This is a genomic window from Mesorhizobium sp. M0904, assembly GCF_040319475.1.
Taxonomy (GTDB): domain Bacteria; phylum Pseudomonadota; class Alphaproteobacteria; order Rhizobiales; family Rhizobiaceae; genus Mesorhizobium.
Window position 1 is genome coordinate 1 of the sequence record NZ_JAMYOC010000007.1, and the last position, 112144, is coordinate 112144.

Here is a 112144-nt window from a genome sequence, read left to right on the forward strand (position 1 = left end):
AGATACGACCGATGTGCTCACACCTTCCTGTCGGCGATCGCCTTCGCTGCAGCCTTCATCTTCTGGATCAATGAGTCCTGACCCTGGCTGTTGCCGCCAAACAGGTCGGGCAGTTTCTTTGGCCCTTGCTCGGTTTCGAAGACGTAGTCCTTGCGGATCTTCAACCACGGCAGTTCGCGGCGTTCGGCGGCGACACGATCGCGAAAGCGGGTCAATTCCTTTTCGCGCGCCAGATGCGCCTTGTGCGCCTGAAACCAGTCTTCCTGCGAAACGGTCTTGTTGTTTGGCATAGGTCTGCTCCTCTTTTCACGGAGGACGTTCGGCAGCGAGCAATACCGACACCGGGCTGCATTTCAGTTGCAGGAAAATTGCAGCCCTTGCTGCTTTCAAACAAAAACCCGGGCACGTGGCCCGGGTCGGGAGAAACGCAAGATGTCTTCGGTCAGGCGGCTTGCTCAAGCTTCGGCTGCCATTGTCCAAGCGCTGCCAGATGATTCATGTGGGCGCGATGGGCGAAGGCGGCCTGCGCGGCGGCGACGTTCGCTGCCTTGCCGCCCCAGGCCTTCTGCGGAGCGGCCTGCAAGGCGCGGCCATAGGAGAAGGTCAGCTTCCACGGATGCGGGCCGATGGCGTTGATGGCATTGAGGTTGGCGGTCGCCTCCTCGTCCGATTGTCCGCCCGAAAGGAAGGCGATGCCTCCAATCGCCGCCGGCACCGTCTCGCGGAACAGTTTTATGGTCCTTTCGGCAACTTCCTCGGGGCTGCTGACCTTGCCCGATTTCTTGCCGGCGAGGACCATGTTCGGTTTCAGGATGGTGCCTTCGAGCGCGACGCGGGCCGCATAGAGCTCGGCGTACAACTTTGTCAGTGTCGCCTTGCTGATCTCGTAGCACGTGTCGATGTCGTGGGCGCCGTCCATCAGCACCTCCGGCTCGACGATCGGCACGATGCCGGCTTCCTGGCAAAGCGCGGCGTAACGGGCGAGCGCATGGGCGTTCGAGGCGATCGAGGTGGCGGAAGGCACGCCCTTGGAAACATCGATGTCGATCACCGCGCGCCATTTGGCAAAGCGGGCGCCGAGCTTGTAATAGTCGGCGAGGCGTTCGCGCAGGCCGTCCAGGCCTTCGGTGATGGTGTCGCCGGGAAAGCCGGCCAGAGGCTTGGCGCCGGCATCGACCTTGATGCCGGGGACGGCGCCTGTTGCCTTGATGATGTCGACCAGCGGCGTGCCGTCGGCGGCCTTCTGGTGGATGGTCTCGTCATAGAGGATGACGCCGGAAATGTATTTGGTCATTGCCTCGCTGGCGCGGAACATCATCTCGCGATAATCGCGCCGGCTGTCGGCGGTCGACTCGACGCCGATGACGTCGAAGCGTTTCTTGATGGTGCCGGAGCTTTCGTCGGCCGCCAGCAAGCCTTTGCCATCGGCCACCATCGCGGCGGCAATGTCCTCGAGACGTTCGCTCATCGTGCTTCTCCTGAAAGAATTGATCCGCGCCCAGCAGACCACCAGAGCAACGCAGGTTCAAGTCGAACCATTTCGTCAAACAAGCGCGAATCGATTGAAAGTCGCGGGCGCACTCCTTCGCGCTGCTCTTGCGGTCGCGCTCAGCGCTTCAAGACGTCGACGCCGGGCAAGGGCTTGCCTTCCATCCATTCGAGGAAAGCGCCGCCGGCCGTCGATACATAAGTAAAATCATCGCTGACGCCGGCATGGTTGAGCGCCGCCACCGTGTCGCCGCCGCCAGCGACCGAGACCAGTCTGCCGGCCTTGGTGCGCGCTGCCGCGTGCCTGGCCGTCGCCACCGTTGCGTGGTCGAATGGCTCGATTTCGAAAGCGCCGAGCGGCCCGTTCCAGACCAGCGTCGCGGCGCGGTCGATCCATTCGGCAATGGTTTTCACGGTCTTTGCGCCGACATCGAGGATCATGCCGTCGGCCGGCACGTCTGCTATGGCGACGGTCTCGTTGGCGGCGCCGGCCCTGAACTCCCTGGCGACGACGCCGTCGGCGGGCAGGATGATGGCGCAGCCGGCCTCGGCCGCCTCGATCATGATCTGCTTGGCGGTGGTCGCGAGATCATGCTCGCACAAGGATTTCCCGACGTCGGTGCCGCGCGCCGCTAGAAACGTATTGGCCATGCCGCCGCCGATGACCAGCGCGTCGACCTTCTTCACAAGGTTCATCAACAGGTCGATCTTGGTCGAGACTTTGGCGCCGCCGACGATGGCGACAACCGGGCGGGCGGGATTGCCAAGCCCCTTTTCCAGCGCATCGAGTTCGGCCTGCATGGTGCGCCCAGCGAAGGCCGGCAGCGCATGCGCCAGCCCTTCTGTCGACGAATGGGCACGGTGCGCAGCGGAGAAGGCGTCGTTGACGAAGATGTCGCCGTTAGCGGCGAGCTTTTCGGTGAAGGCCGGGTCGTTCTTCTCCTCGCCCTTGTGGAAGCGGGTGTTCTCGAGCAGCAGCACGTCGCCGCCGTTCATGGTAGCAACGGCATTTGCGGCCTTGTCGCCGATGCAGTCGGCGGCAAAGCCGACGGGGCGGCCGAGCACGTCCGCCGTCGCCCTGGCGATCGGCTCGAGCGAGAATTCGGGCACCGGTCCATCCTTGGGCCGGCCGAAATGGGCAAGCAGGATGACCTTGGCGCCCTTGCCGGAAAGCTCGGCGATGGTCGGTGCAATGCGCTCGATACGGGTGGCGTCGGTGACCTTGCCCTCGGTGACGGGAACGTTGAGGTCGACACGCACCAGCACACGCTTGCCGCTGATATTGCCGATGTCGTCCAGTGTCTTGAAGCCGGCCATGCTGATCCCTTTCGCGAAAAATCGCGGGGACCTTACCCCGCATCGACGACGATGCAAGACCTGGCTAACGGTTCACGGAAAATATGATTCACGTGTCGAGGACGAAGTGCCCACGAGGAGCGAGATGGGCAGCAATGGCGCGAAACGCACCGACATATGGCCTTACCGGTTGCGCACCACGATGCAGGCGCCGCCCACGCTGTGCAGTTTCTGGCAAATATCGTCGGCCTTGGCTTTAGTGTCGGCGCCGATCCGCACCGCATAGATGCCGCGTCTGCCGATCGGTGTGCGTACCCGGCTGACCACCGGATCGCGACCGCTGAGCAAGGCTGGAAACCGGCGCTTCACGTTGCTCCACTGATTGAGCGCCGCGGCGCGACGGAAATTGCCGGCCACCTGCACGCCCCACGGCTTGATGTTGATCGACGACATCGGCACGGTTCTGGACATGATCACCGGCAGCTCGCGGCAAGCGGCAGCGAAACTCGCCTTCTTGTCGAGCGGCCGGATGACGCCGGCGTACGCGGCATCGGTGAACTTGTCGGCCGGCTCGCCCATAACGTCCAGGACGTAGCTTTCGGTCTCCATCGGGAGGAATCCGCCGGAATTCAGCCAGCGCGTCACCCGGCTCTCGCCAGCATTGTAGGCTGCGGCGGCGAGGCCCAGATTGCCAAAGCCGGTCTTCATTTCGGCGAGATATTTTGCCGAGGCCGGGATAGCCTGCTCGATATCGAACGAATTGGCGAGCCCGCGCATCTTGGCGGTGCCCGGCATGAATTGGGCGATACCCTCCGCGCCGACGGGGCTGACCGCGTTGGGATCGAAACGACTCTCCTTCCAGATCAGCCGGGCAAAGAAATCCCGGGGCAGGCCGTTCTGGTCGGCATGCGTCTCGATAAGATCGCAAACTCGATCGATCAGCTTCTGCTTGGCGGGCCGCGGCGGATCGGCCTGGACGGCCGCCGCCCAGCCCAGCCCGGAAATGACAACCAGCGTCGCCCCAAGCAAACGCCGCATGGAACTACTCCGCCGCGGCTTTGCCGTGTTGCCCAAACCGCCGTTCGATGTAGTCGGAAACCATTTTCTCGAAATCCGCGGCGATCGACGGGCCGCGCAGGGTCGCCGCCTTCTTGCCGTCGACGAACACCGGGGCGGTCGGCGTCTCACCGGTGCCGGGCAGCGAAATGCCGATATCGGCGTGTTTGGATTCGCCCGGACCGTTGACGATGCAACCCATCACCGCGACCTTGAGGTTCTCGACGCCGGGATATTGTTCGCGCCACACCGGCATGTTCTTGCGCAGGTCGGCCTGGATGTTCTGGGCAAGCTCCTGGAACACGGTCGAAGTTGTGCGCCCGCAGCCCGGGCAGGCGGCAACGATCGGCACGAACTGCCGGAAGCCCATGGTCTGCAACAGCTCCTGCGACACCTGCACCTCGCGCGTGCGGTCGCCGTTTGGCTCCGGCGTCAGCGAGATGCGGATGGTGTCGCCAATGCCCTGCTGAAGCAGGATGCCCATGGCCGCGGACGAGGCGACGATGCCTTTCGAGCCCATGCCCGCCTCCGTCAGGCCGAGGTGCAGCGCATGGTCGGAACGGGTGGCAAGCTCGGTGTAGACGGCGATCAGATCCTGCACGCCGCTGACCTTGGCCGACAGGATGATTTTCTCGCGGGCAAGGCCGATCTCTTCAGCCATTTCGGCCGACAGGATTGCCGACCGCACGATTGCCTCGCGCGTCACTTCCTGGGCGGTCAGCGGAAAGCCCTGGGCCTGGTTGTCGTCCATCAGCCGGGTCAGCAGCTCCTGGTCGAGCGAACCCCAATTGACGCCGATGCGTACCGGTTTGTCGTATCGGATCGCCATCTCGACGATCGCGGCGAACTGCCGGTCTTTCTTGTCCTTGAAGCCGACATTGCCGGGATTGATGCGGTATTTGGCCAGTGCCTCGGCGCAGGCCGGGTGGTCGGCCAGGAGCTTGTGGCCGATATAGTGGAAATCGCCGACCAGCGGCACGTCGATGTCGAGTCGTTCCAGCCGCTCGCGGATGGCCGGCACGGCGGCAGCGCTTTCGTCGCGATCGACGGTTATGCGCACGATCTCGGAGCCGGCGCGATGCAGCGCCGCCACCTGTGCGACCGTCTGATCGACATCGGCCGTGTCGGTGTTGGTCATTGACTGGACGACGACCGGCGCGCCGCCGCCGACAATCACGCCGCCGACATCGACACCGACCGACCTGCGGCGTGGGAAGGGTGAGGAAAAATATCCGGTCATGCCGGCTGCCTTTAATCTTGAAGGTCCGGGCATGAGGTGGAGGAGCAAAGATGGCTTGTCAATGGCGACTGGCGCGCAGGCCTAGCAAATCGGAAATGACAAGACGGCAGCTTGCCGCGAATCCATGACCATTTCCGGCAGCATAGCGATATGCCACCGGAAAGAGACGCGCGCCGGGCGGCGCGCGCTTCTAGTCCTGGAAGGGCTTCAGTGCGTCGTCGGTTTCGCCTTCAGTTTTTCAATCTCGTCCTTGAGCGCCAGCTTGCGCCGCTTGAGATTCACGATTTCGAGGTCGTCTACCGATGGATGGGCCATCGCATCGTCGATTTCCCGTTCGATGTCGCCGTGTTTCCGCTGCAGCTCATCAAGATGGGATGCAAGAGACATGATTGGTTCTCCCTTTCATGGTTTCCTCGATTGCAGCCGCCAAGGCACGTCCACCGCAGGCTCGCTTCTGTGACGGCATAATGACAGTGTGCCACCATCGAGCACCGATGTCGAATGCTGCGTGGTAGCATTCCACGACAATGTGAAATGTGGTATGGGCTGCGCGCCGGTGCAAGAAGGCCCCGGTCCCGCCCAATCAGGCCCAGTGTTTGGGCGCCGCAGACGTGCAGACGGTAAAAATGTCCGATCAGGAACAGGCTGATATCCGCCTCGAATATTCCCGGCTGAAGCAGGAACACGCCGATTTCGACGCGGCCATCAATGCGATGATCGCCATGAATTGCGACCCGCTGCAGATCCAGCGCATGAAGAAAAAGAAGCTTTTCCTGAAGGACAGGCTGATGGCGCTGGAAGACAAGATCATTCCAGACATTATTGCTTGAACGAACGCCGGCGCCGGCCTGCTGGAAAAGCGCTATGCCGCGATCGAAAGCCGTGCGGCGCGCTCGCGCAACAGCGCTATCAGGTCATCGGTCTTTTCGGTCGAGGTATCGATGGGAACCACCAGGCACATCGTCGCCTCGACCCTGCCCGGCGCGGAAAAGACCGGCGCGGCCAGGCATTTCGTGTAGGCATCGACAAGGCCGGAGGTGACGCAGTAGCCGGCCGACTTGGCGACGGCGATGTCGGCTATGAAATCGTCGAGCCGCAACCTGCGGCCGTCCGGCAGCACGAGATCGTCTTCCGAGACCATATCCTCGATCGCCGCCCTGTCGAACCCGGCGAGGAGCAGCCGCCCGGAAGCTGTCCAGGGAAGCGGTATTTGCAGACCCGTCGCCGAACTGATCCTGAATGGCCTCGTTCCCGGGCTTGAATGGACGATGGTGTAGCGGCCGCTTTGCAGCATGCACAGCTCCGAGGTCTCGCCGGTCTCGCGCGACAGATGGTCGACTTCCTGGCGCCCTCGCCTGAGCAGGTCGTTGCCCCGCACATAGTCCATTCCGTAGAGATAAAGCTTCTTTCCGAAATAGACCCGATTGCCGTCTCCGGCCATCTCAAGCAGGCCTGCGTCGACCAGCGAGCGCACCAGCGTATAAGTCGTCGAACGCGGCGCGTTCACTCCTTTGGCAAGGTCGCCAACGCCGATCGCGCGCTGGGTCGTGTGGAGAAACTCCAAAATCTGGAGAACCCGGTTGAGACCCTTCTCCCGAGAGCCCGAGGTCTTGTCCTCGTCCAATCCGACGTCCGGTCGAGCGGCCAAGGCGTTGCCATCTTGCATTATCGATCCCTGATGTTAATCTGTCTTGTACAGAGTACAGGCGTCTCTTGTAAGAGACAATTACATCAGTTGCAACCGATGCCTGTATCGCTGGTCCAAAGGGGAACACAACACGAAAGGAGGTCGCCGTGAACGACACATCCAAAAGACGTGAATTTCTGAAACTGGGAATGGCCGGGCTTGCAACGGCCGGAGTGATGAGCGCCGCTACCGCGGTCGACGTTCAGAAAGCGGCGGCCCAGGCAGCGCCGGACAGCCTGCTGCGCACCGTCCTCGAGCGCGGCAAGGTGATCGTCGGCACCGGCAGCACCAATGCGCCCTGGCATTTCGAGAACGACGCCGGCGAACTGGTGGGCATGGACATCACCATGGGTCGCATTCTCGCCAAGGGGCTCTTCGACGACCCGACCAAAGTCGAATTCGTCATGCAGGATCCGGCTCAGCGCATTCCGAACGTGACCACCAACAAGGTCGACATCACCATCCAGTTCATGACCATGACCGCCCAGCGCTCGCAGCTGATCCACTTCTCCAGGCCCTACTACGTCGAAGGCATCGCCTTGCTGACCCTTCCGAACGCCGAAATCAAGACCTTCGACAAGCTGCTTGCCGCCGGTTCGGCGACCCGGATTTCCATCCTGCAAAACGTTGATGCCGAGGCAAATGTGCATATCGTGCTGCCGGAGTCGCAGGTGATGCAGATAGACACGCAGGCCAACGTGCTGCAGGCCCTGGAATCCAAGCGCGTCGACGCTGCCGCGGTTGATCTGTCAACGGTCCGCTGGCTCGCCTCGCGCAATCCGGACAAATACTTCGATGCCGGCAAGAGCTGGTTCTCGATGCTTTATGGCGCCGCACTGCGGCAGGGCGACCTCGACTGGCTGACCTTCGTCAACCAGACCTTCACCATCGCCATGTTCGGCCATGAAACGGCACTCTACGACGCTGCGTTCAAGGATTATTTCGGACAGGAGCCGCCGGCCCGCCATCCCGGTTTCCCGGTCATCTGATGCAAGCAGGCGGAAGGACAAACGTCCTTCCGCCCCCCTCTCATCACAGCCCTCTATGACGGGGATGCATGGGTTATACCCTCAACTTCAACCTGATCTGGCGGCATTTCGACAAGCTCTGGGGCGGACTGCTGTTAAGCCTCGAACTGGCCGTCATCTCGATCGCGATCGGCATCGTCATCGGGCTCGTTCTGGCGGTCTGGTACGTATCGGCCGGACGTGCGGTGCGGACCATCATCGCGGCCTATGTCGAGTTCATCCGCAACGTGCCGCTGATCCTGCTCGTCTATCTGGTCTTCTACGGCCTGCCGACGGTGATCGACATTGCCTACAGTGCGCAAACCTCATTTATTGCCACGCTATCGCTCTACAGCGGCGCCTACCTGGTCGAGGTGTTTCGCTCGGGGCTCGAGGCGGTGCCGCGCGGACAGCTCGACGCCGGCAAGGCAATCGGCCTGACGCCATGGCAAAGGCTGCTCCACGTGCGCCTGCCGACGATGCTGCGCATAACGCTGCCGGCGCTTTCCAACACATTCATATCGCTCTTCAAGGACACGTCCGTGGCATCGGTCATCTCGGTACCCGAGCTCACCTACGGCGCCCAGTGGATCAACTTCAACACGTTCCGCATTGTCGAGGTCTATCTGGTGGTGACGGCGATGTACCTGTTGACCGGCTATGCACTGCTTTTCGCGTTGCGGCTGGTCGAGCGCCGGTTCAAGGCGGCGCGCTGAGATGCTGAGCCAGATCATCTACGCCTTGCCGTTCCTCGCCCAGGGCTTTGCGGTAACCTTGTGGGTGTCGCTGCTGGTCGTGGTGCTATCGCTCATCGCCGGCGTGCTGATGGGCGTCGGCCTTGTCTACGGTCCGGCTCCGCTGCGCTGGGCAGTGCGCATCTTCAGCGACACCATACGCGGCATTCCGATCCTGGTGCTGATCTTCTTCGTCTATTACGGCCTGCCCGCGGTGGGGCTGCATCTGGAATCCTTTTGGGCGGCCGTACTCGCCCTCACCCTCTTCAAGACCGCACAGGTGGTCGAATATCTGAGGGGCGCCGTCGGCTCGATTCCCAAGGGTCAGTCCGAGGCGGCGATGGCGATCGGACTGACCTTTCGCCAGCGGCTGGCCTACGTCATTTTTCCGCAGGCGTTCAGGCGCTTCCTGCCACCCTGGATAAATGGCGTGACCGACGCGGTGAAGGGCAGCGCGCTGGTCTCGCTGCTCGGCATCACCGACCTGATGCAGGCGATCAACCAGGTCATCGGCCGCACCTATGAGGCGATGCCGCTCTACATTCTCGGTGCGCTCGTCTACTTCGCCGTCAACTACGCCCTCTCCTTGGCCAGCCGGCGGCTGGAGCAGCGTTTCTCATTCATCCGGGAATAGCAAGATGTCCAATGCCTCGCACCAGAATCCGGCACTTCTCGATGTCTCCGAGGTTTCCAAAGCCTTTGGATCCGTCGAGGTCCTGCGCTCGGTCAGTCTCAAGGTGACACGCGGCGAAGTGGTGACTGTCATCGGCCCTTCCGGCAGCGGCAAGACCACGCTGCTGCGCTGCGTCAACTTCCTGGAGAGCTACGACAGCGGCTCGATCCGTATCGATGGCAAGGAGGTCGGCTATCGCGAGACGGGAACACGCCAGCGACGCAGCGAGCGCGACCTGGCGGCGATGCGAGCCGAGACCGGAATGGTGTTCCAGAGCTTCAATCTGTTTCCGCATTTGACTGCCGCCGGCAACATCATGCTTGGCCTGCGCAAGGTGCGCGGCAAGAGCAATGCCGAGGCCCGCACTATTGCCGAGCACTGGCTCGGCCGGGTCGGCCTCGCCCACAAGGCCGACAGCCTGCCGGCCGAGCTGTCCGGCGGCCAGCAGCAGCGCGTCGGCATCGCCCGCGCGGTGGCGATGGAGCCGAAGATACTGCTTCTCGACGAGATAACTTCGGCGCTCGACCCCGAACTGGTTGGCGAGGTGCTCGAGGTCGTTCGCAGCCTCGCCGAAGACGGCATGACGATGCTGATGGTCACGCATGAGATGGCTTTTGCACGCGATGCATCGAGCCGCATCGTTTTCATGGCGGACGGCGGCGTCAGCGCCGTCGGACCACCCGCCGAGATTCTGGCGGCGGGGTTCGACAATGAACGCCTTCGCAGCTTCCTGGCGCGGTTTCGCGCCTCGCATTTTTGACATCGGACGGCGAAAGCTGTCGCAAGGAGCTTTTATGACGCCTTACATCCGGCTCGCGGAATTGGGCCTGACACTGCCCGAGCCGCCGAAGCCCATCGCCAACTTCGTCACCTATGCCGAGAGCGGACGGCTGATCTTCCTCTCCGGCCAGGGGCCGTTGCGCGCCGACGGCGCGCTCTGCACCGGCAAGGTCGGCGACGACGTCAGCGTTGAAGAGGCCTATGGGCATGCGCGTCTGACCGGCCTGAACCTGCTCGCCGTCATGCATGCGGCGGCCGGCGACCTCGGCCGCATCGTGCGCGTCGTCAAGCTGCTTGGCTTTGTCAATGCGACGCCGACATTCAGCGAGCACCCCAAGGTGGTGAATGGCTGTTCCGATCTTTTCGCGGCCGTCTTTGATAAGATCGGCGGACATGCCCGCTCGGCAATCGGTGTCGGCTCGCTGCCGGGCAACATCACAGTTGAAATCGAGGCGGTCGTCGAGATCGCCTGAAATCGTTCGAAACAGGATCTGCAGAGATGACGACCTATGCCGCTGACCGTTCCAACACGACAATGCGCGAACGGCTTGGCCTTCGCCCGATCATCAATGTTTCCGGTACGATGACGGCGCTCGGCGCTTCGATCATCGTGCCAGAAGCGATTGCCGCAATGTCGGAAATCGCCTCGCAATGGGTCGAGATGGACGATCTGCAGCGCGCCGCAAGTACTGTGATTGCACGCCTCACCGGCGGCGAGGCCGGCTTCATCACCGCGTGCTGCGCCAGCGGCATAACCATGGCGATTGCCGGCGCGATGACCGGAACCAGCCTTCTTGCGATCGAGCGGCTGCCGGACGACACTGAGGGCCTCAAGTCGGAGGTCATCGTCCAGCTCGGTCACATCGTCAATTACGGCGCGCCGATCGACCAGTCGATCCGGTTGGCCGGGGCGAAGACAATACCCGCCGGCACGGTCAGCGTGACGCAGGATTATCATGTGCGCGACGCGATCCGCGACCGCACCGCAGCCGGCCTCTGCGTAGTTGCGCACCACACGGTGCAATACGGCATGCTTTCGCTCGAGGAGTTCTGCGAGATCTGCCACGCCAAGGGCGTGCCGGTGATCGTCGACGCCGCCTCCGAATACGACCTGCGCGGCTTTCTCGCACGCGGCGCCGACATCGTCGTCTATAGCGGGCACAAGTTCCTCAGCGGACCGACAAGCGGCATCGTGACGGGGCGCAAGGATCTGGTGCGGGCCGCCTATCTCCAGAATCGTGGCGTTGCGCGGGCGATGAAGGTCGGCAAGGAAAGCATTGCCGGCACCATGGCGGCCCTGGAAGCCTGGGAGCGGCGCGACCATGCCGGCATCCGTCAGCGGGAGGAAGCCGCCCTGCATCTGTGGAAAGACGCATTGCAAGGACTGCCCGGTATCGCCGCGCATATCATTCCCGATCCGACCGCCAATCCGCTCGACCGCCTGCAGGTGTTTGTTACGCCTGAAAGCAGGTTCACCGCCGCCGGCCTTGCCTCGGCGCTGGCGGCGGGCTCGCCCCCCATCATCGTGCGCAACCACGAGGTCGAGCGCGGTCACTTCTTCCTCGATCCATGCAATCTTCATCCCGGCGAGGCGGAGATCGTCGCCGAAAGCCTGCGGGCGGTGCTGAGTGCTGCCGATCGGCCCGCGGATGCGATGAAACCCGCTCGCAAGCAGTCCGCCGGGGCCTTGCGCTGGCCGGACTAGACATCGCCAGAACGTGGTCGAGCCAGTGCCTTCCAGCGCCGGCTTGGCATCGGGCCAGTGCGCCATCACGGCACTGTGAATGACTTTTTGGTCGTCGGGCGGAATAAACCACCCCGCCCATTGGTCTCCCATGCAGACGCCATTCCGGCGTTGCAGGAGACCGGTATGACCCACCACCACGACAATGAAGCTGACGGCATCAGCCGCCGTCATGCACTGGAATGCATGATCTGGGCCGGCACGGGAGTGCTGTGGACGATTTCGGCCGGCGTGCCGGTTTCGCTCAGCCTGCTCGGCGCGGCGCAAGCCGCAGAAGCCTTGGCCACCGGCTTCACTTTCCTCCAGATCTCCGACAGCCACATCGGCTTCGACAAGGCTGCCAACCCGCACGCCATCGACACGCTGAAGGAGGCCATCGGCAAGATCCAGGCGTTGCCGCAAAAGCCCGCTTTCATGATCCACACCGGCGACATCACCCATTTGTCGAAAGCCGCGCAGTTCGACAACGCTGCCCAGATCATCGGCGGCGCAGGCTTCGACGTACATTATGTGCCCGGTGAGCACGATCTGATCGACGACGGCAATGGCCAGGCCTATCTCGACCGCTACGGCAAGGGCACCAAGGGCGCCGGCTGGTATTCGTTCGACCAGAACGGCGTCCATTTCATCGGGCTGGTCAACGTCGTCAACCTGAAGGCTGGCGGGCTGGGCAATCTCGGCGCCGACCAGTTGGCATGGTTGGCCGATGATCTGAAGGCGGTCACCGCCTCGACGCCAATCGTCGTCTTTGCCCACATCCCGCTATGGGCTGTTTATCCCGAATGGGGCTGGGGCACCGACGACGCGGCGCAGGCCTTGGCCCTGCTCAAGCGCTTCGGCTCTGTCACCGTACTCAACGGCCATATCCACCAGATCATGCAGAAGGTCGAAGGCAACGTCACCTTTCATACCGCGCGCTCGACCGCTTTCCCGCAACCGGCGCCGGGCACCGCAGCCTCACCCGGGCCGATGACGGTACCTGCCGGCCAGTTGCGCAGCCTGCTCGGCACAAGCAGCGTCACGGTCAAGCAAGGCGGGCAGGACCTCGCCATCATCGACAGCACGCTGGCCTGAGGGGAAATGCGATGATCCGCTTCCCATCCCGCGTCTTGGTCGTATCCACTGTCACCTTTGGTTTGGCGGCGATCCTGATAATGGTTGCCATGCCACTGAACGCAGCAGACCAGCCAACGGTCAAGATCGAGAACTTTGCCTTCACACCGACGATGCTGACGGTAAAGCAGGGCACTACCGTGACCTTCGAGAATGACGACGACATCCCGCATCTGGTGGTCGCCAACGATGCCTCGTTTCGCTCTAAGGCGCTTGACACCGGTGACACATATGCCTTCACCTTCACCAAAGTGGGCGACTATGCCTATTTCTGCGGGCTTCACCCGCACATGCAGGGCAGGATCACCGTCGCTCCGTGAGGATTTTCGGAAGGTTCTGCCCGGAATGCCGGGCGATGCGACGGTGTTGAACCAAGAGGCCGCGACCGAGCGCTTTCGCGAGGTGGTTCTGCCCCATCTCGCGGATGCGCTTGCGCTTGCCCGCTGGCTGACGGGCAACGCCGCCGATGCGGAGGATGTGGTGCAGGAGGCCTGTTTGAAGGCGCATGCGGGCATCGCCGGCTATGCCGGCGGCAATGCGCGCGCCTGGCTGCTGGCGATCGTGCGCAACGCCTCTTACTCCTGGCTGGCGCGCAACCGGCCGCGCAGTATCGTCGCCGTCGGCGACCTGAGCGACCTCGATGACATGACGGCTGCATATGGCGCCGGCCTGCCGGATACGCATAATCCTGAGGCAAGCCTGATCGCCAAGGCCGACACGGCCGCACTCGAGGCGGCGATCGCCGCGCTGCCGCACCAATTTCGCGAGACTGTGGTGCTGCGCGACGTCAACGGCCTCAGCTATCGCGAGATCGCGACGCTGCTTGGCGTGCCGCTAGGCACGGTGATGTCGCGGCTGGCGAGGGCGCGCGGTCTGCTGATATCCCAACTTGGGAGGGCGCTATGAGCGCGCACAACGATGGACTGCCCGATGACCCGGCGGGCGTGGCGCTGATGATCCATGCCTTGGTCGATGGCGAGCTCGACGCAGCGGCAGCATTGGCTGTCGAGCGACGCATCGCCGCCGACCCGGCGCTCGCCGCCGAGCATGCCCGCATCGTTGCGCTGCAGACGGTCGTCAGCGGGCTGCCGAGGCTCGATGTCCGTGAGGATTTCAAGGCTCGCATCGCTGCAATCGGGACAGCCGGTACGGAGAAAGTGCTGCCGGCGCCGGCGCCCGCCGCTCGAGTGCCGCCGGCACACAGAGCCGTGCACCGATTTGGCGCGTTCGACTGGCGCGCGCTGGCGGCGTCGATCGTCGTTACCGCCGTGCTGGCCAGCGGCGCGACGCAGTGGATGATGCTGAGCAGGGCGCCCGACAGCTTTGCCGCCGCGGTCGCCAACGGCCACCGCCGCAGCCTGCTGGCAGCCAGCCCGGTGGACGTCGTCTCGTCGGACCGGCACACGGTCAAACCCTGGCTGGATGGCAGGGTCGGCCTGTCGCCGCCGGCACCTGACCTTGCCAGTGACGGCTTCGCGTTGCTCGGCGGCCGAGTCGAGGTGATCGCCGACCAGCCAGTGCCGGCACTGGTCTACAGGCACCGCGAGCACCTGATCACTCTCGTCGCCGCGCCCGAGGAAACCGGCTCGACAGCCGGACCGGTCGATCTTTCTGCTGGTGGCTTCTCGCTGGTCCACTGGAGCGACAGCGCCTTTTCCTACTGGGCGATTTCCGATACCGAACGGCCTGAACTTGACGACTTCGTCAACCGCTTCCGAGCAGCGGCCGCCCGATGACAGACCGCCCAAGTCCATGTGCGTAGCCACGCAGACGGCACAAGCGGCTTTGCCGTTTCCGGCCATCCTTGCGGCTCCCCTCGATTTCCGCTAATGCGCGCCTTTGCCGCCGGAGAGCAGAAGCTTGGACGATCACCGCGCCGACGTCGCCATCATCATGGGCAGCCAGTCCGACTGGGCGACGATGCGCCACGCCGCCGAAACGCTTGAGGCGCTTGGCATTTCGCACAAGCGGCTGATTGTCTCGGCCCACCGCACGCCCGACCGGCTCTATGAGTTCGCCAAGGGCGCCAAGGCGGCCGGCTACAAGGTGATCATCGCCGGTGCCGGGGGTGCGGCGCATCTGCCCGGCATGACGGCGGCGATGACGCCGCTGCCGGTGCTCGGCGTGCCGGTGGAATCAAAGACGCTGTCGGGCCAGGATTCGCTGCTATCAATCGTGCAGATGCCGGCCGGCATTCCGGTCGGCACTTTGGCCATCGGCAAGGCCGGCGCTGCCAACGCTGCCCTTCTCGCCGCCGCGGTGCTGGCGCTGAGCGACGAAAAGCTCGCCGCCCGGCTGGATAGCTGGCGCGCCGCGCAGACCGCCAAGGTGGCCGCCGAGCCCACGGACGCGCCGTGAGCCTGCCGGCGGGATCGAGCATCGGCATCATCGGCGGCGGCCAGCTGGGCCGCATGCTGGCGATGGCCGCGGCCCGCCTCGGCTATCGCATCGTCGTGCTGGAGCCGCAGCCGGATTGCCCGGCGGCACAGGTCGCCAACCGGCAGGTCGTCGCCGCCTACGACGACGCGGCCGCGCTTGGCGAGCTGGCTGCGGCCAGTGCCGTCGTTACTTATGAATTCGAGAACGTTCCGGTCGCGGCTGCCGCGGCACTTGCCTCTACGGTGCCGGTCTATCCGCCGGCACGCGCACTGGAAGTGGCGCAGGACCGGCTGGCGGAAAAGAAATTCCTCAACGGTATCGGCATACCGACCGCGGATTTCAGTCCCGTCGACAATGACGAGGAACTGACGGCTGCGCTGAAACAGTTCAACGGCAGCGGCATATTGAAGACGCGCCGCATGGGCTATGACGGCAAGGGCCAGCGTGTCTTCCGCAACATGGAAACAGGCGGCTTTGCCGGCACTTGCGAGGCGATGGGCAACGTGCCGTTGATCCTGGAATCCTTCGTCACCTTCGAGCGCGAGGTTTCGGTGATCGCCGCGCGCGGCAGCGACGGCTCGCTCGCCGCCTACGATCCAGCGTGGAATGTCCATCGCAACGGTATTCTGCACAGCTCGACGCTGCCGGCCGGAGTAGAATCCGAGACGGCGGCTGCGGCTCAAACGGCGGCGGCGGAGATCCTTGCAGCGCTCGACTATGTCGGCGTCATCGGCGTCGAATTCTTTGTCCTTGCCGACGGTTCGCTGTTGGTCAACGAGATAGCGCCGCGCGTCCACAATTCCGGTCACTGGACGGAGGCCGCCTGCACCATCTCGCAATTCGAGCAGCACATCCGCGCCGTCGCCGGCCTGCCGCTGGGAAGTCCCGCCCGGCAGTTCGACTGCGTCATGGAAAACCTGATCGGCGACGACATCCGGCGCGTTCCTGAGCTGCTCGCCGAGCCCGATCTGATGCTGCACCTCTATGGCAAGGCCGAGGCGCGGCCCGGCCGCAAGATGGGCCATTTTACGCGCGTGAGCCGCCGCAGCTAGAGCATGATCCCGAACCGAAGGTCCGCGCTAGCGAAAAGTGGAATCCGGTATCGGAAAAGATCATGCTCAAACACAACGTTAGAACCTACGCTTACTGGATGTCGCCGCTCTCGTCCTCGTCGGGGCTGGCGCAGCTCACATCGCCTTCTGCGCAGGTCGAATCGGCGGTGAGCTGCTTGGTGCGATCGTCGGTCAGCCGCGTCAGGCATTCCGATATCAGCATCGGATAGATCGAGCCGCCTTCGCTGTCCGCGGCGGAATAGCTGCATTCCGCGTCGCGAAAAGCGATCCAGGCGCGCTGCGCCGTCTGCAACAGCTTCCTGGCTTTTGCGTCACTTCCGCCGATGAGATCCTGGTAGGCCTTGTTGAGCTTGGCGTCGGCGGATTTGTAGTCCGCGTCGGCGCAGATGTTCATCATCTGCTGGCTGTCGTCATTGCGGTCGCATTCCTGCGCATGGGCAACAGAGCCTGCCGCGAGGACGACAAGACAGGCGGACACAAGAATTCGGCGCATGACGATCTCCAATTCGCAACCGCATCATTCCAGCCGTCGCAAGCCTGCGCAATGCCGCAAGGCGCCAGTGGCGGATATTTGATGATACGAAACGGTCCGTATCGTTTAGGCAACGCGCTTGCGGTTGACACGGGCAACGCTCCTCGTCTATGAGCCACGCACAGTTCAAAGGCGCGTCTGTGGGCGCGCCTTAATAATTCGGCCCGTGACCGGGCCCAGACCGACGGGCAAGACCATGAAAATCAAGAATTCGCTCAAGGCGTTGAAGGCGCGTCACCGCGACAACCAGCTGGTTCGTCGCAAGGGCCGCATCTACATCATCAACAAGACCGCGCCGCGCTACAAGGCGCGCCAGGGTTGAGTTTTCGACGGAGGCTGCGCGCCTCCGTTCGCATGATACGACACTCACGCTAAATTTCAGTTTGACGATCCGGCGTCGGGGGCTAGATTCCCGCGATGCGGATTCTTTTTGCATTTTTCACGGCTTTCCTCGTGTCCGGCGCTGTCTCGCTGCCGGCGTGGGCTGAAGATCCGACCACAACTCCGCCGACAGCGCCTCCGGTCGTCAAGACGAAACAGGCGCGGCTCGATCAGCTATTTGCCGATCTCAAGCGCGAACGCAATGAAAAGGCGGCCGAGCGCATCGCCGGACGGATCGGCAGCGAGTGGTCCCAGTCGGGCAGCGCCTCTATCGACCTGATGATGCAATGGTCGCAGAAGGCGATCGAAAACCAGAAATTCGATGTCGCGCTCGACTTCCTCGATCAGGTGGTGACTTTGCAGCCGACCTATGCGGAAGGCTGGAACCGGCGCGCCACTGTTCATTTCATGATGAAGAACTACGGGAAATCGATGGCGGACATCGACCGCACCCTGCAGCTCGAACCACGCCATTTCGGCGCGCTTTCGGGCCTGGCTCAGATCATGGCCGAAACCGGCCACAAGCAGTCGGCACTCGAGGCCTGGCAGCGCGTTCTCGGCATCTACCCGATGATGCGCAGCGCCCAGGACCAGGTCGCCGCACTTTCCGAGGAGCTTGCCGGCGAAGGCATTTGAGGCCAGTAGGGGAATAGGGGAGTAAGGCAGTATGTGAGTGGTGTAGATTGCACTGCGGAACGCATGCCCCCTACTCCCCTACTCCCCTACTCCCCTACTCCCCTACTCCCCTATAGGCCCGATCTACGCCGCTTGCTTCCGTGACGAGTTTCTCCACAAGCGCGGCGGCCGGCATCTGCCGCAGCTTCGCAACGCCCTGCCCGGCCCAAATGGGCAAGAAGTCAGCCCGCTTGCTTTCATCCTTCGCCATCGAAAGCGGCATGACCAGACTCGCCTGTAGCGGAAACGCCAGCGCAGCATCTTCCTCACCAGCCATTTCCATCACAAACCGGTTGCGCACCACGCGCGCTGGGCGGCCAGTGAAGCAGCGAGTCACCGACGTGCTCTCGTCGTTGGCCGAGCGCAATGCTGCGCGATAAACTGGCTGCACATTGGCTTCAGGACAGGCCAGGAAAGCCGTGCCGATCTGCACACCAGATGCACCAAGTGCAAAGCTGGCAGCAATGCCGCGACCGTCGAAGATACCGCCGGCGGCAATTACAGGCACCCGCACGGCATCAACAATCTGCGGTACGAGGGCCATGGTGCCGGCTGTGCCGATAGCAGGGTCGCCAGTGAACGTGCCGCGATGCCCACCGGCCTCGTATCCCTGGGCGATAATGGCGTCCACTCCTCCTGCCTCAAGCTGGCGCGCTTCCGAGACGGTGGTAGCCGAACACAAGACAGTACAGCCAGCCGCTTTCAACTGCTGCACAATTGCGGTGTCGGGTAGGCCGAAGTGGAAGCTGACCACCTTCGGGCGCAGCTCAAGCACAATTTCGAGACGCTCACGATCGAAGGTGGGGAAGGGCTCGCCCGGCTCGGGCACCGGTCCGAGGCCGACCTCCTCATAGCAGCCGCGAAGGCGGTCGCGCATAGTTTGGGCAGCCGCATCATCGCGTGCCGGCGCCGGGTGCGCAAAGAAGTTGACGTTGACCGGACGATTGGTGGCGTGCTGTGTCGCCGTGAGCTGCTCGCGGATAGCCGCCGCAGGCAGAATGCCGCATCCGAGCGAGCCTAGTGCCCCGGCATTGCTGACCGCCGCCGCGAGTTCCGGTGTGGTGACGCCGCTCATCGGCGCCTGGATTATCGGGTGCTCAATGCCGAGGAGTTCCAGAAGATCAGTGCGCATCCACATTGGATCACCCTCCTCTTTCTCCCAGGAGAGATTAGCTTAACTGACTTCCAGCTCAAGTCGAACAGGACCTTCGAACCGCCGGCTGCAGGCCGATGCAAGCTGGCGGAGTTCGGCGTCGATCCTAACCCGACTGCCGTCGATGCGCCGGGCTGGCGCCGTGTTTACGACGCGCCATGCAGCCGGCCGATCCGCCAGCCGCCGCCGGCATTAGCGTCCGACTTCCGATCCGACATAGGCGATGCGCAGCATGTTGGTCGAACCGGGCGTCCTGAGCGGAACGCCGGCCGTGATGATGACGCGGTCGCCGGGCTTGCCGAAACCTTCGTCGAAGGCGATGCGGCAGGCGCGATCGACCATATCGTCGAGGTCGATGGCATCGGGAGAAACGACGCAATGCGTGCCCCACAACAGCGACAGCCGCCGCGCCGTGTTGAGGATCGGCGACAATGCGACGATCGGCACTTGCGGCCGCTCACGCGCGGCGCGCAGGCCGGTTGTACCCGAGGCCGTGTAGGTGATGATGGCCGACAGCTTCAGCGTCTCGGCGATCTCGCGGGCAGCAAGCGAAATGGCGTCGGCGCCGGTCGCTTCCGGTTCCGAGCGCTGCGCGTTGATGATGCCGGCGTAGGTCGGGTCGGTTTCGACCTTGGTGGCGATCCGGTTCATCATCGCCACCGCTTCGACCGGGTAGGCGCCGGCGGCGGACTCCGCCGAAAGCATGATCGCGTCGGCGCCTTCAAACACGGCGATCGAGACGTCCGAGACTTCGGCGCGGGTCGGCACCGGCGCGGTGATCATCGATTCCAGCATCTGCGTGGCAACCACCACAGGCTTGCCGGCGCGGCGGGCGGCGCGGGTGATCTGCTTCTGAATGCCAGGCACGGCTTCGAGCGGCATCTCGACGCCGAGATCGCCGCGGGCGACCATCAGCGCATCCGAAAGCTCGATGATCTCGGCCAGCCGGGCGACGGCCTGCGGCTTTTCGATCTTGGCCATGATCAGCGCCCGGCCGCGCGCGATCTTGCGCGCTTCGGCCAGGTCCTCGGGCCGCTGCACGAAGGACAGCGCCACCCAGTCGACGCCGGTCGCCAGAACCGCGTCAAGATCCCGGCGGTCCTTTTCCGTCAGCGCCCCGACCGGCAGGTCGGTGTCGGGCAGGCTGACGCCCTTCTTGTCGGAAATGGTGGTGCCGGCGACGACGGTGCAGACGATCGCCTGGCCGTTGCTGCTGACCGCCTTGAGCTCGAGCTTGCCGTCGTCGATCAGCAGGCGATGACCGGCCTCGACCGAACGCAGGATTTCGGGATGCGGCAGGTAGACCCTCTTCGAATTGCCGGGCTCGGGATTGTCGTCGAGCGTGAAGGTCTGGCCGACGGTCAGCACTTCTTTGCCGTTGGCGAACTTACCGACGCGCAGCTTTGGCCCTTGCAGGTCGGCGAGAACGCCGATCGGCCGGCCGACCACCTCCTCGACGGCACGAATGCGGCCGACAAGCGTCCGCATCAATTCATGGTCGGTGTGGCTCATATTGATCCGGAACACGTCGGCGCCGGCTTCGAACAGCTTCTTCAGCATCTCCTCGGACGAGGAGGCCGGACCGATGGTGGCGAGGATCTTGACCTTGCGGCTGCGTCTCATTGACTGTTTGTTCCCGGGGCGGCTGCAGCGCCATCCGTTGCGGGCTCGTCAGTCAGCTGGACCATCCAGCTTGCCTGCTCGCCCGTGTCATATTCCTGAAATCCGGCGCGCTGAAAGCCCCGGGCGACGCAGTCGGTAACGCCGGCGATCTTGAACTCTTTTTCGGCCACGCACATGTTGATCGGGCCATCCCAGCGTCCGCCGCGCTCGGCGTCTTCTGCATAAAGATAGTAAAACCTTGATGACAACGGTCCCTCGATCAGCGTCTTGCAGCTCGATCCTTCGATGTGCCACCAGCCTTCGGTGATCCAGCCGGCCTTGGCCCGATAGCCGATGCCGACGCCTACCAGGTTCTGCGTGGCGTTGCAGACCCGGAAATCGGCCCGTGCCGGCGAGGCCGTGATCACCGCGAAAAGGCCCATTGCCGGTATCAGGAGCGGCATGGCCAAGGCATGGCGCACACGCAGCCTGCCGGCGAAACCCATCCTGAAACCCCTCAAGAACCACATTTGCATCTCTCAACGCCCCTTTTCGGAAAAGTCCGTACGCATGTCAACGCGCCGATCTGTCCAATTCCAATCGATTTAGAAGGCTCCGGCGCGCTTGCGGTCGCCCCCGCTCAGTTTTTTGCAGAAACCGTGGCTAAACAACGGCATTGCGCAAGCGTTCTCTTCGTGGAATGACGATACCACCCTCCCAGGAAGCCCGCGAACAGACCTTTCCCGCCGATGACCCGATCCACAGTTTTCGCGCCTTTCGACATCGTCGAAGGCGACCGCAAGCGCGGCATGGTGCTTTTGGCCGATCACGCTCGCCGCGACCTGCCGGAGGAATATGGCAGCCTTGGCCTGCCAGCGGCGGAGTTCGACCGCCATATCGCCTACGACATCGGCGTCGAGACTGTAACCCGCGAACTCGCAAGTCTGCTCGGCGTTCCGGCGGTGCTTGCCAATTTTTCACGGCTGCTGATCGATCCCAATCGCGGCGAGGACGATCCAACGCTGATTCGCCAGCTCTATGACGGCACCATCATCCCGGGAAATTATCCCATGGCGCCGGAGGAACGCGAAAGACGTCTGGACCGCTTTTACCGCCCCTATCATGATGCCGTCGGCGCCATGATCGCCTCGGTGGCGCAAGCGTCCGCGCAGGCACCTTTCATCTTTTCGGTGCATTCCTTCACACCGACCATGCAGGGCTTCGTGCGGCCGTGGCACGTCGGCATATTATGGGATCTCGACGATCGCGTTGCGCGGCCGCTGATCGACATGCTCGCCAAGGACAAGAGCCTCATCGTCGGCGACAACGAACCCTATGACGGCGCACTGCGCGGCGATACCATGTTCAGGCACGCCATCGTCAACGGATTTGCCCATGCGCTGCTCGAGATCCGCCAGGACCTGATCGCCGACCTTAAGGGTGCCCTCGACTGGGCCGAACGGCTGGCGCCGATCGTTGACGCGATCGATCGACGTGCCGATATACATGCGGTGAAAATATTCGGCTCGCGCACCGGACCGGTGTGACGGAAGGCCCAAGGGACGCCAAAGACATGACCGAACTCAGCGACGAACAAAAGCGCGATTTCGAAGCCGCTGCCTTCCGCCGGCTGGTTGCGCATCTGCGCGAGCGTTCCGACGTGCAGAACATCGACCTGATGAACCTCGCCGGCTTCTGCCGCAACTGCCTGTCCAACTGGTACCGCGATGCGGCGCAGGCCGAGGGTGTCGAACTCAGCAAGGAACAGTCGCGCGAGATCATCTACGGCATGCCCTATGCCGAGTGGCAGGCACTGAACCAGATCGAAGCCTCCGATGCCAAGAAGGCCGAGTTCGAGGCAAGGCGCCCCAGGGATCACTAGGGAGGACGCCGTGCCTAAGATTGACGTTGCCGACGTGCCCGGACGCAAGGGCTCATCCTATCCACCGCCGTTCGATGCACCCTGTGCCGAACGCGTGCGGCAGCGGCTGGGCAACGCAGGCGGGCTCACCGACTTCGGTATCAATCTCATGTGCCTGCCGCCGGGCAACTGGTCGAGCCAGCGCCACTGGCATTCGCACGAAGACGAATTCGTTTACGTGCTTGAAGGCGAGCTGACGCTCGTCGAAGATGCCGGCGAGACGGTGCTGCGCGCCGGTGATTGCGCGGCCTTTCCGAAAGGATCAGGCAACGGCCATCACATGATCAATAAATCGGGCGCGATGGCGATCTATCTCGAAGTCGGTTCGCGCTGGCCCGACGACGTCGCCACCTGCTCCGACATCGACATGATGAGCACCAACGCTGATGGCCGGTTTGTGCACAAGGATGGCGCGCCTTATCCCGAGCCGTAAGGATTTCGGAGTGGACCGCCGAGATGGTTGGCCGACGCGAGAGGACGTCGCGTCTGGTCCAAGCACTTTCGGCAAAGAGCGCTTGACTGTGAATTGAATCGATCTAATTTGCCGCGCGAAGCCATTTCCGGACCGGATTCTACCCGATGGACGCGCAGAAAATGACGCAGACCGCGATTCGTGGACGCTGGGCAGTGGCCGGCATCTTCCTCGCCAATGGCTTCCTGACCGGGAGCTGGGCGCCGCAGATCCCGGTGTTCCTCACCCGGCTGGACATCAGCAAATTCACGCTCGGCCTGTTGATCCTGTTGTTCGGGGCCGGGGCCGTAACCGCCATGACCTGGTGCGGCCATCTGATCTCGAAGCATGGCTCGCGCACTGTGCTGCGCTGGTTCGGACTTGCCGGCAGCTCCGGCCTGTTGGTTGTGGCTCTGGCCCCCAACGTGCCCTTGGCGGCAATCGCCATGTTCATCTTCGGCGGTTCGATCGGCGGCATGGACGTCGCCATGAATGCCAACGCAGTGGCAGTCGAACGGCGGCTGTCCCGTGCCATTATGTCGTCCTCGCACGGCTTCTGGAGCCTTGGCGGTTTCGCTGGGGGCGCCTTGGGCGGTTTCGCCATCCAGAACTACGGTCACCTCGCGCATGCGACGGTGGTGACGGCTCTTGCCTTTGCCGTCATCGCCGTAGCGATCCGCTACCTGATCGCCGAGGACAAGCACCCAGTCGCCGAGCACCACAAATTCGCGCTGCCGGCAAACCCGCTGGTTTATCTGGTTGGGCTGATGGCGCTGCTGACGATGATCTCCGAAGGTGCGGTGCTCGACTGGGCGGCGCTGTATCTCAGGCAGGAGCTCGGTGCCGATCTTGCCATCGCAGGCCTGGCCTACGCCGCCTTTTCCGGTGTCATGGCCGTCATGCGCTTCCTTGGTGATGGCGTCCGCAACCGTTTCGGTGCCGTTACGACGTTGCGCGCCTCGGCTCTTGCCGCTGCTGCCGGCATGCTGGTGGCCGGGCTGGCTCCCTCGCCCTGGCTCGCCATTGCCGCCTTCGCCTTTTGCGGTCTCGGCATTGCCAACATGGTGCCGATCATCTTTTCGGCCGGCGGCAACCAGGAGGGCATGGCGTCCGGCACCGGCATGAGCGTCGTCACCACAATGGGTTACTCAGGCATTCTGGTGGCGCCGTCGGCGATCGGCTTCATCGCCGAACACTCGAGCTTCGGCCCGATCTTCGTCGCTCTGTCCGGGCTGCTGATCGTCGTGCTGTTGATGGCCGGCCTCGCTCACCGCGCTGAATTTGCTGCCGAGCCAGCACCGGCTGAATAGCGCTTGAGCTCTTCGTAGAGGAAATCCGCGACGCGGCGGATGCGGACGCTTGTACGCACGTCGCGGTGCATGGCGAGCCACACCGGCAGCGTCGGCAGCGGGAGACCCGGCAGCACTGTCTCGACCAGCGGATCACGGTCGGCGAGCGGCTCCTGGCCAAAGCCGATGCCGTTTCCCGACCGCACCGCTTCCCACAGCACGATCTGATTATCGGTCCTGAAGCGGAAGGCATTGCGGGCGAGCGGGACGCCGAACTGGGCAAAGCCGCGAATGATCTCATCGCTGCGATCGAAGCCGACCAGATCATGGCCGGCGAGATCCCGGGCCTCGCGCGGACGGCCACGCCGGTCGAGATAGGATTTTGCCGCGCAGGCGCGGAGCGGAATGTCGGTCACCTTGCGCGCGACCAGTTCATTCTGCGCCGGCTTGACCATGCGAATGGCGATATCGGCATCGCGACGCAGCAGATTCTCGACCTGGTTCGAGGCGACGATCTCGACCTCGATGCCCGGCTCCTCGAAACCAAGCCTCGCCATCATTTCCGGCAGCACATAGGCGGCCACCACTTCGCTGGCGGCAATGCGCACCGTACCCTCTATCGCCTCGACCGATCCCAGCGCCAGCAGCGAAAAGGCGCTCGCCTGCTCGCTCACCGCGCGACCCTGTTCAAAGAGCGTGCTGCCTGCTTCCGTGAGCGCATAGCCACGCCGCCCACGCCGGAACAGGGTGACGCCGAGCGCCTGTTCCAGCTCGGCGATGTGGCGGCCGAGCGTCGGCTGGCTTGCGGCAAGTTTTCGCGCGGCGGCAGACAGGCTGCCGGTCTCCGCCACCGTGACGAAACTCTTGATCAGGTTCCAATCGATATCCATTCAAAATTGAATATCAGAACGCCAGCCTTAGTCAATTTTCATTCGCTTGCGAAGAGGCCACAACAGGGTCGCAACACAAACACGGAGACGAACAATGACCAAGATCGCAATTCTCGGCGCCAACGGCCGGCTCGGCCGTGCGGTGGCCAAGGCCTTCCTCGATGCCGGCTACGATGTCCGCGCCGTCACCCGCGGCGGCAAGGTGCCGGCCGAGCTCAAAGGCGCCACGGCAATCGCCGGCGACGCGCTCGACCGCAACGCGCTGATCCGCGCCACCGAAGGCGTCGACATCATCTTCAACGGCCTCAACCCGCTCTACACCGACTGGGGCAAGTGTCTGCCGATGGCGGAGAACGTCATGGCTGCCTGCCGGGCGAACGGCGCACTGCATCTCTTCCCGGGCACCGTCTACAATTACGGCTCGCCGATGCCGGCGGTGATCGCCGAAGACACGCCGTTTCGCCCGACGACGGAAAAGGGCCGCATCCGCGTCGCCATGGAAGATCTGTTTCGCCGCGAGGCGGACGCGGGTCGGGTGCGCACGATCCTGCTGCGCGCCGGTGATTTCTTCGGCGGCACCGGCAGCGGATCGTGGTTCGATCTGGTTGTCGCCGCCAAGATGACCAAGGGTATCTATACGGCACCGGGACCGGTCGATCTCGTGCATGAATGGGCCTATCTGCCCGACCTGGCCAAGACCTTCGTCGGGCTGGCTGACAATCTCGACAAGCTCGGCTCATACGAGGCGCTGAATTTTCCTGGCCATGCGGTGACCGATCTGGACATCAAGGCGGCCGCGGAGAAGGCGCTCGGGCACGCGCTGAAGCTGACGAAGATGCCGTGGTGGGTGCTGCGCGCCGGCAGCCCGTTCGTGGCGATGTGGCGCGAGATCGTTTCGATGTCCTATCTCCGCTTCGAGCCGCACCGGCTGGCTTCAGCCCGGCTGGAAGGCATTATCGGTACGATCCCGCACACGCCGCTGGAAGATGCAGTATCGGAAGCGCTTGAGGATATCGGCGTCGCCACAACCAAGCCGGTGCAGCAAGCTGCCCAATAAGGAAGTTGAAAAAGACGGATGGTCTGACGGTCATCCGCCGCTTGTCCGGACCAATGATTGCGCTCAGATCCGGCCCATCAACAGCAGCACCAAGACAACGATCAGGATGACGCCGACGATGCCCGATGGGCCGTAACCCCAGGACCGAGAATGCGGCCACGCCGGAACCGCGCCGATCAGGATAAGAATAAGAATAATGATGAGAATGGTGCTGATCGTCATCAGAAAATCCTCGCTTTGAGGTTGCAATGACGAAACAATGCAGAAGGCCGCCCATTGTTCCCGGGCGGCCTTTGCTTGATCAGGGCAGCAATCGGACTCTATTCGGCGGCCTTCGGGAAGGCGATCGCCGGCTCGGCGCCCAGATCGGCGTCCAGGCCTTTCGACGGGATGTCGGCCTTGCGACGCCCCAACAGGCTACTGAACCAGCCACGGCGCGCACCGGGTTTGACCTTGGCGCGCGTGAACACCATCAGCATCGACGGCGTCACCACCAGCGTCAGCACGGTGGCGAAGGACAGCCCGAAGACGATAGCCGAAGACAGCGAAATCCACCATTGCGTCGACGGCGCGTTGATCGTCGTCTCGTGGTGGAAGATTTCGAGGCCGAGGCCGAAAGCGATCGGCAGCACGCCGAGGATCGCCGACACTGCCGTCAGCACCACCGGGCGGGCACGTTCGCGGCAGGTCTGCAGAACGGCTTCGTATTTGTCCCAGCCCTCTTCGCGCAACCGGTCATAGGTGTCGATCAGCACGATGTTGTTGTTCACCACCACGCCGGCCAGCGCAATGACACCGATGCCCGACATGACGATGCCGAATGCCTCTCCCGTCAGCAGCAGCCCGAGGAACACGCCGATCGTCGCCATGACCACGCAGGACAGCACCAGCCAGACGCTGGTGAACTTGTTGAACTGCGCCAGAAGCACGATGAAGATCAGGAAGATCGCCGCACCGAAGGCTTTGCTGAGGAAGGCCCCGGCCTCCGCACTGTCCTCATTCGAACCGGCAAGCTTCCAGCGAATGCCGCTGCCGAGGTTCATGTCGGCGACAGCTTTGGTGACCTCCTGCTGGACGGCAGCCACCTGGGCGCCGGCAGCGACGTTGGCCTGGACGACCACCGTTCGCGCGCCGTCGATGCGGTTGAGGATACCGACCGTCGGCTCCGGCTTGCGCACGACGAAGTTCGAGATCGGCACCGAGCCTTGCGCGGTCTGCACCCTGAGTTCGTCGAGCGTCGACAGCGTGCGCCGATCCTCGGGCAGGCGCAGCCTGATGTCCACCGCATCGTCGGCGCCGGCTGGCCGGTACTCGCTGAGCTTCAGCCCGTTGGTCACCAATTGCACGACCGTCCCGACCGCGGTCGGACTGATGCCGTACTGCGCCGCCTTGGCGCGATCGACCTCGAGCGCCCAGTCGACCCCGGGCGGCGCCAGACCATCGGAAATATCGATGACGCCGGGCACCTTGGCAATGCGCGCGGCGACGGCGCGGGCCTTGTCGTCAAGGCCCTTCGGATCGACGGCCGAAAGCCTGATCTGGATCGGCTTGCCGGTGGGCGGGCCGGCTTCCGGCACGCGAACCTCGACGTCGACACCGGGAATGCCGGCCATAACGCCGCGCAGTTCGTCCAGGATTGAGTTCGCCGATTTACGCTCGCGCCAGTCGACGAATTCGTACTGGATCACGCCGACCACGTCTTCCGGAACGTCCTGGCCGCCGCCCTGCGTCTTGCCTACACGGGTATAGACGGACTTCACGCCCGGCCAACCGAGCAGCCGATTTTCCGCCGTCTTGGTGGCCGCGTCCATTTCGGCAAGCGAAAGATTGCCGCGGGCGTGGACATAGAGCAGGCCGTAGTCAGGCTCGACATTCGGGAAGAATTCGACGCCGGCGCCGAATTTCGAATAGGCGTAGCCGACGCCGAACAACAGCGCCACAGTGAGGACAAGCACGGTGATGGGATAGTGCACCGCCTGCTTGACCACGGCCATGTACCAGCCGTCGCGATTGTCGTCGGGGTGATGGGCCGGCGCCTTGGCAAATATCGCGCCCAGCGTCGGCGCGAAGACCAGCGCATAGAGCATCGAGGCCGAGAGCGTCACGATCAGCGTGATCGGCATATATTTCATGAAGTCGCCGATGATGCCCGGCCAGAACAACAGCGGCGAGAAGGCGGCAATGCGCGTCATCGTCGCCGCGATGACCGGGCCGGCCATGCGCTTGGCGGCAAGCGCGAACGCCTCTTGCTTCGGCATGCCCTCGCTCATGCGACGCTCGGCGAATTCGGTGACGATAATGGCGTCGTCGACCAGCATGCCGACCGCCAGGATCAGGCTGAACAGCACGATCATGTTGATCGTGTAGCCCATCATTGCCAGCAACAGGATACCGATCAGGAAGGATGAGGGGATGGCCAGTCCGATCAGCAGCGAGGCACGGCCGGACAGCGCGTAGAGGATAACGATGAACACCAGGATGACGGCGATCATCACGTGGTTCTGCAGGTCGCCGAGCAACTGGTTCACGAAAACGGACTTGTCTTGCGTGTAGGTGACGTGCATGCCCTCCGGCATCGTCTTGATGAAGGCGTCGGACACCTCCCTGACCTTGCCAATCGTATCGATCAGGTTGGAGCCGATGCGCTTCTTCACCTCGATGGCAATCGCCGGCTTGCCGTCGAGGCGGGTAACCGTCTCGGCGTCCTTGAAGGTCGAGCGGATGGTGGCGATATCCTTGGCCTGCACCACGGCATTGGGGCCGGCGACGACCGGAAGCGCCGCCACATCCTCTGGCGTCTCGATAAGCGACGGCACCTTGACTGCGTATTTGCCCTCGGACCCTTCGATATTGCCGGCGGCGACAAGACTGTTGGAAGCGCCGACCGCACCGATCAACTGGTCGAGCTGCAGCCCGTAGGAAGACAGCTTCATCGGATCGATGACCACTTCGACGAGGTCGTCGCGCGCACCCTGCAGCGAGCCCTCGAGCACACCAGGCACTTCCTCGATGCGGTCGCGCAACTCGCGCGCCGCCGCCGTCAGCACGCGCTCGGGCACCTCGCCCGACAGCGTCACGACCAGGACGGGGAACTCGGAGATGTTGACCTCTGAGACCACGGGCTCCTCGGCCGCTTGCGGCAGGTCGGCCTTGCCGTCCTGCACCTTGCTGCGCGTGTCCTGCAGCGCGGTGGCGAGATCCGTCTGTGGCTGGAATTCGACCAGCACATAGCCGCCGCCCTGGAAGGCGGCCGAGCGCATCTCCTTGAGGCCCTTCAGGCTCTTCAGCTTGGCTTCCATCGGCCGCAGCAGGAGGCGCTCGGAATCTTCCGGCGAGATGCCCTGGTAGATCAGGCTGACATACATCATCGGAATCGGAACGTCCGGTTCCGCTTCCTTCGGCGTCGACTGGTAAGCAACCGCACCGGCAAGGATGAGAAAGACCAGGACCGAAATGGTCAGCCGGGCATTGCTGATTGCAAGTTTGACGATGTCCATGATTACTGCGTCCCGGTCGTCGCTTCGCCCAACAGCTTTTGGATGGTCGCCTGGTCCGCTTCGACCGGCTTGACCACTTCGCCTTCCTTCACCAGCTCCTGGCCGGCGACGATGATGCGGGCGTCGGCCGGAATGCCGCCAAGCACCAGGCCGGTCGGCGTGTCGTCGACCAGGTCGATCGGGAAGAACACGACCTTGTCGTCCTTGTCGACGGCGCGGATGCCGAGGTCGCCCTTGTCGCCGAGCGTCACCACCGAGCGCGGCAGCATGACGGCGTCGGTCGGCTGGGCGCTGAGCGCGATTTCGGCCGTCATGCCGGCCGGTACGGAACCATCTGCATTCGGGATGGCGACTTCGACCCGGAAGGTACGGGTTGCCGAAGATGCATCCCGGCTGATGTAGCGCACGATGCCCTCGACGTTCTGGCCGCTGACCAGACGCACATTCGCCTTGTCACCGATCTTCAGATAGCCGAGATCGCGTTCGCTGACCTCGCCGCGCGCAATCACGGGGTCGAGGCTGAGAATAGTAGCCACCTCGCCGCCCTGCATCACGGAACTGCCAAGCTCCACCGGCACCCGGTCGATAACGCCGTCGAAGGGCGCCTTCACCTCGTTGCGGTCGAGTTCGGCTTGCGCTGCGTCCAGTTGCGACTTGGCCAGCGTCAGGTTGGAGCGGGCTGTATCGAGCTGCAACTTGGGCAGATTGCCGGTTTTCATCAGCCGCAGGGCAGCAGCCAGCTCTGCCTCACGCTGCACGACAAGCTGCTTGGCATTGTCGACCGCCGAGATTTTTTCCTCGGCGGCAAGCATCAGGATCAGGTCGCCGGCCTTGACGTGCTGACCCTGCTTGACCGGCAGCTTGTCGATGACGCCGGCGACGCGTGTCGCCAGGACGGCGCGCTTGTCGGCTTCGGTCAGTCCGGAAATGCGGATAGCGCGTGCATAGGTGCGTCGCGGCGGGGTTATGACCGCGACCGTGCGTAACGGCGCCTTGGGCTGTTCCGCCTCGGCAGTCCCCGGCTTGGCAGCCCCCTGTTCGCCAGTTTGGGGCTTGCCTGCGTCGGCTGTCTTGGGCTGCTCGACCTCTCCTGCCTTGGGCTTGTTGTCGGCGGACGCGCTGCCGACGGACGAGAACTCGCCTGTCGCCATCCAGCCGGCGAAACCGATGAGCACAACAATGGCAGCAAGCTTGTGAAACCTGAATTTCGGCATCGTTATTTTTCCAGTGCGCGGGGTTCGGCCAAGCCGCATCTTCTACTTGGGGCGCGTCGCCGATATGGGTGCGCGCGAGGCCGTATTCAAATTGCCGTGATCGGCGAAGCGCGCTTCTACCTCAAAGTTGCGGCGCAATATAGTCAGAAAAGTTGATGGATTGTTGCTTTGTCGGCAAAGATGCGGCTGCAGCATCGGCTGTTGATCGCCAAAACAGCGGTATGGCAGCAAGTGTCAGGATGATTGGACAGATTGCGATGTCATCTGCTTTGCGGAGGAGCGAGAGCAATTCCAGCAAAAGTGTGAAACGGTTTCCGTCCGGAATTGCGTCAAACAAAAAGAAAAAGATAGAGCGGTTCGGCGTTTCCGAAAGGATTGACCGTTCTAGGCCGGACGGCGGGCGGCCTCGGGCTGCTTGCGCGCCGCAAGAAACTCCTTGACCCGCCGGCCCGGCGCGGGCCCGCGTACCGGCTTCAGGCCGTCATCGAGCTCGCCGGACAGATCGATCGTCGGCCGCTTGCCGACGGCGTCGTAGTTTTCTTCCAGCCAGTCACTGGCCGCGGTGCGACCGAGGTCGCGCAGATAGGCAAGGAACGCCCATTCGGCATTGACCTTGGACGATGCCGACAAATCCTTGAACGCTTCGTCGGCGTCGATGCGGTGCATGCGTATGTCGCGATATTCGCCGCGCGGCAGTCGGCCGGCGGCGATCAATTCCTTGACGAAGGCGATCGAGCGGAATTCGCGCAACAGCCCGGCATTGAAGGTGATCTCGTCGATGCGGTTTTGAATCTCATTGGCGCTCTTCGGCGTCCCCTCGCGGACCACCGGATTGATCTGAACCAAAAGCACGTCCTCGGTGGCCGCCGTCTTGAAGAACGGGAACAGTGCCGGGTTGCCGCCATAACCGCCATCCCAATAGGGCACGCCCTTGATCTCGACGGCACGGAACAATTGCGGCAAGCAGGCCGACGCCATCACCGTGTCGAGGTCGATCTCGCCGTCAGAGAAGACCCGCAACTGGCCGGTCTCGACATTGGTAGCGGAAATGAACAGTTCAATCGACTTGCAGGCGCGCACATTGTCGAAATCGATCTCACGTTCGACCACGTCGCGCAGCGGATTGATGGCGAGCGGATTGGCGACATAGGGCGAAAATACCCGAGACATCGTATCGAACAGGAAATAGCCGGGCGTGTTCTCGATCGACCAATTGCCCCAGGCGACGTCCCAAGGCATGCGCTGCACCGGGCTGAAGCGGCCCTTTGCCGCCACCGCACGCCAGAAATCGTCGAGCTTCCGCCGCGCACCCTCGACGCCGCCGCGGACAAAGCCGTCGGCCAGCGCCACGGCATTCATGGCGCCGGCGCTGGTGCCCGAAACCGCCGTTATATCGAGGCGTCCGTCCTCCAGCAGCCGATCGAGCACGCCCCAGGAAAACGCCCCGTGCGAGCCGCCGCCTTGCAGCGCGATGTTGATCTTCTTTGGCTCTTCCACCTTGCCGTTTTTCGGCATGGCGTGGCCCTTGACCGCTGGATGGCTCACTGAGCGGTCCAGCCGCCATCGACAGAGATGTGCGTGCCGTTGATCTGCGCCGCCGCATCCGAGCATAGGAACACTGCCGCCGCCGCAACCTGCTCGACGGTAACGAACTCCTTGGTCGGCTGCTTTTCGAGCATGACCTCGCGGACCACCGTCTCGCGGTCCATCTTGTTGGCCTTCATCTGGTCGGGGATCTGCGCCTCGACCAGCGGCGTCAGCACATAGCCCGGACAAATGGCATTGCAGGTGATCTTGTCGCGCGCCAGCTCCAGGGCGACAGTCTTGGTCAAGCCCATAATGCCATGCTTGGCCGAGACATAGGCCGACTTGAACGGCGACGCGACTAAGCCGTGGGCCGAGGCGACGTTGACGATCCGGCCGCCACCGGCCTGTTTCATCAACGGGATCGCGGCGGCGATGGTATGGAAGGCCGATGACAGGTTGATGGCGATGATCGCATCCCACTTTTCGATTGGGAAGCTTTCCACCGGCGCGACATGCTGGATGCCGGCATTGTTGATCAGGATGTCGACCGAGCCGAATGCCTCGGCTGCCTTCGCCACCAAAGCCCGGCACTCGGCCGGCTTTGACATGTCGGCTTTGACATAGGCGGTCCTCACCTTGTGGTGCTTCGCGATCGCGTCTGCGATGGCGTGGTCGTCTGCGGTATCGGAAAAGGAATTGACGACGAGGTTGCAGCCTTCGGCCGCGAGCGCGTGGGCAATGGCCAGGCCGATGCCCGAGGTAGAACCCGTCACTATGGCGGTTTTTCTGGTGGTCAAGGCTGGCTATTCCTTTGAAGTGGGTTCCCGCGGAACCATGTTGCACTGCAGCATATAGGTTCTCTGCCATCCAAGAACAGCGGATGTGTGGAGCAATGACATGAAATTTTTGTCATGAGGACCTCTCTTGTCTCGAGGAGAGAGGTGTCCGGCGCCGGCTATTGCGACCGGCTTCCGCAAGTATGCGAGGGAAAAATCCTCAAGCGACGAGGTCTGGGACCGGCCCGATATAGCGCGACTGCGGCCGGATCAGCCGTCCGCTCGTCTGCTGCTCGCGCGCATGGGCAATCCAGCCGGCGACGCGCCCGGCGGCAAAGACATTGGTGAACGCCTCTTTCGGAAAGCCCGCCGCTTCCAGCAGAAGTGCTGTGAAGAACTCGATATTGGTCTGGAGCGAGCGCGACGGCTTGGCGATGCGAAGCACTTCGAGCGCCGCTTGCTCCACGCTCTCGGCAAACGCCAGCCGGTGGCCGGTTACGCCCCTGGCGCCGAGTTGCCGCACCACCGCTTTCAGCACGTCGGCACGCGGATCGCGCACGCGGTAGATGCGATGCCCGAAGCCCATGATGCGGCGGCCGCGCCCGATCTCGTCACGCAGCCAGCCGGCGGCGTCGCCATGCGCCTCGATCGCATCCAGCATCTCGATCACCGGACCTGGGGCGCCGCCATGCAGCGGCCCCTTGAGCGCTCCGAGCCCGGCCAGCACCGCCGAAGTAAGCCCGGCCTGCGTCGAAGCGACCACGCGCGTGGCGAAGGTCGATGCGTTGAGGCCATGGTCGCAAACCGTCACGAGATAGGCATCGAGTGCCTTCGCCAACTTCGGCGAGGCCGCAATGCCGGTCAGCATCCGCAGCATGTCGGCGGCATGATCGGCCTTGCTATCGGGCGCAATCGGGCTTTCGTCGCGCTGCAAGCGCAGCAAGGCCGGCGTCAGCACGGCAGGCGCCGCAACCAGCCGCAGCGCGTCCGGCAATTTGCCGCCGTCCGGCAGCAGCGCAATGCCGGCGCGCATCGCGCTGTAGATATCGAGGGATGCGAGAAACGGCAGCAAGGGTTCGATCTGCCCGAACACTTCGCTGCGCGCCCGACCGATCGCATTCGCCAGCTCCTTGTCGTCGGGAAAATCGTCGAAAAAGCCGTCGAACAGCAGATGGACCACCTCGGCGTATTTCCAGCGGCCTGCCAGTTCGGGCAACGAATGGCCCCGGATGGTCAGGCGGCCGCCAAGACCGTCAACATCGGAGAGCACCGTTTCCGCCGCCACCACATCATCGAGCCCATTCGCCATTGGTTTTCTCCTTGACCCTTTCCGCGCGGTAGATAAGGGTTGGCGACTGGATCATCAATCTTGATCAACAGAATCAACATGACAGGACTGACATGACGGAGTGGCTGACGCGGGACGAGGCCCTGGAGCGTCTCAAGGTGCGCGCCCAGACGCTCTATGCCTATGTCAGCCGCGGGCGCATCGGCATGCGGCCGGACCGGGCGGATCCACGCCGTAGCCAGTATCGCGCCGACGACATCGCGGCACTGGCGAGCCGCCGGGCGCGCGGCCGAAATCCCCAGGCCATCGCCGAAAGTGCAATTGCCTGGGGTGAGCCGGCGATCGCCACCACGATCTCGACCGTTTTGCACGGCCGCCTCGTCTATCGCGGCCAGGATGCGGTTGCACTCTGCGAGGCTGCCACACTGGAGCAGACGGCAAACCTGCTTTGGGCATCTGACGCACCAGTGTCGTTTGTCTCGGCGAGCCGCCACGGCAACGGCGCAACTGGCCGGCCAGCCGCCTTCGTGGAATTGGCCGCGTTGGCGGCCACCGGCCGGCCTTCGCTCGGCCGCCGATCAGCTTCGCTCAACCACGATGCGGCCGGCGCCATCGCCGCCCTGGCCCAGGCGCTCGGCGCGATTCCCGGAACCGGTGCCGTGCACGAAAGGCTGGCGCGGGGATGGTCGCTCGATGCGGTCGGCGCAGACTTGATCCGCCGCTCGCTCGTACTGTTGGCCGATCACGAATTGAACGCATCGACCTTCGCCGCACGGGTCGCCGCGTCCACCGGCGCACCTGTTTCGGCCTGCCTGCTTGCCGGCTTCGCCACGCTCTCCGGTCCGCGCCATGGCGCCGCCGCGGAGGCCGTCATGATATTGGGTGAGGATGCGCAGAGATTGGGGCCGGATGCGGCCGTCGGACGCTGGCTCGGTCACGACATGCCACTGCCCGGATTTGGCCATCCGCTTTATCCCGAAGGCGATCCGCGCGCCGAACCTTTGCTGGCCGCTATCGATGTCGATGATGGGCTGCTGCGGCTTTGCGATGCGGCCTTTGCGGCAACGGGCATGCGCCCGAACGTCGATTTCGCCTTGGCTGCGCTGACGCGCAGCCTCCGCTTGCCGTCCGATGCGCCGTTCCGTCTGTTTGCGCTCGGCCGCAGCGTCGGCTGGGCCGCGCATGCCGTGGAACAGGTGACAAGCAACGGCCTGATCCGGCCACGCGCCCGCTACCAGGGACCGCTGCCGGAGTTCCATTAGCTGGCGGCGCAATCCCGGGCCCTTTTTTGGGTGCTGGCGGATTTAAGCTTTAGATAGAATGGTCATACGGCTAATGAAAAGTCGGAGAGCCCGCTGCGCGGCCAGGGCTGGCGGCTCGGACGGATGCCATTCCCGGAAATGACCATCGAGCGCCATGCGTGCCAACCCATACACGAGTGCACGCGCGGCAAGCACAAGATGATCAAAGTCGATGTCGGGAGCAAGCCGACCGTGTTGTTGCGCTTGCGTCAGCAAGTCGATCATCCTCCGCCGAATAGCCTCATTCTGATGACGAAGGCTGTCCGACGCTTCAAAATCAATTAGTGTTCTGGAACTGATGATCTGGAAATGCGTGGGGTTGGTAATTGCCCATTCCAGATAGCCTTGTCCGATTGCTTCGAAAGCCTCAATGGGATCTGCGCTGCCGATTTTCGACTGCGCCTTGGCAACAGCCTCTGTCAGCCGATCCATGGCTTGTTCGGCGACCGCGGTTAGCAACGCTGTTTTCGATCGAAAATGCCGGAATGGTGCGCCGGGTGAAACGCCAGCACGTTTTGCGGCTTCGCGTACGGAGACATGCTCGGCTCCCCGTTCCTCGATGATCTCCACGGTTGCCGTGATCAAGGCCTCGACAAGATTGCCGTGATGGTATCGCTTGGCATGTCCGGCTTCGTCGGAATCAGTAGTCTTGGTCATCTCAGCCAAATAGCACGAGAGCGGATGTAAACACTGATTATTTCCCTTGCGTTCGAGCGCTGCGTATGTAATCAATGTTTACATCGCAACGGAGGTTACCATGTTTCGCATCACCGCAACGACTGCCCTCGCTTTCTCCTTATTGTCGCTCGTGTCTGCCGAGGCCGAGGATCGGCCCACCCTGGAAATCGCCTGGCCGGCCGCAGGTTCAGTTGTCGAACTGGGCAATGCTCCTGAGAAGGCGATAGGCGTCGTCGTCAGGAGCAACTTCAGGCTGCTCCCTGCGGGTGAGTGTGGGGAAATCAGCCAATGCGGCCACGTGCATATGAAGATCGATCCCGACGGAGACACCTGCAACATCCCCGGCAAGCCGTACAACAGCATGAACAGCGACTTTGGCGGTGACCTTATCAAGGCCCGTTTCGGCCATTGCCCGAATGCCGCCGGCAGACACGTAATCGGCGTGCTTCTTGCCGATGATCATCACCGGCCCATTCTAGTAGACGGCAAACCTGTTACCGCTCTGGTGACGGTGACCACGAAATAGAGCATGCCACGAAGCATAGCATGGATGACATCTCCGCCTTTCGAGACGAAGATGTTTTATCACACGGTCTGCTGAAGGAAGTTTCGGCCGGCACTTCGCCAGCCGGCAGTCAGGACATCGTGTCGAGCTTGCGCTGCATCGCGGCGATCTGCTCCTTCAGTTCCTGAAGGTCGTCGGGTTTTTCCGGTGTTTCCTTCCTAGCCGGTTCGGCCGGCGCTGCTGCCGGCGCAGAGCCCGCAGGCGGGAACGGTGTGAACAGCCGCATGGCGTTCTGGAACATTTCCATGTTGCGCCGCGTCTGCTCCTCCAGCACCTTGATCGGCGTGGCGATCTTCATCATGTCCATCGGCGACTTGCCGAGCGCATCTTTCATCTGTTCGCGAAAGCGTTCCTGCTCCTTAGAGAAGGCCAGCATCGACTGCTCGAGAAAACTCGGCACGATCATCTGCATCTGGTCGCCGTAATAGGCGATGAGCTGACGCAGGAACGGGATCGGCAGCATGTTCTGCCCGTCCTTGTTCTCCAGCTCGAAGATGATCTGGGTCAGCACCGGATGCGTGATGTCGTCACCGGTCTTGGCGTCCTGGACAGTAAAGTCCTCGCCTTTTTTGACCATTTCAGCGAGATCCTCGAGCGTCACATAGGTGCTGGTGCCCGTATTGTAGAGACGGCGATTGGCATATTTCTTGATAACAATAGGTTCGTCTTTTGCGGCCATCTGCATCCTCCCCGGACACCGGCCAGCTTAAGTAAGCCGCCGGTAACGATTGCGCCTTTTTAAAGGATATGCGCAAAAGCGTCATGAATCCAAGCAGTTTGTGCAGTGCGGGAACATTTTATGCTGCGCAGCACGGACGGGCCGCCGTTGCAGCGACGGGCGGCCTGCTTGCGGCAGTGGGACGCCATGCCCATTTCGGGTTTGACTCGGGTTGTGGAAAGGGCAAGAAAAGTCCCCGACGGCACCCGAAATCGTTCCCCGAAAGCCTGGAGAAGAACATGTCCGCTTCCAACGCCATCGTTGTCGCCAGTGCAGCGCGCACGCCTGTCGGCTCCTTCAACGGCGCCTTCGCCAACACGCCAGCCCATGAATTGGGTGCGGTCGCCGTCAGGGAAGCGCTTGTCCGTGCCGGCGTCGAGGGCAAGGAGGTGGACGAGGTCATTCTCGGCCAGATCCTGACCGCGGCCCAAGGGCAGAACCCGGCGCGGCAGGCGGCTATGGCCGCCGGCGTGCCGCAGGAGGCTACCTCCTGGGGCCTGAACCAGCTCTGCGGCTCGGGCTTGCGGGCCATCGCGCTCGGCATGCAGCAGATCGCCCAGGGCGACGCGAGGATCATCGTTGCCGGCGGCCAGGAATCGATGTCGATGGCTCCGCATGCGCAACATCTGCGCGGTGGCGTCAAGATGGGCGACTTCAAGCTGATCGACACCATGATCAAGGACGGCCTGACCGATGCCTTCTACGGCTATCATATGGGCAACACCGCGGAGAATGTCGCTCGCCAGTTCCAGATCACCCGCGACGACCAGGACCAGTTCGCACTGGCTTCCCAGAACAAGGCCGAGGCCGCGCAGAAAGCCGGAAAATTCAAGGACGAGATAGTTGCCTTTACAGTCAAGGGCAGGAAGGGCGACACCGTAGTCGACCAGGATGAATACATCCGCCACGGCGCGACAATCGACGCCATGACCAAGCTCAAGCCCGCCTTCGACAAGGAAGGCACGGTGACTGCTGCCAATGCTTCCGGCATCAACGACGGCGCCGCCGCCGTGGTGCTGATGACCGAAGCGGAAGCCGCAAGGCGCGGCATCACACCTCTGGTACGCATCGTTTCCTGGGCGACCGCCGGCGTCGCCCCGCAGATCATGGGGACGGGACCGATCCCCTCCTCGCGCAAGGCGCTGGCCAAGGCCGGCTGGTCGGTCGGCGACCTCGATCTGGTCGAAGCCAACGAGGCCTTCGCTGCGCAGGCCTGCGCCGTCAACAAGGACATGGGCTGGGATCCGTCCATCGTCAACGTCAATGGCGGCGCCATCGCCATCGGCCATCCGGTCGGCGCCTCGGGCGCCCGCATCTTCAACACGCTGGTCTACGAGATGCGCCGCAGAGGTGCCAAGAAAGGTCTTGCCACGCTGTGCATCGGCGGCGGTATGGGCGTTGCTATGTGCGTGGAAGCATTGTGATGAGATAAGCGATACGAGTAGGATACTGGCGCAAAGCGAGTAGGGAATAGAGGGCAAACCCCACCGCTTCAACGCGCAGTCATCTGCATTTCCCGGGAGGACACATGACAAAAGTTGCAATCGTCACAGGCGGGTCGCGCGGCATCGGCGCGGCGATATCGGTCGCCTTGAAAAGCGCCGGCTATTCGGTGGCCGCGAACTACGCGGGCAATGATGATGCGGCGGCAAAGTTCAAGGCAGCGACCGGCATCCCGGTCTATAAATGGTCGGTCGCCGACTATGAAGCCTGCACTGCCGGCATCAAACAGATAGAGGCCGATCTCGGTCCCGTCTCGGTGCTGGTCAACAATGCCGGCATCACCCGCGACGCGATGTTCCACAAGATGACGCGCGAGCAATGGAAAGAGGTCCTCGACACCAATCTTTCCGGCGTCTTCAACATGACGCATCCGTTGTGGGGTGGAATGCGCGACCGCAAGTTCGGCCGCATCATCACCATCTCCTCGATCAACGGCCAGAAAGGCCAGGTCGGCCAGGTCAATTATTCGGCTTCGAAGGCCGGCGACATCGGCTTCACCAAGGCACTGGCCCAGGAAGGCGCGCGCGCCGGCATCACCGTCAACGTCATCTGCCCCGGCTATATCGCCACCGAGATGGTCAAGGCGATGGACGAGAAGGTGCTCAACGAGCGTGTCATCCCGCAGATCCCGGTCGGCCGTCTCGGCGAGCCGGAGGAGATCGCGCGCTGCGTCGTCTTCCTCGCTTCCGACGACGCCGGTTTCATCACCGGCTCGACCATTTCAGCCAATGGCGGCCAGTACATCAGCTGAGGCCGGGGGAACCTCGTGGATGATGCCGTACCAGCACAACGGCAGGTACGGAAAGACAACCGGGCTGTCACGCGGCAAGCTTCAGCGCTGGGCTGGCTTCAGGCTGGGTTCGGGTAATTGAACCTGCCTCGCACGCGGGTGCCGGCAGACGGGCAAGCGGCGCCCGACTGAGGCCCGACAGCTTCAAGGCGATGCGGCGCTTCAGGAATGGTGTGAGGTTCAGCACCGATAGTACGAGGTTGCGAACGAACCGCTTCACCGGACTGCGGGCAAGTGCCATGCCGGTCATCATGCCAGCCAGGTCAAGCACCTCTTGGGCTGCCGGGCGTCGCAGCGTTTCATAGAGTTCGAGCTCCGCTTCGGGGCGCACGCCGTTCACCACGTCGCCAAGCAATTGGCCAAGCACGACCGCGTCGACGATGCCGGTATTCATGCCTTGCCCTCCCGCCGGACTGTGCACGTGCGCGGCATCGCCCATCAGGAACAACCGGCCCTTGCGGTATGACCGGACCAGGCGGTGATGCACGCGAAACCGCGAGCTCCACGACAGGTCGAGCACGCGGGTTCTTTCTTTGGTCGGCCCACGGCTGTCGAGCAGCACCTGTATGTCTGCGACTGCGGGTTTTTCCGGTGCATCGTCCATTGTCGCGACGACGCGGTACGATCCGTCTGGGAGCGGCGCCACCACCACCAGTCCGGCTGGCGCAAAGAACAGCGACACTTCGGTTGGCCCAACCGGCCAGTCGAGACGAACGTCGGCGAGAACGAACGACGCCTCATAGGCCGCGCCGTCGAACTCTATGCTGGCCGAGTTGCGCACCAGGCTGTGCATGCCGTCGCCGCCAACGACGTAACGTGTCGATATGATCTTCTCGCGGCCGTTTTCGACCACCGTCACGCGCGCACCGTCAGTGTCCTGAACCACCGCTTTGGCCTCGACCATGCGGTGGATCACGCCGCCGAGGGCGGCAATCCGCTCGGCAAACACCTGCTCGGTGAGATTCTGAGGCAGCATCATCAGATAGGGATGCCTCGACGGAAGCTTTCCGAAATCGAGCTTGAGCAGTGCCCGGCTGCGATCTCGGATGGCAAAATTCTGCAGCTTCAGGGCAAGTTCGCTCAGCCGCTGCGTGACGCCCAGCGGCTCCAACGCTTCCAGCGTCTGAGCGTGGATGACGCCGGCCCGCGAGGTCTGAAGGCCCTCCCCAAGCCTGTCGATCAGAACATGGTCGATCCCGGCCTGGTGCAGCACGATGGACAGCGCCAAGCCGGTCGGGCCTGCGCCAATAATCAGGACTTCCGTTTTATCTGGCAACATTTTCTCTCTCCATTTATCAACACATGTTGACTTTCTATCCGAAGCCATTGCATTTGTCAACAGCCGTTGGCATATGGATTTCATGAGCGAGAATCAGCAGAAGAAAACCAGCAAGTCGGACCGCACCCGCGCCCAGATCCTCGAAGCCGCGAGGCTGCTGTTCGCCAAGCACGGCTATGACGGCGCCTCCATCCGCGACGTCGCCGCCCATGCCTCGATCGATCCGGCCATGGTGATCCGCTATTTCCGCAGCAAGGACGAGCTATTCGCCAGGGCGGCGGTCGTCGACCTGAAATTGCCGGCCCTACAGGTGATCGACCGAACCGCCATCGGCAAGACACTGATCAAGCAATTTATCGAAATTTGGGAAGATCCGGCCAACGGTACCGGCATGGCAATCCTGCTGCGTTCGGCGACGTCGAACGAATTTGCCGCCGAAAAGTTGCGCGACGTATTTGCCAACCAGGTGAGGCCACTGGTTGCGGTGGTCGCTGATCCCGCCGATGCGGGCCGGCGGGCCGGGCTCATTTCCAGCCAGTTGCTGGGTTTAGCGATGTGCCGGTACCTGCTGCGGCTCCCGCCGGTCGTCGCCCTGTCTCACGACGAAATCATCCAGACCGTCGGCCCTACATTGCAGCGTTATGCCGTCGGAGAGGACGTGCCTTGAACAAGCCGTTCAGCGTGAGGCCGAGTCTGAGCCTCATGCGGCAAGTGCGCCGATCGATTGGCCATGACGCCGGCGTGTGCCGAACCAGCACGCAAAGGTTAATGGCCGCTGCGCAGCCTGTGCAAAAACCGCCCGGCCGCATGTGGATTCTCGGTGGAAAAGCTGTTCACAACACAACATGCTGCGGTGAACAAAGCAAGAAACTTCGGCCATCTCTGATTCGTCGCCGATTCGTTCCGGCTTTGAGCGGAACGTTAACGGCGAGAGCTGAAAACACCCCTCGAAATGATTAAAGCGCGTTAGGAAACATCAATAATTTCATAACGTTGTGCGAAGCAGATTGGCCAGCCACGACCATTCACCGGCAAAGGTTAACCGTGGTGCTCGCCTGGATGCCGCCTGCATGAATCGGGCCAGTTTCCGTGATTCAGCATGTGGTGAGGTACGCAGGCAGAAAACCCAGATGTAGCCGTGAACAAACCCTGAATCGGCGAGAGTCAGTGATTCGTCGCTGATTCGTTCCAGACTCGTTCCAACTGTTAATCGGGAACAGATTTTCTGGCTTGGAAGCGACCAATCGGCCTGCCCTCGGCACATTCCGCTTTCGCTTCGCGCCCGAAATCCCTATGTGTCGCCTGTCATACGCGGCCAATATGGGCGCGCTCCCGACAAGGCGAGGCGGAGAGCCTTATTTCCAGGCCGATGAACATCCATCCGAAACACACTGAACCGCTGATCCTGACCGGCCGAGACGTGACGGCCGTGCTCGGCCCAACCAACACCGGCAAGACCCATCTCGCCATCGAACGCATGGTGGCGCATGAAAGCGGCGTCATCGGCCTGCCGCTCAGGCTGCTTGCCCGCGAGGTCTATGCGCGCGTCTGCGAGAAGGTCGGCGCCCATAAGGTTGCGCTCATCACCGGCGAGGAAAAGATCCAGCCGGCTGGCGCGAAATACTCGGTCTGCACGGTGGAAGCGATGCCGCGCGAGACCGACGCCGCCTTCGTTGCCATCGACGAGGTCCAGCTCGCCGGCGATCTCGAACGCGGCCACATCTTTACCGATCGCATCCTGCATCTGCGCGGCCGCCAGGAGACGCTGCTGCTTGGCGCGGCCACCATGCACGGCATCCTGCAGCGCCTGCTGCGGGGCGTGTCGGTGGTGACCCGGCCACGGCTGTCGCATCTTGCTTATGCCGGCTCGAAGAAGCTGACGCGCCTGCCGCGGCGCACCGCGATCGTCGCCTTCTCGGCCGACGAGGTCTATGCCATTGCCGAGCTGATCCGCCGCCAGCAAGGCGGTGCCGCCGTCGTGCTCGGCGCACTCAGCCCGCGCACCCGCAACGCCCAGGTGGCGCTGTTCCAGTCGGGTGACGTCGACTACCTCGTCGCCACCGACGCCATCGGCATGGGCCTCAACCTCGACCTCGACCACGTCGCCTTCGCCCAGAACCGCAAATTCGACGGCTACCAGTACCGCAACCTGACGGCAGCCGAACTCGGCCAGATTGCCGGCCGCGCCGGCCGGCATTTGCGCGACGGCACCTTCGGCGTCACCGGCCAGGTCGATCCGCTGGATGAGGAACTGGTCAAGAAGATCGAGGCGCATGATTTCGACCCGGTGAAAGTGCTGCAGTGGCGCACCGCGCATTTCGATTTCGCCAACCTCGATGCGCTGAAGCGCTCGATCGAGACCAACGCCCCGGTCGAAGGCCTGACGCGCGCGCTGCCGGCCGTGGACGCGCAGGCGCTCGAGCATCTGTCGCGCGACGAGGACGTCCGGGCACTCACCACCGATGCCAGACGCGTGGCGCTGCTGTGGGAAGCCTGCGCGCTGCCCGACTACAGGAAGATCGCGCCGGCCCAGCACGCCGACTTGATCGCCTCCATCTACATGGACCTTGCCAGGCATGGCCATGTCGACGAGAACTACATGGCCGAGCAGGTGCGCCGTGCCGACACCACCGAAGGCGACATCGACACGCTGTCGCACAGGATTGCCCAGATCCGCACATGGACCTTCGTTTCCAACCGGCCCGGCTGGCTGGCCGATCGGGCACACTGGCAGGAAAAGACGCGCGAAATCGAAGACAGATTGTCGGATGCGCTGCATGAGCGGTTGACGAAACGTTTTGTAGACCGCAGGACTTCCGTCCTCATGCGGCGCCTTAGAGAAAACACGATGCCTGAAGCCGAAATCAGCCCAACCGGAACCGTCCTCGTCGAAGGCCATCATGTCGGCGAGCTGCAGGGTTTCCGCTTTACCGCCGACCAGAGCGCCGGCGGCGAGGACGCCAAGGCGGTGCGGGCGGCGGCGCAGAAGGCGCTTGCCGCCGAGTTCGAGGCGCGGGCCGAGCGCTTCGGCGCCTCTGCCAATGGCGATATCGCCCTGGGTTCGGATGGCACGCTGCGCTGGATCGGCGCGCCGATCGGCACGCTGGTCGCTGGCGAAGACGCTTTGAAGCCGCGTCTCGTCCTGCTGGCCGACGAGCAGCTCACCGGTCCGGCCCGCGACAAGGTTGCGGCGCGCGCCGAGCGCTTCGTCAATTTCCAGATCGAATCCCTGCTGAAGCCTCTGGTCGACCTCAAGAATGCCGAGCAGATCACCGGCATCGGCCGCGGCATCGCTTTCCAGCTTGTCGAGCATTTCGGCCTCATCAACCGTCGCGACATCGCCGACGAGATGAAGTCGCTCGACCAGGAAGGCCGCGCGGCGCTTCGCCGCCTCGGCGTGCGCTTCGGCGCCTACCATGTCTTTGTGCCGGCGCTGATCAAGCCGGCGCCGGCCGGGTTGATCACGCTGCTGTGGGCGCTGAGAAACGACGGCAAGGACAAGCCCGGCTTCGGCGATGTCGTTCACGCACTGGCCTCCGGCCGCACCTCGGTGGTCATCGATCCGACCTTCGACAAGACCTTCTACAAGCTTGCCGGCTACCGCAATCTTGGCAGGCGTGCTGTACGCGTCGATATTCTCGAGCGGCTGGCCGACCTGATCCGGCCGGCGACCAACTGGAAGCCGGGCCTCGGGCCTCGCCCCGACGGCGCCTATGACGGCCAGTCCTTCATGGTGACGCCGCCGATGATGTCGATCCTCGGCGCGACCGCCGACGACATGGAAGAAATCCTGAAGGGGCTCGGCTATCGCGCCGATGCCAAACCGGCGGCCGAGGTCAAGGCGCGGCTCGAAGCACAGGACAATGCCGCGCGCGAAGCGGCCGCTGCAAAGCAGGCGGCTGAAGACGCAACGCGAGTCGAGCAGGCGAGGATGGCGGAAGCATCTTCCGCGGCAGAGCCGCCGGCCGAGGCTTCGGAACCCGTGTCGAATGCGGCTCCCGTTGCGGAGGCGGCGGCCGAAGCTGTAACCGAAGCGACGGCACAGCCTGTCGCGGAAGCTCCAGCCCCTGAAGCTGCGGCAGAAGCCACGCAAGAGACCCTGCCCACCGCCGAAGCGGCTGCAGAACCAGCGGCTGAGCCAGGGGCGGCGGAACTTGGGGCGGAAACTGAGGCTACGGCACCGGCAGAGCCGCCGATTTTCGAAACGACGGAAGCATCGCCGGCCGAACCTGCAGCGACGGCGGAAGCCGTCGCTGGCGACGCTGCCCCAGAGGCGGAGGAGCCAAAACCTATCCTGTTATGGCGGCAGGGTCGTTTCGACCAGCGCCCGCGTCATCGCCAGCATGACAACCGCCCCCGGGACAATCAACGGGGCAATCGCGCGCGCAATGGTCAAGCTGCGCCGGACAGCCGCAGCGATGCGCCGGTAGATGCCGGCGGGCAACCGACGCCAGGCGACCGGCCCGCCCGTCAGGAGCGCCACGACCCGCGTGACGGCGCCGGCAAACCGCGCTTCGACCGCAGCAAGTTCAAGCCTAAACCGCAAGGCGTGGCTGGAGAGCAGCGCGGCGGCAAGCCGCAAGGCGACCGCCCCGACCGGCGCGAAAACCGGCCCGACTGGAAGGCTGGCCGGCAGGACGGCAAAGGCAGCGCCCAAGGCGCAAAGCCCGCCTTCCAGCCGAAACCGCGTGAGGAACGCCCGGTCCGCTTCGACCCGGACTCGCCCTTCGCCAAGCTCGCCGCCTTGCGCGACCAGCTGAAGAAGTAAGCTGCTCGTCCAATGGTCACTGATGCCCGCCAGCGCATCGACAAGTGGCTGTTCTTCTCGCGCGCGGTAAAATCGCGCACGCTGGCAGCCAGGCTGGTCGTCGCCGGACGCGTCCGCATCAATCGCGACAAAGCAGCGCAGGCCTCCGATACGGTCCGGCCGGGCGACGTTTTGACCATCACGCTGGAGCGGCGGATCTTCGTCTGGAAAGTCCTTGGCACCGGCGTACGGCGTGGCCCGGCCGAAGAGGCCCGCTTGCTCTACGAGGACATGTCGCCGCCCCCCACGCCCAAGGGCGAGGGGCTTCCGGATGCGGTGCCGCCGTTGCGCGAGGCCGGCAGCGGTCGCCCGACGAAGAAGGAACGCCGCCAGACCGACCACCTGCTCGGCGACGATTGAGCAAGCTCGAACGCCCGCTTTGCCGGCCTTCCGGAATTCCATTCCGGAAACCGCGGCACCGCTGGCAGGGGCCGCCCTTGCCACCAGCGGACAAAGGCGTTACCTCACCAAAAAAGCCCAACAAAATGGGACGTCCCGGAGCCGACCAATGACCTATGTCGTGACCGACAATTGCATAAAATGCAAATACATGGACTGCATCGAGGTCTGTCCGGTCGACTGCTTTTACGAAGGTGAGAACATGCTCGTCATCCACCCGGACGAGTGCATCGATTGCGGCGTCTGCGAACCGGAATGCCCGGCCGACGCGATCAAGCCCGATACCGAACCGGGCCTCGACAAATGGCTGCAGATCAACACCGAATATGCCGAGAAATGGCCCAACATCACCGCCAAGAAGGAGCCGCCTGCCGACGCTAAAACTTTCGATGGCGAAACTGGCAAGTTCGAGAAATATTTCTCCCCCGAGCCCGGCGAAGGCGACTGACGAGCCGGCCAGCTGCGGCCGCCTGACGCCGCTTAACAGACGTGATACATTAACTGCCTTGACAGGCGGCAACGGCGCGTGGCCTTCGCGCGTGCAGCAAAACCTTGATTCTTCCGACTTTTTGTGTTATATCAGCCAAACATGCCGGTGACACAACGTCGATTTATGGCGCAAACGCCCCAAATCACTGAAAGGTGAATTTCTCAATCCGGACCAGAGCGATCTGGGGCAGGCGGTCGCAATGTTGCGATTTGCCGGTCCTGGCCTTTCCGGTGAGTTCATCGTTGTGTGGCTAAGGACCGGTCACCCCGGTCGCACGAGTTCGGGCCGGCACGATGCCGGTACCACAACAAGGAGTTCAGGGCGTAATGGCAACGATCACCCCGCAGAAGAAGTCCACCGCAGCGCGCCACGGTTTCAAGACCGGCGAGTACATCGTCTATCCGGCGCATGGTGTCGGCCAGATCGTCTCGATCGATGAGCAGGAAGTCGCGGGCCACAAGCTGGAGCTGTTCGTCATCGACTTCCAGAAGGACAAGATGCGCCTCAAGGTGCCGGTCGCCAAGGCGACCTCGATCGGCATGCGCAAGCTGTCGGAAGAGGATTATGTCGAGCGCGCGCTGAAGGTCGTGCAGGGCCGCGCCCGCGTCAAGCGCACCATGTGGTCGCGCCGCGCCCAGGAATATGATGCCAAGATCAACTCCGGCGATCTGATCTCGATCTCGGAAGTGGTGCGCGACCTCTATCGCGCCGACAACCAGCCGGAGCAGTCCTATTCCGAGCGCCAGCTCTACGAGGCGGCCCTCGACCGCATGGCCCGCGAGATCGCGGCCGTCAACCGCATGTCGGAGACCGAAGCGGTGCGCCTCATCGAGGTGAACCTCAACAAGGGCCCCAAGCGCGGCGCCAAGGCCGACAACGAGGAAGCCGAGCAGGAAGAAGCTGCCTGAGCCTTTTCGCCTTCGAATCAGAAAAACCCGGCCTCGCGCCGGGTTTTTTGTTTTGGCTGACCGGTAATGGCCATTCTAGCTCTTGCCGCCGCCTTCCCTTTCCGCCTCCTGCTTCAGCGTGGCGATGAACCGCTTGGTCCGCTGGCGCTCGGGGTTGCTGAACAGCACCGCGGCCGGCCCTTGTTCGACGATGTTGCCGGCATCGAGGAACACCACTTCCCGCGCGATCTTCGAGGCGAGCCGCAGATCATGAGTCGCCATCACCATTGTCGTGCCCTCGCTGGCGAGCTTGCCGAGCACGTCGACCACCTCCTGCGCCAGTTCCGGATCGAGCGCAGAGGTCGGCTCGTCGCAGAGCAGGACTTTCGGCGAAGGCGCCAGAGCCCGGGCAATCGCCACGCGCTGCTGCTGGCCACCTGACAGCGTCGCCGGCCAGGCATCGGCCTTCTGCGCCATGCCGACCTTTTCGAGCAGGGCGAGCGCCCGTTCGCGCGCCCTCTCCTTGGGCCATTTCAGCACCGTCACCAGCCCCTCCATGATGTTCTCGATCGCAGTGCGATGCGGAAACAACTGGAAATTCTGGAACACCATGCCGGTCTGCAGCCGCAGTCGCTGGATATCCCTGGTCGAGACCCTGCCGCCGGGGTGGAATTCGAGTGCATCGTCGCCGATCCGCACCGTGCCTGAAGTCGGCAGCTCGAGCAGGTTGATGCAGCGCAAAAGCGTGCTCTTCCCTCCGCCCGACGGCCCGACAAGCGCCGTGACGCTGCCTTCCTCGATGGTGACGGTCACGCCCTTCAGCACCAAATTGTCGCCGAAACGCTTTTCGATGTTGGTGAGGCCGATCATGCGCGCGCCTCCAGGAAGCCGCCATAACGGTTGAGCCGCGTTTCCAGCCGCGCCTGCAAGGCCGACAGCACGGAGCTCATGACCAGATAGAGAGCCGCTGCCTCGACATAGAGGATCAGCGGCTCATAGGTGGTGGCGACGATGCGCTGGGCCGCCTGGAACATCTCCGGCACGGTGATGGCGGCGGCGAGCGAAGTGTCCTTGACCAGCGAGATGAAGGTGTTGGACAGCGGCGGCACGGCGACGCGCCCCGCCTGAGGAAGAATGGTGCGCCGCATTGCCTGGGCCCAGGTCATGCCGATCGAATAGGCCGCTTCCCACTGGCCCTTGGGCACCGAACCGATGACTGCGCGGATGATTTCCGACGAATATGCGCCGATGTTCAAGGTAAAGCCGATCAGTGCTGCCGGAAAGGCGTCGAGCAGGATTCCGACCGATGGCAGGCCGTAGAAGATCAGGAACAGTTGCACGAGAAGCGGCGTACCGCGGAATATCCAGACGTAGAAGCGGACCACGGCGACCAGCGGTTTGGGACCGAAAAGCCGGACAAGCGCCACAACCAGGCCTAGGACAAGACCGAATGCAAACGACAGCAGCGTCAACGGCACGGTGAAGATCAGTGCGGCCCACAGCAGCGTAGGCAGGGATTCCAGCATCAGTTGCAGCCAGTGCGGCACGAAGGCTCCTCCTTGCCAGATTGCCGTCGCTCACATCACGCGAAAGCGGCGGGCCGTCAAAAGACAGCTCGCCGCGATATGAACGACGCGGGCCGGCGTTCGGCCCACACGAGAAAGCCGTTTTACTTCGAAACGTCCTGGCCGAAATAGGTGTCGGCGATTTTCTTATAGGTGCCGTCGGCCTTGATGTCGGCCAGCGCCTTATTGATGGCGGCCACCAGTTCCGGATCGCCCTTGCGCACGATGACGCCGGAATAGTCGGCGTTTTCCTCCTGCGCGGCAATCTTCACATTGGCGTCGGGCTTGTGCTTCTTGAAGTCGAGGAAGGACAGGCTGTCGTTGATGGTGGCGTCGGCGCGGCCGGTAAGAAGAAGCTGGATCGACTGGTCGAAGCCGTCGGTGCCGACGAGTTCGGCGCCGTTGGTTTCAGCCAGCTTGCCGAAGTTCGAAGTCAGCGACTGCGCCGCCTTCTTGCCCTTGAGATCGGCGAAGCTCTTGATATCGGTGTTGTCGCCACGCACGATCAGCACCGCCTTAGAGGCGATGTAGGGATCCGAAAAGTCATATTTGGCCTTGCGCGCCTCGGTGATGCCGACCTCGTTGATGACGGCATCGTAGCGGTTGGCGTCGAGACCGGCGATCAGCCCGTCCCATTTGCCTTCGAGGAACTGGGCTTTGACGCCGAGGCGCTCGGCGATGGCCCGCGCGATCTCGACGTCGAAGCCGACGAGCGCGCCGGAAGCATCATGATAGGTGAAGGGCGCATAGGTTCCTTCCGTGCCGACCTTGAAGACGCCGGACTGCTTGATCTGGTCGAGATTGGCGCCGGCATGACCGGCGGCGATGGCCAGAACCTGCAGCGTTCCGGCGATGATGAGCGATTTGAGCCATTTCATTTTTCTGTGATCCCGTCCTTGGCCGGTGTCCGGCGTCATTGCGAGTGCCGGAAAATGACAGATGCGCGATGCCGGAATAAGAAACTAAATTTCAAAAATCTCGCGCCCTTGAAATCCAATTCTCAACCAGCAGTTCCCGGGGCCATCCGGCTGAGTCAAGGCCGGTGGCGAATCGCCTGGAACAGCGCAATCGACATGACAGTCCGGGGGAACATTCCCCCGCATGGCACGTTCTTCGCTGTTGTAGGGCGCGGCGCCGCCATTTCAACCATCGGCGCCAACTCACGATTCGATCGCACCGCAACGCCTGAAGCAGGAGCGCGGCATGATGGAAGACAGTGCAGGACGGACCATGGTTCGCGCGGCGATGAAAGCCCCTTATCTGGAACGTGACGAAGAGCATCTCCTGGCGCTGCGCTGGAAGGAAAACAATGACCAGCACGCGCTGCACCGCATCACCGTCGCACATATGCGGCTGGTCATTTCCATGGCGTCGCGGTTTCGCCACTACGGCCTTCCGCTGGGCGACCTGATCCAGGAAGGCCATGTCGGGCTGCTGGAGGCCGCGGCCCGTTTCGAGCCCGAGCGCGAGGTGCGGTTCTCGACCTATGCGACATGGTGGATCCGCGCATCGATGCAGGACTATATCCTGCGCAACTGGTCGATCGTGCGCGGCGGCACCAGCTCCGCGCAAAAGGCGCTGTTCTTCAACCTGCGCCGTCTGCGCGCCCGCCTGGCAAACGGCGCCGAGCAGACGTCGAATGCCACGCTCTACCGCGAAGTGTCGGCGGCTCTCGGGGTATCGGAGGCGGATGTGGCGATGATGGATTCCCGCCTTTCGGCGCCGGACAGCTCGCTCAACACGCCGCTTGCCGACGATGCGGGCGCAACCGAGCGGATGGAGTTCCTGGTTTCGGATGACCCGCTGCCCGATGAGGTCGTCGGCGACACGATCGACGTCGAACGCCGCTCGGTGTGGCTGAAGACGGCGCTCGGCGCTCTCAATGCGCGCGAGCTCAGGATTATCGAGGAACGCCGGCTGAGCGACGAGGGCGCGACGCTCGAAGCGCTTGGCGAGACGCTCGGCATCTCCAAGGAACGTGTCCGGCAGATCGAGGCGCGCGCCATGGAAAAGCTCAAGGCGGCGCTGGTAAAGCAGAATCCGGAATTTCTCGCAGCCTGAATCGCGTCGGCTGCTATTTGTCGGTGACGATCTTAACCTTGTCGCCGGCCGAAACCGCCGCACCCGGCGACAGCGCGTTGAGCACCCTGAACAAATCCAGCTTGCGGTCCACGCCGACCATCTGTGCGGCCAGGGAGCCCATTGTCTGGCCGGGCTGCACCGTGACGATGCGGATACGCAGTGGCTTCAGTGCTGCCTTCTCGGCAGCACTCAGGATGCGGAATGAGCCGCTGACCGAGCGCGCCACCGTGCTCAGCGAGGTGCTGGCCGACGGTGCAGCAGTCAGCAAGCGGTAGACCTGGCCGCCGGCGCGGATCACCGCAATATCGAATTGCCAGCCATCGGCGCCGGCATGCGCGGTCGCCGCTTCGTTGCCGTTGATCGTTTCCTGACGCACGCTGCTGTCGTCGAGGCCGGCAACCCAGCCGCTGCGGATGTAGTCGGTCAGCGAGCGGTCCTTGTCGATCGAAACGCCGTCGAAGCGGATTGCCATGTCGCCCGGGCCTGTGGCCGTCACCGCCGCCGCCGAATTGTCGATGATGAAGCCGTTGGGCACTGAGAACGACACGCCGAGGCCAGGATGCAGGAAGGTTTCGCCGCGCACATAGCCTTCCTCCGGCGTGTCGCCGTAGAGCAGCCCGTCTATGCCGGCAAGGAATGAATCGCGGTCGCGCGACCCGACACCGGGCGCGCCGAACTGGCGGGCGTGGCGCTGCGCGAGATCGATACGCTGCGGCGTGTTGGGGTGCGTCGCCAGGAAGTCGAGGCTGGCGTCGGTGGCGCCGCTGATCGAGCGGAAATCGGTATAGGCCGACATCGACTGCAGGAAGCGGCCGGCGGCGTAGGGGTCGAAACCGGCTTCGCCGATCGACTTGATGCCGATGGCATCGGCCTCCAGCTCCTGATTGCGCGAGAACTGGGCCAGCCTCAGCTTGCCGCGGATCAGCGCCGCCTTGGCCGTCGGGTTGTCGCCGAGCACGTCCGAAACGACCTTGGTCGCCAACCCCTCTTCGGCTTCCAGCTGCTGGCGCTGCAGACCATGATTGGCCGTAACGTGGCCCATCTCATGCGCAATGACGGCGGCAAGCTCGGCTGAATCGTTGGCCAACGCCAGCAGGCCGCGGGTGATGTAGAGATAGCCGCCCGGCAGCGCGAAGGCATTGACGTTGGGCGAGTTGAGGATGGTGATGCGGTAGGTCTGGGTCGGGTTGGCCGACACCACGGTCAGTCTGCCGACGACCTTGGCCACCATGCGCTCGAGCTTGGGGTCGGAATACTCGCCGCCATAGGTGGCGAGGATGCGCGGGTGCTGCGCCTTCGCCAGTTCGGCGAGCCTGCTGTTAGCGGCGACATTGTCGACCGTAATCGGCTTGTCGGAGGGCTGGAAGCCCGATTCCTGCACGTCGGGAGGCGTGAACATCTGGCAGCTTGCCAGCGCCACGGCAAGACCGGCCAGCGCAAGAAAGCGCGCCAGCGGTTTCAGCCTCCGATTGTCGATGCCGGTCGGCAGGTCGGCTTCCTTTCAAGTCCTGGGACGTGACCGCGAAAATCGGGCGCGATTTCCGGAAAGCATCACGCGCAAAATCAAGTTCTACGGCGTCCTTCGTGCGTCCGACAGATACGAGGCAGCAAGGGCAAATCACGGTCTAAGCCGGACCAGTTCCTGGCGGACCTAGCCACACTACCTCGACCATGGCAAGCAAGCGCCGCTTCGCCTTCCGCCGGTTTGACCATAAATTATGTCCGCTTCCGGGCAACATCTCGTGATCCAGTCGCAAACGGACCCGAGCCGATATAGCGTCGGAATGCCTCCGGTCCAGCCCCAACGAAAAAATCGGCGGCGGTGCCGGTCGCGGCAACCGTGCCACCGTCCAGGAAAACCATGTTTTGGCCGATACGGCGCGCATCGTCCGGCTGGTGCGTGACGAATAGCACCGTCATGCGCTGCTCCGAATGGACGTCGGCCACCAGGTCGAGCATGTCGTCGCGCAGTGCCGGTCCGAGCGAAGCGAACGGCTCGTCAAGCAACAGCACCGGCCGGTCGCGCACTAAAACCCGGGCGAGCGCGACGCGCTGCCGCTCGCCGCCGGAGAGTTCGCGCGGCAGTCGGCTTTCCTTGCAGGCAAGGCCGACGCGCTTCAGCGCTGCGGCGATTGCGGCGCGGTCAGCCTCGCTCAGCCTGAGCGAAGGCGAGCGGCCGAGCCCGACATTCTGCTCGAGGGACAGATGGGCAAACAGGTTGTTTTCCTGGAACACCATCGATACCGGCCGCGCTGATGGCGGCGCAGTGCTGACGTCGGCGCCGCCGATGAGCACGCGGCCTGACCGTGGCGCTTCGAAACCGGCCACCAGATTGAGCAGTGTCGACTTTCCCGAACCGCTCGGCCCCATGATGGCGGTGATTTCCGACGCCGGGAAATCGACATCGAATATAAGCGGCGTTTCACCATAGCTGAACGAGACATTATCGAGCCGCACGGCCGCGCCTTTTTCCACCGAAATGGACCGTTCCGGGCTGATCGGCATCATGATTTCTCCCTCCTTCCCATCCAGTCCGCGGTCAGCACCAGCGCCAGGCAGACAAGGCCGAGCAGCAGCGCCAGCCCGGCCGCATCCTCGGTGCGGTAACTGCCCATGCGGGCCAGCAGCAGGTAGGGCAAGGTTTGCACGGAATCGCTGCCGAACAGCGCAATGACGCCAAGATCGCCGAGCGACAGCGCCATGGCGAAAGCGAAGCCGGTGGCGAGCGGCCGCCGCAGCGACGGCCAGTCGACCAGCCGCAACCGGTTCCAGGCCGAGATGCCAAGCTGTGCGCAAAGCCGTTCGTGGCGTTCGCTCGCCGCGTCATAGGCAGGGCGGATGGCGCGGATGGCGAACGGCATCGCCATCACCGCATTGACCGCAACGACCATGACAGGGGCGATCGCAAAGACATCGCTGACGGTGCGCAGGAGCAGGAACCAGCCGGCGCCGATGACGATGGGCGGCACCACCAGGACGAACCCCGCACCGGTGTCGGCCAGATGTTCGAGCACCGTCCGCCGGCCTGTCCGCCGGGTGAGCGCCAGCGCCCGGCGCGCCATGACCAGCGACAGCGACAGCGCCAGGGAGAGCAGCGCCGATAAGACGGACAGCACGGCACTGGTCGCCGTCGCTTGCCGCACCGCGCTCTCGCCGGCAAGGCGGCCGAGATCGGCGCCAAGCCCGGCCGCCAGCGTGGCCGCCATCGGCCCGGCGACAAATAGCAGTGCCAGCCCGATCACCAGCGCGTTCAGCACGGTCTCGGCCGCACCGGCTAAAAAATACCGGCGCGGCGCCACCGGCAGATTGGCGTCGCCGGTCATATTGGCGCCAAGCCGCGTCAAGGCCAGCACGACCACGAAGGTCAGGGCAATCTGCAGCAGGGTCAGCGTCACAGCCCGCGCCGGGTCGAAGTCGAAACGCAGCGCCTGGTAGATGGCAACCTCCAGCGTCGTCGCGCTGGGTCCGCCGCCGAGCGTAAGCACGATGGTGAAGGAGGTGATGCACAGCATGAAAACGAGCCCGGCAACGCCCGGCAAGGCCGCACGCAGCGGCGGCCATTCGATCAGCCGGAAGGCCGGCGCAGCACCCATGCCAAGCTGGCTCGCCAGCCGCCATTGGTCGGCCGGCACGATCTGCAACGCCTCCAGGAACAGCCGCGTCGCCAGCGGCAGGTTGAAGAAGACATGGGCGACGAGTATGCCCGACAGGCCATAGATGCCGGGCCAGCTCTGGCCGCCTAGCGCGCCCAGCGTGCCGGCAAAATAGCCGGCGCGGCCATAGAGTGCCAAGACACCGAGTGCGGCAACAATGGCCGGCAGCGCCAGTGGCACGGCGAAAAGCTGCAGGATAAAGCCTCGCCCGAAAAACTGTGGATGCCGCGACAGGGCACGCGCGACGAACAGCGCTGGCGCGACGGAGAGCAGGGTCGACAACAGAGCCTGCCAGAGCGTGAAACGGACGATACGCAAGAGATACGAATCGAAGGCGGAGACAACACCGGACGGGTCGCGCGTGGCTTCGACGACGAGCCCGGTGAATGCACCGCCGATCAGCAACGCGATGGCGGCGAGCGCGACGATGCCGGCGTTGACGCGGGAGTCAGATGATGGTGCGCGTTGCACGCTAGACCACCAGATTCGAGATTCTTAGTGAGGATTGCGTTCCTTCGCGCCCCCCTCTGTCCTGCCGGACATCTCCCCCACAAGGGGTGAGATTGGCAGTTTCAGCGCTCCGCTCATTCCAGCAACATCGGCGACTGGCGAAAGCCGCCGTGCCGTCCGATCTCCCCCCTTGTGGGGGAGATGTCCGGCAGGACAGAGGGGGGCGCCGTAGAGCGATCATCTTCGATCAATCGGCCAAAGCTACTTGCTCATCGCCGCAAGCCACTCATCGACCCAGGCCTTGCGGTGGGCCGCGACTTCCTCCGGGCTGAACAGCAAGGTTTTGGTCGGTTTGACAAGCTTGTCGAACGCCGGATTGAGCGGCTTGTCGGTCTTGCCGGCCGGGAACATCCAGTTGGTTTCGGGAATGACATCCTGGAATTTCGGTCCGGTCATGAAGGCGATGAACTTTTCCGCCAGCGGGTTCTTCGCGCCCTTGGTGGTGATCCCCGCAACTTCGATCTGCAGGTATTCGCCTTCCTCGAAGGACGCCGCCTGGTAGCGCTCGGTGTTTTCGGCGACCATGTGGTAGGCCGGCGACGTGGTATACGACAGCACCATCGGCGCCTCGCCCTTGGTGAACAGGCCGTAGGCCTCGCTCCAGCCTGGCGTCACCGTCAGCACCTTTGCCTTGAGCTTGGCCCAGGCTTCGGGCGCCTTGTCGCCATAGACCGACTTGACCCACAACAGCAGGCCAAGGCCCGGCGTCGAGGTGCGCGGGTCCTGGATGACGATCTTCTCTCCGGCATCGCCCTCGACCAATTCCCTGAGGCTCTTCGGCGGGTTCTTCAGTTTTTCGGTATCGTAGACGACGGCGAAATAGCCATAGTCGAACGGCACGAAAGTATCGTCGCGCCAGCCGCCCGGCACGCTGACATCCGATATGGCGCCATGCGGCGAAAACAGGCCGGTTGCCTTGGCGTCGGCGGTTAAATTGGTATCGAGGCCAAGCACGATATCGGCCTTGGTGGCGGCCCCTTCCAGCTTCACACGGTTGAGCAGCGCCACGCCGTCAGCGACCGAGACGAATTCGACGACGCAGCTGCACTCGGCCTCGAAGGCCTTCTTCACCGCCGGTCCCGGACCCCAATCGGCGGTGAAGCTTTCATAGGTATAGACGGTCAGTCTATCCTGTGCCGATGCCTGCCCTGGCAGGGCGAGCGCGGATGCCGCAAGCAGGACAATCGGGACAAGAGAGTGGAAAAAACTGCGCATCGGCGCCTCCTTCGTTCGCATTGAAAGGAATTGAGGCGCCGGGCTGTCCGAAGCGTCTAATCCCTCCGCCGGTACAAACCGGATCAGGTTCAGCGGGTTGGCAGTCTTGCCTCTCAGCCGGTCCGCGAAGATCGCGTCCGGCACCCCGTTAGAGCGTTTCGACACATAGGCCCGGCCGAAGTGCCGCGCAAGCGGAAGTTTGCCGGGCATCCAAAGCCCAGCCTTCCGTTTCGTCTGCCGTTTCATCTTCCGTTTCATTCTTCCGTTTCTGGGGCAGGGCTGGTAAGGGCCACGAGATATGAGCAAATTCACCATCCTGCTTGGCGGCGATCTCATCCGCACGCCGCTGCTCGACCGCCAGGTCGAAGGCTCGCGCGTCATCGCTGCCGATGCCGGCATCGGCCATGCCCGTATGCTGGGCCTGAGGCCGGAACTCTGGGTCGGCGATTTCGATTCCGTGCCTGCCGAGTTGCCGGAGGATCTGGCCGCCGTGCCACGGCAGGTGTTTCCCGCCGAAAAGGACAAGACCGACGGTGAACTCGCTATCGCCGCCGCACTCGAACGCGGTGCGACCAGCCTTGTGCTCGCAGGCGCTTTCGGCGGCAAACGCACCGACCACATCTTCCTGCATCTGGCGCTGAGCGTCCGGCTGGCGGAAGGCGGGACGGACGTGCTTTTGACCAGCGGCGCACAGGAAGGCATTCCCTTGCTGCCCGGAAAGACTGGCTTCGACTATGCCGACGGCACGCTGTTTTCGGTGCTCGGCTTCTCCGATCTCGCCGGCCTGAGCGTCACCGGTGCCAAATGGCCGCTCGACCATGTCGAGGTTGCGTTCGGCTCGTCGCTGACCATTTCCAACGAGGTCAGGGGCCGGTTGGAAATCGCGCTGGCCAGCGGCCGCGCGCTGCTGCTCGCGCATCCTTTTCCCTTACCTGAAAGCTGACATGGCACCGCCGCTTCTCAATCTCGATGGGATAAAGCTGACCTTTGGCGGCACGCCGCTGCTCGACGGTGCCGCCCTGACGGCCTCAGCTGGCGACAAGATCGCCTTGGTCGGCCGAAACGGTTCGGGCAAGTCGACGCTCCTCAAGATCGCCGCCGGGCTGATCGAGCCGCAGGACGGCGAAGTCTTCCGCCAGCCTTCGGCAACCGTGCGCTACTTGCCGCAAATGCCCGACATGGAAGGTTTTGCGACCGTCCGCGCCTATGTCGAGGCGGGGCTCGGGCCCGCCGACGATCCCTATCGCGCCACCTATCTGATGGAGCATCTCGGCCTGACCGGCGAAGAACGGCCGAACGACCTCTCCGGCGGCGAGGCGAGGCGTGCGGCACTCGCCCGCGTCATGGCGCCGGAGCCCGACATTCTCCTCCTCGATGAGCCGACAAACCATCTTGACCTGTCGGTCATCGAATGGCTGGAGGAGGAGCTTGCCCGCACCTCCTCGGCACTGGTCGTCATCTCGCATGACCGCCGTTTTCTCGAGCGCGTGTCACGCGCCACAATCTGGCTCGACCGCGGGCAGACCCGCCGTCTCGACAAGGGCTTTGGCTATTTCGAGCAATGGCGCGACACGGTGCTGGAGGAGGAAGAGCGCGAGCAGCACAAGCTCGGTCGCCAGATCGTCCGCGAGGAGCACTGGCTGCGCTATGGCGTGACAGCGCGGCGCAAGCGCAACATGCGCCGGCTCGGTGAGTTGCAGACCATGCGCCAGCGCTTTCGCGGTCATCGCGGCGCCGAGGGTGCGGCGACGATGACAGCCAGCGACGCCGCCGAATCCGGCAAGCTGGTGATAGAGGCCAGGAACATCGAGAAGAGCTTTGGCGATCTGATCGTGGTCAAGGGATTTTCGACCCGCATCCAGCGCGGCGATCGCGTTGGCTTGGTCGGGCCGAACGGCGCTGGCAAGACGACGCTGTTGAAGATGCTGACCGGCGAATTGAAGCCGGACGCAGGCACGGTGCGGCTCGGCACCAATCTGGAGATCGCCACGCTCGACCAGAAGCGCGAGGCCGTCGATCCACAGGAGACACTGGCGCAGTATCTCACCGACGGTCGCGGCGAGAACCTGGTCATCAATGGCGAACAGCGCCACGTCGTCTCTTACATGAAAGACTTCCTGTTCAAGCCGGAACAGGCGCGCACGCCGGTGCGCGAGCTTTCGGGCGGCGAGCGGGCACGGCTGATTCTCGCCCGCGTTTTGGCGCGGCCGGCAAACCTGCTTGTGCTCGACGAGCCGACCAACGACCTCGATGTGGAGACGCTGGAGTTGCTGCAGGAACTGGTCGCCGGCTTTGCCGGCACGGTGATCCTGGTCAGCCACGATCGCGATTTCCTCGACCGCACCGTGACCAGCATCATCGCGCCGGATGGTGATGGCCGCTGGATCGAATATGCCGGCGGCTATTCCGACATGCTGGCGCAGCGCGGCGGCACCAGGCTGGACGACCGCAAGGCGCGGCCGAAGGCAGAGACCAGCGAGGCGACGGCCGCAAGCAGGAGCGACGCGGTCGCTCCCAAGGGCCCGGCAAAGAAACTGTCGTTCAAGCAGAAATTCGCGCTGGAAACCTTGCCCAAGAAGATCGAGGCGGTGTCGGCCTCGATCTCGCGGCTGGAGAACAACATCGCCGATCCGGCCTATTACGAGCGCGACCCGGCCTCGTTCCAGAAGACGATTGCCGCGCTCGACAAGGAGCGCGTCACACTGGCAGCGCTCGAGGAGGAATGGCTGGAACTCGAGATGCTGCGCGAGGAGATGGAGGGGTAATTCGCGAGTTCAAGCACCTTGTCATTGCGGCTAGACAGGAGTGCGCATATGTTATGCGCATGCTGCGGAGGTGATCATGCGCAAGATAGCTGTGAATGCGGTTCGTCAGCCGGCAAATCTGTCTATCGACTCAAAGCTCATGAAGGAAGCCAAGGGGCTCGATGTTAATGTCTCGCGCGCCGCTGAAGCCGGCATCGCAGAGGCAGTGGCCGCCGAAAAGACGCGGCTGTGGAAGCTTGAGAACCGCGCGACGATAGATGCGTGGAACGAATATGTCGAAAAACACGGTATTCCGCTGGCAGAACATCGGCAATTCTGATGGCGCGCTACGACGTCTTCGCGAGTAGCATCGAAGGCGGCTATCTCCTCGACGTCCAGGCCGATCTGCTCGACCATTTCAAGACCCGGGTGGTCGTCCCGCTGCTGCCGGTTGCGATGGCACCATCACCAATGCGAAGGCTCCATCCCATTTTCGAGATCAATGGTCGGAAATTGGTCATGGCCACCCATTTGATCGCCACGGTTGCGGCGACGGAACTGGGCGAGAGCCGACTGAATCTGACCAGGCATCACGAAGACATCGTGAGCGCGCTCGACATGCTGTTCCAAGGCTTCTGAGCCAAGGAGGCGTTGGGCTGGTGAGCCGGCCTCACCCCGCCGTCTTTGTCTGCCAGGCCTTCAGCGCCTCGTCGAATACCTTCTCGCCGGGAATTCCCTTTTCCATGGTGAGCAGCGCCCGCCGCCCGGTCTTGTAGACGACCGGCACGTCAATCCAGTCCTGACCTCTGAGCAAGGTCAGATTGGCGTCTTCATCCGCCTTGGTGTCGTTGAGCGCAACCAGGAAGAAGCCATCGGCGATCTTGGCCGGGATGCCGATCAGTGGGCTGCCGGCATCCTGCTCGGAGCCCTTCATGGCGACACGCAAGATGTTGTCGACACCGCCGCCCTCGAAGCCATTAGGCGTCAGGAAGATCATCTCGATGATGTGGCTGGCCGGCAGCGTCTGGTCGGTGTTGCGACGGATCGTCATGCGCAACTGGATATCCTTGCCTGGAATGGTCGCCTCGGCACGGATCGCCGGCTCGGGCGGCAGGTCGCCGCCGGGCGATTCCTGCACCAGCGACCAGACGATGTTGCCGGGCTCGGCCGAGCCTTGAGCGGTGCTGGTGCGCTCCTCGTAGAAGATCGCCTTCTGGCCGACGGCCAACGCGGCTTGCGGCGGAACTACCGTCGGTGCCGCTGCCGTCGCGGGCGGTGGGGCGGCCGTTGCAGGGGCTGGCGGAGTAGCTGCAGCATCGGGCGGCGTTGCGGGCGTTGGCGCAGCGGACCCATCGACTGGTGGAGCATTGGCCGTGGCTTGCGTGTCGGCGGGTGCGGCCGGTGCCGGCGCGGCGGGTGCCGGGGTGGTCGGCGCTTGAGCGGCCGACGGCGGCGTGGTCAGTGCGGCGACGGATTCGCCTTCGCCGATGCCCGCCTGCCCGGCCGCGGGGCCGGGATCGACTTCGTGGCCCTCGGGCGTAAGGCGCTGCGTAAACTTCGCGCCCTCGCCGGCCTCCGTCGGAGGCGCGGCGGCCGGTACGGCCGCATCGGCCACCGGCTTGGCCGGGGCTGGTTTTACCAGCGGTTCGGTGGCGACGGCTTTGGTCTCGTCGAGGCCGAGCATGCTGCCGAACGCATCCTTGTTCAGCCAGATGCCATAACCGCCACCGGCAATGACCAGCAGGGCAATGGCGGCGGCGATCACGCCGCCATAGCTGCGCCTGCGCTCGGCAGGATGGAGTCGCTGGAACCTGTCCTCCGCGGGGCCGCCGTCGTTGGAAAAGTCGTCGCCCCGAAAAACGCTGTCTTGGTCATCGGCCGTCGGAAGATCCATATCGGACGGCGGCGGACCAGCGCGCTCTTGAGGAAGAGCGACGGGCTGCGGCTTTTGCCAGTTCGGCACCGCCTTGGCGGGCGTGGACTGCCATGCCGGCCCAGTCTGGGCCGGCCCGGTCTTTGCTGGCCCGGTCGTTGCTGGCTCCGTCTTTGCTGGCTCGGTCTTTGCCGGCTGCCGGACATGGCTGGGCTGGTTCTTGTTGCGGTCGATGGAGGAGAAGATGTCCTCCAGTTCCGCCAGCGGATCGGATGCCGGTGCCGGTTTAGCATATTCTCGCTCAACGCTTGCGATGGCGTCTTCGAGTGCGCGCTTCTGCCTGGCGACATCCGACGGCGCAAACGGCGGATCGCGTTCGGCAATTTTCTTCGCGATCGTCGAACGCGCCATGTCATAAACTTTGGCGCGCACTTCCGCCGACGGCTTATCAAGCTTGTCTAGCGTCTTTTTCAGGGCACCAACAAAATCTACCATGCTTCAGTCGACCTGCATTTGTTTCTGGGCCGGCCCCCGCAAATCAGCCGCAATGCCCGGAAAGGCTGAGAAACTAGTCTTGAAACGGATCGGTCACAAGTATCGTGTCGTCCCGTTCAGGGCTGGTGGAAAGGAGTGCGACCGGCGCGCCGATCAGCTCTTCGATGTGGCGGACGTACTTCACCGCCTGCGCCGGCAGATCGTTCCAGCTGCGCGCGCCGGCGGTGGTACCTTTCCACCCCTCCAACGTTTCGTAGACCGGTTCGACGCGGGCCTGCGCACCCTGGCTGGCCGGCAGGTAATCGATCGCCTCGCCGTCGAGTCGGTAGCCGGTACAGACCTTGATCTCGTCCAGCCCATCGAGCACATCGAGCTTGGTCAGCGCAATGCCCTTGATGCCGTTGACGGCGACAGCCTGGCGGACCAGCACGGCATCGAACCAGCCGCAGCGCCGCTTGCGGCCGGTGACGACGCCGAATTCATGGCCACGCGTGCCCAGGAACTCGCCGATCTCGTTCTTCTGCTCGGTCGGAAACGGGCCTTCGCCGACGCGCGTGGTATAGGCTTTGGTGATGCCGAGCACATAGCCGATGGCGCCCGGGCCGACACCGGAGCCCGCGGCGGCCTGACCGGCAACCGTATTGGACGAGGTGACGAACGGATAGGTACCATGATCGATGTCGAGCAACGTGCCTTGCGCGCCCTCGAACAGGATGCGCTCGCCGGCGCGGCGCTTGTCGTCGAGGATTTTCCAGACGCGGTCCATATAGGGCAGGATCTCGTCAGCGACGGAAATCAGCTCACTCATGATCGCCTCATGCGTGACTTCGGCATGGCCAAGCCCGCGCCGCAGCGCATTGTGGTGCGTCAGCAGCCTGTAGACCTTCAAGGGTAGCGTTTCCAAATCCGCCAAATCCATCACCCTGACCGCGCGCCGGCCCACCTTGTCTTCGTAGGCGGGACCGATACCGCGGCGGGTCGTGCCGATCTTCGTTCCGGAATTGGACGCGGCGTCCTCGCGGAATCCGTCCAGCTCCCGGTGCAAGGACAGGATAAGCGCGGTGTTTTCGGCTATTTTCAGGCGGTCCGGCGTCACCTCGACGCCCTGCGCCTTCAATTTCGCAACCTCCGCGACGAAAGCGTGCGGATCGAAGACGACGCCATTGCCGATGATGGACAGCTTGCCTTGCCGCACCACGCCGGACGGCAGCAGCGACAGCTTGTAGACCTTGCCGTCGACGACCAGCGTGTGGCCGGCATTGTGGCCGCCTTGGAAGCGCACGACAACGTCGGCGCGCTCCGACAGCCAGTCTACGATCTTGCCTTTGCCCTCATCGCCCCATTGCGAGCCGACGACCACCACATTGGCCATATTTCTTTTCCCTTGAGACGCCGCACGAGCAGCTTGAAAACAGTTCGAAACGACAGGCCTCTATCGCATCGGCCCCCAAAATCGGAATCGATTTTCGGAAAAGCACGACGCGAGGATTAGAGCCTTCCGACGCGTACTTGTAGCGTCCAATTGCACGCACGTCGCTCTATAGCGTCAAGACCCGGCGAGCGCGACCACTCTTTGCCGCCCAAAACGCCCCGAGGCACAACAATTTTCGCCTTTGACATCATTTACTTGGGTTGGCGGTCGCAATAGGCCCACACCGACGTCGAATTCCCTCTGCCTGGCCGGAATGTCACGATGCATCGAGCCGCCTACCTTTTCCTGCTGTTCACCACCTTGCTGTGGGGCGGCAACTCCGTGGCCGGCAAGCTGGCGGTCGACCACATTTCGCCGATGACGCTGGTCTTCCTGCGCTGGACTCTGGCCGTTCTGATCCTGCTGCCGATCGGCTGGCGAACGCTGCATCAGGACTGGCCAGTGGTGCGTCGGCACTGGTTGCTGCTTGGCGGGCTCGGCGCTTGCGGCTTCGCCTTTTTCAATGCGATCTTCTACACGGCGCTCAACTACACGACGGCAATCAACGTCTCGATCGAGCAGGCGGCGATACCGATCGTGATCATCATCGCCAATTTCGTGCTGTTTCGCCTGCGGGTGAACCGGGTGCAGATCGCTGGCGTCGTGCTGACCATCATCGGCGTCGCGGTGACGGCGAGCCATGGCGACCTGCGCCAGCTTCTCAAGCTGGATCTCAACTTCGGCGACGCGATCATGCTGGTCGCCGTGCTTTGCTACTCCTTCTATTCGGTGGGGTTGCGGCTGAAGCCGGTCATCCGCTGGCAGAGCCTGATGCTGGCGCTGTCGGTTGCCGCACTCATCACATCGCTGCCTTTCTTCCTGTGGGAGATTGCCGCCGGCAAGGTCATCGTCCCCGACGCCCGCGGCTGGGCTGTCGCGTTCTATACTGCCATCGGTGCTTCGGTCATCTCGCAGATCTTCTATATCAGAGGCAACGAGCTGATCGGCGCCAACCGGGCCGGCCTGTTCATCAATCTGGTGCCGATCTTCGGTACGCTGCTATCGGTGCTGATTGTCGGTGAGACATTCCAGCTCTATCAGGCGCTGGCTCTCGCGCTGGTGCTCGGTGGCATCAGCCTCGCCGAATACAGCGGACGGAAGATGGCGGCATCCGCTGCTGAATGAAGTCGCTTGCCGCGACGTTCCGCCGCCCCGCGTGCTGCTGCACACGGGGCGGCCGAATTTCAGGCTATCCCCACATCGAAATGCAGCCGCTTGGCGGAGTCGATCGATTTGTGCGAGCGCACCTGCGCCAACACGTTTTCCGGGAACGGCGCATCGAGATAGAGCAATGCGATGGCATCGCCGCCCGGCCGGTTGCGGCCGAGCTGGAAGTTGGCGATGTTGACGCCGTTCTCGCCGCACACCGTGCCGAGCAGGCCGATGATGCCGGGCGCGTCGGCATTGGTCGTGTAGAGCATGTGCTGACCGACCTCGGCGTCGAGATTGATGCCCTTGATCTGGATGAAGCGCGGCTTGCCGTCCGAAAAACAGGTGCCGGCGATCGAGCGCGTCCTGTGCTCGGTCTTGACCGTTAGCTTGATATAGCCGTCGAACACGCCCGACTTGTCGCGCTTGACCTCGGCGACGATGATGCCGCGCTCCTTCACCATGATCGGCGCCGACACCATGTTGACGTCGGCGACCTGCGGCCGGATCAGCCCGGCAAGAGTAGCGCTGATCAGCGCCCGCGTATTCATCGTCGCGGTCGAGCCGTCGAACAGGATCTCGACCTCCTTGATCGGATCCTCGGTGACCTGTCCGACAAAGGCGCCGAGCACTTCGGCGAGCTTGACGAAAGGTTTCAGCCGCGGCGCTTCCTCGGCGGTGATCGACGGCATGTTGATGGCATTGGAAACGGCGCCCTTGATCAGATAGTCCGACATCTGCTCGGCGACCTGTAGCGCGACGTTCTCCTGCGCCTCCATCGTCGAGGCACCGAGATGCGGCGTCGCCACCACATTCTCCATGCCGAACAGCGCGTTGTTCTCCGCCGGTTCGACCTCGAACACGTCGATGCCGGCGCCGGCCACCTTGCCGCTCTTCAAGGCCGCGATCAGGTCGGCCTCGACGATCAGCCCGCCACGGGCGCAGTTGATGATACGCACGCCGGTCTTCATCTTTGCGATCGCCGCGGCGTCGATGATGTTGCGCGTCTTGTCGGTAAGCGGGGTGTGCAGCGTGATGAAGTCGGCACGGGCGAACAGCTCGTCGAGCTCGACCTTTTCGACACCGAGTTCCTCGGCGCGGCTGTCCGACAGGAACGGGTCGAAGGCGACGACGTGCATCTTCAGGCCGACGCCGCGCGTAGCGACGATCGAGCCGATATTGCCGCAACCGATGATGCCGAGCGTCTTGCCGGTGATCTCGACGCCCATGAAGCGGTTCTTTTCCCATTTGCCGGCATGGGTTGAGGCGTTGGCCTCCGGTATCTGGCGGGCCAGCGCGAAGATCATGGCGACGGCATGCTCGGCGGTGGTGATCGAATTGCCGAAAGGCGTGTTCATCACGATGATGCCCTTGCGGCTCGCCGCCGGGATGTCGACATTGTCGACGCCGATGCCGGCGCGGCCCACGACCTTCAGCCTGGTCGCGGCGTTGATCAGCTTCTCCGTGACCTTTGTCGCCGAGCGGATGGCCAGCCCATCATACTGGCCGATCACTTCGAGCAGTTTTTCCTTGTCCTTGCCGAGATCCGGCAAATAGTCGACCTCGATGCCGCGATCCCTGAAGATCTGCACGGCGGTGGTGGAAAGTTTGTCTGAGACGAGAACGCGGGGCATTGGCTTGGTCCTTTGCGATTGGCGTCCCTTCCCTTGAGGGGAGGGTCGGCGCGAAGCGCCGAAGTGGGGTCATTGCGGCCGGATGCGGCCAAATCTTTTTTCTTTCTGGATGGCGGATCATTGAGCGGGTGGAGGCGACCTTACCCGGCCTTTCGGGCCACCCTCGCTTCGAGGGAGAGGGAGTCAGGCGGCTGCCTTCAGCGACGCCTTTTGCGCGGCAAAGGCCCAGTCGAGCCAGGGCAGCAGCGCTTCGAGATCGGAGGTCTCGACTGTCGCGCCGCACCAGATGCGCAGGCCGGGCGGTGCATCGCGGTAGGCGCCGATGTCGTAGGCGACGCCTTCCTTGTCGAGCGCCGAGACGATTGCCTTGGCGAACGCAGCCTGTCCATCGGCGTCGAGTGCAGCGACATCCGGATCGGTGAAGGAAAGGCAGACCGATGTGTTCGAGCGCGTCGCCGGGTTGACGGCAAGATGGCCGAGCCAGGAAGATTTTCCGACAAAGCGATCCAGAACAGCGGCATTGGCATCCGCTCTGGTGACCAGCGCGTCGAGGCCGCCGATCGACTGCGCCCAACGCAGCGCGTCGCGATAGTCCTCCACGCACAGCATTGACGGCGTGTTGATGGTCTCGCCCTTGAAGATGCCTTCGATCAGCTTGCCGCCCGAGGTGAGACGGAAGATCTTCGGCAGCGGCCAGGCCGGCTTGTAGCTTTCCAGCCGTTCGACGGCGCGCGGGCTGAGGATCAGCATACCGTGCGCGCCTTCACCGCCCAGGACCTTCTGCCAGGAGAAGGTGACGACGTCGAGTTTCTGAAAATCGAGCTTTTGCGCAAAGGCCGCCGAAGTGGCGTCGCAGATGGTCAGGCCCTTGCGGGTGGCCGGGATGAAATCGCCGTTCGGCACGCGCACGCCCGACGTCGTGCCGTTCCAGGTGAAGACCACGTCGCGGTCGAAATCTATTTTGGTCAGGTCGGGCAGCGCGCCGTAGTCCGCCTCTAACCTGCGCACATCGGCGAGCCTCAGCTGCTTGACCACATCGGTGACCCAGCCGGAGCCGAAGCTCTCCCAGGCGACCATGTCGACGCCGCGTTCGCCGAGCAGCGACCACAGCGCCATTTCGACCGCGCCGGTATCCGAGGCCGGCACGATGCCGATGCGGTAATCCGCCGGAACCTGGAGGATTTCCCGCGTCAGCTCGATCGCTTGTTCAAGCTTGGTCTTGCCGATCTTGGCACGGTGCGAGCGCCCGAGCGCGGCATTTTTGAGCGCCTCGACCGACCAGCCGGGGCGTTTTGCACAGGGACCTGAGGAAAAATTGGGATTTGCCGGACGGAATTCGGGCTTCGTATGCGTCGTCATCGTGGTCTATCCTTCCAGATAGTGGCCCCTCGTTGGGGAGGGGTGGCCCACGGACGGCGATATGCGTTCAGGCTTTCGGCGTCAAGGGGAAAGTTTTTGTCGCTGTCGGGATACCGCCTGCCTTTGGAAAAAAAGTGCCACAACGCAAACGGCGGGCCAAAGACCCGCCATTGTTCACGCCTCAGCTTCGATCGAGCCTACCAGAGGTCGTATCGCAGTCCGACTTTGACCTGGTGATTATTGATCCCTTTGCGGATCGGATAAGAAGTCAGGCTTTCGGCCGTCACATATTCGGCGTCGGGTGCGGAGAAATACTGATACCCCACATCGACTGAGACATTCTTGGACACTTGGTAGGCAAGGCCGGCATTCAGCGTGTAGGCGAAGGAGTATTGGGTCTTGTTGTCACGCAGGACGAAATCGTCGGTGGGGTCGGCGTTGGCGGTGAAGTAGCTCGCCGACAGGCGGCGCTTGCTCTGGAGGATACCGACACCAGCGCCGAGATAAGGCGTGATTCCGACATAGGTGCCAAGGTCGACATAGCCATTGAGTATGCCTGAGAAGGCATAGTTCTTCAGGGTCGCCGATGCCACGGTCGTTCCGTTGTTATAGCCGACCTCGATCTTGTTGCCGGGCAGATAGCCGGCATTGAGATCGGCGCGCAAATAGTCGTTGAAATGGTAGCCGAAGCCAATGCTGGCGAAGATGGGATCTTCCTTTTCGTCGAAGCTCGCGGGCGTGAAGGCGAAATCCTCATCCCTGAAGCTCTTCTGCACCAGATAGGAGACATCGCCGCGCAGATACCATCCCGAGCCAACCTCGACCGGTACATAATCGGGCGCCTGGTCGACATAGACCGGCGGTTCGTAATCGGCACCAAGCGCCGGCGTCAGCGGCAACACGACGACTGCTGCTAGCGCCAGTGCTACAGGCGATTTGGATGTCATGGTCCTCGGCTCCCGAACTTGGCGCATTCGCAATCGCGCGCCGTTTCAGACAGCATTGTTAACCATAGTGGTTAAGTGCGGGTTAAGGATAACAAGGCGTTAGCAATTGATTTGATCCGCTTTCGCTTCTCAAGTTGGGCGGTGTTCCCGAGCGCCGCAGCATCTTAGGCAGCCAAAACGAAACCGCCCGGCATCAGCCGGGCGGTCGACGAATTCCTGGATTTCAGAAACAACTACTTGGTGTAGACGGGCTCGGGTTCTGGAACGTAGGGCTCCGGCGGCGCGCAGTCCGACCTGCCGAACTGGTAGCGCAGGCCGCCACGCACTTCGTGCACGTTGATGCCTTTGTCATAGCCTGGGCCGACATTGGGGAGGGAGGCATAGTCGAACATCTTACCGCCATTGATGTGGCTGAAGCGGTAGCCGACATCGAGTTTGACGCGATCGGTCAGGCAGTAGGATGCGCCCGCCATGGCAGCATAGGCAAAACGCCAGCCCTTGCCACCGCTATGATCAAATGAACCGTCGCTGTCCACGTTGTGCAGTTCATCCCACTTGACCCAGGCACCGCCGATGCCGGCGCCGACATAAGGCGTGATCCCATGCCAGGTGCCGATGTCGACATAGGCGTTGGCCAAGAGCAGCAGCGCCGAATAGGACGAGGTATCGACGGACGTGCAAGGCGTTTGCTGCGGGCCGCAGAAGCCGTTGGTCGAGCCGCGGAATTTGGACTTGCTCATCCAGTCCAAGGTGAGATCGGTGCGGAAATGCTCGTCGATCTGGTAACCAACACCGCCGCCGGCCGAGAAGGCGCCGTCCAGCTTGCCTGTATCGAACTTGCCGGGATTCTGGGGCGCTACACCGTAGGTGATGTAGTCGCCGCCACGAAACTTCGACCAGTGATAGTCGATGTCGCCACGGATATACCAGCCGCCGAATTCGGCCGGCTGCTCGTAGGCAACCGGTGGTGGCGCCTCCTCGACTACGGGCGGCTCGACGAAATCGGCGGCGAATGCCGGCCCGGCGCCGGCAAACAGCGCGGCCAGGAGGGCCATTCTTGCTGTGTTGAACATGCTTATCACTCCTGAGAACCCTCGAACGGCGAACGCGCCCGAAACGTGATTGACCTCAGTTGTGGATAATGAATCGGAAAGGTTAAAAGGCGTTTAACCGTATTGATTAACCACGAATCTCCAAAAGTCGAGCAATCTGGCGGCCGTTGCTGCAGGCGGAATTGGCGACTCAATAAAAAGCCCGCCGGCAAGGCGGGCTTTGAACCGATGTTGGAGGGAGATCAGGCGGCGCTGCGCGTTTCCGAAATGACCTCGACGATGTCGTTGACGACGGACTCGACAAGTTGTGGGTCGTCGCCTTCCGCCATGACGCGGATGAGCGGCTCCGTGCCGGATGGCCGGATGACCAGGCGCCCGGCCTTGCCGAGGCGATTGCGCGCATCTTCGATCGCTGCCTTGACCGGCGCCTCCTCGAGCGGCTTGCCGCCGGAAATATGCACATTCTTCAACAGCTGCGGCACCGGCTCGAACTTCTTCGACAGTTCGCTCACCGGCCGGTTCTGCCGCTTGATGCAGGCGAGCACCTGCAGCGCCGAGACAAGGCCGTCGCCGGTGGTCGAAAAGTCGGACAGCACGATGTGACCCGACTGTTCGCCGCCGACATTGAGCCCATGGGCACGCATGTGCTCGACGACATAGCGGTCGCCGACCTTGGTGCGATGCAACTGCAGGTTCATGTCGCCGAGGAAGCGTTCGAGGCCGAGATTGGACATTACCGTCGAGACGACACCGCCGCCGGCCAGCCGCCCGCTCTGGTGCCAGGACTCGGCAATCAGCGCCATGATCTGGTCGCCATCGACGATCGCGCCGTTCTCGTCGACGATGACGACGCGGTCGGCATCGCCGTCGAGCGCGATGCCGATATCGGCGCGCACCTCGTGCACCTTCTTTTGCAGGCCGGCCGGATGAGTCGAGCCGCATTCCTTGTTAATGTTGAAGCCGTTCGGCTCGACATTGATGGCGACGACCTCGGCGCCGAGTTCCCACAGCGCGTCGGGCGCCACCTTGTAGGCGGCGCCATTGGCGCAATCCACGACGATGCGCAGGCCCGACAGCGACATTGAGCGCGGCAGCGTGCGCTTGGCGAATTCGATATAGCGGTCATGCACGCCGTCCACGCGTTTGGCGCGGCCGAGCCCATCGGAATCGGCGAGCGCCAATTCGATATCCTTGTCGAGCATCCCCTCGATACGCTCCTCGATCTCATCGGACAGCTTGTAGCCATCGGGCCCGAACAGCTTGATGCCGTTGTCGTAATAGGGGTTGTGCGAGGCAGAAATCATCACCCCGATATCGGCGCGCAGCGAGCGCACCAGCATGGCAACAGCGGGCGTCGGGATAGGGCCGAGCAGGAAGACATCCATGCCGGCGGCGCACAGGCCGGATACCATCGCGTTCTCGATCATGTAGCCGGAAAGCCTGGTATCCTTGCCGAGCACGACGCGGTGGCGGTGGCTGCCGCGCTGGAAAGAGAGGCCGGCGGCCATGCCGACCCGCATGGCGACCTCCGCCGTCATTGGAAACTTGTTGGCTCGCCCACGAATGCCGTCCGTACCGAAATAATGTCCTGCCATGTTCGCCAGCTTCCCGATGGTTCTTTCCGAGCATCTCATGCCATAAAATGGCCCAAGCCCCGTCATCACATTGTATGATTATGGACGACCAATCCTTAGAAAATTGTTGTTTTGTGTGTTTTGCGTCACGCTAGTGTGTTGATTTTCAAGTTCCGAGCCCTTGCTGCGGCAGCAGCATCAGAAACGTCAACTCAAACCTCATCTGGATCCTTTGGTCTGTGGCAGTGTGGCCTTGAACCCGAGTCCGCATCGTGCGGCTCCAGACAGCGGTAGGCTCAGGTCCTCCGCACCCGCCGATTTGACTGGCCGTCATGTGACGCAGTGGCCTCGCTGGGAACCAGCCATATGCGCGCTCTCCGTGCAATGCACCCGGACGAACTTGGCTCGGAGACGGTCCCGGCAACGAATTCATCACCTTAAAGAAAAGAATGCACTTCTAAATTTGTCTCTACGCTACTTAGCATCTGGCGCAACCAGCCGTTGAGCGCTATTGCTGCACTGGGACATATCATGAACTGCCATAGGGAGAAAACGCATGCTCATCCACCGACTTGCCACTTTGACGGGTCTTGCCGTCGCGACCTTGTTCCTGGCGGCGCCTGCCAATGCGCTGACCATGGCCGAGTGCAGCACCAAGTATAACGCGGCGAAGGATGCGGGAACGCTTGGCGGGCAGAACTGGAACCAGTTCCGCAAGGCGCAATGCGGCACCGATGCCACCGCCGCTACGACCGACACCGCCCCGGCCAAGGCCACTGACACCACCAAGGCAGCCGCCGGCGACGATGCGGCACCGGGCCTGACGGCGAAGGAGTGCAGCACCAAGTACCAGGCGGCAAAAGCCGCCGGCACGCTGAACGGCATGAAGTGGAACGATTTCCGCAAGACCCAGTGCGCCGCCGACGCGACGGCAGCCGCACAACCCGCCACCACGACCAAGGCTGCGGCAGCCGCCGACGACGCTGCGCCGGGCCTGACGGCCAAGGAATGCAGCACCAAATACCAGGCCGCCAAGGCTGCCGGCACCCTCAACGGCATGAAATGGAACGACTTCCGCAAGAGTGAATGCGCCGCCGGCGCAACTGCAGCGGCACAGCCTGCCGCGGCACCTGCCGAGGCGGCGACAGCCGCCGCGACCGATTCCGGCAAAGGCCTCAGCATGGCTGATTGCAGCGCCAAATATCAGGCTGCCAAGGCCGGCAACACGCTGAACGGCATGAAGTGGAACGACTTCCGCAAGAGCCAATGCGGCGCCGGCGCAGCCGACGACGACACCCTGCCGGCTCCTGATGCCAAGTATACCGGCGATCCGCAGCCGCCGACCATCACCGCCCCCCAGGGCGTGAAATTCCCGACGGCGATCTCCAAGAAGTATGCAACCGAGACCCCGGCCAAGGGCCGCATGCACACCTGCCTCGACCTCTATTACGCCAACAAGGACGCCAACACGCTGGGCGGCCTCAGGTGGATCCAGAAGGGCGGCGGCTTCTACAGCCTCTGCAACGCCAAGCTGAAGAGCTGACCGGCGCCATCATCATCCGACGATAGGAACCCGCGAGCCGCAAGGTTCGCGGGCTTTTTTGTTATTGCCGAACAAGTGAGAGGGCCTTCCGAGGTCGGACCAACTGTCAGGTCGCGTTCCTTCGCTCCCTCTGTCCGCCGCCGGAAGCAAAGAACCCGCCTCGGAGGGCGGGTCGTCGGCGCCGTTGAGCCCTTGGCGCCGGAAAGGCACGCAATTTGCCCAGGTCGGCGCCGAGTCTCCCTCCCCTTTATGGGGTTAGGGGTCATCGTAGAGCGAAAGCCTCGGCTTTCCACCTGCGATAGCCCTGCCCACAACTGCGGAGATCGGCAGCTTCAGCGCCTTCGAGAACATCAAAAGGAAAACGCCGCGGTTAGAGCCCGCGGCGTTTCGAAGTCGATCTGTCCTGGGCCCTAGCTTGACGGCTGGGGTTCCATGCCGCCTTCGGGCTCGGGGCCCTTCTTGCGGCGGCCGGACTTTGGTACGGCCGAGCCACGGCTCGGCGGCGTGTCGTCGCCGAGGTCACGGGCGGGCTTATTGCCGGCGATCAGCTGCTTGATCTCCTCGCCCGACAGCGTCTCGTATTCGAGCAGGCCTTGCGCCAGCGCGATCCATTCCTTCTTTTTCTTGGTCAGGATTGACCTTGCCGTCGAATAGGCCTCGTCGATCAGCCGGCGCACTTCGGCGTCGATGATCTGTGCCGTCTCTTCCGAGATGTTCTGCGTGCGCGCCACCGAATGGCCGAGGAACACCTCCTCCTGGTTGTCGCCATAGGCGACATGGCCGAGCTTGTCGGAGAAGCCCCAGCGCGTCACCATGGCGCGCGCCAGCTTGGTCGCCTGCTCGATATCGGAGGAGGCGCCCGAGGTGATGTTCTCCTTGCCGAACTTGAACTCCTCGGCGACGCGGCCGCCCATCATGATGGCGAGCCGCGAGATCATGTATTTGTAGCTCATCGAATAGCGGTCGCCTTCCGGCAGCTGCATGACCATGCCGAGTGCCCGGCCGCGCGGAATGATGGTCGCCTTGTGCAACGGATCGGCTGACGGCACGTTGAGCGCCAGAATGGCGTGGCCGGCCTCGTGATAGGCAGTCAACTCCTTCTCGGCCTGCGTCATCGCCGACGAGCGGCGCTCGGCGCCCATCATGATCTTGTCCTTGGCGTCCTCGAATTCGGCCATGGTGACGAGGCGCTTGTTGCGCCGCGCCGCCATCAGGGCGGACTCGTTGACCAGGTTCATCAGGTCGGCGCCGGAAAAGCCCGGCGTGCCGCGCGCGATCACCTTGAGGTCAACGTTGGGCGCCAGCGGCACGTTGCGCACATGCACCTTCAGGATCTTCTCGCGGCCTACGATGTCGGGGTTCGGCACCACCACCTGGCGATCGAAGCGGCCCGGCCTGAGCAGCGCCGGATCGAGCACGTCGGGCCGGTTGGTGGCGGCGATCAGGATGATGCTTTCGTTGGATTCGAAGCCATCCATCTCGACCAGCAGCTGGTTCAGCGTCTGCTCGCGTTCGTCATTGCCGCCGCCGAGGCCGGCACCGCGATGGCGGCCGACCGCGTCGATTTCGTCGATGAAGATGATGCAAGGCGCATTCTTCTTGGCCTGGTCGAACATGTCGCGGACGCGGCTTGCGCCGACGCCGACGAACATCTCGACAAAGTCCGAGCCCGAAATGGTGAAGAACGGCACGTTGGCTTCACCGGCGACCGAGCGGGCGAGCAGCGTCTTGCCGGTTCCGGGAGGACCGACGAGCAGCACGCCGCGCGGGATCTTGCCGCCGAGCCGCTGGAATTTCTGCGGGTCGCGCAGGAACTCGACGATCTCTTCCAGATCTTGCTTGGCTTCGTCGACGCCAGCGACGTCCTGAAAGGTGACGCGGCCATGCGCTTCGGTCAACAGCTTGGCCTTCGACTTGCCGAAGCCCATGGCACGGCCGGAACCGGACTGCATCTGGCGCATGAAGAATATCCAGACGCCGAGGATGAGGATCATCGGCAGCCAGGAGATCAGGGTGCCGAACAGCGAATTGGAGCCGTCGGATTCAGGACGCGCATTGATGGTGACGTTCTTGTCCTGCAGACGCGAAACCAGTGATGGGTCCCCAGGCGAATAGGTCTGGAAGCCGTTGGAGCTGTCCGTGTAATTGCCGGAGATACGGGCGCCGGCGATGGTCACCGACTTGATCCGTCCCGCCCCGACTTCCTGCAGGAACTGCGAATAGGGGACATCGCTCGAGGCCCCACGCGTCTGCGGCGTCTGGAAAAGATTGAAGAGAGCGATGAGCAGGACCGCTATGATCGCCCAGAGCGCGAGGTTGCGATAATTCGGATTCATCAATTGTCCCGTTGGCGCCGCTGGGCGGACACGCGTCGTGAGAGGAAACTTGGCCCTAACATAGGGAGAGCGTCTCCCCTTGCCAAGCATAACAGCAGGTCTCGGTTAAGCTTTCGCCCGTGGTAGGCCGGCACTGTGGCCGCCGAATGGCGAGGCTGGAACCGGCGCCGCGCCAAGCAAGGCGGCGACGGCATCGGCCGGCGCCAGATCGAAGGACGGCAGGAAACGGGCGAAGGGCGCGACTGCCGGATATGCGGCGACAGCCGCCGGCATCGGGCTTTCCCCGGGCAAACCCGGGCCTTCCCCAGGCAGACCAAGGCATTCGCCATCCCGCCATAACGCCGGCTCGGCGGCCAGGGCTGCGCGTACAAGGCTTGCCGGCGTGCCATGCCCGGCAATTGCCCGCTTTGCGGCAAGAGCCGCCCCGAGCGGGGCTACCAACAGCGGCGCGATCAACAATGCACTTGAACTGTCGCCCAATGTGATCCGTCTGCGGCCGTCCCAAAGGGCATTGTCGGAAACCTCGACAGCGGGCGGCAGATCGCGCAATTCGCGATGCAAAAAGATACCGGTACGCCGGGCATCGATCACGGTCCGCGACAATGTGGCACAAAGCGCCCCGGTGCGGAGCCGGCCGAAAAGGGCTCCGCTGCGGGCCTGGTCGGGAAGGAAGGCTGTGCCGCCGGTCGCCGCCAGCAGAATGCGCAGCGCATAAATAGCCGCCCCGCTGTCGCTTTCAGTCGCAAAATCCCGGTCGAGGCGGACGAGGCCGGCGGCTGGCCTGGAGGCCAAGCTGCGGATCAGCATGGCCGCGCGGCGTCCCAATTGCTCACGCTCGGCCGCCACCTTTCTGGCCAACGCTATCGCTTCGGCCACGCGAGGCGCACTATCGCGTTCGGCAAGTGCTGCGCGGACGCGCGGCCGCTCGAAAGCGGTGTCGGCATTGGTCGGATCTTCGATCCAGGCAACCTGTTCACGCCGCAGGAATTCGCGCAGTGCCCCACGCCTTACGCCGAGCAGTGGCCGCACGATCCAGTGCCGCCACTCGTAGAGGGTTGCCGGCGCCATGCCGGCAAGGCCCCGCCCTTCGTCGCGCGGCCTCTCCTCACCTGGCCCGTCGTCACGTGCTTGCCGCATCAGCACCGTCTCGGCCTGGTCGTCGGCGGTGTGGCCGGTCAGGATCAGGCCGATGTCTTCCGCGTCGGCGGCCTCGGCGAGCAGCCGGTATCGGGCTTCGCGCGCGGCGGCGGGCAGGCCGGTCGATGGTTTGTGCCCCGACCAGGCGAGGATGCGATGGGCAATGCCGCGCGCCGCGCACAGCCTGGCCACGGCTTGCGCTTCCGCTGCCGCTTGCGGCCGCAATTGGTGATCGATCGTCACCGCCAGCAATTTCGTTGCCGGGGCGTTACGGTCGAGATGGGCTTTGAGGAGGAGGAGAAGGGCGGTCGAGTCGCTGCCGCCGGACACGGCCGCAACAGCGCCGTTGGAAAAGTCGATCCGCGAAAAATCCGAAAGGTCAGGCCCGGTGTCGAGCGTCATGCATGTCGCCCAAGCGTGGGCCCGGTTTTGCGGCAGCGACACGCAACGGAAAAACTAGCACGCCGCGAGTGCCCTTTCCTGCTTGACCCGCTCCTTGAGCGCGCCGGAAATATCAGGGTAGCGCTTGCCGATCTCGCTGAAAGTGGCACAGGCCACGTCGCGCTGTTTCAGCCCGACCAGTGAAACGCCGAGCTTCAGCAGCATGTCGGGCGCCTTCTTGGCCTTGGGATAGTCCTTGCTGGCAGCGAGGAAAATCTCGGCCGCATCGCGGTATTTCTGCTGGCCGAGCAGCGATTCACCGAGCCAGTAATGCGCATCCGCCGCTTTGGCGTCCCGGGGAAAACGGGCGATGTGATCGCGGAAACCCTGTTCGGCGGTGCTGTAGTCGCCCGACAGGATGAACTGGTAAGAGTTGCGGTAAAGCTCCTCCGGGTCGTTGGTCGATGGGAGTGCCGCGACCACCGTGTCGTCGGATTTACCGGCCTTGTTGCCGGCCGCGCTGGCGCCGTTGGCTGGGGCCGTATTCTGCGACGGCGCGTTCGCCTGCGCATTGCCATCGGCTTCGACGACATTGCCGTTTTTGTCGACGGTGATGGTGCCGAACGTCTTGGGCGGCGCGCCGGGGATCAGCTTGCCGGGATCGCCGTTGGGCGATTCGATGATGACGTCTTCGACGCTTTTGCCGCCGTCTGCTGCCTTGCCCGCGTCGGCCGGAGCCTGCGTTGCCGGGACCTCCGCCACGTTACCGTCGCTGCTGGGCGCGGCCTCGGACTTCTTCTGTCCGGCCGGCTGCTGCGCGCCTTGCGGACCGCCTTCCAACTGCTGGAAACGGAATTCGTTGTCTTCCTGCTGCTTGCGGATCTGCTCCTGCATCTGCAGAACCTGGAAATTGAGTTCCTCGATCTTGCCGTTCATCTGCCGGAGCTGTTCCTCCAGCGCCGGAGTGCCGGTGCCATCCTGTTGTGCGAATTGAACCTGATCCGGCTTTTTCCTTTCGCCGAAAATGCCGGGCAGTTTGATCGTCGGCAGATGGAAGGAAAAACCGCTTTCCGATGACTGCTCGGTGGCGTTTGCCCCGATACCGTCAGCAAGTGCCGCGATACTTGATACGAGCAGCAGCGCAAGCGTGCCGCTCAAGACCGATCTGAAATGCATGTGCCTCTCGCCGTGAAACCATTGTTGCGCGCCTCTCACTCGAAGTAGACCAGCCAACTGGGGACTGGCCAGACGCTCTCGGCTCTTAACAGGACGTGAGACTTCGGCCAAATTTTGTTTGGAGCGAGCAGATATGAAAAAGGCGGCCTCTTGGCCGCCTTTCGCACCAAGTGTTGCATTTATGCCGATCAAGAACCGGCGCCGCCCAGCGTGGTTACGGCGCGGCGGTTCTGCGACCAGCAGGAGATGTCGTCGCAAACCGCGACCGGACGCTCCTTGCCGTAGGAAATGGTCTTCAGGCGCTGCGCCGAAACACCCTTGGCGACCAGGAAGTCGCGTGTGGCGGCAGCACGGCGGGCGCCGAGCGCCAGATTGTATTCGCGCGTGCCGCGCTCGTCGGCATGGCCTTCGATGACGATGGCATACTGCTTGTACTGGTTCAGCCACTGCGCCTGGCGCGACAGCGTCGTCTGCGCATCGGCGCGGATCGAGGACGAATCGGTGTCGAAGAAGATCCGGTCGCCGATATTGACGGTAAAGTCCTGGGCCGACCCGGGCGTTGCCGCGCCAGCGCCGTTGAGGCCGAGATCGGCGGCGCTGTTCGGCGTCTTCTTCGAGGCGCAACCGGTGATCGCGAGCATAGCGACCAGCGCGATCATGACCGGGTTTGTGGTAAGTGCTGCGATACGGCCCATGCCGCCTCTCCTTCGCAATTCGAGTGATTTCATTGATCGTCCAGTAACCACGTTTGGGTTAACCGGCGCTCAAGAAACACGGTTAAAATTTGGTTTCGGCTGCCGTCCGCAACCCTTATGCAGGGGATATCCTGAGGAGCCACCCCGATGAGCCACAATGAGCGCGGACCGTAGGCGGAAATGCGGCCAAAACATGAAAAAGAGGGAATTGAGGAACTGAAGAACTGAGGAATTGAGGAAAGAGATCACCTCAGCTTCTCTCTGAGATTGACCAGCATTCCGTAGATGCGGGCATAGGATTGCAACCAATCGTCGCGTTGCGCCTGTGTGATGTACTCGAGGTCGAACGCATACGAAATCCAGGTCTCCACCTCACTGCATGATCCTATGGCCATCGAAATGAAGCGTGCGAATTCGGGCTTGGAGTGAGTCTGTTTGGCAAAGCCTTCGGCCAAATTGGCGCAGATCGCCTTGCTGGAACGACGTAGTTGATCGGCGAGCGCGAATTGCTCCATTTTCGGAAAAGCAAGCGTGGCTCTGTGTACCCCAAGGGAAACCGCATAGGCACGCTTATAGACTTCTAAATCCCTCGCGTGCTCGATGTAGACCCCTGCCTTCTCCATTCTTCAGTTCTTCAACTCGTCAGTTCGTCAGTTCTTCAATTCCTCAGTTCTTCTTCCATCACTCCAGCAGCGGCGACCAGGCCGGATCCGAGGCGAAGTTCGCCGTCGGGATCGACTGTTCGTTGCGGCCGGTGAGATCGACCGAAACAAGTTTTGGTCCGCCATTGGAATCGCGGAAGAACATCAGCACCCGGCCGTTGGGCGCCCAGGTCGGCCCTTCCTGCTGAAAGCCGGTGGACAGGATGCGCTCACCCGAACCGTCGGTGCGCATGACGCCGATCTGGAATTCGCCGCCGGTCTGCTTGGTGAAGGCGATGAGATCGCCGCGCGGCGACCACACCGGCGTCGAATAGACGCCGTCGCCGAACGAGATGCGGGTCTGGCCCGAGCCGTCGGCGCCCATCACATAGATCTGCGCGCGGCCGCCGCGATCCGAGGTGAACACCACCTTGCTGCCGTCAGGCGAGTAGGACGGTGAGGTGTCGATGGCGGTCGAGTTGGTGAGCCTGGTTGTCGAGCGGCTTCTCAGATCCATGGCGAAGATGTTGGAATTGCCGTCATCGCGCAGCAGGCTCATGATTACCTTCTGGCCGTCCGGCGAAAAGCGCGGCGCAAACGTCATGCCGGGGAAATTGCCGACCAGCTCGCGCTGCCCCGTCTCGATCTGCAAAAGATACACCCGCGGTTGGCCGCTTTCATAGGACATGTAGGTGATTTCCTGCCGGTTCGGCGAGAAGCGCGGCGTCAGCACGATCGATTTGCCGTTCGACAGGTACCGGACGTTGGCGCCGTCCTGGTCCATGATGGCAAGCCGCTTCTTGCGCGCATTCTTGGCACCGGACTCGTCGATGAAGACGACGCGCGTGTCGAAATAGCCCTTCTCGCCGGTCAGCCGCTCGTAGATCGCATCGGCGATGATATGGGCGACGCGCCTGGTATTGGCGTCGTTGGCGAAGAACTGCTCGCCCGACATTTGCTGGCCGGCAAACGTGTCCCACAACCGGTACTGGGCGCGAATGCGGCCGTCAGCCTCCTTGCCGACACTGCCGGTGACCAGCGCCTGCGCATTGATCACCTTCCAGTCTTCGAAGCGCGGCGTGGCATCCGGGCTCGAGATCTTTTCAATGAAAGCGCTTTTGTCGATCGGCGCGAACAGGCCGGAGCGTTTCAGGTCGGCACTGACGATGCCGGAAATCTCGGCGCCGAGCGCATCGCCGCCCTGGAAGTCCGTGATGGCGATCGGCAACGGCTCGACATTGCCCTTATTGACGTTGAGCTCAACGAGCGCCCGCGCCGGCAGGGTGACGGCAACGGTCATACCCAGCGCCATCGCTGCGATCGTCAGGAGCGGCTTGAGGATGGATTTCATGTCTTCTCGCTTCTTTCGCTGATTCTGTGAGCGCCGGGCCTAAAGGCCGAGCATCTCCCTAGGGTCAAAAGTGACCCGAACGTCGGACCAGATGTCTTGCTTGCCCGCCGGAACCTGCAGGCCGGCCATGTCGCATTTCTGAACCGCGCGCACTGCACTTTCGTCAAACGGGCGGTTTCCGCTCGATTTTTCGACAGTAGGCCGGCCATCCAGCTTGCCGGAGGCGTCCAGGTTGAACTGGATCACAGCCACGAAATTCTCCGAACCCTCGAGCCCTACCGGCAGGGTCCAGCAATTACTAAGCTGGGCCTCCAATGCCCCCTGCTCCGATTTCGAAAGCTTCTGGCCCTGATCCTTGTCGCCGCCGAGCGATGCTTGCTGGGTCGAGCGCTTGGCGCCGCCGCCGGACGGCTTCCGCTTGTCGAGCAGAGCCGAAATCTCGTCGGCGTTGAACTGCTTGTCTTCAGATTTCGGCCTGGACGAGGCTTCCTTGACCGGCTTGTCGGCATCCTTGCGCTCGGGCGCCTTGGCGCTTTCGGCCTGGGCCGGCTGCGGCTTCGGCCGAGCCTCGGGTGCTGGCGCCGAGTCCGGAAGCTGCGCCTCCTCGGTCGGCGGTTGCTTGGCAATCGCCTCGGCGACGGCATCCGGCTTGACCTCGGGCTGCGGATCGATCGCGGCGGTCTTGTCCTGCGGTGGCGTGGGCGTCGGCTCCGTGGCCGGCGTCGGCTTGGGCTCGGTCTGCTTGACCGGCTCGGGCTTGACCTCTTCCTTCGGCTGCGGCACCGGCGCGACCTCCGTAGCGGGAATAGGCTTCGGCTCTTCCTTCGGCTTCGGCACGTCCTCGGGTTTGGGCTTTTCGACCGGCGTCGGCGCGGGTGGCGGAGCCGCCGTCATGTCGACTGGCTGGGGCTTGGGCTCAGGTGTCGGCGGCTTGTCGGTATCGACGCTGTTATCGCCGACTTTCTGGGCATCGGGAACGATGTCGGGACGCTGTGTCGGCAGCGGCGCCGGCTTGTCATGCATCACAGACTTCTTGTCGCCTTGCAGGACCTGTGCCGTCGCTTCCATCGGCACGATCTCGACCGACACCGATTCCGCATCGGACGCAGGCATCGCGGGCGGCGAGGACAAGGTGAACAGCCCGAAGGCAATCGCCACCGTATGCAAGATCACCGATGTGGTGAGGCCGGTCCTCATCTTGCGTCTACTGATCCTGTTCCTGCAGTGAAACCAGGCCGATATTCTTGTAGCCGGCAGCCGAGATGCGGGCCATCACCTTCATGGCCGTGCCGTAATCCGTCGCCTTGTCACCCCTGATGAAAATGCGCTCGTCATAGCCCGTCTTCGAGATCGCCTGCAGCTTCGCCACCAGCTCCTCGACAGGGATCTCGGTTTCCTGGAGGTAAATCTGACCGGCCGGGTTGATGGACACGGTTATAGGCTGCGTATCGGCGTTCATCGCCTTGGCCTGCGTATCCGGCAGGTCGATCGGCACGCCGACCGTCAGCAAGGGTGCTGCGACCATGAAGATGATCAGCAGCACCAGCATCACGTCGACCATCGGCGTGACGTTGATCTCCGATATCAAGGCGTGATGGCGGCCGCGCCGCCTGTGGCCGCGCCCGCCGCGTCCTCCGCCACCTGCGCTTACGGACATTCCCATGATCGTTCCTCAGGCCTTCTGCGCGACTTTTTCATCGATTTGGCGCGAGAGTATGGCGGAGAACTCATCCGCAAACCCTTCCATGCGCACCGCGATCTTGCTCGCGTCCGACGACAGCTTGTTGTAGGCGATGACGGCCGGGATGGCGGCGAGCAGGCCGATGGCTGTCGCCAGCAGCGCTTCGGCGATGCCGGGCGCGACCACCGACAGGCTGGTGTTCTTCGAGGCGGCGATCGCCTGGAACGAGGTCATGATGCCGATCACGGTGCCGAACAGGCCGATGAAGGGCGCCGCCGAGCCGGTGGTGGCGAGAAACCCGAGCCGCCCTTCCAGCTTTTCCATTTCGCGGGTCAACGCCAGATCCATCGCCTTGTCGATGCGGGTCTGCAGGCCGAGCGGCGATTTCGCGCCCTTCTCGAAGCTTTTCTTCCATTCGCGCATGGCGGCGACGAAGATCGCGCTCATGCCGGTCGTCTTGCGGTCGGCGAGCGTGCGGTAAAGCTCTTCCAGCGACTGTCCCGACCAGAACACCTGCTCGAAGCGGTTGAGCGCCAGCCGCATGCGGGCATAGGCGACGAGCTTGTCGACGATGATCGCCCAGGTCCAGATCGAGGCGCAGAGCAAGCCGATCATGACCAGCTTGACCACCCAACCGGCCTGCATGAACAAGGCCCAAATCGATAAATGCGCGCCCGGGTCGGCGAGAGCGATGTTTTCCATGTTACGTCCTTAAAGATTTTCCGGGCGTGGCTGGCGGCTGGCCCATGGGCATCCCTTGTGATCCGTTCGCGTTAAGCTTGCGGAATAACCCCAAATGCACCGTTGGCGGCCTTTTCGGGGCAAATATTGGTGAAAGGAAGGCGCTTGGATTCTCCCAATCTTAACCAATCCCTTCATGGACCGTTATGGTTAAGGATGGGTTATGACGTACAGCGCGGCGCATTGCCGCGCCCCGACGAGCCGCCCGGCGATCCTCGCCCCGATCAGGAGTTCCGGATCGTCCGCCTCTGAGCCCTTATTTGCGCGTTCTGGGCGTGAAGGCTGCGATCCAGTCCTTGGGAAAGCGCCGCGGCCGCCCGTTCTCGCCTACAATCGCCGCTTCGACACGCGCCTCGACCAGCACTTCGCTGCCGCGCTTCAACTGTTGCGCCATGACGATGCGGGCGCCGGAGATCTCGTCGGTGCGCGTATCGATGGTCAGGATGTCGTCCATGCGGGCCGAACCGCGGAAGTCGATCTCCATGTGCCGCACCACCCAGGCTATTTTCTCGCCATGCTTGCCCTGGGCAAGCTCGGTGTGGTGGACGCCGGCCAGCCGCAGATAGTCGGAACGGCCGCGCTCGAAGAATTCGAGATAGCGCGCGTGGTAGACGACGCCGGAAAAATCGGTGTCTGCATAATAGACCCGCGCCATCAATCGATGGCCGAATTCCGTCAGCGCGCCGGAAAGCCCGGCGGACAATGCCGATTCACCGTGATCGTCCATTGCGCTGTCCTTTTGGTCCCGACGAGCATCTGTTTTGGCACCACCTGTTTTGCGCATAGACCGGCGATGATCAAGACCTGGAGGGCTGGGCCGGGGAACTGCCAGCAGCAAAGCCATAAGTAGCGGAACTTAGGGCTCTTCCTGGAACAGGCTGATCTGCTGCTGCGCCAGGTCCTTCGGCGCGTCGAGGCCGAGATGCCGCCAGGCATTGGCCGCCAGCACGCGGCCGCGCGGGGTACGCATGATGAAGCCTTGCTGGATCAGAAAGGGTTCGATGATGTCCTCGATGGCATCGCGTGGCTCGGAAAGCCCGGCAGCGATGGTCTCGATGCCGACCGGCCCGCCGCCGAAATTCCGGGCGATCATCGACAGATAACGGCGGTCGAGCGCGTCGAGACCGAGCCCGTCGACCTCCAGCCGCGTCAGCGCCTCGTCGGCGACCTTGCGGTCGACATGACCGTCGCCGGCAACGCTGGCGAAGTCGCGCACGCGGCGCAACAGTCGGCCGGCGATGCGCGGCGTGCCGCGCGCCCGCCGGGCGATCTCCAAGGCACCGTCGTCGCCGAGCGGCATGGCAAGGATGCGGGCGCCGCGCCGCACGATCTGCTCGAGTTCCTCGACCGAGTAGAAATTGAGCCGCACCGGAATCCCGAAACGGTCGCGCAGCGGGTTGGTCAACAGGCCGAGCCGGGTGGTGGCGGCGACTAGCGTGAAGCGGGCCAGGTCGATCTTGACCGAGCGCGCCGCCGGCCCCTCGCCGATGATCAGGTCGAGCTGGAAATCCTCCATCGCCGGATAGAGGATTTCCTCGACCGCCGGGTTGAGCCGGTGGATCTCGTCGATGAATAGCACGTCGCGGTCTTCGAGGTTGGTGAGCAGCGCCGCCAGATCGCCGGCCTTGGCGATGACCGGACCCGAGGTCGAGCGGAAATTGACGCCGAGCTCGCGCGCCATGATCTGCGCCAGCGTCGTCTTGCCGAGGCCGGGCGGGCCGACGAACAGCACATGGTCGAGCGCTTCGCTGCGGCCCTTGGCGGCCTCGATGAAGACTTTGAGATTGGCCCGCACCGCAGCCTGGCCGACGAAGTCGCCGAGCGTCTGCGGCCGCAAGGTCTGCTCGGCGTCCTCGCCGCGTCTGTCGGGAGCAATGAGGCGTGGCGAAAGGCTCATGCGAGCAGTTCCATACCGGGAATGGCCTTGGCAGCGCGCTGATCGAAGGTGACCGTGTGCGAGCAACCTAATTTTCGATTGTGTTCCGCAATCAACGCGTCGGCAAAGTCGACCTGCACTGAATTCGATCGCTCGAGCGCGATGACGATGGCATCGAAGTCTTCGAACTCCAGCGTCTTGATCTTGAGCAGCCTCTGGATTGCGGCCAATACTTGTTCCTTTGGCTGCCTGTAGCGCGAAGCCAACGACCAGCTGAATTCGACCAGCACCATCAAACTCACGAAGCCGGGCATTTCCACACTAAGGCCGCTGCCGAACGCAAGCGCCTTTGCCCGCTGCTCCGGATCATCATTGAGCACCATGCGAAGCAGAACGTTGGTATCGATGCCGATCGACGTCAAGCGGGACCCTCTTGTCCGTCATTTGATCTATCCCCGACAACATGCCGGCCGACTGCATCCCGCACAGCGGCGTCGATTTCCTCCAGCGTAGCGGGACCGCCAGGCGGATCTCCCAAGAATCCGGCGAGGTCGGCAAATCCGAGGTTGCGCGGCGTTCCGATCAGGTAACCATCCATGACCGTCCAGGCGATCGTATCGCCCGTCTTGAGCGACAAGGCGTCGCGGACGTCCTTTGGAATCGTGAGCTGTCCCTTGGAGGTCAGACTGGCATATGCGTCCATATTCTTACTCCTGGAGAAAATTCTTACCGATCACATAGTAGTTGGAATTTCACTTTCCAGCAACGTCTCACCGTGCGAGCTCCTTCAGCCCGAAGCGGATCAGCTTCGATGCGTCCGCCTCCTCACCTGCCGTCTTCAGCGCCGCTGCGACTGCATTGGCGGCGGTGTCGCGCGAATAACCGAGATTGACCAGCGCCGAGACGGCGTCGGTGATCGGCGCCGAGGCAACGCCCTCACCGAGCTCCTGCTTCAGGCCGATGGTGCCGGAGGCAGTGCCTGCATAGGCCGGCGCCTTGTTCTTCAACTCGGTGACGATGCGCTCGGCGACCTTCTTGCCGACGCCGGGCGCACGGCTGACCATGGCGATATCGCGCAGCGCAATCGCATTGGCGAGATCGGCCGGCGCCAGCGTCGACAGGATGGCCAGTGCCACTTTAGCGCCGACGCCTTGCACATTGTTCATCAACAGCCGGAACCACTCGCGCTCCAGCACCGACTGGAACCCATAGAGCCGCAGCATGTCCTCGCGCACATAGATCTCGATGAACAGCACCACCGCCTCGCCCGGCTGCGGCAATGCCGCCAGCGTACGCGCCGAGCAATAGGCGACGTAGCCGACGCCATGCACGTCGACGATGCAGAAATCCTCGTCGATCTCGTCCAGCGTGCCTTTTAGCTTGCCGATCATTTGAGCGTGCCGATCATGCCGGGTGGGTTTCCGGAGAGATGATGTCGAGGTCCGGGAAGTAGCTGCGATAGCGCGCAGCATCGCGCGTCAGCAGGCGATGCCCGGCGACAACTGCATGGGCGCCGATAAAGAAATCCGGCAAGGTTCGTTCGCGAATGCCGCCGGCGCGGCGATAGCGCGAGTGCATGACACCGGCAAGGAAGGCTGCTTCCCACGGCACGAATTCACGCTCGATCCTGAGCATGTCGGCTGCCTGGCGAAGGGCCTGCTCCGTTGCAATCAGCGGCGCGAGCTCGGACCAGACGATTGTGTTGATGACAAGCGCGCCGTCGCGCCGGCATGCGGTAATTGCCGACGCAGACCACATTCTCTCCCGTCCGGCAGGACCCCAAACGTCGACCAAGACATTTGTGTCAATCAATGTCGAGGTCTTCACGCGGGCCCCTCAGCCATTTCATATATTCGTCCGTCGTCATGCCCCCCAAATCCAGCGTACCGGCCATACGGCCGAGCATCTGGCTGAATCTGCGCGAGGCTTCCTCCTCCGACATGTTTTCGTTGACCGCCATAACACGAGCGCCGTCCTCGGTGGGAACGAACTCCACCTCCGAACCTGGGCCGATACCCAGATGATCCCGGATCTCCTTCGGGATGGTCACTTGCCCCTTGGTGGTAACGCGCATGGTAATACCTCGTCGGTATTACTTATTGCCGGCCTGAGAACAAGTCAAGAACAAACTTATCCGACCTGCGCCGCCAGCCTGTAGGCGATGCTCTGCCGGTGGTGTGCGTGACAGATAGCGATGGCCAGCGCATCGGCGGCGTCGTCGCTGTCGAAAGTCGCCTTCGGCATCAGCACCTTGACCATCATGTGGATCTGCTTCTTGTCGCCATGGCCGACTCCGATCACCGCCTTCTTGACGGCGTTTGGCGCGTATTCGGCAACGACAAGGCCGGCACGCGCCGGCACCAGCATGGCGATGCCGCGTGCCTGGCCGAGTTTGAGCGTCGCTGCGGCGTCCTTGTTGACGAAAGTTTGCTCGACCGCCGCCTCGTGCGGCATCGCGGCATGCAGGACCTCGGCGAGCCCGTCATGCAATTGGCAAAGACGCATCGCCAGGGCGGCCTTGTCGTCGGACCGCACCGTGCCGGAAGCGACGAAGCGCAACGAATTGCCGAGGCTTTCGACTATGCCCCAGCCGGTGCGCCTCAGCCCTGGATCGATGCCGATGATGCGAATCGCTTCCCCCATCCGTCAAGTCTACCTTCGGGGAACAGCGATGCCAGCGAAATGTGAACAAACCAGAAACGAGGGCTCGTCATGTCCAGAGAGCCTCTGAGACCGTTTTCGAAAGTCGCCCCGGCGAGTCATATGGTGGTGGTTTCGAGAACCGGAGCGCAGCGGACATTTGGGTCCGTGAGCCCACGCGTGATCCCGAGGGGATCATGCGCAATTAAAGTGCTGCAGCGTCCTTTGCGCGTCCAAAAGGACGCGCGGCGCTGCAGGTAAGCGGAGAAGACGCCGCCAGATGGCCGCTGGAGTAGAGTTTCCAACGGTCTCTCAGCCGCGGGCGAAAGCCGTGTTGAGCAGCGTGATCTGGTCGGACACCGGATTGAGGCGACGGCTCGACGGCGGCACCTCGGTGAGGCCGCCATAGATCTCCTCGTCCATGCGGCGCACCAGCGCCTGCAGGCGCAGCGAGCGGTTGACGAGGTCGGTGAAATCGTTCGGCAGTTCGGCCCAGTCGGGCGCCTCCTCATGCGCCGAGGCGGTGTCGAGACGCACCTTGGATTTTTCTGAGGCCACCTGATCGCGGGTCATCTCGCCGGAATTCGCCGCCCGCTGCAAAAGCAGCCACGAGGCGACCTGCATCAGCCTGGTGGTCAGCCGCATCGATTCGGCCGCATAAAGCGTCGCTGCCGGCCTCGACAGCTTTTTGGCCTCGGCGCGGCCCTTGCCGTCGAGATACTCGGCCGCCTGCTCGACCAGGCCCATGCCTTCCTGATAGAGCGGCTTGAAGGATTGGGAGAAAACCCGGCGCTCCGCCAGTTTGATGGTTTTCGCGCCAGCCTTCGAAGGCTCGTTCATTGCTACGCCCCTGCACTTGCCTCAAAGCCGGCCGATTCGGCTCTTGGTCTGCCACATCCGGCAGCCTAAACGACTGAAGCTTGAAAATGCGCTTCGCTGCCGGTGAAGGCAAGCACATGTTTAACAAACGGTTAACGGCCGCATTTAGCCGCTAGACGTCCATGCCTGCGAACAAAAAAAGAGCCGCGGATAAGGCGGCTCTCAGGAGTTTAACAGGGAGGCGTCAAACAAAGTGGCTCCAACCACTCGGTAAGAATCCAGATCACTGGATGGACATAGTAAACGCCTGTAAAGCTTAACGAAGCCTTAACGCGGGGCATATTTTTCGATCAAGGGCCCGGCATCTGTGCCGTAACAGCACAGCTGACCGGCCAGGGCGGCGTTCACACCACTGGCTGGAAGCGGGGGCGACCCGCTTGCGCCATGGTTCCTCCAGATCGTGACCGACATACCGAAACAAAGCGGCACTGCGCGCGACATCGTTCCGAAACAGGCGACGCGCTAAACGCCGCGCTCCTCGCAACGAGGCGGAGCAAACCTTGCGCTCCGGCAATCATGAAAATCTCTCAAGGAGCGAACAATGGACTGGTACTCGGTCGTTAAATTTCTGCACATCGTCTCGGCGATCCTCTGGGTCGGCGGCGGCTTCACGCTGATGCTGCTTGCGGTACGCGCCGACCGTGCCGGAAACGTCGAAGGCATGCTGCAGGCGATGCGCGCCACCGGCGAGCTCGGCAACCGGTTCTTCGCGCCGATGTCGATGCTGACATTGCTCTTCGGCCTCATCATGTGCGGCTTCTGGGTCGGCTTTTCCGATCTGTGGGTGCTGATCGGCCTTGCCGGTTATGCGACGACCTTCTGCATCGGAATGTTCGTCTTCAAGCCGACTGCCGACCGCATGGCAGGCATGATCGCCAAGGATGGCGTGACGCCGGCAGTGCTTGCCCAGGGCCAGCGCGTCCTCAATGCCGCGCGCTTCGACTATTCGGTGATGCTGGTGATCGTCGCAGACATGGTGCTGAAGCCGACGCTGCACGACATCACCATTTTGGGCTGCATGGCGTTCGTGCTGGCAACTGGCGTTGCCCTGGCGCTTGGCAGGACGCGGCCGCTGCTGCCGAGTGCCGCCTGAGGTTTAAGGAATCCGGCGGCGGCCGACTGGGGCCGCCGTCTTACAGGAGGTCGGCGATACCGTCCCACAGAAGCTTGACCGCGACGACCGCCACGGTCGCATAGGTGAAGGGATAGAACAGCTCCGGCCGCATCCGCCGCACCAGCCAGGCGCCGGCGATTGTCGACAGCGGCGCCAGCGGCATCAGCACCGCCGACGCGGTCAAATTGGTGGTGTCGAACTGGCCGAGCGCGAAATAGGGGATGAGCTTCAGCGCATTGGTGACGGCGAAGAAGATCGCCGCGGTGCCCGACAGCACCTTCGGATCGAGCCTGATCGGCAGCGCATAGACCTGAAAAGGCGGGCCGCCGACATGGGCGACGAAGCTGGTGAACCCGGCAACGGTACCCCAGAAGCCGGCGGCGACGCGGTTGGGCTCCGCTGCGTGGCCGGCACCGTGGCGGAGTTGCAAATAGAGCCAGCGCAGCACGAAGATCAAGGCAACCGCGCCGACGATCAGCCGCACCATCTCTTCGGTTACAAGTGCCGCCGTCAGCCAGCCGAGGGCGATGCCGATCACGGCGCCCGGCATCATGTCGGCCAGCATCTTGCGGTCGAAGATGCCCCACCATGTCCACACCGATACAATGTCCATCAGGCACAGAATTGGCAGAAGAATTGCGGCAGCCTGAACCGGCGGCATGGTCAGCGCCATCAACGGCACGCCGACAAAACCGACGGCGCCGCCGAAGCCACCTTTCGACAGTCCGACGAGGATGACGGCCGGAATGGCCGCGGCATAGAACCAGGGATCGACGAGCAGGCCTGACATGAGGGAAAGAAGGCTGGAGGGAAAGTGATCTCTGGAATAGACCAGAAATGATCGGACCGCGACCGCAAATATGTGGACCACGGCACCGAAACCCGTCACATGTTTGGCATGTCGAGCGGCGGCGGGCGTCTCCGGATCGGCTGCGCCTTGATGATGGCGGTGCTGGTTTCGGCCTTGTCGGCGATGCGGTCGAGAATCCCGTCGAGCTCGCCGATCGAGCGGACGAACAGCCGGGCAACGAAGCAGTCATCGCCCGTCACCTTGTCGCATTCGCCGAATTCCGGGATTTCCTCGATCAGCTTCTGGACGATGTGCAGCTTGCCCGGCAATGGCCGGATGCGAACGATCGCCTGCAAGGCGTAGCCGAGCGCCTGCGGATCGACGTCGATGGTGAACGCGCGGATAACGCCGCGATCCTCAAGCCGCCGAAGCCGCTCCGAAACGCTTGGCGACGACAACCCGACCTGCAGCGCCAGTTCCTTCAGCGAGGTCCGTGAATCCTTGACCAGGATATCGAGGAGCTTTCTGTCGAGATCGTCCAGCATTTTACAATTCCAGGAAAAACCCGACGTTTACCTAATTTAATGAGGTTTGCCCTGCATAACACCAGCTGCAAGTCATGGAAAGACCCGATCCGCCGTGGGATTATCAAATCGCAACGGGTTTCAGGAGCATCCAATGGACAACACGGTACGCGGCACGATCGAAATGACGGCGGCGATGGCGATCCTCGGCACGATCGGCTGGTTCGTCGTCCTTTCCGGCCAGCCCATCATGGACGTGGTGTTCTGGCGCTGTGCTTTCGGGGCGGTAACGCTGCTGATCATCTGCGCGGCGCTGGGACTGCTGCGCGGCAGGCTGTCGCTTCGCATTGTCGCGATCGCGGCTCTCGGCGGTGCTGCCATCGTTATCAACTGGCTGTTGCTGTTCAGCGCGTTTTCGCGTGCCTCGATCTCGATCGCCACGGCTGTCTACAACACGCAGCCCTTCATGCTGGTCGGTTTTGGCGCGCTCTTCTTCTCCGAACGGCTGACGGTGACCAAGCTGACCTGGCTCGGCATCGCCTTTGCCGGCATGCTGCTGATCGTGCAGGCCGCGCCCGATGCAGGCAATCATGGCACGGACTACTTTACCGGCATTGCGATGGCGCTGGCCGCGGCTTTCTTCTGGGCCGTTGCGGCCATCGTCACCAAGAAGCTCAAAGGCACGCCGCCGCACCTGATCGCCATGATCCAGGTCTGCGTCGGCGTTCTCATGCTGGCACCCTTCGCCGATCTCACCCACCTTCCCGCCGATGCGCGGAGTTGGGTCATGCTGGCGACACTCGGCATCGTCCATACCGGCCTGATGTACATCCTCATGTACGGCGCCATCCAGAAGCTGCCGACGCATCTGCAGGGATCGCTGTCCTTCATCTATCCCGTCGTCGCCATCCTCGTCGACGTGGTCGCTTTCGGCCATCGTCTGCAGCCGGCGCAGATCGTCGGCGCCGCCGCCATCCTGGTCGCCGCCGCCGGCATGAACCTCGGCTGGTCGCTGTGGAAATCGAAAGTGCCAGCCTAGAGCTCGCAAGCGACCCCCTGCCGCCTGTTCAACTCCCGCACTTTGCTCTATGCCGCAATGCAACCATCTTCGCCCGGCATAGGCGATAACCGGGACCGAACACCAATGAATGACGCAACGCCGCCCAACCGCTGCCGTATCGTGCTGATCGCGCCGCCGAACGTGCCCGCCGAGCGCATCGCCGCGGCCTTCGCCGGCGGTGACGTCGCCTCGCTTATCCTGCCGGAAAACGGTATGGACGAGGCCGCCTTCCAGGCCTTTGCCGAGCAGATCGTGCCGGTGGCGCAAGCGGCCGGCATTGCCGTCATCATTGCCGGCGACACCCGCATCGCCGGCCGCGTCCAGGCCGACGGCATTCATGTCGAGGTCGGCAAGGACGAGCTCGCCGAAACGATCGAACATTTCCAGGCCAGGATGATGGTCGGCACCGGCGGCGCCAAGACCCGCGACGATGCGCTGGAACTCGGCGAGGTCAGGCCTGATTACATCTTCTTCGGCCGCTTCGGTTACGACAACAAGCCGGAGCCGCACCCGCGCAACCTGTCGCTGGGGCAATGGTGGGCGGACGTGATCCAGATCCCTTGCATCGTCATGGCCGGATCCGATCTTGCCTCGGTGGAAGCGGTCGCCGCCACCGGCGCCGAATTCGTTGCGCTGTCCAGCGCCGTCTTCGCCGACGGCGTCGATCCGAAGACGGCGGTCGCCGCCGCCAACGCGCTGCTCGACAAAACCGCGCCGCGCTTCGAGGACTGACGTGCTCTCGCGGAAAATTCTTTTCAGCGCCTTTCTTGCAACGGCCGTGACGCAGGCGATAGCGGCGGAACCCGTTCCGCTACCGCAGCCCAGGCCGGATTCCAGCGAACCTGCCGATAAGCCGATCGCCGCACAATTGCCGCAGCCCGCCACCACCGCCCCGTTGCCGTCAGCCGATACCATCAACCCCGACCGCTTCGGCGCAAAGCCGTCCGACGCCGCCTACGGCGCCTTTCAGCGCGGGCTCTACAAGACGGCCTACAATCTTGCGCTTTCCCGTGCTCAAAACGGCGATCCGGCGGCACAGACGCTGGTGGCCGAGATACTGTCGCGCGGCCTCGGCGTGCCGGTCGACGCGGCTGGGGCTGCGAAGTGGTATGCGCTTGCCGCCGAGCAGGGCGTGCCGGAATCGCAATTCCAGTATGCGCTGATGCTGCTCGACGGCCGCTACGTCAAAAAGGACGAAAAGGAAGCCTATGCGCTGATGCAGGCCGCCGCCGAGGCCGGCAACCGCCTGGCGCAGTTCAATTTTGCGCAGTTGATGGTCGAGCAGGAGCCCGGCGATGCCGGTATTGCCAAAGCCGTATCCTATTACGAGCGCGCTGCCGCGACCGGGCTTGCCGACGCACAATATGCGATGGCGCAGGTCTACGCCAACGGCGCCGGCGGCAAGCCGCACGACGATGTCCGCGCCCGCGGCCTGCTGGCACAGGCCGCGCGGCAGAACTACGACACCGCACAGATCGATCTCGCCACCTGGATGATCGAGGGGCGCGGCGGCGCCCGCGACCTGAAATCCGGCTTCAACTGGATGAAGCAGGCCGCAGAAGGCGGCAATGTCGCCGCCCAGAACCGTCTCGCCAAGCTCTACATGAACGGCATCGGCACCGATCCGGATCTGATCCTAGCCGGCGCCTGGTATGTTGTCGCCCGCCGCGCCGGGCTCATCGACCAAGAGATGGACGATTTCCTGCAGGGCCTGACCGACGAGCAGACACAGCAGGCGCTGCAATGGGCCAACCGCCTGCCCTGATCGCGATCTCGCGACTTCATCGCACCCGGGCTCGTCAGGCGGGCTCACTGCGTATGATCAAGCACGACCTTGCCGAAGGGCGAGCCGTGTTCAAGGTACCGAAAGGCTTCGGCGGCTTCGCTCCACGGCACGACTCGGTCGATCACCGGTCTCAACCGGTTGACGACAATGGCGCGGTTCATCGCCTCGAAGGATTCGCGTGAGCCCACCGGTATGCCTCGCGCCGAGACCTGCCGGCGGAAGATGTCGAGCGGGTTGATGGCGCCGTCACTGCCGCCGAGATAGCCGATGACGTTGATCTGGGCGCCGCGCGCCGCTGCCCTCAGCGATTGTGCAAAACTCTGCGGTCCGCCAACCTCGATGATATGGTCGGCGCCGCGGCCATCCGTCAATCCCAGCACGGCCGATGCCCAGTCGGGGACGCTGCGATAGTTCACGCCATCCTGCGCGCCAAGTTGCTTTGCCCGCGCAAGCTTCTCGTCGCTGCTCGACGTCACGATGACGCGCGCCCCGGCAGCGGCTGCGAACTGCACCGCAAACAGCGAAACGCCGCCGGTGCCGAGGCAAAGCACGGTGTCGCCGGGTTTGACGCTGCCCTCCGTAAACAGCGCGTGCCATGCCGTCACGCCGGCGCATGGCAGCGTCGCTGCTTCGATGTCGCTCAGATTGGCCGGCGCCAGCACCGCCGCCTGTTCGTCGAGCCGGGCAAATTCGCTGAGCAGCCCGTCGATTGGGCCGCCGCGTTGATAGGAGGGCTCAGCCATCGCGAAACTGCCACCGACCCAGCGTTGCCAGAACGTGCCGCAGACCCGGTCGCCGATCTTGAACCGGCGGACCTCGGCGCCGATGGCAACGACTTCGCCGACGCCATCCGACAGCGGCACCAGCGGCAATGCAAACTTCGTGTGATAGCTGCCGCGGACGATCTCGGCATCGCGGTAGTTCAGCGCCGTGGCCTTGACCTTCACAATCATCTCCTGGCGCCCTGGTTCAGGCATCGGCCGCTCGACCATTTTGAGGTTCTCGAGGCCGCCCGGGCTCCGCAATTCGATCGCTTTCATCGTCGTTCCTTTCCAGTTGGGTCTTGCCGGAGGAAAATCGCTTGCCATCCATCCGATTTCAAATTCATAATGTTCAGAATAATTATGCTTCTATGACATGTTCGGGTGTATCGTGCTTGAAGAACTGAAAACACTGGCCCTCTTTGCCGAGGAGGGTTCGATTCAGAAGGTGGCTCGACGCCTGCCATTGACGCAGCCGGCCGTCACCCGCCAGATCCAGCGGCTGGAGGAAATGCTCGGCACGGAATTGCTCGACCGCCGGCTGAAACCGTCGCGACTGACCCCGGCCGGCGTAGAAGTGCTGACACGCGGCAAGGACATTCTCGCCGCGGTCGACGCGCTGAGATCATTCGCCAAGGGCGACGAGCCGGAGGGCCTGCTGCGGCTCGGCCTCGCGCATGGACTTTGCGACAAAGCTGTGGCCGCCGCTATTGCTGATGCCGTGGCGCGGTTTCCGAAGGTCTCGCTGCGTCTGAAGAGCGGCTGGAGTCTTGAGCTGGCCGACCAGCACAAGCGCGGACAGCTCGACCTCGCCTTCATCCTGGACGGCAGCAATTCCAAAGCCGGCGACGGTGTTGTCGGAACCGAGCCCCTCGGCATCATCGCTGCCGAAAACACCGGCCGGCAAGTTGACGTCAAGACCATGCCCTGGGTCCTCAGCCCTGAACCTTGCGACGCGCGCCGGCGGCTGGCGGCTGCCCTTGCCGAGGGCGGCCACAGGTTGATCGTCGGCGCCGAGATTCAGGACAGCGCGCTGCAGATCGACTGGGTTCGTCGAGGCCAGGGCCTTGGCCTGCTGCCCAGGCGGCTGCTGCGGGAAAAGCTGCCGCAGGGCATTGCCCTGGTCGACGCTCCCGGCCTCGAGCTGTCGCTGCGAATTGTCGTCCTGCGTTCGCCGCACCTGCATCTTTTGAGAGAGGTCGCCGACGCAATGACCGAGGCCGTCACCGCGGCTGTCAGGGCGGACTGAGGCCGCCGCGCCGCACTGCCGGGCCAGCTTCGTTCCCGCTTCACCTGAAAGGCGCTCCTTGCCTCTGCTGGCGATTTGTGGTCTTGGAGGCGCCAAATTGCCCTTTGCGGCGATCATCTCATTTCCGGATCACCTCACCATGGCCAAGATCAATGGCAACGAAATCCGTCCCGGCAACGTCATCGAGCATGATGGCGGCCTTTGGGTGGCGGTCAGGACCAACACCGTCAAGCCCGGCAAGGGCGGCGCCTACAACCAGGTCGAGCTCAAGAACCTGATCAACGGCACCAAGCTCAACGAGCGCTTCCGTTCGGCCGAAACGGTCGAGCAGATCCGGCTCGATCTGAAGGATTTTTCTTTCCTCTACGAGCAGGGCGACGCGCTGGTGTTCATGGACACCGAAAGCTATGAGCAGCTCGAACTGCAAAAGGAGTTCGTCGGCGATCGCGCCGCCTTCCTGCAGGACGGCATGATGGTGACGGTCCAGCTCTATGACGAAAGGCCGATCGGCATTTCGCTGCCCGACTATGTCACGTTGACCATCACCGAGGCCGACCCGGTGGTGAAGGGCCAGACGGCAGCCTCGTCCTACAAGCCGGCGATACTCGAAAACGGCATCCGCGTGCTGGTGCCGCCGTTCATCGGCTCGGGCGAGCGCATCATCGTCGATACCAACGAAATCACTTACGTGCGCCGCGCCGACTAAAGCGCGGGCAGCAGAAAGAAACACAATGGCGCGTTCCGCGATCCTCAATGTCATGGTCCAGGCCGCAATGAAGGCCGGCCGCTCCCTGTCGCGTGACTTCGGCGAAGTGCAGAACCTGCAGGTCTCGATGAAGGGGCCAGGCGACTATGTCAGCCAGGCCGACCGCAAGGCCGAAGACATCGTCTTTGCCGAACTGTCGAAGGCGCGGCCCGGCTACGCCTTCCTGATGGAGGAACGCGGCGTGATCGAGGGCGACGACGGCCAGCACCGCTGGATCGTCGACCCGCTCGACGGCACCACCAATTTCCTGCACGGCATTCCGCTCTTTGCCGTTTCGATCGCGCTGGAGCGCCAGGGCCAGATCGTCGCCGGGGTCGTCTACAATCCGGCGATGGATGAACTCTATACCGCCGAGCGCGGCGGCGGCGCTTTCATGAACGACCGCCGGCTGCGCGTCGCCGGCCGTACCAAGCTGGTTGATGCGGTGATCGGCTGCGGCATGCCGCATCTCGGGCGTGGCCAGCACGGCAATTTCCTCATCGAGCTGCGCAATGTCATGGCCGAGGTTTCTGGCGTCCGCCGTCTCGGCTCGGCCTCGCTCGATCTCGCCTACGTCGCCGCCGGCCGCATGGACGGGTTCTGGGAAACCGGCCTGTCGGCCTGGGATGTCGCCGCCGGCATCTTGCTGATCCGCGAGGCGGGCGGTTTCGTCTCCGATTTCGCCGGGGGGCAGGACGTGCTGAACGCCGGTTCGCTGGTTGCCGGCAACGAACTCATCCAGCGCGCGCTGTTGAAGACCATCAAAAGGCCACTCTCAGCCAGCTGATAGAGGCGCGCCGCGCTGAAGCGCCGCAGTCGCAAAACCGCAACCAAAGCTTGAAATACTGTCCCGCGGCCGCCCAGATAAGGTGGCGCAGGATCATCGATGACGAACAGCCGGCCCCAATCCCAGAGCGAGTTCTCCCAGCTCGACATTCCCTTTATGGGGCGCTGGCATTACTCGCGCGCCGAGATCATCGCCGACGGCATCGTCCACGCCGTGGGCATCGTGCTGGCGATCGCTGCCGGCTCGACGCTGCTGGCGCTGGCCGCCTATCGAACCGGCCCCGGCGAATATGTCGCCGCCGCCTTCTATGTGGTCTCCCTGCTCACCGTGCTGTCGGTTTCGCTGGCCTACAATGTCTGGCCGGTGTCGTCGCCGGCGAAATGGATATTGCGGCGCTTCGACCATGCCGCGATCTACCTGCTGATCGCTGCCACCTACACGCCTTTCCTGGCCCAGCTCGGCGGCTCGCCGCTGGCCGTTTCGATGATCATCCTGGTCTGGACCGCCGCGGCGGTCGGCATCGCCATCAAGGTCTTTCTTCCCGGCCGTTTCGACCGGCTGGCGATCGTCTTCTATCTAGCCATCGGCTGGAGCGGTCTCGTTCTGGTGGAGCCGCTCGTGCGGACGCTGCCGGCGACATCGATCGCGCTCATCGTTGCCGGCGGCATCGTCTACTCCTGCGGCGTGATCTTCTTCGCCTGGAGGGGCCTGCGCTTCCACAATGCGCTGTGGCATGGCTTTGTCGTCACCGGCGCCGGCCTGCATCTGGCCGCCATGGTCGACTGCCTGGTCATCAACCGGCTTTGACCTCCGGTCGCGGACAGTGGCAATATTGCCAAGCGCCATTCAATTTCGTCACAATTCCGTTTAGAGTCGCAAACACAAATTGATCGGCGGCGACGGCATCGGAAACGGGGCACGGATGACTCTTCTCAGATCCTTCGGCATGGGCAGGCGCTCCGACGTTCTGATCTACGATCCGCACAAATTGTCGAGCCCGCAGGTGTTTCTGCTGACCATGGTGATCTTTCTGTTCATCGTGGCCTTTATCGCCGCCATCCTGACGCGCCAGATCTCGACCGCCTTCGTCACCAATCCCGGCCTTAACGGCCTTATCATCGGCGTGCTGGCGGTCGGCATCTTGCTGGCCTTCGTCCAGGTCGGCCGGCTGTTCCGCGAGGTGCGCTGGGTCAACTCGTTCCGCGCCGGTTCCGAGACAACCGAACCGGTGCTGCTAGCGCCGATGAAGGCGATGATCGGCCGCTCCTCGACGATTGCCTTCTCGACCAGTTCGATGCGCACCATGCTGGATTCGATCGCCACCCGCCTCGACGAAAGCCGCGACACGTCGCGCTACCTTGTCGGACTGCTGGTGTTCCTCGGCCTGCTCGGCACCTTCTGGGGCCTGCTCAACACGATCGGCTCGATCCGCGAAACCATCGAGTCGCTCGATCCCGGCACCGGCGATGCCGCCGCCGTGCTCGAATCCCTGAAGCAGGGGCTTTCCGCGCCGTTGGCCGGCATGGGCACCGCCTTCTCGTCCTCGCTGTTTGGCCTCTCCGGCTCGCTGGTGCTCGGCTTCCTCGACCTGCAGGCCGGCCGCGCCCAGACGCGCTTCTATACCGAACTCGAAAACTGGCTGTCCTCGGTCACCGACCTGTCCTCCGACATCGTCGTTGCCGACGCGGCGAGGACCGAACCCTCCGAGGAAATCCGGCTGTTGTCGGAAAAACTGCGCACTCTGCAGGAAAATGGCGGCGGCTCCAATCCGCGCGTGGCCACTGCCATGGCCAATCTCGCCGACGGCATTTCCGGCCTGGTCAAGAACATGCGCTCGGAACAGCAGATCATGCGCGACTGGGTCGAGGCCCAGTCCGACGAGCAGAAGGCGATGCGCAACACCCTGGAGAAAATCGCCGACGCCTTGAAGAAGCCCGGAGTGCATTGACGTGGCGTTGGCGCGAGGCCGGCGCTCCGACCGCCGCATCGATTACTGGCCGGGCTTCGTCGATGCGCTGTCGACGCTGCTGTTGGCGATCATGTTCCTGCTCACGGTTTTCGTGCTGGCGCAGTTCCTGCTCGGCCGCGAGATCTCCGGCAAGGACACGGTGCTCAACCGCCTCAACTCGCAGATCAATGAGTTGACCCAGCTTCTGGCGCTGGAGCGCTCGACGACACAGGACAAGGAAGACACCCTTGCCAATTTGCAGGCATCGCTGTCCGCATCGGAGGCGGAAAAGAGCCGGCTCGAGCAATTGCTGGCGCAAGGCGCCGGTGCCGGCGATGCCGCCAACCAGCGCGCAACGGCCCTTTCCGGCGAGCTCGACAGCCAGCGCCAGATCAGCCAGCAGGCGCTGAGCCAGGTCGAGATCCTCAACCAGCAGATTTCGGCGCTGCGCAAGCAGATCGCAGCGCTCGAACAAGCGCTCGACGTGTCCGAAACGCGCGACCGCGAATCCAACACCAAGATCGCCGATCTCGGCCGCCGCCTCAACGTCGCACTGGCGCAACGCGTGCAGGAGCTGAACCGCTACCGGTCCGATTTCTTCGGCCGCTTGCGTGAAATTCTCGCCGACCGCGAGAACATCCGTATCGTCGGCGACCGCTTCGTCTTCCAGTCGGAAGTGCTTTTCCCGACCGGCTCCGAAGTGATCAACGACGCAGGCAAGGTCGAGATGAAGAAGCTTGCCGATGCCATCATCGAATTGCAAAAGGAAATCCCGCCGGAGATCAACTGGGTGCTGCGCGTCGATGGCCACACCGACAACAAGCCGCTCTCCGGCACCGGCCGCTACCGCGACAATTGGGAATTGTCGACGGCGCGCTCGACCTCGGTGGTCAAGTTCCTGATCGAGAACGGCGTGCCGGCCAACCGGCTGGTCGCGGCCGGCTTCGGCGAATTCCAGCCGCTCGACCCCGCTGATACCGAAGAGGCGCGCAACAAGAACCGCCGCATCGAGCTGAAGCTGACCGAGCGGTGATCTGCAAGCCTTTGGCTTGTATCATGCGCCAGGGCGAGCCGGCTCAAGTCGGCGGCATTTAGTGCACTGGTGCGGCAGCGGCAAGAGCTGAAAAAATTACCTTTTTTTAATTACATTTTGCCGCCATGGCCTTTAGCCTTGGTCATGGGCCGAGAACCGCCGGCGGTGGAACCGCTCATCGCGACGCGACGGAACCTGACGGCCCGCGGCCGGAAGGCAGGGCCCCTCCCAACCACCGCCTTCCCCAGTAAAGGAGACGCAACTATGCGCTTCTTCGCTCCCAGGAATTTTAGGACCGCTGCGCTCGCCACACTTCTCCTCGTTCCGTTTGCCGGCGCTTACGCCGGCCCACGCGAGACGGCCTTGATCAATCAGATCCAGAGCGTGGAGACAGGTATCCAGGGCGCCATCCAGTCGAACAAGCTCGAGCCGGGCGAGGCGCGTGACTTGCGCACGCAGCTCGCTCAACTCGACCGGGCCGCCGAGAGGGCCGCATGCGATGGAACGATGCCGAGCACGCAATATCAGCAGTTGCCGGCGCAGCTCGACGATGTCAGCCAAAAGCTGCGCGCTGATACCGGCAGTGCCTTCCTCATCGGCAACGGCGCCGATGGCGGATATTATCCGAACGACTATGGCCCAATCTATCCAGGCGGCTGAAATCGGCCGCAGTGCCCGGCGCTGTGGCAATTGATTTGCGCATGATCCTTTGCCAGCTTTCGGTTCAGGGATCATGGGCTAGCCCAACGCCTGCGCAATCAGCGCCAGCACTGCCGGCACTGTTCGGATGAACAGGATTTTACGGCCCGCCGTTGCCGCGCCGTAAAGGCCGGCGACGGCGACGCAGACCCGGACGAAGGCTTTGAACTGGAAACCGGCCGTTGCGGCCGGCATTCAATGCGTCGGTCGCGGGCGGCTTTCGGGGTTGCCAACAGTTTTGCATTAATATCTTTTCTCGCCGTCAAATCAGCGGAACCCACAATGTCCTTTCAAAAACTCGACGACCTCGGCCACAAGCTCGAAGCACTGGAACACGCCCTCGCCATCCTCGGCGCCGATGAAGCGACCCATATGGCGGTCGGCGGCGGCGAGAAGCGCGCGGAGGCAATGTCGGCGCTTGCCGGCATGCACCATGCCCGGGCGACTGCACCGGAGATTGCCGATTGGATCGCGGCGGCCGAGCAGGAAGCGCTGAACGAAGAGCAGCAAGCCGCGGTCAGGGAATTCCGCCGGCAATACACCAACCTGACCTGCCTGCCGGTCGAGTTCGTCGAGCGCCAGACGACCGCGCGCATGCGCTCCGAGCAGCTCTGGCGCGATCTGCGCGCCAAGAACGACTGGGCCGGCTTCCTGCCGGCGCTGGAAGGCGTCGTGGCGCTGGTCCGCGAGGAGGCGGCACTTCGCGCCGAGGTGCTCGGGCTCGAGCCTTACGACGCGCTGATGGAGCAATATGACCCGGGCAATCGCACCGCCGACATCACGCCTGTGTTTGCCGAGTTGCAGGCCTTCCTGAAAGGCTTCGTACCGGTGGCACTGGCCGTGCAGGAAGAGCGGCTGGCGAAACATCCGCTGAAGCCACTTTCCGGCAGCTACCCCTTGGACAAGCAGCGCGAGCTCGGCCTCGCCATGATGGCGGCAGTCGGCTTCGACCTCACCCACGGCTCGCTGTCGGTTTCGCACCATCCGTTCTGCGGCGGGGTGCCGAGCGACGTGCGCATCACCACGCGCTACAAGACCTCGGATTTCCTGTCGGCGCTGATGGGCGTGCTGCACGAGACCGGCCATGCGCTGTACGAGCAGAACCTGCCGAAGGCATGGGCGCACTGGCCGCTCGGCAAAGCGCGCGGCATGGCGGTGCATGAAAGCCAGAGCCTGTTCGTCGAAAAGCAGATCGGCCGCAATCCAGAATTCTGGCGCTGGGCGCTGCCGGTGGTCGAAAGACATCTTGGTGAGAGCTGGACGATCGATGACATCCTGCCGCAAGTGCACCGGGTCGAGCGCGGCCTGATCCGCGTCGATGCCGACGAGGTCACCTATCCGCTGCACGTCATCCTGCGCTACGAGCTGGAGCAGGAGCTTGTCTCGGGACGGCTGGAAGCAGCCGACCTGCCCGAGGCCTGGGATGCCAAAATGCGCGATTATCTCGGCCTGTCGACATCAGACAATCCGGCTGATGGTCCGATGCAGGACGTCCACTGGCCGGGTGCCGCCTTCGGCTATTTCCCCTCCTACACGCTCGGCGCCATGATGGCGGCGCAGCAATGGGCGGCGCTGACCAGAGATCATCCTTCAGCCGACGAAGACCTCGCCAAGGGCGATTTCGCCGCGATCAACGACTGGCGCCGCAAAAGGATCTGGTCGCAAGGCTCGCGCTGGTCGACGCCGGAACTGCTCGAACGCGCCACCGGCGAAAAGCTCAATGCCGCGCATTTCACCGATCACCTGAAGAAGCGGTACGGGAACTGAGCCGCTTCGTCTATTCCAGGTTCTTGCCGCGGTGACCGCAGAAATCCGCGAAACTGGCCTTTACTTTGGCGGGAAAGCCTCTGAAAAAGGAGTTCTTCCAAGTTGGGCGAGCGTAGATGTCTGCCTGTTACAGTTTTCATAGGGTGAAGTCTTTCTGGCCCCGCTTGGTATTTTTCATCTTATTGATCGGTCTGAGTTCTCCGGCCATGTCCGACGACATGGTTTTCAAGGGTCCGGCAGAAAGCTGGGTAAAGCAGCTTGATATTCCGGCTGCCGATCCCGCCCGATCGGATCAAATCAAGAATGGCGTTTCATGGCTGCTCTCGGACGACCAGATCAAGCATCGCGCCGGCGGCTATGTCGAGTACTCGCGCACCGTCTATAAAATCGTCGACCGTCCCGGCCTGGATCGTGGCGCGAGTATCGATCTGCAGTTCGATCCGTCCCGACACAAGGTCACGCTCAACCATCTTCACATCATCCGCGATGGCGCCGTTCTGGACCGGCTGGAAGGCGTCGAATTCGACATCTTCCGCAGGGAAAGAGACGCCGAGAAAGGCGTCTTCGACGGCTGGCTGACAGCACATGTCAACATCGATGACGTGCGTGCCGGCGACATCGTCGATTACGGGTCGACCTACGAAGTAACACCGCTGGTCGGCAAGGACCTTTTCTTCAAGAATTTCTCCACCGAATGGGAAGAGCCGGTAGCGCTTATCCGCACAAGCATCATTTGGCCTTCGGGCCAGCCGCTCCAGATCAAGACAAGGGGAACCCGACTCAAGCCTTCAATCTCCCCGACTGGGCCGGACACCACCTATCTATGGGAAATTCCAAACCCGAAACCGGTCAATGTCGAGGATAACCTGCCCGTGACCTATCCAGGCTGGGGCTCCATCGATGTCGCGTCTACCGCGAATTGGCAAAGTGTGGTCGATGCCGTTGCGCCCTATTACAAGCCAGCGACCGTTTTTACCCCGGCTTTTGCCGCAAAGCTCGACGACATCGCTCTGCGGCATCCGGTGCCCGAAGACCGGATGGTCGAGGCAATGCGGTTGGTGCAGGACCAGATCCGCTACGTAAGCCTGTCGATGGGTGCCGGTTCCTACGTTCCACGTGATCCCGCGACGGTTATCCTGAGCGGGTTCGGTGACTGCAAGGACAAGGCCCTGCTGCTGGTTTCGTCGCTTGTGCGGCTTGGCATTGCTGCCGAGGTCGCCTTGGCCGATCTCGACAAGGGACGGGCCTTGGACCAGCATCTGCCGGCGCTTCGCGATTTCGACCATGCCATCGTCAAGGCAAGGATCGGAGCAAAGACATATTGGCTGGACGCCACGAACTATCTTCAGGGCGGCAGGGCTCACAATCTCGCACAGCCCGACTACGGCTTCGCGCTGCCGCTTTCCAGCACCGGCGGGTTGGAGAAGATGCCGAGCCCTGTGCTTACCAGCCCATCGATCCAGATCGCCGAGGAATTCGACTTCCCGCGGAAACCGGGCGATCCCCTCGTGCTGACGGTCTTCTCGACATATGAGGACGCCGATGCCGATTGGATGCGCGGCAATTTCGCCAGCCGGTCGCTGAGCGAGGTGTCGGACGCCTATCTGAAATACTACAACAAGCAATATCCGGGCATCCAAACCATCGCCAAGCCGGAAATCGTGGATCGCCGCGACGGCAACATAGTGAGCGTGAAGGAAAGTTATCGCTTGCCGGCGGAGGCGCTGGCGGCCAACGATCTGGCAAAGAATTTCCCGATCCGCGCGGCCGATCTCGGCAACAACTCTCTTCCAACCCCGACAATCGTCGATCGAACCGGGCCCGTCTCCCTCGGCCCCCAGTTCTACCGCCGCCACAAGGTGACCGTGCGCAACCTCAAGGCGAGGTTTTCCGGCGAGTCGATGAAAAACGTCGTGACGCCCTATCTGTCTCTCAAGGCATCCTGGTCCAACACGCCCACCGAATTGCAAGTTGAATGGAACTTTCAGACGCTGGCGACTGAAGTACCGGCCAAGGCGATTGCCGATTATCTGAAAACCGTCGATGACCTCGCAGACCAGGTTCGCTGGCAGTACGATTTTACCTATGAAGAGCCGCCTGCCGATGTGCAGCTCAGCGATCCGGCAAAGGAGCAGCGACAGACCGTCGCCAGCATGCTTTTGTTGTCGTTGCTTGTCGGTGTTCCCCTGTTCATCGCCTATCGACGCGGCAAACGCCGAGCTTTCGGTAGCTGAAGAATCTCGGCGGCCGCTGGGCACCATGATCCCGAAAAGTGGATGCCGGTTTTCGGAAGAGATCATGGTCAAACAAGAAGGTGGAGCCTCATCCCGTTTCATCGGGATGGAGCGATGCTACTCGGCCGCGCCCCTGAAAGCATTCGCCCCGGTATCGAACTGCAGCTTGGCCAGCCGCGCATAGATGCCGCCCTTGGCGACCAGGCTCTGATGCGTGCCTTCCTCGACGATGCGGCCGCCATCCATGACCAGGATGCGATCGGCCTTCAGCACGGTTGCCAGCCGATGGGCGATGACGATCGTGGTGCGGCCCTTCATCAGCCGGTCCAGCGCCGTCTGCACCAGCGTCTCGCTTTCGGCATCTAGCGCCGAGGTCGCCTCGTCGAGCAGCAGGATGGGCGCATCGCGCAAAATGGCGCGGGCGATCGCCACGCGCTGGCGCTGGCCGCCCGACAGCGTCACGCCGCGCTCGCCGACCTGGCTGTCATAGCCCTTTTCGAGTTTCAGGATGAACTCGTCGGCAAGCGCGTCCTTCGCCGCCGCCTCGATCTCGGCCTGGCTGGCGCCAGGCCGGCCAAAGCCGATATTGTCGCGCGCGCTTGCGGCAAAGATGGTGACGTCCTGCGGCACGATGGCGATGCGCGCGCGGATCGCCGCCGGATCGGCCTCGCGCAGATCGACCCCGTCGATGACGATCCTGCCGGCCTCCGGATCGTAGAAGCGCAGAAGCAGCGAAAACACCGTGCTCTTGCCGGCGCCGGATGGCCCGACGATCGCCACCGTCTCACCGGGTTTGACCTGAAAGCTCAGGCCATGAACGGCGGCGCGGTCGGGCCGGGCCGGATAGGAGAAGGAGACATCGTCGAAGCTGATCGCGCCTCTCGCCTTTGCCGGCAGCGGCTTCGGATCGGCGGGCGCCTGGATCGCGGGTTTCTCGGCCAGGATCTCGGTCAGCCGTTCGGCAGCGCCCGCTGCCTGGGACAGTTCGCCCCAGACCTCCGACAGGGCGCCGAGCGCGCCGGCGGCGAACACCGAATAGAGCAGGAATTGACCGAGCGTGCCCGGCGACAGCGTGCCGTCGAGCACGTCGCGCGAACCGAACCACAGCACCGCCACGACCGAGGAAAAGATCATGAAGATGGCGACGAAGGTGAGAAAGGAGCGGGCAAAGATCGAGGTCCGCGCCGCTTCGAACGCTGCTTCCACGGCGGACGAAAAATACCCGGTCACAAGCTTCTCGTTGGTGAAGGCCTGCAGGGTGCGCACCGCGCCGATCTGCTCGCTGGCGTAGGCGGTGGCATTGGCCAGAGTATCCTGCGCCAGCCGTGACTTGCGCCGCACCGAGCGGCCGAAGGCGACCAGCGGCAGCACGATCAGCGGAATGGCCGCGATGACCAGGCCGGACAGTTTTGGGCTGGTGAAGACCATCATCGCCACGGCGCCCAGGCCGAGGATGACGTTGCGCAAAGCCACCGAGGCGGTGGCACCGACGGCCGATTTGACCTGTGTCGTGTCGGCGGCGAGCCGCGAGACGATCTCGCCCGACTGGGCCGTGTCGAAAAAGGATGGCGACAGCGTTGTGACGTGGGCAAAGACATCGCGGCGGATATCGGCAACGACGCGCTCGCCGAGTGTGATGACGAAATAGTAGCGGCTGGCCGACGCCGCCGCCAGAACGGCGGCCATCACCACCAGCATGGCGAAATATTCGGCAATGAAGCTGGAATCGGAAGCGGAAAAACCGTGGTCGATCATCCGCCGCACGGCCAGCGGCAGCGCCAGCGTCGTCGCCGCCGCGACGGCCAGCGAGACGATCGCGCCGATGACCATTTTGCGGTAATGCGTGATGTAGGGAAACAGGCGCTGCAGCGGCCTCAGCGAGCGCCTGCGCTCGTCTGCATCGCCGCTGATGTTCGCCATGACCGTTCCTTTGGCCCTTTGAGGCTTGCGCCATCAATATGCGCTTGCCGCGGCCTTGTGATTCAATTCCGGCTGATGTATAGGCTCGCCGACCGTTTTAGAAGCCGTGGCTCCTCAATAGCTGCGGCTTCGAGTTTTAAAAAGGGGCGCATCGACGCAGGCTTCAGCCCGTCGGCAGCACCCGGCAAGCCAGGAACAGACCCATGAAGACCGATATTCATCCCGACTACCACACCATCAAGGTCGTCATGACCGACGGCACCGAATACATGACCCGTTCGACCTGGGGCAAGGAAGGCGATACGATGAACCTCGATATCGACCCCACCACCCATCCGGCCTGGACTGGCGGCCAGCAGACCCTGCTCGACCGCGGTGGCCGCCTGTCGAAGTTCAAGAAGCGTTTCGAAGGTTTCGGCCTCTAAGCCGCATTGGCGTTTCGCAGATCGAGAAACCCGCCTTCGTGGCGGGTTTTTTGTTGCGAAAATACGGCCCTATTCGCCGACCAGCTCGCGCAGCGCCATCCGCTTGTAGGCGGCAACCAGCCGGTCGCCCTCTTTCCGCCCGACCGAGATCGCCAGCCGCATTGCGGCCTCGCCCATCTGCCAGATGAGAAACGCCGTCGTTTCGAGCGCTTCCGGATCGGCGGATGGCCGCAGCCGTTTCAGCACGGCTGTAAGGAATTCGGCGTTGGCCCGGCTATCGGCAAGCTCGAGTTCGCGCAGCGCCTTGTCGGCCTGCGTGCCCGACCAGATGTCGCGCATCACCGGCTCCGCCAGGAACATTCCGTAGTAGATATCCACCAGTTCCGAAAATGCCCGGCGCAGGCCGTCGGCGTCATTGACCTCCGCCAGTGCCGCGGCAATGCAGGCCTGGCTTTCCGCGGTGTAGCGCTCGGCCAGCGCCCAGATGATCGCCCGCTTGTCCGGGAAGAACTGGTAGAGCGAGCCGATCGACACGCCTGCCCTCTCGGCCACCTCTCCCATGCGCATGGCGTCGCTGCCTTGCTCGGCGATCAGCGCCGAGGCGGCGGCCAGCATCCGCTCGACCCGCTCGCGGCTGCGCTGCTGGCTCGGTGCCCGGCGCGGCGATGCGATCTGGCCGTCCTGTGAATCCGATACGGCAGAGCCTTCCATCACTGTCTCCCGACGGACAATCAACAAATTGGCTTGACTCGCAAAATACGAGGGTTTATCACGTTTTGCAAATGTGAGGATTACTCACATTTCAAACTGAGGAAAATGGGCATGAACCCTACTGTAACGAGACCAACTTTGATCCTCGGCGGCACCGGCAAGACCGGCCGTCGCCTCGCCGAGCGGCTGACGGCGCGGGGCCTGCAGGTACGGATAGGCTCGCGCTCGGGCACGCCACCCATGAGTTGCCGGCCGAGTTCGCGTGGCTGCTCAAAGAACTGTTCACCGAAGTCCTCGACGGCCGCAACGAGTCGCTGACAGACGGCATCGAGCGCGTGCTCGGCCGCGCCCCAAAGGACTTTTCCGCCTACGCAACCGAAGCCGCCTCGACCGGCATCTGGAGCAACTGACATGATCATGAAACTGCTTCCCACCCTCACTTTCGTCGCTGCCATTGGCTCAGGCGTTGTCGGCGGCGTTTTCTTCGCCTTCTCCAACTTTATCATGCCGGCGCTCGCCCGCTTGCCTGCCGGAGGCGGCATCGCCGCCATGAATTCGATCAACATTACCGTGATTACGCCGGCATTCATGACCGCGCTTTTCGGCACCGGGCTGGTCTGTCTTGTCCTTGCCGCCGGCGCTCTTATCGGCTGGAGCCAACCGGGTGCATTCTGGCTCCTCGCCGGCGCCCTGATCTACCTCGTCGGCAACCCGATCGTGACGATGATGTTCAACGTGCCGCTCAACAACGCCCTGGCCGCCGTCGATCCGGCAAGCGCCAACGGCGCCGCGGTATGGGCCACTTATCTCAGGGACTGGGTGATGTGGAACCATGTCCGAACCACCACCGCCATCGTGGCGCTGGGCTGCTTCATCTTCGCATGGCGGTGAATGCAGGACGGAAGTATAAAAGCCTTCAGACAGGGTCTTTTGACTTATCGCCCTTGCGATCGGCATGGCCCAGATCGCGATCCGGATCGATGACGTCGCGAACCAGTTGCTTGAGCTTTGCGGCGTCGGGGAAACCGCCGTCCCGCTTGCGGTCCCAGACCAGCGTGTCATTGCAGGAAATGGTGAAGATGCCGCCGGTGCCGGGCACCAGCGTCACTTCGCCCAGATCGGTGCCGAAGGTCGACAGCAGCTCCTGCGCCATCCAGCCGGCCCTGAGCAGCCATTGGCACTGGGTGCAATAGGTGATGCGGACTGTGGGCAGCGCGTGTTGGATCACGCCGCGCTGAGCTTCGCCAAGGTCTCCTCGTCGACCTCGAAATTGGCGTAGACGCTCTGCACGTCGTCGTCGTCTTCGAGCGTCGCGACCAGCTTCATCAGCGATTGTGCACGCTCCTCGTCGACCGCGATATTGGTCTGCGGCTTCCAGATCGGCTTCACTGATTCAGCCTCGCCGAGTGCGCCTTCCAGCGCCTTCGACACTTCGCCGAGATTCTCGAAGGCGCAATAGATCGTGTGGCCTTCCTCGTCCGACTGGACATCGTCGGCGCCGGCCTCGATCGCTGCGTCCATCACTTTCTCGGCGCTGCCGGCCGATGCCGGATAGTAGATCTCGCCGACGCGGTCCCACATGAACGAAACTGAGCCGGTCTCGCCCATCGCCCCGCCGGCTTTGGTGAAGGCAGCGCGCACATTCGACGCCGAGCGGTTGCGGTTGTCGGTCAGCGCCTCGACGATCAGCGCGACGCCGCCTGGCCCGTAACCCTCGTAGCGAACGGCTTCGTAGGTCTCGGCGTCGCCCATCGACGCCTTGTTGATGGCCCGCTGGATGTTGTCCTTCGGCATCGACACCGCCTTGGCGTTCTGCACCGCAAGGCGCAGGCGCGGGTTCATCGATGGATCGGGCGTGCCGCTCTTGGCGGCGACGGTGATTTCGCGCGCCAGCTTGGAAAACATTTTCGATCGCACCGCATCCTGGCGGCCCTTGCGATGCATGATGTTCTTGAACTGTGAATGGCCAGCCATGGCACCCCTGTCGTTTCTCGGCTAGAGCATCTGCGGCCTGGTGAACCACCCGGCGCCTTGCAAAATGCTCGAATTCAAAACTTCAGAACGTCCTGCTGCGTCCGGACGGACGTACGGCGCTCTCTGTCGGAATGGCCGGCTTATAGATAAATCGGCTCAATTCGTCCAGCCGCGCCATTGCGTCGGACACGCAAAGGTCTCAAGGCCCGAAAGTGGCAGGCTTCGGCAATCTTTCATCCCTCAAGATCGGATTTCAGCCGGTCGAGGATGCTGATCGCGTGCGTGGCATATTGACTGATCCAGCGGTCGTGGATGTGCTTGATCGGCAGCGCGTTGAGATGGTTCCAGCGTTCGCGCCCCTCGCGGCGCACCACGACCAGGTCGGCCTCCTCCAGCACCTTCAGATGCAGCATGACCGTGCAGCGGTCCATGTCTGGGAAGGCATCGCACAGCATGCCGGTGGTCTGCGGCCCATTCTTCAGCCGGTCCAGCAACGCACGCCGGCGTGGATGCGCCAGCGCCTTGAAAACATTGTCGTCCTGCGCCGTGCTTGACATGTTATGTTTTTATAACATAATGCCGTTGCATTCAAGGAAGGAGCTGTGGATATGTCTCTTGGATTCAGGGTTTCTGGCCGCATCGGCAAACCCGTCGCCGAAGTCTTCGATGCGGTCGTCAATCCGAAGAAGCTCAGCGGCTACTTCACCACGATCGGCGGCGCCAGCACACCGCTGCTGGCGGGCGCCACCGTCATCTGGTGGGGCAAGGTTCCCGTGGAGGTCGACAAGGTGGAGAAAGACAGCCGCATCGTGCTGCGCTGGGATGCGACCGACGCCGACGGCGAGCCCGCGTACAAGACCCGCATCGAGATGAATTTCGAGCCGCTCGACGACGGCGGCACCTTCGTCACCATCGCCGAAACCGGCTGGCACGAGGACGCGGTCGGCCTGAAGAAATCTTACCTCAATTGCGAGGGCTGGTCGCAGATGCTGGCCTGCATGAAGGCCTATGTCGAATACGGCATCAATCTGCGCGACGGCTATTACCGCAGCGAGATGAAGGGCGAGCCGGCCAACGAGAACAACATCTGAGAGCAAATGGAGTAAGAATGACCGCGAAGATCACCGGCGGCATCAACATCGCGATGAAAGTCCCGCCGCATCAATACCAGGCAACGATCGCCTTCTATCGCGACGTCATCGGCCTGAAGCCATTCACGGCCAAACCGCCGGCCGTCGGCTTCGAACTCGGTCCCAATCGACTGTGGATCGACGAGGCGCCGATGATGAGCCAGGCCGAGATCTGGCTGGAACTGTTCACCGATGATTTTCCGGCCGCAGCGGAGCATCTCGCCAAGGCCGGTGTCGTGCGCTGCGACGCCATCGAGGCACTGGGTGAAGGCTTTCGCGGCGGCTGGATCACCAACCCGGCCGACATCATTCACCTGGTGCGCGAACCCGATGCCTGGTGAACAGGCGGCACCGTGGAAAGGAGGACGATATGGAAATCCGCGAAACACCGACCGCCGAAGCCGGCATGCTGATAAGGCGGCCGGTCGCCGACGTATTCGAAGCCTTCGTCGATCCGGCGATCACGACGAAGTTCTGGTTCACCCATGGCAGCGACAGGTTGGACAGCGGCAAGGAAATCCATTGGGAATGGCGCATGTATGGCGTCTCGACGACGGTCAATGTCCGTGAAATCGTCGAAAACAAGAAGATCTTGATGCAATGGAGCGATCCGCCGACCACGGTCGTGTGGACCTTTACCGAGATGCCGGGCGCCACGACCTTTGTCGAGGTCCGCAATTTCGGCTTTGCCGGCAGCCTCGATGAGCAGGTCAAGCAGGCGATCGATTCGACCGGCGGTTTTGCGCTGGTGCTCGCCGGCGCCAAGGCGTGGCTGGAGCAAGGCGTGATGCTAGGCCTGATCGGCGACCGCCATCCGAAAGGCGTGCCGGGGCATTAGGTCAGCCGCGGTGGGTCATCCTCAGTGCCCGCCGCCCTTTGCCTTCTTCCGCCGCCGCGCCAGCATGTTGAGCCCTTCGACCAGGGCCGAAAAACCCATGGCGGCGTAGATATAGCCTTTCGGCACATGATAACCCATGCCGTCGGCGATCAGGGTCATGCCGATCATCAGCAGGAAGCCCAGCGCTAGCATGACGATGCTGGGGTTCTTGGCGATGAAATCGGCCAGCGGCCCGGCCGCCAGCATCATCACGCTCACCGCCACGATCACCGCGATGTACATGATCGCGATTTCGTCGGTCATGCCGAC

General features: G+C 63.1%; 115 protein-coding genes, 3 pseudogenes and 1 riboswitch (1 of these 119 cut by a window edge). Of the genes and pseudogenes, 55 read left to right on the forward strand and 63 right to left on the reverse strand.

Annotation, left to right across the window (positions count from 1 at the left end; translation table 11 throughout):
- Positions 1-83: 83 nt before the first annotated feature.
- The 6 genes and pseudogenes from NKH80_RS09165 to NKH80_RS09190 form a co-directional block, all read right to left on the reverse strand.
- Positions 84-290, reverse strand: a pseudogene (locus tag NKH80_RS09165) (DUF899 family protein); the annotation flags it as partial.
- 152 nt (positions 291-442) lie between these two features.
- Positions 443-1468, reverse strand: a complete 1026-nt coding sequence (locus NKH80_RS09170; protein WP_352991124.1) for a class I fructose-bisphosphate aldolase — start codon at positions 1466-1468, stop codon at positions 443-445.
- 140 nt (positions 1469-1608) lie between these two features.
- Positions 1609-2805, reverse strand: a complete 1197-nt coding sequence (locus NKH80_RS09175) for a phosphoglycerate kinase (RefSeq protein WP_352991127.1) — start codon at positions 2803-2805, stop codon at positions 1609-1611.
- 162 nt (positions 2806-2967) lie between these two features.
- Entirely contained in the window at positions 2968-3822 is an 855-nt protein-coding gene (locus NKH80_RS09180) for a lytic transglycosylase domain-containing protein (RefSeq protein ID WP_352504997.1), read from the reverse strand.
- A 4-nt stretch (positions 3823-3826) separates the two neighbouring features.
- The gene (gene ispG, locus NKH80_RS09185; RefSeq protein WP_352991130.1) at positions 3827-5080 is read right to left on the reverse strand and encodes a flavodoxin-dependent (E)-4-hydroxy-3-methylbut-2-enyl-diphosphate synthase; all 1254 of its coding nucleotides are present in this window, start codon (positions 5078-5080) and stop codon (positions 3827-3829) included.
- Between the two features lie 207 nt (positions 5081-5287).
- Positions 5288-5467: a YdcH family protein gene (locus NKH80_RS09190; protein ID WP_254816530.1), complete on the reverse strand. Its 180-nt coding sequence runs from the start codon at positions 5465-5467 to the stop codon at positions 5288-5290.
- A 239-nt stretch (positions 5468-5706) separates the two neighbouring features.
- Between NKH80_RS09190 and NKH80_RS09195 the strand changes: the two genes are divergently transcribed.
- The gene (locus tag NKH80_RS09195) at positions 5707-5910 is read left to right on the forward strand and encodes a YdcH family protein (protein ID WP_023678480.1); all 204 of its coding nucleotides are present in this window, start codon (positions 5707-5709) and stop codon (positions 5908-5910) included.
- Positions 5911-5942: 32 nt separating this feature from the next.
- Here NKH80_RS09195 and NKH80_RS09200 read toward each other — a convergent pair whose 3' ends face one another.
- Positions 5943-6746, reverse strand: coding sequence for an IclR family transcriptional regulator (locus tag NKH80_RS09200; protein WP_352650806.1), 804 nt, complete (start codon positions 6744-6746; stop codon positions 5943-5945).
- A 128-nt stretch (positions 6747-6874) separates the two neighbouring features.
- Here NKH80_RS09200 and NKH80_RS09205 point away from each other — a divergent pair, with 128 nt between their 5' ends.
- The 12 genes from NKH80_RS09205 (at position 6875) to NKH80_RS09260 (ending at position 16249) form a co-directional block, all read left to right on the forward strand.
- Positions 6875-7756, forward strand: a complete 882-nt coding sequence (locus NKH80_RS09205; RefSeq protein WP_352991134.1) for a transporter substrate-binding protein — start codon at positions 6875-6877, stop codon at positions 7754-7756.
- A gap of 68 nt (positions 7757-7824) precedes the next feature.
- Positions 7825-8490: an amino acid ABC transporter permease gene (locus NKH80_RS09210; RefSeq protein ID WP_352650808.1), complete on the forward strand. Its 666-nt coding sequence runs from the start codon at positions 7825-7827 to the stop codon at positions 8488-8490.
- Between the two features lies 1 nt (position 8491).
- Positions 8492-9142, forward strand: coding sequence for an amino acid ABC transporter permease (locus NKH80_RS09215; protein ID WP_352650810.1), 651 nt, complete (start codon positions 8492-8494; stop codon positions 9140-9142).
- Positions 9143-9146: 4 nt separating this feature from the next.
- Entirely contained in the window at positions 9147-9941 is a 795-nt protein-coding gene (locus NKH80_RS09220; RefSeq protein WP_352489302.1) for an amino acid ABC transporter ATP-binding protein, read from the forward strand.
- 34 nt (positions 9942-9975) lie between these two features.
- Positions 9976-10434, forward strand: coding sequence for a RidA family protein (locus NKH80_RS09225; protein WP_352504994.1), 459 nt, complete (start codon positions 9976-9978; stop codon positions 10432-10434).
- 26 nt (positions 10435-10460) lie between these two features.
- Positions 10461-11666 (forward strand): aminotransferase class V-fold PLP-dependent enzyme, encoded by a 1206-nt coding sequence (locus NKH80_RS09230; RefSeq protein WP_352991137.1) that lies wholly within the window; start codon positions 10461-10463, stop codon positions 11664-11666.
- A gap of 165 nt (positions 11667-11831) precedes the next feature.
- Positions 11832-12779: a metallophosphoesterase family protein gene (locus NKH80_RS09235; protein WP_352476153.1), complete on the forward strand. Its 948-nt coding sequence runs from the start codon at positions 11832-11834 to the stop codon at positions 12777-12779.
- Between the two features lie 11 nt (positions 12780-12790).
- Positions 12791-13138, forward strand: a complete 348-nt coding sequence (locus tag NKH80_RS09240) for a cupredoxin domain-containing protein (RefSeq protein ID WP_352991140.1) — start codon at positions 12791-12793, stop codon at positions 13136-13138.
- A 25-nt stretch (positions 13139-13163) separates the two neighbouring features.
- Positions 13164-13724, forward strand: coding sequence for a sigma-70 family RNA polymerase sigma factor (locus NKH80_RS09245; RefSeq protein WP_352991145.1), 561 nt, complete (start codon positions 13164-13166; stop codon positions 13722-13724).
- Positions 13721-14554 (forward strand): anti-sigma factor family protein, encoded by an 834-nt coding sequence (locus NKH80_RS09250; protein WP_352821103.1) that lies wholly within the window; start codon positions 13721-13723, stop codon positions 14552-14554. The genes NKH80_RS09245 and NKH80_RS09250 overlap by 4 nt, the downstream gene beginning before the upstream one ends.
- Positions 14555-14678: 124 nt before the next feature.
- Complete coding sequence (gene purE, locus NKH80_RS09255) at positions 14679-15176, forward strand: 5-(carboxyamino)imidazole ribonucleotide mutase (protein ID WP_352504988.1); 498 nt, start codon at positions 14679-14681, stop codon at positions 15174-15176.
- Positions 15173-16249: a 5-(carboxyamino)imidazole ribonucleotide synthase gene (locus NKH80_RS09260; RefSeq protein ID WP_352991149.1), complete on the forward strand. Its 1077-nt coding sequence runs from the start codon at positions 15173-15175 to the stop codon at positions 16247-16249. The genes purE and NKH80_RS09260 overlap by 4 nt, the downstream gene beginning before the upstream one ends.
- A gap of 91 nt (positions 16250-16340) precedes the next feature.
- Here the strand turns inward: NKH80_RS09260 and NKH80_RS09265 are convergent, their stop codons facing one another.
- Positions 16341-16763: a lysozyme inhibitor LprI family protein gene (locus NKH80_RS09265; protein WP_352504986.1), complete on the reverse strand. Its 423-nt coding sequence runs from the start codon at positions 16761-16763 to the stop codon at positions 16341-16343.
- A 235-nt stretch (positions 16764-16998) separates the two neighbouring features.
- Here NKH80_RS09265 and ykgO point away from each other — a divergent pair, with 235 nt between their 5' ends.
- Positions 16999-17124 (forward strand): type B 50S ribosomal protein L36, encoded by a 126-nt coding sequence (gene ykgO / locus NKH80_RS09270; RefSeq protein ID WP_006203764.1) that lies wholly within the window; start codon positions 16999-17001, stop codon positions 17122-17124.
- A 95-nt stretch (positions 17125-17219) separates the two neighbouring features.
- Positions 17220-17819, forward strand: coding sequence for a tetratricopeptide repeat protein (locus NKH80_RS09275; RefSeq protein ID WP_352454860.1), 600 nt, complete (start codon positions 17220-17222; stop codon positions 17817-17819).
- 94 nt (positions 17820-17913) lie between these two features.
- On the opposite strand, the gene NKH80_RS09280 is transcribed toward NKH80_RS09275, so the two are convergent.
- The 3 genes from NKH80_RS09280 to NKH80_RS09290 all read right to left on the reverse strand — a co-directional run bounded on the left by NKH80_RS09280 (position 17914) and on the right by NKH80_RS09290 (position 21095).
- The gene (locus NKH80_RS09280; RefSeq protein ID WP_352650933.1) at positions 17914-18996 is read right to left on the reverse strand and encodes an NAD(P)H-dependent flavin oxidoreductase; all 1083 of its coding nucleotides are present in this window, start codon (positions 18994-18996) and stop codon (positions 17914-17916) included.
- A gap of 207 nt (positions 18997-19203) precedes the next feature.
- Positions 19204-20634: a pyruvate kinase gene (gene pyk / locus NKH80_RS09285; protein ID WP_352650936.1), complete on the reverse strand. Its 1431-nt coding sequence runs from the start codon at positions 20632-20634 to the stop codon at positions 19204-19206.
- Positions 20631-21095: a DUF1036 domain-containing protein gene (locus NKH80_RS09290; RefSeq protein WP_502894192.1), complete on the reverse strand. Its 465-nt coding sequence runs from the start codon at positions 21093-21095 to the stop codon at positions 20631-20633. The genes pyk and NKH80_RS09290 overlap by 4 nt, the downstream gene beginning before the upstream one ends.
- Before the next feature lie 267 nt (positions 21096-21362).
- Between NKH80_RS09290 and NKH80_RS09295 the strand changes: the two genes are divergently transcribed.
- The 4 genes from NKH80_RS09295 (at position 21363) to NKH80_RS09310 (ending at position 24295) form a co-directional block, all read left to right on the forward strand.
- Complete coding sequence (locus NKH80_RS09295; protein ID WP_254816514.1) at positions 21363-22160, forward strand: N-formylglutamate amidohydrolase; 798 nt, start codon at positions 21363-21365, stop codon at positions 22158-22160.
- Between the two features lie 26 nt (positions 22161-22186).
- Positions 22187-22495, forward strand: a complete 309-nt coding sequence (locus NKH80_RS09300; protein ID WP_254816513.1) for a DUF1244 domain-containing protein — start codon at positions 22187-22189, stop codon at positions 22493-22495.
- A gap of 10 nt (positions 22496-22505) precedes the next feature.
- Positions 22506-22967: a cupin domain-containing protein gene (locus NKH80_RS09305; protein WP_352650937.1), complete on the forward strand. Its 462-nt coding sequence runs from the start codon at positions 22506-22508 to the stop codon at positions 22965-22967.
- A 146-nt stretch (positions 22968-23113) separates the two neighbouring features.
- A complete protein-coding gene (locus tag NKH80_RS09310) occupies positions 23114-24295 on the forward strand; it encodes an MFS transporter (protein ID WP_352650939.1) in 1182 nt (393 codons plus the stop codon).
- Here NKH80_RS09310 and NKH80_RS09315 read toward each other — a convergent pair.
- Complete coding sequence (locus NKH80_RS09315) at positions 24253-25164, reverse strand: LysR family transcriptional regulator (RefSeq protein WP_352650941.1); 912 nt, start codon at positions 25162-25164, stop codon at positions 24253-24255. The genes NKH80_RS09310 and NKH80_RS09315 overlap by 43 nt on opposite strands.
- Positions 25165-25258: 94 nt before the next feature.
- Here NKH80_RS09315 and NKH80_RS09320 point away from each other — a divergent pair, with 94 nt between their 5' ends.
- Positions 25259-26221, forward strand: a complete 963-nt coding sequence (locus NKH80_RS09320) for an SDR family oxidoreductase (RefSeq protein ID WP_352650943.1) — start codon at positions 25259-25261, stop codon at positions 26219-26221.
- A gap of 63 nt (positions 26222-26284) precedes the next feature.
- Here NKH80_RS09320 and NKH80_RS09325 read toward each other — a convergent pair whose 3' ends face one another.
- The 6 genes from NKH80_RS09325 to NKH80_RS09350 form a co-directional block, all read right to left on the reverse strand.
- The gene (locus NKH80_RS09325; protein WP_023678456.1) at positions 26285-26443 is read right to left on the reverse strand and encodes a DUF3309 family protein; all 159 of its coding nucleotides are present in this window, start codon (positions 26441-26443) and stop codon (positions 26285-26287) included.
- 98 nt (positions 26444-26541) lie between these two features.
- On the reverse strand, positions 26542-29718 hold the full coding sequence (locus tag NKH80_RS09330) for an efflux RND transporter permease subunit (protein ID WP_352476140.1): 3177 nt from the start codon (positions 29716-29718) through the stop codon (positions 26542-26544).
- Positions 29719-29720: 2 nt separating this feature from the next.
- Positions 29721-30932, reverse strand: coding sequence for an efflux RND transporter periplasmic adaptor subunit (locus NKH80_RS09335; RefSeq protein WP_352991156.1), 1212 nt, complete (start codon positions 30930-30932; stop codon positions 29721-29723).
- 384 nt (positions 30933-31316) lie between these two features.
- Complete coding sequence (locus NKH80_RS09340) at positions 31317-32447, reverse strand: patatin-like phospholipase family protein (protein WP_352991393.1); 1131 nt, start codon at positions 32445-32447, stop codon at positions 31317-31319.
- 26 nt (positions 32448-32473) lie between these two features.
- Positions 32474-33256, reverse strand: coding sequence for a 3-hydroxybutyrate dehydrogenase (locus NKH80_RS09345; protein ID WP_254816506.1), 783 nt, complete (start codon positions 33254-33256; stop codon positions 32474-32476).
- Between the two features lie 199 nt (positions 33257-33455).
- On the reverse strand, positions 33456-34544 hold the full coding sequence (locus tag NKH80_RS09350; protein ID WP_352991159.1) for a citrate synthase/methylcitrate synthase: 1089 nt from the start codon (positions 34542-34544) through the stop codon (positions 33456-33458).
- Between the two features lie 92 nt (positions 34545-34636).
- Between NKH80_RS09350 and NKH80_RS09355 the strand changes: the two genes are divergently transcribed.
- Entirely contained in the window at positions 34637-35785 is a 1149-nt protein-coding gene (locus NKH80_RS09355; RefSeq protein WP_352991162.1) for a citrate/2-methylcitrate synthase, read from the forward strand.
- 42 nt (positions 35786-35827) lie between these two features.
- Here NKH80_RS09355 and NKH80_RS09360 read toward each other — a convergent pair whose 3' ends face one another.
- Positions 35828-36481 carry a TetR/AcrR family transcriptional regulator gene (locus NKH80_RS09360; protein WP_352991165.1) on the reverse strand — a complete coding sequence of 218 codons (654 nt, stop codon included), beginning with the start codon at positions 36479-36481 and terminating at the stop codon, positions 35828-35830.
- A gap of 100 nt (positions 36482-36581) precedes the next feature.
- Between NKH80_RS09360 and NKH80_RS09365 the strand changes: the two genes are divergently transcribed.
- On the forward strand, positions 36582-37028 hold the full coding sequence (locus NKH80_RS09365; RefSeq protein WP_352687230.1) for a hypothetical protein: 447 nt from the start codon (positions 36582-36584) through the stop codon (positions 37026-37028).
- A gap of 109 nt (positions 37029-37137) precedes the next feature.
- Here the strand turns inward: NKH80_RS09365 and phaR are convergent, their stop codons facing one another.
- A complete protein-coding gene (gene phaR / locus NKH80_RS09370) occupies positions 37138-37746 on the reverse strand; it encodes a polyhydroxyalkanoate synthesis repressor PhaR (RefSeq protein WP_254816501.1) in 609 nt (202 codons plus the stop codon).
- A 278-nt stretch (positions 37747-38024) separates the two neighbouring features.
- On the opposite strand from phaR, the gene NKH80_RS09375 reads away from it, so the two are divergent.
- Both NKH80_RS09375 and phbB read left to right on the forward strand, forming a co-directional pair.
- Positions 38025-39209: an acetyl-CoA C-acetyltransferase gene (locus tag NKH80_RS09375; protein ID WP_352991168.1), complete on the forward strand. Its 1185-nt coding sequence runs from the start codon at positions 38025-38027 to the stop codon at positions 39207-39209.
- Between the two features lie 104 nt (positions 39210-39313).
- On the forward strand, positions 39314-40039 hold the full coding sequence (gene phbB, locus NKH80_RS09380; RefSeq protein ID WP_352991171.1) for an acetoacetyl-CoA reductase: 726 nt from the start codon (positions 39314-39316) through the stop codon (positions 40037-40039).
- 67 nt (positions 40040-40106) lie between these two features.
- On the opposite strand, the gene NKH80_RS09385 is transcribed toward phbB, so the two are convergent.
- Positions 40107-41306, reverse strand: coding sequence for an FAD-dependent oxidoreductase (locus NKH80_RS09385; protein ID WP_352991173.1), 1200 nt, complete (start codon positions 41304-41306; stop codon positions 40107-40109).
- Here NKH80_RS09385 and NKH80_RS09390 point away from each other — a divergent pair.
- The 5 genes from NKH80_RS09390 to NKH80_RS09410 all read left to right on the forward strand — a co-directional run bounded on the left by NKH80_RS09390 (position 41293) and on the right by NKH80_RS09410 (position 47961).
- Positions 41293-42024 carry a TetR/AcrR family transcriptional regulator gene (locus tag NKH80_RS09390; RefSeq protein WP_352991176.1) on the forward strand — a complete coding sequence of 244 codons (732 nt, stop codon included), beginning with the start codon at positions 41293-41295 and terminating at the stop codon, positions 42022-42024. The genes NKH80_RS09385 and NKH80_RS09390 overlap by 14 nt on opposite strands.
- 702 nt (positions 42025-42726) lie before the next feature.
- Positions 42727-46125, forward strand: a complete 3399-nt coding sequence (locus tag NKH80_RS09395) for a helicase-related protein (protein ID WP_352991181.1) — start codon at positions 42727-42729, stop codon at positions 46123-46125.
- A 12-nt stretch (positions 46126-46137) separates the two neighbouring features.
- Positions 46138-46524 carry an RNA-binding S4 domain-containing protein gene (locus NKH80_RS09400; protein ID WP_352991184.1) on the forward strand — a complete coding sequence of 129 codons (387 nt, stop codon included), beginning with the start codon at positions 46138-46140 and terminating at the stop codon, positions 46522-46524.
- Between the two features lie 148 nt (positions 46525-46672).
- Positions 46673-47011 (forward strand): ferredoxin FdxA, encoded by a 339-nt coding sequence (gene fdxA / locus NKH80_RS09405; protein ID WP_254816494.1) that lies wholly within the window; start codon positions 46673-46675, stop codon positions 47009-47011.
- 368 nt (positions 47012-47379) lie between these two features.
- Positions 47380-47961 (forward strand): CarD family transcriptional regulator, encoded by a 582-nt coding sequence (locus NKH80_RS09410; protein ID WP_006327799.1) that lies wholly within the window; start codon positions 47380-47382, stop codon positions 47959-47961.
- 75 nt (positions 47962-48036) lie between these two features.
- On the opposite strand, the gene NKH80_RS09415 is transcribed toward NKH80_RS09410, so the two are convergent.
- The 3 genes from NKH80_RS09415 to NKH80_RS09425 form a co-directional block, all read right to left on the reverse strand.
- A complete protein-coding gene (locus tag NKH80_RS09415; protein WP_352991187.1) occupies positions 48037-48810 on the reverse strand; it encodes an amino acid ABC transporter ATP-binding protein in 774 nt (257 codons plus the stop codon).
- Positions 48807-49487: an ABC transporter permease subunit gene (locus NKH80_RS09420; RefSeq protein ID WP_023721020.1), complete on the reverse strand. Its 681-nt coding sequence runs from the start codon at positions 49485-49487 to the stop codon at positions 48807-48809. Before NKH80_RS09420 ends, NKH80_RS09415 begins: the two co-directional genes overlap by 4 nt.
- Positions 49488-49609: 122 nt before the next feature.
- Entirely contained in the window at positions 49610-50383 is a 774-nt protein-coding gene (locus NKH80_RS09425) for an amino acid ABC transporter substrate-binding protein (protein WP_352454874.1), read from the reverse strand.
- Between the two features lie 325 nt (positions 50384-50708).
- Between NKH80_RS09425 and NKH80_RS09430 the strand changes: the two genes are divergently transcribed.
- The gene (locus tag NKH80_RS09430; protein WP_254816490.1) at positions 50709-51566 is read left to right on the forward strand and encodes an RNA polymerase factor sigma-32; all 858 of its coding nucleotides are present in this window, start codon (positions 50709-50711) and stop codon (positions 51564-51566) included.
- A gap of 13 nt (positions 51567-51579) precedes the next feature.
- On the opposite strand, the gene NKH80_RS09435 is transcribed toward NKH80_RS09430, so the two are convergent.
- From NKH80_RS09435 to thiB, 4 genes are all read right to left on the reverse strand, one after another.
- Positions 51580-53049 carry a M48 family metalloprotease gene (locus NKH80_RS09435; RefSeq protein WP_254817057.1) on the reverse strand — a complete coding sequence of 490 codons (1470 nt, stop codon included), beginning with the start codon at positions 53047-53049 and terminating at the stop codon, positions 51580-51582.
- A 254-nt stretch (positions 53050-53303) separates the two neighbouring features.
- Positions 53304-54095, reverse strand: coding sequence for a thiamine ABC transporter ATP-binding protein (gene thiQ / locus NKH80_RS09440; protein ID WP_352991190.1), 792 nt, complete (start codon positions 54093-54095; stop codon positions 53304-53306).
- A complete protein-coding gene (gene thiP, locus NKH80_RS09445; protein ID WP_352991193.1) occupies positions 54092-55711 on the reverse strand; it encodes a thiamine/thiamine pyrophosphate ABC transporter permease in 1620 nt (539 codons plus the stop codon). The genes thiQ and thiP overlap by 4 nt, the downstream gene beginning before the upstream one ends.
- Positions 55712-55951: 240 nt before the next feature.
- On the reverse strand, positions 55952-56965 hold the full coding sequence (thiB, locus tag NKH80_RS09450) for a thiamine ABC transporter substrate binding subunit (RefSeq protein ID WP_352504967.1): 1014 nt from the start codon (positions 56963-56965) through the stop codon (positions 55952-55954).
- 43 nt (positions 56966-57008) lie between these two features.
- Positions 57009-57123: riboswitch (TPP riboswitch) on the reverse strand.
- A 140-nt stretch (positions 57124-57263) separates the two neighbouring features.
- Between thiB and NKH80_RS09455 the strand changes: the two genes are divergently transcribed.
- From NKH80_RS09455 to NKH80_RS09470, 4 genes are all read left to right on the forward strand, one after another.
- Entirely contained in the window at positions 57264-57908 is a 645-nt protein-coding gene (locus NKH80_RS09455; RefSeq protein WP_352504966.1) for a thiamine diphosphokinase, read from the forward strand.
- A 1-nt stretch (position 57909) separates the two neighbouring features.
- Positions 57910-59730 (forward strand): ABC-F family ATP-binding cassette domain-containing protein, encoded by a 1821-nt coding sequence (locus NKH80_RS09460; RefSeq protein WP_352991196.1) that lies wholly within the window; start codon positions 57910-57912, stop codon positions 59728-59730.
- Positions 59731-59806: 76 nt separating this feature from the next.
- The gene (locus tag NKH80_RS09465) at positions 59807-60049 is read left to right on the forward strand and encodes a type II toxin-antitoxin system CcdA family antitoxin (protein WP_254816484.1); all 243 of its coding nucleotides are present in this window, start codon (positions 59807-59809) and stop codon (positions 60047-60049) included.
- The gene (locus NKH80_RS09470; protein WP_352504964.1) at positions 60049-60348 is read left to right on the forward strand and encodes a CcdB family protein; all 300 of its coding nucleotides are present in this window, start codon (positions 60049-60051) and stop codon (positions 60346-60348) included. The genes NKH80_RS09465 and NKH80_RS09470 overlap by 1 nt, the downstream gene beginning before the upstream one ends.
- Before the next feature lie 31 nt (positions 60349-60379).
- On the opposite strand, the gene NKH80_RS09475 is transcribed toward NKH80_RS09470, so the two are convergent.
- Both NKH80_RS09475 and NKH80_RS09480 read right to left on the reverse strand, forming a co-directional pair.
- Complete coding sequence (locus tag NKH80_RS09475) at positions 60380-62077, reverse strand: hypothetical protein (RefSeq protein WP_352504963.1); 1698 nt, start codon at positions 62075-62077, stop codon at positions 60380-60382.
- A gap of 73 nt (positions 62078-62150) precedes the next feature.
- The gene (locus NKH80_RS09480) at positions 62151-63449 is read right to left on the reverse strand and encodes an adenylosuccinate synthase (RefSeq protein ID WP_352504962.1); all 1299 of its coding nucleotides are present in this window, start codon (positions 63447-63449) and stop codon (positions 62151-62153) included.
- Positions 63450-63770: 321 nt separating this feature from the next.
- Here NKH80_RS09480 and NKH80_RS09485 point away from each other — a divergent pair, with 321 nt between their 5' ends.
- Positions 63771-64673: a DMT family transporter gene (locus NKH80_RS09485; protein ID WP_352991201.1), complete on the forward strand. Its 903-nt coding sequence runs from the start codon at positions 63771-63773 to the stop codon at positions 64671-64673.
- 59 nt (positions 64674-64732) lie between these two features.
- On the opposite strand, the gene serA is transcribed toward NKH80_RS09485, so the two are convergent.
- The 5 genes from serA to glmM form a co-directional block, all read right to left on the reverse strand.
- Entirely contained in the window at positions 64733-66331 is a 1599-nt protein-coding gene (gene serA, locus NKH80_RS09490) for a phosphoglycerate dehydrogenase (RefSeq protein ID WP_352991204.1), read from the reverse strand.
- Between the two features lie 183 nt (positions 66332-66514).
- Positions 66515-67690: a phosphoserine transaminase gene (locus NKH80_RS09495; RefSeq protein WP_352737785.1), complete on the reverse strand. Its 1176-nt coding sequence runs from the start codon at positions 67688-67690 to the stop codon at positions 66515-66517.
- Between the two features lie 197 nt (positions 67691-67887).
- Positions 67888-68637 carry an outer membrane protein gene (locus NKH80_RS09500; protein ID WP_352504959.1) on the reverse strand — a complete coding sequence of 250 codons (750 nt, stop codon included), beginning with the start codon at positions 68635-68637 and terminating at the stop codon, positions 67888-67890.
- Positions 68638-68870: 233 nt separating this feature from the next.
- Positions 68871-69710, reverse strand: a complete 840-nt coding sequence (locus tag NKH80_RS09505) for an outer membrane protein (RefSeq protein ID WP_352504958.1) — start codon at positions 69708-69710, stop codon at positions 68871-68873.
- Positions 69711-69931: 221 nt separating this feature from the next.
- Positions 69932-71284, reverse strand: a complete 1353-nt coding sequence (gene glmM, locus NKH80_RS09510; protein WP_292664754.1) for a phosphoglucosamine mutase — start codon at positions 71282-71284, stop codon at positions 69932-69934.
- Positions 71285-71819: 535 nt separating this feature from the next.
- On the opposite strand from glmM, the gene NKH80_RS09515 reads away from it, so the two are divergent.
- Positions 71820-72806, forward strand: coding sequence for a hypothetical protein (locus tag NKH80_RS09515; RefSeq protein ID WP_352476110.1), 987 nt, complete (start codon positions 71820-71822; stop codon positions 72804-72806).
- Between the two features lie 410 nt (positions 72807-73216).
- Here the strand turns inward: NKH80_RS09515 and ftsH are convergent, their stop codons facing one another.
- From ftsH to rcdA, 18 genes are all read right to left on the reverse strand, one after another.
- Complete coding sequence (gene ftsH / locus NKH80_RS09520) at positions 73217-75142, reverse strand: ATP-dependent zinc metalloprotease FtsH (protein WP_352504956.1); 1926 nt, start codon at positions 75140-75142, stop codon at positions 73217-73219.
- A 105-nt stretch (positions 75143-75247) separates the two neighbouring features.
- Positions 75248-76681: a tRNA lysidine(34) synthetase TilS gene (gene tilS / locus NKH80_RS09525; RefSeq protein ID WP_352504955.1), complete on the reverse strand. Its 1434-nt coding sequence runs from the start codon at positions 76679-76681 to the stop codon at positions 75248-75250.
- Between the two features lie 54 nt (positions 76682-76735).
- Positions 76736-77836 carry a tol-pal system protein YbgF gene (gene ybgF / locus NKH80_RS09530; RefSeq protein ID WP_352991208.1) on the reverse strand — a complete coding sequence of 367 codons (1101 nt, stop codon included), beginning with the start codon at positions 77834-77836 and terminating at the stop codon, positions 76736-76738.
- Positions 77837-78024: 188 nt separating this feature from the next.
- Positions 78025-78531 (reverse strand): peptidoglycan-associated lipoprotein Pal, encoded by a 507-nt coding sequence (gene pal, locus NKH80_RS09535; protein WP_023677992.1) that lies wholly within the window; start codon positions 78529-78531, stop codon positions 78025-78027.
- A 245-nt stretch (positions 78532-78776) separates the two neighbouring features.
- Positions 78777-79154 carry a four helix bundle protein gene (locus NKH80_RS09540; protein WP_352991211.1) on the reverse strand — a complete coding sequence of 126 codons (378 nt, stop codon included), beginning with the start codon at positions 79152-79154 and terminating at the stop codon, positions 78777-78779.
- A 58-nt stretch (positions 79155-79212) separates the two neighbouring features.
- Positions 79213-80484 carry a Tol-Pal system beta propeller repeat protein TolB gene (tolB, locus tag NKH80_RS09545; RefSeq protein WP_502900933.1) on the reverse strand — a complete coding sequence of 424 codons (1272 nt, stop codon included), beginning with the start codon at positions 80482-80484 and terminating at the stop codon, positions 79213-79215.
- A 78-nt stretch (positions 80485-80562) separates the two neighbouring features.
- The gene (tolA, locus tag NKH80_RS09550) at positions 80563-81720 is read right to left on the reverse strand and encodes a cell envelope integrity protein TolA (protein ID WP_352687204.1); all 1158 of its coding nucleotides are present in this window, start codon (positions 81718-81720) and stop codon (positions 80563-80565) included.
- Between the two features lie 7 nt (positions 81721-81727).
- Complete coding sequence (tolR, locus tag NKH80_RS09555) at positions 81728-82186, reverse strand: protein TolR (RefSeq protein ID WP_352504951.1); 459 nt, start codon at positions 82184-82186, stop codon at positions 81728-81730.
- A gap of 9 nt (positions 82187-82195) precedes the next feature.
- Positions 82196-82906, reverse strand: coding sequence for a protein TolQ (tolQ, locus tag NKH80_RS09560; protein ID WP_352489260.1), 711 nt, complete (start codon positions 82904-82906; stop codon positions 82196-82198).
- A gap of 295 nt (positions 82907-83201) precedes the next feature.
- On the reverse strand, positions 83202-83672 hold the full coding sequence (ybgC, locus tag NKH80_RS09565) for a tol-pal system-associated acyl-CoA thioesterase (RefSeq protein ID WP_352991216.1): 471 nt from the start codon (positions 83670-83672) through the stop codon (positions 83202-83204).
- 129 nt (positions 83673-83801) lie between these two features.
- Positions 83802-84842, reverse strand: a complete 1041-nt coding sequence (gene ruvB, locus NKH80_RS09570; RefSeq protein WP_023677999.1) for a Holliday junction branch migration DNA helicase RuvB — start codon at positions 84840-84842, stop codon at positions 83802-83804.
- Positions 84839-85243 (reverse strand): type II toxin-antitoxin system VapC family toxin, encoded by a 405-nt coding sequence (locus NKH80_RS09575; RefSeq protein ID WP_352991218.1) that lies wholly within the window; start codon positions 85241-85243, stop codon positions 84839-84841. Before NKH80_RS09575 ends, ruvB begins: the two co-directional genes overlap by 4 nt.
- Positions 85240-85524 (reverse strand): AbrB/MazE/SpoVT family DNA-binding domain-containing protein, encoded by a 285-nt coding sequence (locus NKH80_RS09580; RefSeq protein ID WP_352991221.1) that lies wholly within the window; start codon positions 85522-85524, stop codon positions 85240-85242. Before NKH80_RS09580 ends, NKH80_RS09575 begins: the two co-directional genes overlap by 4 nt.
- A gap of 67 nt (positions 85525-85591) precedes the next feature.
- Positions 85592-86212 carry a Holliday junction branch migration protein RuvA gene (ruvA, locus tag NKH80_RS09585; protein WP_352991224.1) on the reverse strand — a complete coding sequence of 207 codons (621 nt, stop codon included), beginning with the start codon at positions 86210-86212 and terminating at the stop codon, positions 85592-85594.
- Between the two features lie 13 nt (positions 86213-86225).
- Complete coding sequence (locus tag NKH80_RS09590; protein ID WP_352991226.1) at positions 86226-86648, reverse strand: type II toxin-antitoxin system VapC family toxin; 423 nt, start codon at positions 86646-86648, stop codon at positions 86226-86228.
- Positions 86626-86895, reverse strand: coding sequence for an AbrB/MazE/SpoVT family DNA-binding domain-containing protein (locus NKH80_RS09595; RefSeq protein WP_352504945.1), 270 nt, complete (start codon positions 86893-86895; stop codon positions 86626-86628). Before NKH80_RS09595 ends, NKH80_RS09590 begins: the two co-directional genes overlap by 23 nt.
- A gap of 56 nt (positions 86896-86951) precedes the next feature.
- Complete coding sequence (gene ruvC / locus NKH80_RS09600) at positions 86952-87464, reverse strand: crossover junction endodeoxyribonuclease RuvC (protein WP_352991229.1); 513 nt, start codon at positions 87462-87464, stop codon at positions 86952-86954.
- Between the two features lie 309 nt (positions 87465-87773).
- Positions 87774-88301 (reverse strand): protease adaptor protein RcdA, encoded by a 528-nt coding sequence (rcdA, locus tag NKH80_RS09605; RefSeq protein WP_352991232.1) that lies wholly within the window; start codon positions 88299-88301, stop codon positions 87774-87776.
- 580 nt (positions 88302-88881) lie between these two features.
- On the opposite strand from rcdA, the gene NKH80_RS09610 reads away from it, so the two are divergent.
- Positions 88882-89433 carry a DUF2269 family protein gene (locus NKH80_RS09610; protein WP_352991235.1) on the forward strand — a complete coding sequence of 184 codons (552 nt, stop codon included), beginning with the start codon at positions 88882-88884 and terminating at the stop codon, positions 89431-89433.
- Positions 89434-89473: 40 nt separating this feature from the next.
- Here NKH80_RS09610 and NKH80_RS09615 read toward each other — a convergent pair whose 3' ends face one another.
- The gene (locus NKH80_RS09615) at positions 89474-90244 is read right to left on the reverse strand and encodes a sulfite exporter TauE/SafE family protein (protein ID WP_352991241.1); all 771 of its coding nucleotides are present in this window, start codon (positions 90242-90244) and stop codon (positions 89474-89476) included.
- Positions 90245-90339: 95 nt separating this feature from the next.
- Positions 90340-90789: an Lrp/AsnC family transcriptional regulator gene (locus NKH80_RS09620; RefSeq protein WP_254816455.1), complete on the reverse strand. Its 450-nt coding sequence runs from the start codon at positions 90787-90789 to the stop codon at positions 90340-90342.
- A 133-nt stretch (positions 90790-90922) separates the two neighbouring features.
- On the opposite strand from NKH80_RS09620, the gene NKH80_RS09625 reads away from it, so the two are divergent.
- The 3 genes from NKH80_RS09625 (at position 90923) to NKH80_RS09635 (ending at position 93593) form a co-directional block, all read left to right on the forward strand.
- Positions 90923-91807, forward strand: coding sequence for a DMT family transporter (locus NKH80_RS09625; protein WP_352991244.1), 885 nt, complete (start codon positions 90923-90925; stop codon positions 91805-91807).
- Between the two features lie 105 nt (positions 91808-91912).
- Complete coding sequence (locus tag NKH80_RS09630; RefSeq protein ID WP_352991247.1) at positions 91913-92560, forward strand: thiamine phosphate synthase; 648 nt, start codon at positions 91913-91915, stop codon at positions 92558-92560.
- Between the two features lies 1 nt (position 92561).
- Positions 92562-93593: a tetratricopeptide repeat protein gene (locus NKH80_RS09635; RefSeq protein WP_352991250.1), complete on the forward strand. Its 1032-nt coding sequence runs from the start codon at positions 92562-92564 to the stop codon at positions 93591-93593.
- Positions 93594-93637: 44 nt separating this feature from the next.
- Here NKH80_RS09635 and NKH80_RS09640 read toward each other — a convergent pair whose 3' ends face one another.
- Positions 93638-94654: a zinc-dependent alcohol dehydrogenase family protein gene (locus NKH80_RS09640; RefSeq protein ID WP_352991253.1), complete on the reverse strand. Its 1017-nt coding sequence runs from the start codon at positions 94652-94654 to the stop codon at positions 93638-93640.
- A gap of 112 nt (positions 94655-94766) precedes the next feature.
- Here NKH80_RS09640 and NKH80_RS09645 point away from each other — a divergent pair, with 112 nt between their 5' ends.
- From NKH80_RS09645 to NKH80_RS09675, 7 genes are all read left to right on the forward strand, one after another.
- Positions 94767-95624, forward strand: a complete 858-nt coding sequence (locus NKH80_RS09645; protein ID WP_352991255.1) for a LysR family transcriptional regulator — start codon at positions 94767-94769, stop codon at positions 95622-95624.
- A 139-nt stretch (positions 95625-95763) separates the two neighbouring features.
- Positions 95764-96330, forward strand: a complete 567-nt coding sequence (gene efp, locus NKH80_RS09650) for an elongation factor P (RefSeq protein WP_254816449.1) — start codon at positions 95764-95766, stop codon at positions 96328-96330.
- 25 nt (positions 96331-96355) lie between these two features.
- The gene (locus tag NKH80_RS09655; RefSeq protein WP_352504937.1) at positions 96356-97156 is read left to right on the forward strand and encodes an inositol monophosphatase family protein; all 801 of its coding nucleotides are present in this window, start codon (positions 96356-96358) and stop codon (positions 97154-97156) included.
- Between the two features lie 99 nt (positions 97157-97255).
- Positions 97256-97963: a PAQR family membrane homeostasis protein TrhA gene (gene trhA / locus NKH80_RS09660; protein WP_352991258.1), complete on the forward strand. Its 708-nt coding sequence runs from the start codon at positions 97256-97258 to the stop codon at positions 97961-97963.
- A gap of 115 nt (positions 97964-98078) precedes the next feature.
- A complete protein-coding gene (locus NKH80_RS09665) occupies positions 98079-99104 on the forward strand; it encodes a MotA/TolQ/ExbB proton channel family protein (RefSeq protein WP_352476085.1) in 1026 nt (341 codons plus the stop codon).
- Position 99105: 1 nt separating this feature from the next.
- On the forward strand, positions 99106-100137 hold the full coding sequence (locus NKH80_RS09670) for a peptidoglycan -binding protein (RefSeq protein WP_352465687.1): 1032 nt from the start codon (positions 99106-99108) through the stop codon (positions 100135-100137).
- Between the two features lie 264 nt (positions 100138-100401).
- The gene (locus tag NKH80_RS09675; RefSeq protein ID WP_352991261.1) at positions 100402-100797 is read left to right on the forward strand and encodes a hypothetical protein; all 396 of its coding nucleotides are present in this window, start codon (positions 100402-100404) and stop codon (positions 100795-100797) included.
- A gap of 78 nt (positions 100798-100875) precedes the next feature.
- Here NKH80_RS09675 and NKH80_RS09680 read toward each other — a convergent pair.
- Positions 100876-101016, reverse strand: a pseudogene (locus NKH80_RS09680) (DUF1304 family protein); the annotation flags it as partial.
- 102 nt (positions 101017-101118) lie between these two features.
- Here NKH80_RS09680 and NKH80_RS09685 point away from each other — a divergent pair.
- Together NKH80_RS09685 and NKH80_RS09690 are read left to right on the forward strand one after the other, a co-directional pair.
- Complete coding sequence (locus NKH80_RS09685; protein WP_352991264.1) at positions 101119-102603, forward strand: carboxypeptidase M32; 1485 nt, start codon at positions 101119-101121, stop codon at positions 102601-102603.
- A 206-nt stretch (positions 102604-102809) separates the two neighbouring features.
- Positions 102810-104837, forward strand: a complete 2028-nt coding sequence (locus NKH80_RS09690; RefSeq protein ID WP_352991267.1) for a DUF3857 domain-containing protein — start codon at positions 102810-102812, stop codon at positions 104835-104837.
- Between the two features lie 117 nt (positions 104838-104954).
- On the opposite strand, the gene NKH80_RS09695 is transcribed toward NKH80_RS09690, so the two are convergent.
- The gene (locus tag NKH80_RS09695) at positions 104955-106757 is read right to left on the reverse strand and encodes an ABC transporter transmembrane domain-containing protein (RefSeq protein WP_352450844.1); all 1803 of its coding nucleotides are present in this window, start codon (positions 106755-106757) and stop codon (positions 104955-104957) included.
- Positions 106758-106960: 203 nt separating this feature from the next.
- On the opposite strand from NKH80_RS09695, the gene rpmE reads away from it, so the two are divergent.
- Positions 106961-107182, forward strand: a complete 222-nt coding sequence (gene rpmE / locus NKH80_RS09700) for a 50S ribosomal protein L31 (protein ID WP_006327661.1) — start codon at positions 106961-106963, stop codon at positions 107180-107182.
- A gap of 69 nt (positions 107183-107251) precedes the next feature.
- On the opposite strand, the gene NKH80_RS09705 is transcribed toward rpmE, so the two are convergent.
- Positions 107252-107893 carry a TetR/AcrR family transcriptional regulator gene (locus NKH80_RS09705; protein ID WP_352991270.1) on the reverse strand — a complete coding sequence of 214 codons (642 nt, stop codon included), beginning with the start codon at positions 107891-107893 and terminating at the stop codon, positions 107252-107254.
- Between the two features lie 233 nt (positions 107894-108126).
- On the opposite strand from NKH80_RS09705, the pseudogene NKH80_RS09710 reads away from it, so the two are divergent.
- Together NKH80_RS09710 and NKH80_RS09715 are read left to right on the forward strand one after the other, a co-directional pair.
- Positions 108127-108303: pseudogene (locus NKH80_RS09710) on the forward strand (NmrA family transcriptional regulator); the annotation flags it as partial.
- 1 nt (position 108304) lies between these two features.
- Positions 108305-108784, forward strand: a complete 480-nt coding sequence (locus NKH80_RS09715) for an anthrone oxygenase family protein (protein WP_352648998.1) — start codon at positions 108305-108307, stop codon at positions 108782-108784.
- A 25-nt stretch (positions 108785-108809) separates the two neighbouring features.
- Here NKH80_RS09715 and NKH80_RS09720 read toward each other — a convergent pair whose 3' ends face one another.
- From NKH80_RS09720 to NKH80_RS09730, 3 genes are all read right to left on the reverse strand, one after another.
- The gene (locus tag NKH80_RS09720) at positions 108810-109121 is read right to left on the reverse strand and encodes an Rdx family protein (protein WP_352991274.1); all 312 of its coding nucleotides are present in this window, start codon (positions 109119-109121) and stop codon (positions 108810-108812) included.
- Complete coding sequence (locus NKH80_RS09725; RefSeq protein ID WP_023678028.1) at positions 109118-109867, reverse strand: YebC/PmpR family DNA-binding transcriptional regulator; 750 nt, start codon at positions 109865-109867, stop codon at positions 109118-109120. The genes NKH80_RS09720 and NKH80_RS09725 overlap by 4 nt, the downstream gene beginning before the upstream one ends.
- A 233-nt stretch (positions 109868-110100) precedes the next feature.
- Entirely contained in the window at positions 110101-110424 is a 324-nt protein-coding gene (locus NKH80_RS09730; protein WP_352896612.1) for an ArsR/SmtB family transcription factor, read from the reverse strand.
- A 51-nt stretch (positions 110425-110475) separates the two neighbouring features.
- On the opposite strand from NKH80_RS09730, the gene NKH80_RS09735 reads away from it, so the two are divergent.
- The 3 genes from NKH80_RS09735 to NKH80_RS09745 are packed head-to-tail and all read left to right on the forward strand — an operon-like array spanning position 110476 to position 111835.
- Entirely contained in the window at positions 110476-110958 is a 483-nt protein-coding gene (locus tag NKH80_RS09735) for an SRPBCC domain-containing protein (protein WP_352687169.1), read from the forward strand.
- A 17-nt stretch (positions 110959-110975) separates the two neighbouring features.
- Positions 110976-111338 (forward strand): VOC family protein, encoded by a 363-nt coding sequence (locus NKH80_RS09740; RefSeq protein ID WP_352479626.1) that lies wholly within the window; start codon positions 110976-110978, stop codon positions 111336-111338.
- A 29-nt stretch (positions 111339-111367) separates the two neighbouring features.
- Positions 111368-111835: an SRPBCC family protein gene (locus tag NKH80_RS09745; RefSeq protein ID WP_352479625.1), complete on the forward strand. Its 468-nt coding sequence runs from the start codon at positions 111368-111370 to the stop codon at positions 111833-111835.
- Between the two features lie 21 nt (positions 111836-111856).
- On the opposite strand, the gene NKH80_RS09750 is transcribed toward NKH80_RS09745, so the two are convergent.
- A protein-coding gene (locus NKH80_RS09750) for a TerC family protein (protein WP_254816433.1) crosses the window boundary here: on the reverse strand, positions 111857-112144 show its final stretch. 477 nt of this gene lie beyond the right edge of the window; only the last 288 of its 765 coding nucleotides appear in the window; its start codon lies beyond the right edge, outside the window — the gene reads right to left on this strand; it ends in the stop codon at positions 111857-111859.

Coding starts and splice junctions, on each gene's coding strand:
- NKH80_RS09470 (WP_352504964.1), top strand. CDS start 60,049: ATGGCGCGCTACGACGTCTTCGCGAGTAGCATCGAAGGCGGCTATCTC.
- NKH80_RS09275 (WP_352454860.1), top strand. CDS start 17,220: ATGCGGATTCTTTTTGCATTTTTCACGGCTTTCCTCGTGTCCGGCGCT.
- NKH80_RS09580 (WP_352991221.1), bottom strand. CDS start 85,524: ATGGACGCATATGCCAGTCTGACCTCCAAGGGACAGCTCACGATTCCA.
- ruvC (WP_352991229.1), bottom strand. CDS start 87,464: ATGGGGGAAGCGATTCGCATCATCGGCATCGATCCAGGGCTGAGGCGC.
- NKH80_RS09455 (WP_352504966.1), top strand. CDS start 57,264: ATGAGCAAATTCACCATCCTGCTTGGCGGCGATCTCATCCGCACGCCG.
- NKH80_RS09170 (WP_352991124.1), bottom strand. CDS start 1,468: ATGAGCGAACGTCTCGAGGACATTGCCGCCGCGATGGTGGCCGATGGC.
- NKH80_RS09320 (WP_352650943.1), top strand. CDS start 25,259: ATGACCAAGATCGCAATTCTCGGCGCCAACGGCCGGCTCGGCCGTGCG.
- NKH80_RS09315 (WP_352650941.1), bottom strand. CDS start 25,164: ATGGATATCGATTGGAACCTGATCAAGAGTTTCGTCACGGTGGCGGAG.
- NKH80_RS09725 (WP_023678028.1), bottom strand. CDS start 109,867: ATGGCTGGCCATTCACAGTTCAAGAACATCATGCATCGCAAGGGCCGC.
- NKH80_RS09225 (WP_352504994.1), top strand. CDS start 9,976: ATGACGCCTTACATCCGGCTCGCGGAATTGGGCCTGACACTGCCCGAG.
- NKH80_RS09615 (WP_352991241.1), bottom strand. CDS start 90,244: ATGTCAGGCCTGCTCGTCGATCCCTGGTTCTATGCCGCGGCCATTCCG.
- NKH80_RS09630 (WP_352991247.1), top strand. CDS start 91,913: ATGAATGACGCAACGCCGCCCAACCGCTGCCGTATCGTGCTGATCGCG.
- NKH80_RS09640 (WP_352991253.1), bottom strand. CDS start 94,654: ATGAAAGCGATCGAATTGCGGAGCCCGGGCGGCCTCGAGAACCTCAAA.
- serA (WP_352991204.1), bottom strand. CDS start 66,331: ATGCCCCGCGTTCTCGTCTCAGACAAACTTTCCACCACCGCCGTGCAG.
- rcdA (WP_352991232.1), bottom strand. CDS start 88,301: ATGAACGAGCCTTCGAAGGCTGGCGCGAAAACCATCAAACTGGCGGAG.
- ruvA (WP_352991224.1), bottom strand. CDS start 86,212: ATGATCGGCAAGCTAAAAGGCACGCTGGACGAGATCGACGAGGATTTC.
- efp (WP_254816449.1), top strand. CDS start 95,764: ATGGCCAAGATCAATGGCAACGAAATCCGTCCCGGCAACGTCATCGAG.
- NKH80_RS09500 (WP_352504959.1), bottom strand. CDS start 68,637: ATGACATCCAAATCGCCTGTAGCACTGGCGCTAGCAGCAGTCGTCGTG.
- NKH80_RS09540 (WP_352991211.1), bottom strand. CDS start 79,154: ATGGAGAAGGCAGGGGTCTACATCGAGCACGCGAGGGATTTAGAAGTC.
- NKH80_RS09210 (WP_352650808.1), top strand. CDS start 7,825: ATGGGTTATACCCTCAACTTCAACCTGATCTGGCGGCATTTCGACAAG.
- NKH80_RS09460 (WP_352991196.1), top strand. CDS start 57,910: ATGGCACCGCCGCTTCTCAATCTCGATGGGATAAAGCTGACCTTTGGC.
- NKH80_RS09365 (WP_352687230.1), top strand. CDS start 36,582: ATGTTTCGCATCACCGCAACGACTGCCCTCGCTTTCTCCTTATTGTCG.
- NKH80_RS09675 (WP_352991261.1), top strand. CDS start 100,402: ATGCGCTTCTTCGCTCCCAGGAATTTTAGGACCGCTGCGCTCGCCACA.
- NKH80_RS09300 (WP_254816513.1), top strand. CDS start 22,187: ATGACCGAACTCAGCGACGAACAAAAGCGCGATTTCGAAGCCGCTGCC.
- NKH80_RS09620 (WP_254816455.1), bottom strand. CDS start 90,789: ATGCTGGACGATCTCGACAGAAAGCTCCTCGATATCCTGGTCAAGGAT.
- NKH80_RS09395 (WP_352991181.1), top strand. CDS start 42,727: ATGAACATCCATCCGAAACACACTGAACCGCTGATCCTGACCGGCCGA.
- NKH80_RS09350 (WP_352991159.1), bottom strand. CDS start 34,544: ATGGCGAATGGGCTCGATGATGTGGTGGCGGCGGAAACGGTGCTCTCC.
- NKH80_RS09695 (WP_352450844.1), bottom strand. CDS start 106,757: ATGGCGAACATCAGCGGCGATGCAGACGAGCGCAGGCGCTCGCTGAGG.
- NKH80_RS09415 (WP_352991187.1), bottom strand. CDS start 48,810: ATGATCGGCCTCACCAACATCGAAAAGCGTTTCGGCGACAATTTGGTG.
- NKH80_RS09250 (WP_352821103.1), top strand. CDS start 13,721: ATGAGCGCGCACAACGATGGACTGCCCGATGACCCGGCGGGCGTGGCG.
- NKH80_RS09745 (WP_352479625.1), top strand. CDS start 111,368: ATGGAAATCCGCGAAACACCGACCGCCGAAGCCGGCATGCTGATAAGG.
- NKH80_RS09480 (WP_352504962.1), bottom strand. CDS start 63,449: ATGGCCAATGTGGTGGTCGTCGGCTCGCAATGGGGCGATGAGGGCAAA.
- NKH80_RS09190 (WP_254816530.1), bottom strand. CDS start 5,467: ATGTCTCTTGCATCCCATCTTGATGAGCTGCAGCGGAAACACGGCGAC.
- NKH80_RS09265 (WP_352504986.1), bottom strand. CDS start 16,763: ATGCGCCGAATTCTTGTGTCCGCCTGTCTTGTCGTCCTCGCGGCAGGC.
- NKH80_RS09230 (WP_352991137.1), top strand. CDS start 10,461: ATGACGACCTATGCCGCTGACCGTTCCAACACGACAATGCGCGAACGG.
- NKH80_RS09180 (WP_352504997.1), bottom strand. CDS start 3,822: ATGCGGCGTTTGCTTGGGGCGACGCTGGTTGTCATTTCCGGGCTGGGC.
- ykgO (WP_006203764.1), top strand. CDS start 16,999: ATGAAAATCAAGAATTCGCTCAAGGCGTTGAAGGCGCGTCACCGCGAC.
- thiQ (WP_352991190.1), bottom strand. CDS start 54,095: ATGATGCCGATCAGCCCGGAACGGTCCATTTCGGTGGAAAAAGGCGCG.
- trhA (WP_352991258.1), top strand. CDS start 97,256: ATGACGAACAGCCGGCCCCAATCCCAGAGCGAGTTCTCCCAGCTCGAC.
- NKH80_RS09430 (WP_254816490.1), top strand. CDS start 50,709: ATGATGGAAGACAGTGCAGGACGGACCATGGTTCGCGCGGCGATGAAA.
- NKH80_RS09625 (WP_352991244.1), top strand. CDS start 90,923: ATGGACAACACGGTACGCGGCACGATCGAAATGACGGCGGCGATGGCG.
- ybgC (WP_352991216.1), bottom strand. CDS start 83,672: ATGGACGATCACGGTGAATCGGCATTGTCCGCCGGGCTTTCCGGCGCG.
- NKH80_RS09295 (WP_254816514.1), top strand. CDS start 21,363: ATGACCCGATCCACAGTTTTCGCGCCTTTCGACATCGTCGAAGGCGAC.
- NKH80_RS09215 (WP_352650810.1), top strand. CDS start 8,492: ATGCTGAGCCAGATCATCTACGCCTTGCCGTTCCTCGCCCAGGGCTTT.
- tolB (WP_502900933.1), bottom strand. CDS start 80,484: ATGGCGCTGGGTATGACCGTTGCCGTCACCCTGCCGGCGCGGGCGCTC.
- rpmE (WP_006327661.1), top strand. CDS start 106,961: ATGAAGACCGATATTCATCCCGACTACCACACCATCAAGGTCGTCATG.
- thiB (WP_352504967.1), bottom strand. CDS start 56,965: ATGCGCAGTTTTTTCCACTCTCTTGTCCCGATTGTCCTGCTTGCGGCA.
- tolA (WP_352687204.1), bottom strand. CDS start 81,720: ATGAGGACCGGCCTCACCACATCGGTGATCTTGCATACGGTGGCGATT.
- NKH80_RS09360 (WP_352991165.1), bottom strand. CDS start 36,481: ATGACCAAGACTACTGATTCCGACGAAGCCGGACATGCCAAGCGATAC.
- NKH80_RS09475 (WP_352504963.1), bottom strand. CDS start 62,077: ATGGTAGATTTTGTTGGTGCCCTGAAAAAGACGCTAGACAAGCTTGAT.
- NKH80_RS09235 (WP_352476153.1), top strand. CDS start 11,832: ATGACCCACCACCACGACAATGAAGCTGACGGCATCAGCCGCCGTCAT.
- NKH80_RS09200 (WP_352650806.1), bottom strand. CDS start 6,746: ATGCAAGATGGCAACGCCTTGGCCGCTCGACCGGACGTCGGATTGGAC.
- NKH80_RS09505 (WP_352504958.1), bottom strand. CDS start 69,710: ATGTTCAACACAGCAAGAATGGCCCTCCTGGCCGCGCTGTTTGCCGGC.
- phaR (WP_254816501.1), bottom strand. CDS start 37,746: ATGGCCGCAAAAGACGAACCTATTGTTATCAAGAAATATGCCAATCGC.
- ruvB (WP_023677999.1), bottom strand. CDS start 84,842: ATGAGCCTTTCGCCACGCCTCATTGCTCCCGACAGACGCGGCGAGGAC.
- NKH80_RS09595 (WP_352504945.1), bottom strand. CDS start 86,895: ATGCGCGTTACCACCAAGGGGCAAGTGACCATCCCGAAGGAGATCCGG.
- pyk (WP_352650936.1), bottom strand. CDS start 20,634: ATGAGACGCAGCCGCAAGGTCAAGATCCTCGCCACCATCGGTCCGGCC.
- NKH80_RS09410 (WP_006327799.1), top strand. CDS start 47,380: ATGGCAACGATCACCCCGCAGAAGAAGTCCACCGCAGCGCGCCACGGT.
- NKH80_RS09610 (WP_352991235.1), top strand. CDS start 88,882: ATGGACTGGTACTCGGTCGTTAAATTTCTGCACATCGTCTCGGCGATC.
- NKH80_RS09335 (WP_352991156.1), bottom strand. CDS start 30,932: ATGCCGAAATTCAGGTTTCACAAGCTTGCTGCCATTGTTGTGCTCATC.
- ispG (WP_352991130.1), bottom strand. CDS start 5,080: ATGACCGGATATTTTTCCTCACCCTTCCCACGCCGCAGGTCGGTCGGT.
- pal (WP_023677992.1), bottom strand. CDS start 78,531: ATGGGCCGTATCGCAGCACTTACCACAAACCCGGTCATGATCGCGCTG.
- NKH80_RS09655 (WP_352504937.1), top strand. CDS start 96,356: ATGGCGCGTTCCGCGATCCTCAATGTCATGGTCCAGGCCGCAATGAAG.
- NKH80_RS09665 (WP_352476085.1), top strand. CDS start 98,079: ATGACTCTTCTCAGATCCTTCGGCATGGGCAGGCGCTCCGACGTTCTG.
- NKH80_RS09715 (WP_352648998.1), top strand. CDS start 108,305: ATGATCATGAAACTGCTTCCCACCCTCACTTTCGTCGCTGCCATTGGC.
- tolR (WP_352504951.1), bottom strand. CDS start 82,186: ATGGGAATGTCCGTAAGCGCAGGTGGCGGAGGACGCGGCGGGCGCGGC.
- glmM (WP_292664754.1), bottom strand. CDS start 71,284: ATGGCAGGACATTATTTCGGTACGGACGGCATTCGTGGGCGAGCCAAC.
- NKH80_RS09240 (WP_352991140.1), top strand. CDS start 12,791: ATGATCCGCTTCCCATCCCGCGTCTTGGTCGTATCCACTGTCACCTTT.
- NKH80_RS09485 (WP_352991201.1), top strand. CDS start 63,771: ATGCATCGAGCCGCCTACCTTTTCCTGCTGTTCACCACCTTGCTGTGG.
- NKH80_RS09390 (WP_352991176.1), top strand. CDS start 41,293: ATGGACAGCGCCAAGCCGGTCGGGCCTGCGCCAATAATCAGGACTTCC.
- NKH80_RS09735 (WP_352687169.1), top strand. CDS start 110,476: ATGTCTCTTGGATTCAGGGTTTCTGGCCGCATCGGCAAACCCGTCGCC.
- NKH80_RS09280 (WP_352650933.1), bottom strand. CDS start 18,996: ATGTGGATGCGCACTGATCTTCTGGAACTCCTCGGCATTGAGCACCCG.
- ybgF (WP_352991208.1), bottom strand. CDS start 77,836: ATGCATTTCAGATCGGTCTTGAGCGGCACGCTTGCGCTGCTGCTCGTA.
- fdxA (WP_254816494.1), top strand. CDS start 46,673: ATGACCTATGTCGTGACCGACAATTGCATAAAATGCAAATACATGGAC.
- NKH80_RS09220 (WP_352489302.1), top strand. CDS start 9,147: ATGTCCAATGCCTCGCACCAGAATCCGGCACTTCTCGATGTCTCCGAG.
- NKH80_RS09310 (WP_352650939.1), top strand. CDS start 23,114: ATGGACGCGCAGAAAATGACGCAGACCGCGATTCGTGGACGCTGGGCA.
- NKH80_RS09400 (WP_352991184.1), top strand. CDS start 46,138: ATGGTCACTGATGCCCGCCAGCGCATCGACAAGTGGCTGTTCTTCTCG.
- phbB (WP_352991171.1), top strand. CDS start 39,314: ATGACAAAAGTTGCAATCGTCACAGGCGGGTCGCGCGGCATCGGCGCG.
- tolQ (WP_352489260.1), bottom strand. CDS start 82,906: ATGGAAAACATCGCTCTCGCCGACCCGGGCGCGCATTTATCGATTTGG.
- NKH80_RS09340 (WP_352991393.1), bottom strand. CDS start 32,447: ATGCCGAAAAACGGCAAGGTGGAAGAGCCAAAGAAGATCAACATCGCG.
- NKH80_RS09705 (WP_352991270.1), bottom strand. CDS start 107,893: ATGGAAGGCTCTGCCGTATCGGATTCACAGGACGGCCAGATCGCATCG.
- NKH80_RS09325 (WP_023678456.1), bottom strand. CDS start 26,443: ATGACGATCAGCACCATTCTCATCATTATTCTTATTCTTATCCTGATC.
- NKH80_RS09690 (WP_352991267.1), top strand. CDS start 102,810: ATGTCCGACGACATGGTTTTCAAGGGTCCGGCAGAAAGCTGGGTAAAG.
- ftsH (WP_352504956.1), bottom strand. CDS start 75,142: ATGAATCCGAATTATCGCAACCTCGCGCTCTGGGCGATCATAGCGGTC.
- NKH80_RS09175 (WP_352991127.1), bottom strand. CDS start 2,805: ATGGCCGGCTTCAAGACACTGGACGACATCGGCAATATCAGCGGCAAG.
- NKH80_RS09685 (WP_352991264.1), top strand. CDS start 101,119: ATGTCCTTTCAAAAACTCGACGACCTCGGCCACAAGCTCGAAGCACTG.
- NKH80_RS09195 (WP_023678480.1), top strand. CDS start 5,707: ATGTCCGATCAGGAACAGGCTGATATCCGCCTCGAATATTCCCGGCTG.
- NKH80_RS09740 (WP_352479626.1), top strand. CDS start 110,976: ATGACCGCGAAGATCACCGGCGGCATCAACATCGCGATGAAAGTCCCG.
- NKH80_RS09425 (WP_352454874.1), bottom strand. CDS start 50,383: ATGAAATGGCTCAAATCGCTCATCATCGCCGGAACGCTGCAGGTTCTG.
- NKH80_RS09515 (WP_352476110.1), top strand. CDS start 71,820: ATGCTCATCCACCGACTTGCCACTTTGACGGGTCTTGCCGTCGCGACC.
- NKH80_RS09730 (WP_352896612.1), bottom strand. CDS start 110,424: ATGTCAAGCACGGCGCAGGACGACAATGTTTTCAAGGCGCTGGCGCAT.
- NKH80_RS09330 (WP_352476140.1), bottom strand. CDS start 29,718: ATGGACATCGTCAAACTTGCAATCAGCAATGCCCGGCTGACCATTTCG.
- tilS (WP_352504955.1), bottom strand. CDS start 76,681: ATGACGCTCGACACCGGGCCTGACCTTTCGGATTTTTCGCGGATCGAC.
- NKH80_RS09245 (WP_352991145.1), top strand. CDS start 13,164: ATGCCGGGCGATGCGACGGTGTTGAACCAAGAGGCCGCGACCGAGCGC.
- NKH80_RS09495 (WP_352737785.1), bottom strand. CDS start 67,690: ATGACGACGCATACGAAGCCCGAATTCCGTCCGGCAAATCCCAATTTT.
- NKH80_RS09375 (WP_352991168.1), top strand. CDS start 38,025: ATGTCCGCTTCCAACGCCATCGTTGTCGCCAGTGCAGCGCGCACGCCT.
- NKH80_RS09465 (WP_254816484.1), top strand. CDS start 59,807: ATGCGCAAGATAGCTGTGAATGCGGTTCGTCAGCCGGCAAATCTGTCT.
- NKH80_RS09355 (WP_352991162.1), top strand. CDS start 34,637: ATGACGGAGTGGCTGACGCGGGACGAGGCCCTGGAGCGTCTCAAGGTG.